General features: G+C 58.1%; 101 protein-coding genes, 1 pseudogene and 1 riboswitch (2 of these 103 running past the window's edge). Of the genes and pseudogenes, 39 read left to right on the plus strand and 63 right to left on the minus strand.

What is annotated here, in order from left to right:
* The 6 genes from pip to ACTJJ7_RS03140 form a co-directional block, all read right to left on the minus strand.
* A protein-coding gene (gene pip, locus ACTJJ7_RS03115; RefSeq protein ID WP_440965300.1) for a prolyl aminopeptidase crosses the window boundary here: on the minus strand, positions 1-133 show its start. 857 nt of this gene lie to the left of the window's left edge; 133 of the gene's 990 nt are visible here — the first part of the coding sequence; the start codon lies at positions 131-133; its stop codon lies beyond the left edge, outside the window.
* An 87-nt stretch (positions 134-220) separates the two neighbouring features.
* Positions 221-847, minus strand: a complete 627-nt coding sequence (locus ACTJJ7_RS03120) for a nucleoside/nucleotide kinase family protein (protein ID WP_105733690.1) — start codon at positions 845-847, stop codon at positions 221-223.
* 20 nt (positions 848-867) lie between these two features.
* Positions 868-1,557, minus strand: a complete 690-nt coding sequence (locus ACTJJ7_RS03125) for a D-lyxose/D-mannose family sugar isomerase (RefSeq protein WP_105733691.1) — start codon at positions 1,555-1,557, stop codon at positions 868-870.
* 16 nt (positions 1,558-1,573) lie between these two features.
* The gene (locus ACTJJ7_RS03130) at positions 1,574-2,353 is read right to left on the minus strand and encodes an ATP-binding cassette domain-containing protein (protein WP_105733692.1); all 780 of its coding nucleotides are present in this window, start codon (positions 2,351-2,353) and stop codon (positions 1,574-1,576) included.
* Positions 2,353-3,435: an ABC transporter permease gene (locus ACTJJ7_RS03135; protein ID WP_105733693.1), complete on the minus strand. Its 1,083-nt coding sequence runs from the start codon at positions 3,433-3,435 to the stop codon at positions 2,353-2,355. Before ACTJJ7_RS03135 ends, ACTJJ7_RS03130 begins: the two co-directional genes overlap by 1 nt.
* A 93-nt stretch (positions 3,436-3,528) precedes the next feature.
* On the minus strand, positions 3,529-4,545 hold the full coding sequence (locus tag ACTJJ7_RS03140; RefSeq protein ID WP_440965499.1) for a sugar ABC transporter substrate-binding protein: 1,017 nt from the start codon (positions 4,543-4,545) through the stop codon (positions 3,529-3,531).
* Positions 4,546-4,859: 314 nt separating this feature from the next.
* On the opposite strand from ACTJJ7_RS03140, the gene ACTJJ7_RS03145 reads away from it, so the two are divergent.
* From ACTJJ7_RS03145 to ACTJJ7_RS03155, 3 genes are read left to right on the plus strand one after another with little or no spacing between them, the layout of a single operon-like run.
* On the plus strand, positions 4,860-6,008 hold the full coding sequence (locus tag ACTJJ7_RS03145) for an ROK family transcriptional regulator (protein WP_440965303.1): 1,149 nt from the start codon (positions 4,860-4,862) through the stop codon (positions 6,006-6,008).
* 2 nt (positions 6,009-6,010) lie between these two features.
* Positions 6,011-6,457: an RbsD/FucU family protein gene (locus ACTJJ7_RS03150; protein ID WP_105733893.1), complete on the plus strand. Its 447-nt coding sequence runs from the start codon at positions 6,011-6,013 to the stop codon at positions 6,455-6,457.
* Positions 6,454-7,386: a carbohydrate kinase family protein gene (locus ACTJJ7_RS03155; RefSeq protein ID WP_440965305.1), complete on the plus strand. Its 933-nt coding sequence runs from the start codon at positions 6,454-6,456 to the stop codon at positions 7,384-7,386. Before ACTJJ7_RS03150 ends, ACTJJ7_RS03155 begins: the two co-directional genes overlap by 4 nt.
* Positions 7,387-7,401: 15 nt before the next feature.
* On the opposite strand, the gene ACTJJ7_RS03160 is transcribed toward ACTJJ7_RS03155, so the two are convergent.
* From ACTJJ7_RS03160 to ACTJJ7_RS03195, 8 genes are all read right to left on the minus strand, one after another.
* A complete protein-coding gene (locus ACTJJ7_RS03160; protein WP_440965307.1) occupies positions 7,402-7,644 on the minus strand; it encodes a type II toxin-antitoxin system VapB family antitoxin in 243 nt (80 codons plus the stop codon).
* A gap of 71 nt (positions 7,645-7,715) precedes the next feature.
* Positions 7,716-9,320 (minus strand): ABC transporter ATP-binding protein, encoded by a 1,605-nt coding sequence (locus tag ACTJJ7_RS03165; protein ID WP_440965309.1) that lies wholly within the window; start codon positions 9,318-9,320, stop codon positions 7,716-7,718.
* A gap of 1 nt (position 9,321) precedes the next feature.
* Positions 9,322-10,452 carry an ABC transporter permease gene (locus ACTJJ7_RS03170; protein ID WP_105733697.1) on the minus strand — a complete coding sequence of 377 codons (1,131 nt, stop codon included), beginning with the start codon at positions 10,450-10,452 and terminating at the stop codon, positions 9,322-9,324.
* A complete protein-coding gene (gene oppB / locus ACTJJ7_RS03175) occupies positions 10,445-11,368 on the minus strand; it encodes an oligopeptide ABC transporter permease OppB (protein ID WP_105733698.1) in 924 nt (307 codons plus the stop codon). The genes ACTJJ7_RS03170 and oppB overlap by 8 nt, the downstream gene beginning before the upstream one ends.
* Before the next feature lie 82 nt (positions 11,369-11,450).
* Entirely contained in the window at positions 11,451-13,049 is a 1,599-nt protein-coding gene (locus ACTJJ7_RS03180; RefSeq protein WP_440965312.1) for a peptide ABC transporter substrate-binding protein, read from the minus strand.
* 58 nt (positions 13,050-13,107) lie between these two features.
* Positions 13,108-14,706, minus strand: a complete 1,599-nt coding sequence (locus tag ACTJJ7_RS03185; RefSeq protein ID WP_440965313.1) for a peptide ABC transporter substrate-binding protein — start codon at positions 14,704-14,706, stop codon at positions 13,108-13,110.
* Positions 14,707-14,898: 192 nt separating this feature from the next.
* Complete coding sequence (locus tag ACTJJ7_RS03190; protein WP_105733701.1) at positions 14,899-16,494, minus strand: peptide ABC transporter substrate-binding protein; 1,596 nt, start codon at positions 16,492-16,494, stop codon at positions 14,899-14,901.
* Positions 16,495-16,609: 115 nt separating this feature from the next.
* Entirely contained in the window at positions 16,610-17,059 is a 450-nt protein-coding gene (locus ACTJJ7_RS03195) for a hypothetical protein (protein ID WP_440965315.1), read from the minus strand.
* Here ACTJJ7_RS03195 and ACTJJ7_RS03200 point away from each other — a divergent pair.
* Positions 17,058-17,855 carry a DUF1295 domain-containing protein gene (locus ACTJJ7_RS03200; protein ID WP_130272672.1) on the plus strand — a complete coding sequence of 266 codons (798 nt, stop codon included), beginning with the start codon at positions 17,058-17,060 and terminating at the stop codon, positions 17,853-17,855. The two genes, ACTJJ7_RS03195 and ACTJJ7_RS03200, sit on opposite strands and share 2 nt — an antisense overlap.
* A gap of 50 nt (positions 17,856-17,905) precedes the next feature.
* On the opposite strand, the gene ACTJJ7_RS03205 is transcribed toward ACTJJ7_RS03200, so the two are convergent.
* On the minus strand, positions 17,906-19,531 hold the full coding sequence (locus tag ACTJJ7_RS03205) for a cisplatin damage response ATP-dependent DNA ligase (RefSeq protein ID WP_440965316.1): 1,626 nt from the start codon (positions 19,529-19,531) through the stop codon (positions 17,906-17,908).
* On the minus strand, positions 19,531-20,547 hold the full coding sequence (locus tag ACTJJ7_RS03210; RefSeq protein ID WP_440965317.1) for a ligase-associated DNA damage response exonuclease: 1,017 nt from the start codon (positions 20,545-20,547) through the stop codon (positions 19,531-19,533). The genes ACTJJ7_RS03205 and ACTJJ7_RS03210 overlap by 1 nt, the downstream gene beginning before the upstream one ends.
* A 54-nt stretch (positions 20,548-20,601) precedes the next feature.
* On the opposite strand from ACTJJ7_RS03210, the gene ACTJJ7_RS03215 reads away from it, so the two are divergent.
* The 4 genes from ACTJJ7_RS03215 (at position 20,602) to ACTJJ7_RS03230 (ending at position 24,506) form a co-directional block, all read left to right on the plus strand.
* The gene (locus ACTJJ7_RS03215; protein ID WP_440965319.1) at positions 20,602-23,181 is read left to right on the plus strand and encodes a ligase-associated DNA damage response DEXH box helicase; all 2,580 of its coding nucleotides are present in this window, start codon (positions 20,602-20,604) and stop codon (positions 23,179-23,181) included.
* Positions 23,182-23,195: 14 nt separating this feature from the next.
* Positions 23,196-23,894 (plus strand): ligase-associated DNA damage response endonuclease PdeM, encoded by a 699-nt coding sequence (gene pdeM / locus ACTJJ7_RS03220; protein WP_245421062.1) that lies wholly within the window; start codon positions 23,196-23,198, stop codon positions 23,892-23,894.
* Between the two features lie 68 nt (positions 23,895-23,962).
* Positions 23,963-24,181, plus strand: coding sequence for a type II toxin-antitoxin system PrlF family antitoxin (locus ACTJJ7_RS03225; RefSeq protein ID WP_105733706.1), 219 nt, complete (start codon positions 23,963-23,965; stop codon positions 24,179-24,181).
* On the plus strand, positions 24,168-24,506 hold the full coding sequence (locus ACTJJ7_RS03230) for a type II toxin-antitoxin system PemK/MazF family toxin (protein WP_440965321.1): 339 nt from the start codon (positions 24,168-24,170) through the stop codon (positions 24,504-24,506). The genes ACTJJ7_RS03225 and ACTJJ7_RS03230 overlap by 14 nt, the downstream gene beginning before the upstream one ends.
* A 20-nt stretch (positions 24,507-24,526) precedes the next feature.
* Here the strand turns inward: ACTJJ7_RS03230 and ACTJJ7_RS03235 are convergent, their stop codons facing one another.
* The gene (locus ACTJJ7_RS03235) at positions 24,527-24,988 is read right to left on the minus strand and encodes an Lrp/AsnC family transcriptional regulator (protein ID WP_440965322.1); all 462 of its coding nucleotides are present in this window, start codon (positions 24,986-24,988) and stop codon (positions 24,527-24,529) included.
* Between the two features lie 120 nt (positions 24,989-25,108).
* On the opposite strand from ACTJJ7_RS03235, the gene hppD reads away from it, so the two are divergent.
* Genes hppD through ACTJJ7_RS03250 form a run of 3 tightly spaced genes read left to right on the plus strand, consistent with a single transcriptional unit; the run spans position 25,109 to position 27,281 of the window.
* Positions 25,109-26,221 (plus strand): 4-hydroxyphenylpyruvate dioxygenase, encoded by a 1,113-nt coding sequence (gene hppD, locus ACTJJ7_RS03240; protein ID WP_130272665.1) that lies wholly within the window; start codon positions 25,109-25,111, stop codon positions 26,219-26,221.
* A gap of 53 nt (positions 26,222-26,274) precedes the next feature.
* Positions 26,275-26,502 carry a hypothetical protein gene (locus ACTJJ7_RS03245; protein WP_440965325.1) on the plus strand — a complete coding sequence of 76 codons (228 nt, stop codon included), beginning with the start codon at positions 26,275-26,277 and terminating at the stop codon, positions 26,500-26,502.
* Between the two features lie 59 nt (positions 26,503-26,561).
* Positions 26,562-27,281 carry a nucleotidyl transferase AbiEii/AbiGii toxin family protein gene (locus ACTJJ7_RS03250; RefSeq protein WP_440965327.1) on the plus strand — a complete coding sequence of 240 codons (720 nt, stop codon included), beginning with the start codon at positions 26,562-26,564 and terminating at the stop codon, positions 27,279-27,281.
* Positions 27,282-27,289: 8 nt separating this feature from the next.
* On the opposite strand, the gene mazF is transcribed toward ACTJJ7_RS03250, so the two are convergent.
* The 5 genes from mazF to hmgA all read right to left on the minus strand — a co-directional run bounded on the left by mazF (position 27,290) and on the right by hmgA (position 30,911).
* Complete coding sequence (gene mazF / locus ACTJJ7_RS03255; protein WP_440965329.1) at positions 27,290-27,625, minus strand: endoribonuclease MazF; 336 nt, start codon at positions 27,623-27,625, stop codon at positions 27,290-27,292.
* Positions 27,625-27,867, minus strand: coding sequence for an AbrB/MazE/SpoVT family DNA-binding domain-containing protein (locus tag ACTJJ7_RS03260; protein WP_199538007.1), 243 nt, complete (start codon positions 27,865-27,867; stop codon positions 27,625-27,627). The genes mazF and ACTJJ7_RS03260 overlap by 1 nt, the downstream gene beginning before the upstream one ends.
* Positions 27,868-27,931: 64 nt before the next feature.
* Positions 27,932-28,576, minus strand: coding sequence for a maleylacetoacetate isomerase (gene maiA / locus ACTJJ7_RS03265; protein WP_105733712.1), 645 nt, complete (start codon positions 28,574-28,576; stop codon positions 27,932-27,934).
* On the minus strand, positions 28,576-29,598 hold the full coding sequence (locus ACTJJ7_RS03270; RefSeq protein ID WP_440965331.1) for a fumarylacetoacetate hydrolase family protein: 1,023 nt from the start codon (positions 29,596-29,598) through the stop codon (positions 28,576-28,578). Before ACTJJ7_RS03270 ends, maiA begins: the two co-directional genes overlap by 1 nt.
* A complete protein-coding gene (gene hmgA / locus ACTJJ7_RS03275) occupies positions 29,595-30,911 on the minus strand; it encodes a homogentisate 1,2-dioxygenase (RefSeq protein WP_440965333.1) in 1,317 nt (438 codons plus the stop codon). The genes ACTJJ7_RS03270 and hmgA overlap by 4 nt, the downstream gene beginning before the upstream one ends.
* A 107-nt stretch (positions 30,912-31,018) precedes the next feature.
* Between hmgA and ACTJJ7_RS03280 the strand changes: the two genes are divergently transcribed.
* Positions 31,019-31,486 (plus strand): MarR family winged helix-turn-helix transcriptional regulator, encoded by a 468-nt coding sequence (locus ACTJJ7_RS03280; protein ID WP_245421063.1) that lies wholly within the window; start codon positions 31,019-31,021, stop codon positions 31,484-31,486.
* Between the two features lie 18 nt (positions 31,487-31,504).
* Here the strand turns inward: ACTJJ7_RS03280 and ACTJJ7_RS03285 are convergent, their stop codons facing one another.
* From ACTJJ7_RS03285 to ACTJJ7_RS03305, 5 genes are all read right to left on the minus strand, one after another.
* The gene (locus tag ACTJJ7_RS03285; protein ID WP_440965335.1) at positions 31,505-32,974 is read right to left on the minus strand and encodes a M81 family metallopeptidase; all 1,470 of its coding nucleotides are present in this window, start codon (positions 32,972-32,974) and stop codon (positions 31,505-31,507) included.
* A gap of 22 nt (positions 32,975-32,996) precedes the next feature.
* The gene (locus tag ACTJJ7_RS03290; RefSeq protein ID WP_440965501.1) at positions 32,997-33,365 is read right to left on the minus strand and encodes a RidA family protein; all 369 of its coding nucleotides are present in this window, start codon (positions 33,363-33,365) and stop codon (positions 32,997-32,999) included.
* Positions 33,366-33,384: 19 nt separating this feature from the next.
* A complete protein-coding gene (locus ACTJJ7_RS03295; RefSeq protein WP_162800171.1) occupies positions 33,385-34,212 on the minus strand; it encodes a carbohydrate ABC transporter permease in 828 nt (275 codons plus the stop codon).
* Positions 34,209-35,078, minus strand: coding sequence for a carbohydrate ABC transporter permease (locus ACTJJ7_RS03300; RefSeq protein WP_105733718.1), 870 nt, complete (start codon positions 35,076-35,078; stop codon positions 34,209-34,211). Before ACTJJ7_RS03300 ends, ACTJJ7_RS03295 begins: the two co-directional genes overlap by 4 nt.
* 112 nt (positions 35,079-35,190) lie before the next feature.
* On the minus strand, positions 35,191-36,420 hold the full coding sequence (locus tag ACTJJ7_RS03305; protein ID WP_425350439.1) for an ABC transporter substrate-binding protein: 1,230 nt from the start codon (positions 36,418-36,420) through the stop codon (positions 35,191-35,193).
* A 282-nt stretch (positions 36,421-36,702) separates the two neighbouring features.
* Between ACTJJ7_RS03305 and ACTJJ7_RS03310 the strand changes: the two genes are divergently transcribed.
* From ACTJJ7_RS03310 to ACTJJ7_RS03325, 4 genes are read left to right on the plus strand one after another with little or no spacing between them, the layout of a single operon-like run.
* On the plus strand, positions 36,703-37,494 hold the full coding sequence (locus ACTJJ7_RS03310) for an SDR family oxidoreductase (protein ID WP_440965338.1): 792 nt from the start codon (positions 36,703-36,705) through the stop codon (positions 37,492-37,494).
* A 1-nt stretch (position 37,495) separates the two neighbouring features.
* Positions 37,496-38,563, plus strand: a complete 1,068-nt coding sequence (locus ACTJJ7_RS03315; protein ID WP_440965340.1) for an ABC transporter ATP-binding protein — start codon at positions 37,496-37,498, stop codon at positions 38,561-38,563.
* A gap of 1 nt (position 38,564) precedes the next feature.
* Entirely contained in the window at positions 38,565-39,446 is an 882-nt protein-coding gene (locus ACTJJ7_RS03320) for a MurR/RpiR family transcriptional regulator (protein WP_105733722.1), read from the plus strand.
* A 3-nt stretch (positions 39,447-39,449) separates the two neighbouring features.
* Positions 39,450-40,508: a D-TA family PLP-dependent enzyme gene (locus ACTJJ7_RS03325; protein ID WP_440965341.1), complete on the plus strand. Its 1,059-nt coding sequence runs from the start codon at positions 39,450-39,452 to the stop codon at positions 40,506-40,508.
* Here ACTJJ7_RS03325 and ACTJJ7_RS03330 read toward each other — a convergent pair.
* Together ACTJJ7_RS03330 and ACTJJ7_RS03335 are read right to left on the minus strand one after the other, a co-directional pair.
* Positions 40,505-41,212: a DUF3053 family protein gene (locus ACTJJ7_RS03330; protein WP_440965343.1), complete on the minus strand. Its 708-nt coding sequence runs from the start codon at positions 41,210-41,212 to the stop codon at positions 40,505-40,507. The two genes, ACTJJ7_RS03325 and ACTJJ7_RS03330, sit on opposite strands and share 4 nt — an antisense overlap.
* Positions 41,213-41,452: 240 nt before the next feature.
* Positions 41,453-42,379 (minus strand): LysR family transcriptional regulator, encoded by a 927-nt coding sequence (locus tag ACTJJ7_RS03335; RefSeq protein ID WP_105733725.1) that lies wholly within the window; start codon positions 42,377-42,379, stop codon positions 41,453-41,455.
* 98 nt (positions 42,380-42,477) lie between these two features.
* On the opposite strand from ACTJJ7_RS03335, the gene ACTJJ7_RS03340 reads away from it, so the two are divergent.
* The 3 genes from ACTJJ7_RS03340 (at position 42,478) to ACTJJ7_RS03350 (ending at position 44,450) form a co-directional block, all read left to right on the plus strand.
* Entirely contained in the window at positions 42,478-43,680 is a 1,203-nt protein-coding gene (locus tag ACTJJ7_RS03340; protein WP_440965344.1) for an MFS transporter, read from the plus strand.
* Between the two features lie 76 nt (positions 43,681-43,756).
* Positions 43,757-44,179: a hypothetical protein gene (locus tag ACTJJ7_RS03345; protein WP_105733727.1), complete on the plus strand. Its 423-nt coding sequence runs from the start codon at positions 43,757-43,759 to the stop codon at positions 44,177-44,179.
* Between the two features lie 76 nt (positions 44,180-44,255).
* Positions 44,256-44,450, plus strand: a complete 195-nt coding sequence (locus ACTJJ7_RS03350; protein ID WP_440965346.1) for a hypothetical protein — start codon at positions 44,256-44,258, stop codon at positions 44,448-44,450.
* 2 nt (positions 44,451-44,452) lie between these two features.
* Here the strand turns inward: ACTJJ7_RS03350 and ACTJJ7_RS03355 are convergent, their stop codons facing one another.
* The 5 genes from ACTJJ7_RS03355 to ACTJJ7_RS03375 form a co-directional block, all read right to left on the minus strand.
* Complete coding sequence (locus tag ACTJJ7_RS03355) at positions 44,453-45,214, minus strand: ABC transporter permease (protein WP_105733729.1); 762 nt, start codon at positions 45,212-45,214, stop codon at positions 44,453-44,455.
* On the minus strand, positions 45,211-46,137 hold the full coding sequence (locus ACTJJ7_RS03360; protein WP_105733730.1) for an ABC transporter ATP-binding protein: 927 nt from the start codon (positions 46,135-46,137) through the stop codon (positions 45,211-45,213). The genes ACTJJ7_RS03355 and ACTJJ7_RS03360 overlap by 4 nt, the downstream gene beginning before the upstream one ends.
* A 221-nt stretch (positions 46,138-46,358) precedes the next feature.
* Positions 46,359-48,548: a TonB-dependent siderophore receptor gene (locus tag ACTJJ7_RS03365; protein ID WP_440965349.1), complete on the minus strand. Its 2,190-nt coding sequence runs from the start codon at positions 48,546-48,548 to the stop codon at positions 46,359-46,361.
* A gap of 175 nt (positions 48,549-48,723) precedes the next feature.
* A complete protein-coding gene (locus ACTJJ7_RS03370; RefSeq protein ID WP_105733732.1) occupies positions 48,724-49,605 on the minus strand; it encodes a helix-turn-helix domain-containing protein in 882 nt (293 codons plus the stop codon).
* Positions 49,606-49,831: 226 nt separating this feature from the next.
* Positions 49,832-51,058 (minus strand): MFS transporter, encoded by a 1,227-nt coding sequence (locus ACTJJ7_RS03375; RefSeq protein WP_105733733.1) that lies wholly within the window; start codon positions 51,056-51,058, stop codon positions 49,832-49,834.
* 130 nt (positions 51,059-51,188) lie between these two features.
* Between ACTJJ7_RS03375 and ACTJJ7_RS03380 the strand changes: the two genes are divergently transcribed.
* Positions 51,189-52,016 carry an AraC family transcriptional regulator gene (locus ACTJJ7_RS03380; protein WP_245421064.1) on the plus strand — a complete coding sequence of 276 codons (828 nt, stop codon included), beginning with the start codon at positions 51,189-51,191 and terminating at the stop codon, positions 52,014-52,016.
* Here ACTJJ7_RS03380 and metH read toward each other — a convergent pair.
* The 17 genes from metH to ACTJJ7_RS03465 all read right to left on the minus strand — a co-directional run bounded on the left by metH (position 52,001) and on the right by ACTJJ7_RS03465 (position 74,309).
* Entirely contained in the window at positions 52,001-55,777 is a 3,777-nt protein-coding gene (gene metH / locus ACTJJ7_RS03385) for a methionine synthase (protein WP_440965352.1), read from the minus strand. The two genes, ACTJJ7_RS03380 and metH, sit on opposite strands and share 16 nt — an antisense overlap.
* Before the next feature lie 146 nt (positions 55,778-55,923).
* Positions 55,924-56,688 carry a precorrin-6A synthase (deacetylating) gene (gene cobF / locus ACTJJ7_RS03390; protein WP_440965354.1) on the minus strand — a complete coding sequence of 255 codons (765 nt, stop codon included), beginning with the start codon at positions 56,686-56,688 and terminating at the stop codon, positions 55,924-55,926.
* Positions 56,685-56,909, minus strand: coding sequence for a hypothetical protein (locus ACTJJ7_RS03395; RefSeq protein ID WP_440965355.1), 225 nt, complete (start codon positions 56,907-56,909; stop codon positions 56,685-56,687). Before ACTJJ7_RS03395 ends, cobF begins: the two co-directional genes overlap by 4 nt.
* Positions 56,900-58,039, minus strand: coding sequence for a ribonucleotide-diphosphate reductase subunit beta (locus ACTJJ7_RS03400; protein WP_440965357.1), 1,140 nt, complete (start codon positions 58,037-58,039; stop codon positions 56,900-56,902). Before ACTJJ7_RS03400 ends, ACTJJ7_RS03395 begins: the two co-directional genes overlap by 10 nt.
* 53 nt (positions 58,040-58,092) lie before the next feature.
* Entirely contained in the window at positions 58,093-60,972 is a 2,880-nt protein-coding gene (locus tag ACTJJ7_RS03405) for a ribonucleoside-diphosphate reductase subunit alpha (protein WP_440965358.1), read from the minus strand.
* A gap of 108 nt (positions 60,973-61,080) precedes the next feature.
* A riboswitch (cobalamin riboswitch) is annotated at positions 61,081-61,291 on the minus strand.
* Positions 61,292-61,341: 50 nt separating this feature from the next.
* Positions 61,342-62,133, minus strand: a complete 792-nt coding sequence (locus ACTJJ7_RS03410; protein ID WP_440965360.1) for a heme ABC transporter ATP-binding protein — start codon at positions 62,131-62,133, stop codon at positions 61,342-61,344.
* Between the two features lie 2 nt (positions 62,134-62,135).
* Positions 62,136-63,257 carry a FecCD family ABC transporter permease gene (locus ACTJJ7_RS03415; protein WP_105733742.1) on the minus strand — a complete coding sequence of 374 codons (1,122 nt, stop codon included), beginning with the start codon at positions 63,255-63,257 and terminating at the stop codon, positions 62,136-62,138.
* Positions 63,254-64,171 (minus strand): heme/hemin ABC transporter substrate-binding protein, encoded by a 918-nt coding sequence (locus tag ACTJJ7_RS03420; protein ID WP_440965362.1) that lies wholly within the window; start codon positions 64,169-64,171, stop codon positions 63,254-63,256. The genes ACTJJ7_RS03415 and ACTJJ7_RS03420 overlap by 4 nt, the downstream gene beginning before the upstream one ends.
* 4 nt (positions 64,172-64,175) lie before the next feature.
* Positions 64,176-65,234, minus strand: a complete 1,059-nt coding sequence (locus ACTJJ7_RS03425) for a hemin-degrading factor (protein WP_440965364.1) — start codon at positions 65,232-65,234, stop codon at positions 64,176-64,178.
* A 24-nt stretch (positions 65,235-65,258) separates the two neighbouring features.
* Complete coding sequence (hemP, locus tag ACTJJ7_RS03430; RefSeq protein WP_223614931.1) at positions 65,259-65,399, minus strand: hemin uptake protein HemP; 141 nt, start codon at positions 65,397-65,399, stop codon at positions 65,259-65,261.
* Positions 65,400-65,873: 474 nt separating this feature from the next.
* Positions 65,874-66,818, minus strand: coding sequence for an ABC transporter substrate-binding protein (locus ACTJJ7_RS03435; RefSeq protein ID WP_105733745.1), 945 nt, complete (start codon positions 66,816-66,818; stop codon positions 65,874-65,876).
* An 83-nt stretch (positions 66,819-66,901) separates the two neighbouring features.
* Positions 66,902-67,912, minus strand: coding sequence for an ABC transporter permease (locus tag ACTJJ7_RS03440; RefSeq protein ID WP_105733746.1), 1,011 nt, complete (start codon positions 67,910-67,912; stop codon positions 66,902-66,904).
* On the minus strand, positions 67,909-69,459 hold the full coding sequence (locus ACTJJ7_RS03445; RefSeq protein WP_440965366.1) for a sugar ABC transporter ATP-binding protein: 1,551 nt from the start codon (positions 69,457-69,459) through the stop codon (positions 67,909-67,911). The genes ACTJJ7_RS03440 and ACTJJ7_RS03445 overlap by 4 nt, the downstream gene beginning before the upstream one ends.
* A gap of 184 nt (positions 69,460-69,643) precedes the next feature.
* On the minus strand, positions 69,644-70,816 hold the full coding sequence (locus ACTJJ7_RS03450) for a Gfo/Idh/MocA family protein (protein WP_440965368.1): 1,173 nt from the start codon (positions 70,814-70,816) through the stop codon (positions 69,644-69,646).
* Positions 70,817-70,834: 18 nt separating this feature from the next.
* The gene (locus ACTJJ7_RS03455; RefSeq protein WP_440965370.1) at positions 70,835-71,890 is read right to left on the minus strand and encodes a sugar phosphate isomerase/epimerase family protein; all 1,056 of its coding nucleotides are present in this window, start codon (positions 71,888-71,890) and stop codon (positions 70,835-70,837) included.
* A gap of 59 nt (positions 71,891-71,949) precedes the next feature.
* Positions 71,950-72,966, minus strand: coding sequence for a LacI family DNA-binding transcriptional regulator (locus tag ACTJJ7_RS03460; RefSeq protein WP_440965503.1), 1,017 nt, complete (start codon positions 72,964-72,966; stop codon positions 71,950-71,952).
* Positions 72,967-73,121: 155 nt separating this feature from the next.
* Entirely contained in the window at positions 73,122-74,309 is a 1,188-nt protein-coding gene (locus tag ACTJJ7_RS03465) for an MFS transporter (protein ID WP_440965371.1), read from the minus strand.
* Between the two features lie 255 nt (positions 74,310-74,564).
* Between ACTJJ7_RS03465 and ACTJJ7_RS03470 the strand changes: the two genes are divergently transcribed.
* Positions 74,565-75,602, plus strand: coding sequence for an ABC transporter ATP-binding protein (locus ACTJJ7_RS03470; protein WP_440965372.1), 1,038 nt, complete (start codon positions 74,565-74,567; stop codon positions 75,600-75,602).
* Between the two features lies 1 nt (position 75,603).
* On the opposite strand, the gene ACTJJ7_RS03475 is transcribed toward ACTJJ7_RS03470, so the two are convergent.
* The gene (locus ACTJJ7_RS03475; protein WP_342588459.1) at positions 75,604-77,247 is read right to left on the minus strand and encodes an ABC transporter permease; all 1,644 of its coding nucleotides are present in this window, start codon (positions 77,245-77,247) and stop codon (positions 75,604-75,606) included.
* 114 nt (positions 77,248-77,361) lie between these two features.
* Positions 77,362-78,336, minus strand: coding sequence for an ABC transporter substrate-binding protein (locus tag ACTJJ7_RS03480; protein ID WP_440965374.1), 975 nt, complete (start codon positions 78,334-78,336; stop codon positions 77,362-77,364).
* Between the two features lie 236 nt (positions 78,337-78,572).
* On the opposite strand from ACTJJ7_RS03480, the gene ACTJJ7_RS03485 reads away from it, so the two are divergent.
* From ACTJJ7_RS03485 to ACTJJ7_RS03510, 6 genes are all read left to right on the plus strand, one after another.
* The gene (locus ACTJJ7_RS03485) at positions 78,573-79,682 is read left to right on the plus strand and encodes an ABC transporter ATP-binding protein (RefSeq protein WP_105733754.1); all 1,110 of its coding nucleotides are present in this window, start codon (positions 78,573-78,575) and stop codon (positions 79,680-79,682) included.
* Between the two features lie 76 nt (positions 79,683-79,758).
* Positions 79,759-80,895, plus strand: a complete 1,137-nt coding sequence (locus ACTJJ7_RS03490; protein ID WP_105733755.1) for an ABC transporter substrate-binding protein — start codon at positions 79,759-79,761, stop codon at positions 80,893-80,895.
* Between the two features lie 64 nt (positions 80,896-80,959).
* On the plus strand, positions 80,960-81,781 hold the full coding sequence (locus ACTJJ7_RS03495; RefSeq protein WP_130272636.1) for an ABC transporter permease: 822 nt from the start codon (positions 80,960-80,962) through the stop codon (positions 81,779-81,781).
* Positions 81,781-82,590, plus strand: a complete 810-nt coding sequence (locus ACTJJ7_RS03500; RefSeq protein ID WP_105733757.1) for an ABC transporter permease — start codon at positions 81,781-81,783, stop codon at positions 82,588-82,590. Before ACTJJ7_RS03495 ends, ACTJJ7_RS03500 begins: the two co-directional genes overlap by 1 nt.
* A 10-nt stretch (positions 82,591-82,600) precedes the next feature.
* Complete coding sequence (locus tag ACTJJ7_RS03505; protein WP_105733758.1) at positions 82,601-83,647, plus strand: LacI family DNA-binding transcriptional regulator; 1,047 nt, start codon at positions 82,601-82,603, stop codon at positions 83,645-83,647.
* 17 nt (positions 83,648-83,664) lie between these two features.
* The gene (locus tag ACTJJ7_RS03510) at positions 83,665-84,438 is read left to right on the plus strand and encodes a phosphodiesterase (RefSeq protein WP_130272634.1); all 774 of its coding nucleotides are present in this window, start codon (positions 83,665-83,667) and stop codon (positions 84,436-84,438) included.
* 66 nt (positions 84,439-84,504) lie between these two features.
* Here ACTJJ7_RS03510 and ACTJJ7_RS03515 read toward each other — a convergent pair whose 3' ends face one another.
* Positions 84,505-85,791, minus strand: coding sequence for a Hint domain-containing protein (locus tag ACTJJ7_RS03515; protein ID WP_440965377.1), 1,287 nt, complete (start codon positions 85,789-85,791; stop codon positions 84,505-84,507).
* Positions 85,792-85,829: 38 nt separating this feature from the next.
* Positions 85,830-86,807 carry a helix-turn-helix domain-containing protein gene (locus tag ACTJJ7_RS03520; RefSeq protein ID WP_440965378.1) on the minus strand — a complete coding sequence of 326 codons (978 nt, stop codon included), beginning with the start codon at positions 86,805-86,807 and terminating at the stop codon, positions 85,830-85,832.
* Between the two features lie 311 nt (positions 86,808-87,118).
* On the opposite strand from ACTJJ7_RS03520, the gene ACTJJ7_RS03525 reads away from it, so the two are divergent.
* Positions 87,119-88,486 carry a dicarboxylate/amino acid:cation symporter gene (locus ACTJJ7_RS03525; RefSeq protein WP_440965380.1) on the plus strand — a complete coding sequence of 456 codons (1,368 nt, stop codon included), beginning with the start codon at positions 87,119-87,121 and terminating at the stop codon, positions 88,484-88,486.
* 325 nt (positions 88,487-88,811) lie between these two features.
* Entirely contained in the window at positions 88,812-89,516 is a 705-nt protein-coding gene (locus ACTJJ7_RS03530) for a L,D-transpeptidase (protein ID WP_199538014.1), read from the plus strand.
* 135 nt (positions 89,517-89,651) lie between these two features.
* Here the strand turns inward: ACTJJ7_RS03530 and ACTJJ7_RS03535 are convergent, their stop codons facing one another.
* The gene (locus ACTJJ7_RS03535; protein WP_440965382.1) at positions 89,652-90,551 is read right to left on the minus strand and encodes a recombinase family protein; all 900 of its coding nucleotides are present in this window, start codon (positions 90,549-90,551) and stop codon (positions 89,652-89,654) included.
* 669 nt (positions 90,552-91,220) lie between these two features.
* Complete coding sequence (locus ACTJJ7_RS03540; RefSeq protein WP_440965384.1) at positions 91,221-92,126, minus strand: NmrA/HSCARG family protein; 906 nt, start codon at positions 92,124-92,126, stop codon at positions 91,221-91,223.
* Positions 92,127-92,216: 90 nt separating this feature from the next.
* Here ACTJJ7_RS03540 and ACTJJ7_RS03545 point away from each other — a divergent pair, with 90 nt between their 5' ends.
* Complete coding sequence (locus ACTJJ7_RS03545; protein WP_440965386.1) at positions 92,217-92,630, plus strand: winged helix-turn-helix transcriptional regulator; 414 nt, start codon at positions 92,217-92,219, stop codon at positions 92,628-92,630.
* 491 nt (positions 92,631-93,121) lie between these two features.
* Positions 93,122-93,727 carry a hypothetical protein gene (locus tag ACTJJ7_RS03550; RefSeq protein WP_440965388.1) on the plus strand — a complete coding sequence of 202 codons (606 nt, stop codon included), beginning with the start codon at positions 93,122-93,124 and terminating at the stop codon, positions 93,725-93,727.
* 703 nt (positions 93,728-94,430) lie between these two features.
* On the opposite strand, the gene ACTJJ7_RS03555 is transcribed toward ACTJJ7_RS03550, so the two are convergent.
* A complete protein-coding gene (locus ACTJJ7_RS03555) occupies positions 94,431-97,961 on the minus strand; it encodes an SIR2 family NAD-dependent protein deacylase (protein WP_440965389.1) in 3,531 nt (1,176 codons plus the stop codon).
* A gap of 214 nt (positions 97,962-98,175) precedes the next feature.
* On the opposite strand from ACTJJ7_RS03555, the gene ACTJJ7_RS03560 reads away from it, so the two are divergent.
* Entirely contained in the window at positions 98,176-102,717 is a 4,542-nt protein-coding gene (locus ACTJJ7_RS03560) for an NACHT domain-containing protein (protein ID WP_440965390.1), read from the plus strand.
* A gap of 268 nt (positions 102,718-102,985) precedes the next feature.
* Here the strand turns inward: ACTJJ7_RS03560 and ACTJJ7_RS03565 are convergent, their stop codons facing one another.
* Positions 102,986-103,615 carry a YkgJ family cysteine cluster protein gene (locus tag ACTJJ7_RS03565; protein ID WP_440965391.1) on the minus strand — a complete coding sequence of 210 codons (630 nt, stop codon included), beginning with the start codon at positions 103,613-103,615 and terminating at the stop codon, positions 102,986-102,988.
* Complete coding sequence (locus tag ACTJJ7_RS03570) at positions 103,612-104,328, minus strand: DUF6610 family protein (RefSeq protein ID WP_440965393.1); 717 nt, start codon at positions 104,326-104,328, stop codon at positions 103,612-103,614. The genes ACTJJ7_RS03565 and ACTJJ7_RS03570 overlap by 4 nt, the downstream gene beginning before the upstream one ends.
* 89 nt (positions 104,329-104,417) lie before the next feature.
* Here ACTJJ7_RS03570 and ACTJJ7_RS03575 point away from each other — a divergent pair, with 89 nt between their 5' ends.
* A complete protein-coding gene (locus ACTJJ7_RS03575; protein ID WP_440965394.1) occupies positions 104,418-105,236 on the plus strand; it encodes a hypothetical protein in 819 nt (272 codons plus the stop codon).
* Between the two features lie 334 nt (positions 105,237-105,570).
* On the opposite strand, the pseudogene ACTJJ7_RS03580 reads toward ACTJJ7_RS03575, so the two are convergent.
* Together ACTJJ7_RS03580 and ACTJJ7_RS03585 are read right to left on the minus strand one after the other, a co-directional pair.
* Positions 105,571-106,050, minus strand: a pseudogene (locus ACTJJ7_RS03580) (SDR family NAD(P)-dependent oxidoreductase); the annotation flags it as partial.
* A gap of 67 nt (positions 106,051-106,117) precedes the next feature.
* Entirely contained in the window at positions 106,118-106,696 is a 579-nt protein-coding gene (locus ACTJJ7_RS03585; RefSeq protein WP_105737719.1) for a TetR/AcrR family transcriptional regulator, read from the minus strand.
* Positions 106,697-106,904: 208 nt separating this feature from the next.
* Between ACTJJ7_RS03585 and ACTJJ7_RS03590 the strand changes: the two genes are divergently transcribed.
* A complete protein-coding gene (locus ACTJJ7_RS03590) occupies positions 106,905-108,023 on the plus strand; it encodes an efflux RND transporter periplasmic adaptor subunit (RefSeq protein WP_440965396.1) in 1,119 nt (372 codons plus the stop codon).
* Positions 108,023-111,139, plus strand: a complete 3,117-nt coding sequence (locus ACTJJ7_RS03595; RefSeq protein ID WP_440965398.1) for an efflux RND transporter permease subunit — start codon at positions 108,023-108,025, stop codon at positions 111,137-111,139. Before ACTJJ7_RS03590 ends, ACTJJ7_RS03595 begins: the two co-directional genes overlap by 1 nt.
* A 249-nt stretch (positions 111,140-111,388) precedes the next feature.
* On the opposite strand, the gene ACTJJ7_RS03600 is transcribed toward ACTJJ7_RS03595, so the two are convergent.
* Complete coding sequence (locus ACTJJ7_RS03600; protein WP_440965400.1) at positions 111,389-111,820, minus strand: winged helix-turn-helix transcriptional regulator; 432 nt, start codon at positions 111,818-111,820, stop codon at positions 111,389-111,391.
* A gap of 87 nt (positions 111,821-111,907) precedes the next feature.
* Here ACTJJ7_RS03600 and ACTJJ7_RS03605 point away from each other — a divergent pair, with 87 nt between their 5' ends.
* The 4 genes from ACTJJ7_RS03605 to ACTJJ7_RS03620 form a co-directional block, all read left to right on the plus strand.
* Positions 111,908-112,720 carry an oxidoreductase gene (locus tag ACTJJ7_RS03605; RefSeq protein ID WP_440965402.1) on the plus strand — a complete coding sequence of 271 codons (813 nt, stop codon included), beginning with the start codon at positions 111,908-111,910 and terminating at the stop codon, positions 112,718-112,720.
* Positions 112,721-112,780: 60 nt separating this feature from the next.
* On the plus strand, positions 112,781-113,782 hold the full coding sequence (locus ACTJJ7_RS03610) for an NADP-dependent oxidoreductase (protein ID WP_440965403.1): 1,002 nt from the start codon (positions 112,781-112,783) through the stop codon (positions 113,780-113,782).
* Positions 113,783-114,080: 298 nt separating this feature from the next.
* Positions 114,081-114,731: a LysE family translocator gene (locus ACTJJ7_RS03615; protein WP_440965405.1), complete on the plus strand. Its 651-nt coding sequence runs from the start codon at positions 114,081-114,083 to the stop codon at positions 114,729-114,731.
* Positions 114,732-115,079: 348 nt separating this feature from the next.
* Positions 115,080-115,343, plus strand: the 5' portion of a protein-coding gene (locus ACTJJ7_RS03620; protein WP_199538069.1) for a GNAT family N-acetyltransferase. It continues 201 nt past the right edge of the window; 264 of the gene's 465 nt are visible here — the first part of the coding sequence; it begins with the start codon at positions 115,080-115,082; its stop codon lies beyond the right edge, outside the window.

The following is a 115,343-nucleotide window of genomic DNA, read 5'->3' on the forward strand; positions in this document are numbered from 1 at the left end:
CCGGCCCGCCATGCAGCACGAGGGCCGGAATTCCCAGTGGATTGCCGCAGGCTTCCCAATGGATTTCGTTGCCGTCGCCAACGGCGAGCATGCCGTGGTCGTAAGGTTCAATCTCCGGATGGGGGCTGTTCATTGTCGTGCCTGCATGTGGCGAATCTGCGCTCGCCGGGGAAGGACAGCTCATTGTCCTTTCCCTGTTACATCAAGATGACAGCTTTCTCTAGTTGATGACGGTGAAATCAGCCGGGCGCGAGGCTGAGAGCACGAGGTCGGCATTGGGAATGTCATTCGACAGGGCGCGCTGTTGCGCCGAGCCGACATTGTAGCCAAAGCCAAGCCACCGCTGCACCAGACGGTTTTCCATTTCGACACGGTCCACCTGCAGGAACACCGTGAGATCGAAAAGCGGCGCCAGCCGGTCCCAGGGCGATTGATCCAGAAGGAGATAATTCCCCTCGACCAGGAGAATGCGCTGATCGCCGCTGACGACGGCAGCGCCCGCCCGCGCAAGATCAAGCTTGCGGTCAAAGAGGGGAATGACGACGTTGTCTTCCCCTGCCCTGAGGCGTTTCAACAGCACTTCCAGGCCGGCACAATCGAATGTCGGCGGTGATCCCTTGCGCTTGCGCTGGTCGCGCGCATCGAGAATGGCATTGTCGAGATGGAATCCATCCATGGGAACCACGACGGCTGCATTGGCTTCGCGCGCGTTGATTGCCGTGGAAAGAGCGGCGGAAACCGTGGATTTGCCGGCCCCGGGAGGGCCGGCAATGGCAACGATCAAACGTTTGGTTTCGGCGGCGCGGGCCAGAATGGCCGTCACCAGGTCATCGATCGCTATAATCATTGTGCTGTCCGCGGGATGGCTCAGGCAAGCCATTTGTCATAATCGGAAACCAGAAGATGCACCGGCGCCTCGTCTTCTTCAATGGAAGAGAAGCGGCCGATCGGCTCGCGGAAGATATTGTCGGTCAGGTCGTCATTGACCGTGGAAACCTCGCCGATCAGGACGTCGCCGCCCTCGCCCCAGAATGCATGCCAGTTCCCGGGCAGCAGCGTGACGCTTTCGCCCGGCTGCAGCTTCAGCAGGCCCCCGGCTTTCAGCCTGACGATACGACCATCGGTTGCCACGTCCACATCGGTCTTCTCGTCGACGCTGCCATCGGCATTCGAATTGAACAGCTCGAGCACGAGCGTGCCGCCGCCGCGGTTGATGATGTCCTCGGCCTTGACGATATGACGGTGCATCGGCGACAGCTGCTTTTCGCGCGAGATCATGATCTTTTCCGCATAGAGCATGCCGCCGCCCTTTTTCAGGTCCGCCTGATTGCCGTTGCGGGTGGTGAAGAGGAACAGGCCGAGTTCATCGAATTTGCCCTGCCCATAGTCGGTGATATCCCAGCCGAGCCTGGCATCGAGAATGGCCCTGGAATCGCTTGACGTGCGGGCCTTCAGCTCTTCCGGCGACCAGTAGGCGAAAGGCGGCATGACATAGCCGAAGGAGCGGATGAACTTGTCGCTTTCACGGATGATCGCGTTGACTTCTGAACGTTTCATTTTTCAATTCTGCCCTTCATGCAGCAAGACTGGCGGGTGGTTCCTTGGCGCCGGTCATGAATGCCACGGCATCCGACATGCTGTATTCCTTCGGGTCGATGACACAAAGGCGTTTGCCAAGCCGGTGAATGTGGATGCGGTCCGCCACTTCGAAAACATGTGGCATATTGTGCGAGATCAGCACAATCGGCAATCCGCGCTTTTTCACATCCTGGATGAGTTCGAGAACGCGGCGTGACTCCTTGACGCCAAGCGCCGCCGTCGGCTCGTCCATGATCACGACCTTGGAGCCGAAGGCCGCCGCACGCGCCACGGCAACACCCTGCCGCTGGCCGCCCGACAGGGTCTCGACGGCCTGACTGATGTTCTGAATGGTCATCAGGCCAAGCTCGGTCAGCTTGTCGCGGGCCTGCTTTTCCATGGTCTTGCGGTCGAGCATGCGCAGCCAGCTGCCCAGAATGCCCGGCTTGCGGATTTCGCGGCCGAGAAACATGTTGTCGGCGATGGAGAGTGCCGGCGACAGGGCAAGGTTCTGATAGACCGTTTCGATCCCGGCATCGCGCGCTTCCATGGGAGAGCGGAAATGGATCGGCTTGCCGTCGAGCGTGATTTCGCCCTCATCGGGATGAACCGCGCCGGATATCGCCTTGATCAGCGAGGATTTTCCCGCGCCGTTGTCGCCGATGACGGCGAGGACTTCGCCGGCATAAAGATCGAAATCCGCATGATCGAGCGCGGTGACGCGGCCATACCGCTTGACCAGACCGCGGGCGGTGAGAATGGGTTGCTGTGTCATCAGCCTGCTACCTTTCTGATCCACTGATCGATTGCCACGGCCGTGATGATCAGGACGCCAATCATCAGATAGGTCCATTGGACATCGGTGCCGTACATGCGCATGCCGAAGGAGAACACGCCGACGATCAGCGCGCCGAAGAGCATGCCGAGGATGGAGCCGCGTCCGCCAAAGAGCGACATGCCGCCGATCACCACTGCGGTGATGGATTCAATATTGGCGAACTGCCCCACCTGCGGCGATACCGAGCCGTTGCGGCCGATCTGGGCCCAGCCGGCGAGCGCACAGATGAAACCGGCCAGCACGTAGACGGAAATCAGCACGCGTTTGGTCCGGACACCCGCCAGTTCCGCCGCTTCCGGATCATCACCGATCGCGTAGAGATGGCGGCCCCAGGCGGTGTGGTTCAGCACGTACCAGAGAATGGCGATCAGAAGGATCATGGCAAACACGCCATAGGTGAAGGTGGCACTGCCGATCTGGATTTTTTCACCGAAGAACTGCAGCATGCGCGCATTGGCTTCGATATCCTGCGCGCGGATCGTTTCATTGGCCGAATAGATATAGGTCGTTGCCAGAAAGATCTGCCATGTGCCGAGCGTGACGATGAACGGAGGCAGTTTCACATAGGCGATGAGAATGCCGTTGATGAGACCGCACAATCCGCCGAGGGCGACGCCGCACAGGATGGAAAGTTCGACCGGCAGTCCGTAACGGAAGGTGAACTGGCCCATGACAACGGATGTGAGGACCATGATCGCGCCGACGGAAAGGTCGATACCGGCGGTCAGGATCACCAATGTCTGGGCGGCACCGACAATGCCGACGATCGCGACCTGTTGCAGGATCAGCGACAGGGCAAAGGGCGTGAAAAACCGCGAGCCGACGATGATGGCGAAAACCGCCAGTGACAGAACGAGGACGATCAGCGGTACCGCTGCCGGGCTCGAATGAAGAAAATGACGCGTGCGTTCGACCAGGCTTTTCTGCTCGCCGTCGAAACTGGCGATGGTTGTGGCGCTCTGTGTCAGAACGCGCTCGAATTCCTGCTTGGGTTGTGATCCCGGATTGGCTTCGTTCATGGGTTGGCTCCCCCAAATGTGCGCAGCTCGGAGAGGACGGTTTTACACCGTCCTCTCACAGTTTGCTGGTTTTTCTGTCAAATCAGGGCGTGATCAGCCCCAGCACTTGGCAAGGCCGCTTTTCACGTCGATGGACTCGAGACCCTTGACCGGCTTGTCCGTCACCAGGGAAACGCCCGTATCAAAGAAGCTCTTGCCTGCCGTGGGCTTCGGCTTTTCGCCGGTATCGGCGAATTTCTTGATTGCCTCGATGCCGAGCGACGCCATCATCAGCGGATATTGCTGCGAGGTCGCGCCGATGATGCCGGCTTCGACGTTCTTCACACCGGGGCAGCCGCCATCGATGGAAACGAGAAGGACGCCCTTTTCCTTGCCGAATGCCTTCAATGCTTCGTAAGCGCCCGCTGCGGCCGGTTCATTGATCGTATGAACGACATTGATGCCGGGATCCTTCTGCAACAGGTTTTCCATGGCCTTGCGGCCGCCTTCCTCGTTGCCGTTGGTGATGTCATGGCCGACAATGCGCGGGTCTTTTTCGTCGCCGATCTTGTTGATGTCGCCCACGTCAATGCCAAAGCCCTTCATAAAACCCTGGTCGCGCTGGACATCGACGGATGGCTGCGAAGGCGTCAGATCAAGGAAGGCAATTTTTGCATCCTTGGCCTTGTCACCCAAGGTTCCGGCAGCCCACTTGCCGACGAGTTCGCCTGCCAGAAAGTTGTCCGTGGCAAATGTCGCATCTGCAGCGTCGATCGGATCAAGCGTTGTGTCGAGTGCAATGACGAGAACGCCGGCATCGCGGGCCTGCTTGACGGATGAAACAATGCCGGCCGTGTCGGACGCGGTGATGAGAATGCCCTTGGCACCATCGGCGATACAGGTTTCAATCGCGGCCACCTGGCTTTCGCTGTCGCCGTCGATCTTGCCGGCATAGGTCTTGAGGTTGACGCCGAGTTCCTTTGCCTTGGCAACGGCGCCCTCCTTCATCTTGACGAAGAACGGATTGGTGTCCGTCTTGGTGATGAGGCAGGCGCCAACGCCTGCAGCCTGTGCCGGAGCGGCAAAGGCGGCGATAGCCACAACGGCGGCACCAAGAATGGTTGATTTCAGATAAATGCTTTTGCGCATGTCATTACCTCCCAGAGTTTGATCGTAACGCGACGTGCCGCCGGTGGGCAGCCCTACTTTCGCATGAACACCTCGGACAGTTATCCTCCCGGCCAAGTGCTGCCCCTAGGAAATACCAGCCTCGCCAAGCTGTCAACATTAATAAATCACTCTTATTTATTATTGACAGGTTTGCTCGTTGGTTCCATTGTCGCGCCGGTATCAGGGAGGACGTCCTTTTGGGCATCAGACTATCGGAGCGCCACGGTCCGGGAGGAACACGGCCGCCGCTCCATCAGGGAACAAACCAGAGCGGTATGCGCGACCACAATGAGCGGGTCGTGCTTTCGCTGCTGCGCCAGCATGGCAGCCTTGCCAAAACAGCCATTGCGCGGATGACCGGGCTTTCGGCGCAGACGATCTCGATCATCATGCGCATGCTGGAAGCCGACGAGCTGCTTTCGCGCGAAGAGCCGCTGCGCGGCCGCATCGGCCAGCCGCTCATTCCCATGTCGCTCAATCCCGAGGGCGCCTTCTTCCTCGGCCTCAAGATCGGGCGGCGCAGCGCCGACCTCGTTCTGATCGATTTTCTCGGGCGCACCCGCTCCATGCTGCATATGCCCTATGCTTACCCGACGCCGGATTCGGTCCTCGCTTTCACCAGGGACGGCATCGCGACAATGCTGGATGGCCTTGACGCGAAGCAGCGTTCGAAGGTCGCCGGTCTTGGCATTGCGGCGCCGTTCGAATTGTGGAAATGGGCCGATACCGTCGGCGCGCCGCAGGCAATTCTCGATCAGTGGCGCCAGTCCGATATCAAGGCGTCGATTGCCGCCATCTGCGATTTTCCGGTCTATCTGCAGAATGACATCACGGCGGCCTGCGGCGCGGAGCTGGTCTTCGGCGAGACAAAAGACCTCAATGATTTCGTCTATTTCTACATCGGCTCGTTCATCGGCGGCGGCATCGTCATCAATGGCAGCCTCTATGCCGGACGCAGCGGCAATGCCGGTGCGCTCGGTTCCATGCCGGTGCCCGGTCCCGATGGAACCACGCAACAGCTGATCGATATTGCATCGATCACCGCGCTGGAGCGCATCGTCACCGGCCTTGGCCGCGACCCCTCCCCGCTATGGACCTCCCCCGATGATTGGGGGGCGATGGGCGGGGAACTGGATGGCTGGATCGACCGATCGGGCAAGGCTATTGCGCAGGCGGTGATTGCCGCTGCGTCGGTCGTCGATTTCGAGGCGGCTGTCATCGATGGCTGGATGCCGGCGCATGTGCGCGCGGGGATCGTCGATGCCGTGCGCGACCATGTCGGTACATTCGATCTGGAAGGGATCGAGCTGCCCGTCATCATGGAAGGCTCGGTCGGCATTCATGCCAGGGCCCTCGGGGCCGCCAGCCTTGCCCTGTCCGACCGGTTCCTCATCGGACAGAAAATATTCAGAAAGGTTGATTGAACGTGCTGATTGGTATTCCGCCCATTCTGGGCCCGGAGCTGCTGGCGACGCTGCGCGCCATGGGACATGGCGACGAAATCGCGCTGGTCGACGGCAATTATCCGGCGCTGGAACATGCCCGGCGGCTGATCCGGGCCGATGGCCTGCCGCTCATTCCCATTCTCGACGCGATCCTGCAGGTAATGCCGGTTGATGATTTTGTCCCGCACGCGCTGTTCCGCGCCACGGTGAAAGGAAATCCTGATCTCCTTGATCCGGTGCATGCGGAGATGGCCGATGTCTGTGCCCGCCGTGCCCCCGGATTTTCCCTCTTGCCGCTGGTTGGCGAGGCGTTTTACACACGGGTGAAAACTGCCCATACGATCATCGCGACAAGCGAACCCAGACTGTACGGCAATATCATCGTCCGCAAGGGCGTCATCCATCCATCGAAAGAAACTGACAAATGATCCTATGTTGTGGTGAAGCTCTGATCGATATGCTGCCGCGCACGAGCGAGGCGGGTGAACCGGCTTTTGCCCCCTATGTCGGCGGCGCGGTTTTCAATACGGCCATTGCCCTGGGCCGTCTCGGCGTGCCGACCGAATTCTATTCCGGCGTCTCCTCGGATTTCTTCGGTCAGATGCTGCGCGACAGTCTGGCGGCCAACCATGTCGGCACGCGCTATGCCCACATTTCGCCCCAGCCCACGACGCTGGCGTTTGTGCGCCTGACTGACGGCCAGGCCAGCTACACCTTCTACGACGAGAACAGCGCCGGGCGTTCGCTCGCCCTCGGCGACCTGCCCGCGCTGGATGACAATGTCACGACGCTGCAGTTCGGTGCGATCAGCCTCATTCCGGAACCCTGCGGCTCGACCTATGAAGCGCTGATGGCGCGCGAGCACGAAACGCGCGTCATCGTTCTCGACCCCAATATCCGGCCAGGCTTTATCCCCGACAAGGAAAAGCATCTGGCCCGCATGCGCCGCATGATCGCCATGAGCGATATCGTCAAGATTTCCGATGAGGATATGCGCTGGTTCGGTGAAAGCGGTACGATGGAAGAGATTGCGCGGCGCTGGATTGTTCCGGCATCGCAGCATGGTCCCAAGCTCATTCTCGTCACCCATGGTGCGGATGGCGTGACCGGCTATACATCCGAACTGGCCGTGCACGTGCCCGCACAGAAGGTTGCGGTTGTCGATACGGTGGGCGCCGGCGATACGTTCACGGCGGGTGTCCTGACCTCGCTGCAGGAGGCCGGCCTTCTGGCCAAGGCTGCGCTGGCGTCACTTGACGAAGAGCAAATTCGCAATGCGTTGCTGCTCGGTGTCAAGGCTTCCGCCGTCACCGTATCGCGCGCTGGCGCCAACCCGCCATGGCGGTCTGAACTGTAACGAGAGCGCGTCGTTTCAAATTGAATCTCCTGAAAGGTCATCAAAGAATACTTTGTCAGCCCTCATCTTCGTTTCTGGATAGGCGCGATACAGTTTTGAAAGGATAGCCAGCCTTTCAATCAATGGAAATTCATTCCTTACACGATTGCAGTCGTTCTCGATCGCCATACGAACCACGTCTGTAGCACTCATATTCTGCAATCTTGCCAACCATTTTACAGTGGTTTCGGTGCACCTGTCTTCTATGAACAACGCCATTCCATAACTCCGCGAATGTATCGACATACGCAATCATTTATAGAATGGCGTTTCATTAAAAAAGCGAGACCTTAGTCCAAATCGAACGCAGCGCCGATCAGCGTCTTGGTATAATCGTGCTGGGGCGCATCGAAAATATCATCGGTCTGGCCTTCCTCGACGATCTTGCCGCTCTTCATCACGATCACATAGTCGGACATCGCCTTGATGACTGCGAGATCGTGACTGATGAAGATATAGGACAGGTCATGTTTGGCCTGCAGGTCGCGCAGCAGTTCGATGACCTGCCCCTGCACCGACCGGTCGAGCGCCGAGGTCGGTTCATCGAGAATGACGACCTTCGGCTTGAGGATCATGGCCCGCGCGATGGCGATGCGTTGCCGCTGTCCCCCGGAAAACTCGTGCGGATAGCGGTTGCGTGCGCCGGGATCGAGCCCCACTTCCTTGAGCGCCGCAATCGCCCGCTTGTCGCGGTCAGTGCGCGACAGCTGCGGCTCGTGGATAAGCAGGCCCTCGGTGATGATTTCGCCCACTGTCTGGCGCGGCGAAAGCGAGCCGTAGGGGTCCTGGAACACCAGCTGCAATTCCCGGCGCAGCGGCCGCATGGCAGCGCGATCAAAGCTGGAAATGTTTTTGTTTTCAAAATGATACTGCCCACTGCTCGGCAAAAGGCGCAAGAGCGCCCGCCCGAGCGTTGACTTGCCGGAGCCGGATTCACCGACAATGCCGATGGTTTGCTGCTGCTTGAGCCGGACCGTGACGCCGTCGACGGCGCGGAAACGGGTGTGCGCACTGGAGAAGAAGCCGCCGCCAATGGCGAAATCGACCGTGACATTGCGTCCTTCCAGCATGATCGGCGCCTTGTCGTCCGGCGCCGATTTGCTGCCGCTGGGCTCTGCCGCCAGAAGCATCTTGGTGTAGTCTTCCTTGGGGCGTTCAAAAATGTCCTCGATCGTGCCTTTTTCCACGACCTCGCCGCGCCGCATGACGACCACGCGCTCGGCAAAATGTTTGACCACGCCAAGATCATGGGTGATCAGCACGATGGCCATGCCGAACCGCTTCTGCAGATCGCGCAGGAGATCGAGAATCTGGGCCTGGATCGTCACGTCGAGCGCCGTGGTCGGCTCGTCGGCAATCAGCAGATCCGGTTCGTTGGCCAATGCCATGGCGATCATGACGCGCTGGCGCTGACCGCCCGACATCTCATGCGGATAGCTGTTGATGCGCCGTTCCGGCTCGGGAATGCCGACAAGCTTCAACAGTTCGAGCACGCGTACCTTCGCCTGTTTGAAGCTGATGCCCTTGTGGTGGACGATGGGTTCGGCAATCTGCCGGCCGATCGTGTAAAGCGGATCGAGCGAAGTCATCGGTTCCTGGAAAATCATGGTGATCTTCGAACCGCGCACCTCGTTGAGGGCCTTGGTCGGCAGGCCGACCAGCTCCTTGCCGCGATATTTGGCTGAGCCGGTGACGCGCCCGTTCTGGGCAAGCAGTCCCATGATGCCCATCATGGTCTGGCTCTTGCCGGAGCCGGATTCGCCGACGACAGCCAGTGTCTCGCCCGCAAGCACATCGAGATCGATGCCCTTGACGGCCTTGACGTCGCCGTCCGGCGTGGTGAAGTCGACTTTCAGTCCGCGTACGGACAATACGGTATCTTTGTTGTCCGTCATTTCAGCGGTCCTTCGGGTCGAGTGCGTCGCGCAGGCCGTCACCGATGAAGTTCAGGGAGAACAGGGTAACGACGAAGAAAATGGCAGGGAAAATCAGCAGCCAGGGTGCAGATTGCATCTTGTTGGCGCCTTCGGAAATCAGCGCCCCCCAACTGGTCAGCGGCGCCTGAACACCGAGGCCGAGGAAGGACAGGAAGCTTTCCAGAAGAATGACTTTCGGAACGACGACCGTAACGAAGACGATGACGGGGCCGATGGTATTGGGGATGATGTGACGGCGGATGATCTGCCAGTCGGTCAAGCCCAGGGCCTGCGCTGCGCCGATGAATTCGCGGCGTTTCAGGGCAAGGGTCTGGCCGCGCACAATGCGTGCCATATCAAGCCATTCCACGGCACCGATGACCAGGAAGATCAAGATGAAACTCCGGCCGAAGAAAACGACGAGAACCACCACCAGAAACACGAAGGGCAGCGAATAGAGGATTTCCACCAGTCGCATCATCACATTGTCGACGCGCCCGCCAATATAACCGGAGATTGCGCCGTAGGTCACACCGACCGCCAGCGAGACGAGGCTGGCGAGGAAACCGACCGCCAGCGAAATCTGCCCGCCCAGCATGATGCGGGCTAGCATGTCGCGGCCATTGGCATCCGTGCCGAAGAAGAAGTATTCGCGGTTGACATTGCCCGCCAGTTTGAGGGTTTTGCCGTCGTCTTCCGTTGCCGCGACCTTGGTGTCCTGAAACTCGTTCGCCCGGTCGAAATAGCGGGTCGTACGCGGATCGATCGGCTGATCGGAGTGAATGGTTGCAGTGAAAGTATTGCCGTCGACGGCAAATTCCTTCAACTGTACGCGGGCCCGGCTGGCTACGCCTGCCATCACGTCGCCAAGGGTATTGGCCTTCGGCAAGGCTTCAAGGCTTGGCGGGATGGTAACATAGGACGGGAACACCTGATCGTAGGTGTGGCTGAGGAAATAGGGCCCGAAGAAGGAAAACAGGGTGATGAAGAACAGCACAACGCAGCCTGCCATCGCGGCACGGTTGCGGCGGAAGCGCAGCGCCGCCAGCTGAAAGAGGCTTCGCCCCTGCGTTTCCTTCTCTGGAATGTTTGTCGCGGATATATCAGTCATGGCGAACCCTCGGATCAAGAAGGCCGTACAGAATATCGACCACAAGATTGAAAACGATAACGAAAATCGCCACGAGAACGACCGTTCCCATCACGAGCGTGTAATCGCGATTGATGGCACCCAGCACGAAGTAGCGGCCGACGCCGGGGATGGTGAAGATGGTTTCGACCACGGCGGAACCGGTCAGAAGAGCGGCGGCGCAGGGGGCGAGGTAGGAGACAACCGGCAGAAGCGCCCCGCGCATGGCGTGGGTGATGACGACGGTCCTTGGCGGCAAACCGTAGGCCCGCGCCGTGCGGATATGGTCCGTATGCAGGCCTTCGATCATCGAGCCGCGCGTAAGACGGGCAAATACGGCCAGCTGCGGCAGCGCCAGGGCAATCATCGGCAATATCAGGAAGCGCCAGGATCCGTCGCCCCAGCCGCCCGCGGGAAGCAGTGACAGCAATACCGCGAAAATCAGGGTGAGCACCGGGCCCACGACGAAATTGGGCACAGTCACACCGATTGTCGCGACCGACATGATCAGGAAATCAAGAAAACTGTTCTGCCGTAAAGCTGCGATCGTTCCGACAATCACCCCGCCGAAAAGCGCAAGCAGCAAGGCATAGAACCCGAGTTCCACCGAGTAAGGCAGGCCCTTGCCGATCAGCTCGGCAATCGTGTTGTCCTTGTAGATATAACTCGGGCCGAAATCGCCGGTCACTGCATTCTTGAGATATTGCAGATACTGGTTCCAGAGCGGCTGATCGAGATGGTAGGCCTTCATCAGGTTTTCCATCGTCGCCGGCGGCAGCGGTCTTTCAAGGTTGAAGGGGCCGCCCGGTGCAAACCGCATCAGGAAGAACGAAATGGTGACGACAATGAACAATGTCGGCACTGCACTCGCCAGCCGGCGAAGAACGAAATGAAACATGGAGATATACTCTCTCTTCTGTGCAGCTTCCGCAGCAGCTGCACCTACTCACTCAATTAGACCGTTGCGTTCAGGACAGATATCATTCCGCAAGGCTCAGATATTTGCTCAGGTGTTCGTTGGTTGGATTGTCGCCCCAGCCTTTGATCCGCTTGGAGATGAGCCAGATGTTGGCGCTGTTCATCAGCGATGCGATGGGCTCGTCCCGCGTCAGAAGGGCTTCCGCCGCATGCAGGATCTTCGACCGGGCTGCGGGATCGCGCTCGTCATAGGATTGCTTCATCAGCGCGTCATATTCCGGGTTGTTGTAGTGCCCGTAGTTGAATGTCTTGTTGCTGCTGACATTCAGGGCCAGGAAATTTTCCGCATCGGCATAATCGGCAAACCAGCTAGCCCGGGCAACGTTGAACTTGCCGCCCTCCTGCAGGTAGGCATAGTGCGATGACACATCGAGGTTCATCAGGGTCACGTTGGCGCCGAACGCCTTCTTCCACATGTCGGCGACAGCTGTTGCCACCCGTTCATGGTTGGCGTTGGTGTTGTAGCGGATCTCGATGTTGAGCGGTTTGCCGCCCGGACCGTAGCCCGCCTCTTTCATCAGCGCGACAGCCTTGTCGTCGCGATCCAGCTGCGACATGTCGGCAAAGGCCGCCTTGGACGGTTCGCCATAGGTGGCAAGACCGGGCGGCACGAGCGAATAGGTCGGCAGTTGCGCGCCGCTGTAGATTTCCTTGGCGAGGAAGTCGCGATCAACCGACATGGACAGTGCGTTGCGCACGCGCACATCGTTGAAGGGCTCGGTGCGCGTGTCGAAGGCATAATAATAGGTGGCCAGCGCCGGGGTCACATGCACCTGATCGCCCCAGGATTTGCGCAGGCGCTCGATCTGGTCCGCCGAGAAATTGTAGACCGTGTCGAGTTCCCCGGCTTCAAAGCGCCGGACCGCCGCTGCATCATCTTCCAACGGATAGAAGATGACCTTGTCCAATTTGACATTGGCCGCATCCCAGTAATTGGGGTTCTTGCCGACGGTCAGGTGATCGTTGAGCACATGGTCGACAAGCTGAAAGGCGCCGTTCGACACCATCTTGCCGGGTTTGACGAAATCCGGGCCATTCTTCTCAAAACTGGCCTTGTTGATGGGCAACGCCGTCTGGTGCGCCATCAGCTGGATGAAGAAGGGCGTCGCCCGCTCGAGCGTAATCTCGACGGTCTTGGCATCAACGGCCTTCACGCCAAGCTGATCGAGCGGCAATTCACCCTTGTTGATCTTTTCCGCATTCTTGATGGGATAAAGAATGTTGGCGTATTTGGCCGCCGTCTTCGGATCCTCGATGCGGCGATAGGAGAAGACAAAGTCTTCCGCTGTGACCGACGTGCCGTCCGACCAGTTGGCATTGGCGCGAAGCTTGAATGTATAGACCGTGCCGTCATCCGATACCGTCCAGCTTTCCGCCGCACCCGGTATGATGGCGCCCTTGGCATCGTAGACGGTCAACCCTTCGTAGAGGTCCTTGACGACAAAGGCCTCGATATCGATGGATGTCTGGGATTGGTCGAGCGTATTGGGTTCGCCCGCATTGCCCCGGTGCAGGACCGCTTCGGCGAGGGCGGGACTTGCGGCAAGCGTCAGCGTGCCAAGCAGGATTGCGGTGCGCAGATTGAACTTAACAGACATCATTTACCGTCCTTTCCCTCATTGATTCAGGCGCATCGCGCTGGCGGCGGCGCGCACGCGATTACTGTTCAAGGCTCAGATATTTGCTTAAGTGGTCGTTGGTGCCGTTGTCCTTCCAGCCCTTGACGCGGTTGGAGACGAGCCAGAGCTGGCCGAAATTCATCATGGGCGCGACGGGCTGCTCCTGCAGCACCAGGGCTTCGGCTTCATGCAGGATCTTGGAGCGGGCGGCCGGATCTTTCTCGTCATAGGACTTCTTGACCAGGGCATCGAAGTCCGGATTGTTCCAGCGGCCGTAGTTGAAGGTGGTGTTGGTGCTCAGGTTGATGACCATGAAGTTCTCGGCATCGGCATAGTCCGCCGTCCAGCCCGCCCGCGCCACGTTGAATTTGCCGCCCTCTTTCAGGTAGGCGTAGTGCGCGCTGATATCGTTCTGCAGCAGGGTGACATTGGCGCCGAAGGCCTTTTTCCACATATCGGCAACGGCGATGGCGACCCGTTCGTGATTGGGATTGGTGTTGTAGCGGATCTCGATGTTGAGCGGTTTGCCGCCGGTGCCATAGCCCGCCTCCTTCATCAAGGCGAGCGCCTTGTCGTCACGGTCGAGCTGCGACATGTCGGCAAAATCGGGTTTGGCCGGCGTGCCGTAATTGGCAATGCCTTCGGGGACCAGCGAATAGGCGGGCAGCTGTGCGCCTTTGTAGATTTCATTCGACAGGAAGTCGCGGTCGATCGCCATGGACAGCGCCCGGCGCACGCGCACGTCGCTGAACGGTTCGACGCGAGTGTCGAAGGAATAGAAATAGGTCGACAGCGCCGGGGTGATGCGCACCTGATCGCCCATGGAGGCGCGCAGGCGCTCGATCTGGTCGGCGGAGAAATTGTAGACGAGGTCCATTTCCCTGGCTTCGAAGCGGCGCACGGCCGCCGCCTGATCCTCGGTCGGGTAGAAGATGACCTTGTCCAGTTTCACGTCGGCGGCGCCCCAGTAGTCCGGGTTCCTGGCGGCGGTCAGATGATCGTTCTGCACGTGTTCGACAAGCTCGAAGGCGCCGTTGGAGACGAGTTTGCCCGGCTTGATGAAGTCGGGGCCATTCTTTTCAAGGCTTGCTCTGTTGACCGGCAGGGCGGTCTGGTGCGCCAGCAATTCCACGAAGAAGGGTGTTGCGCGCTCCAGGGTGATTTCGAGCGTCTTGGCATCAATCGCCTTCATGCCGATCTGGTCGACGGGCAGTTCGCCCTTGTTGATCTTTTCCGCATTCTTGATGGGATAAAGCATGTTGGCGTAGCCGGCCGCCGTCTTCGGCTCTTCAACGCGCTTGAAGGAGAAGATGAAATCATCCGCGGTGACGGGCGAGCCGTCAGACCAGTTGGCATTGGCGCGGATCTTGAAAGTATAGACCGTGCCGTCATCGGAGACAGTCCAGCTTTCGGCGGCGCCCGGCACGATCTTGCCGGCAGGATCATAGCTGGTCAGCCCCTCATAGAGGTCTTTCAGGATGAAGGCCTCGATCTCAAGCGAGGTCTGGGAGGGATCGAGTGTTTGCGGTTCGCCGCTATTGCCGCGATGCAGAACCGCTTCAGCAAGCGCCGGGCTTGCCGCCAGCAACAGCGAACCGGCAAGAAGGGCGGCGGTCATGTTCAGTTTTGCAAACGTCATCTGGCTGTTCCCTCGCCGTTTACGGGTCAATGTTCGTCATGAAATGGCAATGCCGGCCCGTTCACGGTCCTGTCGAAAGGACGGTGCCGGGTCATGTCTGTTTGTCGATTTGCGGTCGGTAAGTGGCACATAACGAGCCGGGCAAAAGAGTGACGCGCAACCCGCGGGTGCGGATTGCGCGTCAGACTTGAGCTATTCAACGCTGAGATATTTGCTCAGATGCTCGTTGTTGGCGTTGTCGCCCCAGCCCTTGACCTTGTCGGCCACGAGCCAGAGGTTCGCGTCATTCATCAGCGGCGCGATCGGCTGGTCGCGCATGATCAATGCTTCTGCCTGATGCAGGATCTTGGCGCGTTCCGCAGGATTGCGCTCTTCATAGGACTTCTTCATCAGGGCATCAAATTCTGGATTTGAGTAATGCCCGTAGTTGAAGGTCTTGTTGCTGCTGACATTGAGGTTGAGGAAGTTTTCCGGATCGGCATAGTCCGCCGTCCAGCCAGCGCGGGCAACGTTGAATTTGCCGCCTTCCTGCAGATAGGCATAGTGCGATGAAATATCGAGGTTCATCAGCGTGACCTTGGCGCCGAAGGTCTTTTTCCACATATCGGCAACAGCCGTCGCCACGCGCTCGTGGTTCGGGTTGGTGTTGTAGCGGATTTCAATGCTCAGCGGTTTGCCGCCTTCGCCATAGCCCGCTTCCTTCATCAGCTTGAGCGCTTCATCTTCGCGATCCAGCTGGGATTTGTCGGCAAAATCGGCCTTGGACGGTTCGCCGTAGTTTTCCATGCCCGCAGGCACCAGGGAGTAAACCGGCAGTTTGGTGCCGTTATAGATGTCCTTGGCAAGGAAATCACGGTCGACGGCCATCGAGAGGGCGCGGCGCACGCGTACATCGTTGAAGGGTTCGGTGCGCGTGTCGAAGGGGTAGTAGTAGGTTGCCATGGCCGGGGTCACGTGGACCTGCTTGGCATTGGCGGCGCGCATGCGCTCGATCTGGTCGGACGAGAAGTTGTAGACGAGGTCCAGTTCACCCGCTTCGTAACGCCGGACGGCTGCCGCCTGGTCTTCGAGCGGATAGAAGATGACCTTGTCGAGCTTGACGTTTGCGGCGTCCCAGTAATGCTCGTTCTTGGCAACGGTCAGATGATCGTTCGGCACGTGCTCAAGCAGCTTGAATGCGCCATTGCCCACCAGCTTGCCCGGCTTGACGAAATCAGCGCCGTTCTTTTCGAAGCTGGCCTTGTTGATCGGCAGTGCAGTCTGGTGCGACAGCAGCTCGATGAAGAACGGGGTCGGGCGTTCGAGCGTGATTTCCAGCGTCTTGGCATCAATGGCCTTTACGCCGAGTTCTTCAATCTTGGCCTTGCTCTTGTTGACCGCTTCGGCATTTTTGATCGGATAAAGGATATTGGCGTAGCCGGCCGCTGTCTTCGGGTCTTCGACGCGGCGCATCGAGAAAACAAAATCTTCCGCCGTTACCGGCGTGCCATCGGACCAGTTGGCATTGTCGCGCAGCTTGAACGTGTAGACGGTGCCGTCATCGGAAACTTTCCAGCTTTCCGCGGTACCCGGAACAATCTTGCCGTTCGCGTCATAGATCGTCAGGCCTTCATAGAGGTCCTTGACGATGAATGCCTCGATATCGATGGAGGTTTGCGACTGGTCAAGGGTCTGCGGTTCACCGCTGTTGCCGCGATGCAGCACGGCTTCTGCCAGTGCCGGGCTTGCGCCTATCATCAGCGATCCAAGCAGCAGCGCCGCACGGAAATTGAGTTTCATAAATGACATTTTTTAGTCCTTCCCCTTTGAAGAATTATGAAGGCATGAACAAAAGCCAAAATTTTGCCAAACGCAAGCCGTCGATTTTCCGATTTATGCGAAATATGCGAGTCGTCGAAACGGCTTAAATCGGGTTAAACTCAGGATAGAGCAGCATTTTCAGGCTATTTGCCCTGCAAGCGAATTTTACGAAAACGTCAAAAAAATTGTGCACGATGTGGACCATCGGGCCGATTCTCGCCATTTTTTGATCCAAAATCGCCGCTCCGGCGCGTTTCACGGCGTCAGTTTCGATAATTTTCCCCGAAATGGAAATTTGGTTAGCAAAGCGTTTGCGGCACTTTGCGGTGAGATCGGCACGCATTGCCCGGTGACCGGCCAAGGGATGCGGATGATTGTCGCCCTTGCCTTTCCGCACGGCGCGATACCGCCAATTTTGTCCTTGGACAGCTGGACAAAAATAAGTCTTAAGCGGGAGTGATTTGCTGATCGGAAAAATCCTGTATGCTGCAGTGCCCCGCCCTTTGAACATCAGTCCGACATCCCCCCCGGTGAACAACAGGTAAATGTGCATGACAGCTCTCGTCATACTTATTATCGCAGCTGTCGCGCTCAGCGGCGTGATGGCCTGTGCTTTCCTTGTGCAGCGCCGGACCGGGAACAGCGGCTGGGCTGATGCCTTCTGGTCCTTCGGTGTCGGAGCCATCGGCATTCTCTCCATCCTGTTCTCCAGTGATATGGTATCGCCAGCAAGGAAATGGCTGGTGATTGCCCTGCTTGCCCTATGGTCGCTGCGGCTGGGCGGACATATCCTGCTGCGCACGCTCAACGGCGAGGATGATCCGCGCTACGCCCGGTTGCGCCGGCAATGGGGCGCGTCGGCCCATTCGCAGATGTTCTTCTTTCTGCAAACCCAGGCATTTGCGGGCATTCTCCTGGTCATCAGCGTCTATATCGCTGCGGCCCGGCCGGATATCGAGCTGGAATTTCCCGATTATCTCGGGCTCGCCGTGATGCTTGTCGCCCTTGCCGGTGAAGCGATTGCGGACTGGCAGCTCAAGCGGTTTTCCCGCAACCCGGCCAATCGCGGCAAGATCTGCGATACGGGGTTCTGGCGCTGGTCGCGTCACCCCAATTACTTCTTCGAGTGGCTGGGCTGGGTGTCCTATGTGCTGATCGCTGCCGATTTCGACGGCGACTATGTGCATGGCTGGCTTACGCTCGCAGCCCCGGTTCTGATGTATGTGCTGCTGCGCCATGTCTCCGGTGTCCCGCCGCTGGAGGAACATATGCTTGCCTCGCGTGGACAGGCTTTCCAAGATTATCAACGGCGTACGAGCATCTTCTTTCCCAAGCCTCCTAAAGAATAAGGTAAGAAAATAGGTATTAACCTATTGAAGTGTCGTTAATATCCATCGCGTCAATCGGTGGCATCGGAATCGCGCAGAAGCGCTTCCAGTGTTTCCAGCCTGTCCGCCTCGATCGGCGGCTTGTCCCAGCGCAGGCGGGCGATGCGGGGAAAGCGCATGGCAACGCCTGACTTGTGCCGCTTTGACCGGTTCAATCCTTCAAACGCCACCTCCAGCACGAGGCCATGGGCTGGTTCCGCCCGTACCGAGCGTACCGGCCCGAAGCGTTCGGTGGTGTTGTTGCGCACATAGGCATCGAGCTGTTTCAGCTCTTCATCGGTAAAGCCGAAATAGGCCTTTCCCACCGGTACCAGATGCGGATCGTCTTCCGGGCCGGTCCAGACGGCAAATGTATAATCCGAATAGAAGCTCGACCGCTTGCCGTGCCCGCGCTGCGCATAGACCAGAACCGCGTCGATGGTAAAGGGATCGCGCTTCCATTTGAACCAAGGCCCTTTCGGGCGTCCCGGCACATAGGTTGAATCCCACCGCTTCAGCATCAATCCTTCAATGACGGGATGGGGCGGGTCCCTGCGCAACGCGGCAAGGTCTTCGAACGTGGTGTAGGCAACAAGCGGTGACAGATCGAAACGGGATGGATCGAGCGCCGCCGCAAAGCGCTCCAGCCTTTGCCTCCGTTCCGCAAAAGACAACGTCCGGATGTCGTCATCTCCGTCAATCAGGAGATCATACAGCCGCACGAATGCCGGATGGCTTTCCATCTGCCTGGCCGAGACGGCTTTCCGGTTAAGCCGCTGCTGCAGGTCGCCGAAGGCGCCGATTTCGACGCTTTCGTCCATGCTGCGGGCAACGAGCAGTTCACCGTCCAGCGTTCCTGCGAAATTCATGGCATCGGCAATATCGGGAAAGGCGTGGGAGATATCATCACCCGTCCGCGAATAGATGCGCCGCTGACCGGTTTCAGCCGTCAATTGCACGCGGATGCCGTCCCACTTCCACTCCGCCGCATATTCTTCCGCGACAATCTTCGTGTAATCCGGCTCCTCCAGTGGTGTCGAAAGCATGACCGGCCGAAACGGCGCCGCGGCGAGGCTCGCGGGCTTTTCCGCCTTGCCTTCCAGCCAGGCGAACAGGGATTGATAGGGCGGCTTCAACCCGTGCCAGAGCTCTTCGATCTCACTCACGTTGACGCCGCCGAAATCCGCAAGTGCCTGTTTGGCCAGTCGTGCCGAAACGCCGATGCGCAGGCCGCCGGTCACCAGTTTCAGCAGGGCATAGCGCGCCGATGCATCCAGCTGGTCGAGCCATTTCTCCACGAGTTTGATGGCATCGCTGCGCGAGGCGCGCGCGAGCGAGGCAACCACGTCGCCAAGGGTGGGAATGGCGTTGGCGCGCGATGGCTCCCTGGCTGACCAGACCAGGGAAATCGTTTCAGCGAGATCGCCGACATAGTCATAGGAATAGGCAAAAAGCTGCTCGTCCATGCGCTCGGCGACGAGCGCGCGCAGCATGGCCGGTTTGACATTGGCGATGTCGAGATCCCGCGTGATGGCGGCAAGAGCCAGGCCGCGGTCCGGGTCCGGCGTTTGCCTGAAATAGTCGACGAGCAGCCTGATCTTACCGTTGCGCTGCGGTGTGAGCACCAGCCTGTCGAGAAGGGCGGCGAATTCGCGCATCAGTCCCCCTCGTCTTCATAGCCGACAAGATGCAGCGGCCGTGCGGCAAAGCCATTGAGATCGCACCATCGGACGAGCGCCTCCTCGCGGCCGTGGGTCACCCAGATCTGCGATGGCGCCAGCTCCCTGATCGTACCGGTCAGTTCGTCCCAGTCGCAATGATCGGACAGAATGATCGGCAGTTCCACCCCCTGCTGGCGCGCGCGCTGGCGGATACGCATCCAGCCCGAGGCAAAGCACGAGACAGGATCGGGAAAGCGACGGGCCCAGCGGTCCTGAAACGAGGAAGGCGGCCCGACGACGACACTGCCGGCAAAATCCTGCGGTGTACCGGTTTCCAGTGTCGCCGGGGACAAGGGTCCAAGATCGATGCCCTGCGACTGGTAATATTCGCACAGCTTTGTCAGGGCACCATGGATATAGATCGTCCTGTCATAGCCTGCATCGCGCAGCATGCGGATGACCCGCTGCGCCTTGCCGAGCGCATAGGCGCCGACAAGGTGCGAGCGCTCGGGAAATTGCGCGATGGATTTCACCAGCTTGGCGATTTCGTCCCTGGCATCGGGATGCCGGAACACCGGCAGGGCAAAGGTCGCTTCGGTTATGAACACGTCGCACGGCACCGGTTCGAACCCGATGCAGGTGGGATCCGCCGCCCGCTTGTAGTCACCCGAGCAGACGATGCGCATGCCATCCTTTTCGACCGCGATCTGTGCTGACCCCAGAACGTGACCGGCCGGATGAAAGCTGACCTTTACGCCATTGATCTCGCTGACAGTTCCAAGCTCTGCCGCCTGGGTCGTTCCGGCAAAATTGTCGCCATAGCGTATCCCCATGATGTCGAGTGTCTGGCGTGTCGCCATGACATGCCGGTGGCCGGGCCGTGCATGGTCGGCATGGCCGTGGGTGATCAGCGCCCGCTCCACGGGACTGACCGGATCGATATGGAAATCCCCCGCCGGGGAATAGAGACCCGCTGGCGTTGATCGCAAAAGCTCTTCCGGACGGGTCAGCATTCCTTTTCCACCTTTCTGCACAAACGAAGATAGGCAGCATTTGGCTCCACGCAAATGCTGAAAACCGCGAAAGAAAACTTGGCGCTTTCCTTGCGCGCCATTACATTCGCTCCTGTGAGCACCAAGACAAAGCCCCTTTTTATCGAAGGCAGTTCTCTCCTGCCAAAACCTTTCCTGGACTGGTTTCAGGCCAAGGGATGGTCGCCGCGCGCGCATCAGCTGGAATTGCTGGAGGAGGCGCAGGCCGGCCGTTCGACCCTGCTCATCGCACCGACGGGCGCAGGCAAGACGTTGGCGGGTTTCCTGCCGGCGCTGGTTGATCTGGCGACACGCGGCAAGAGCAACAATGCCAGCCGTGGCATTCACACGCTCTACATCTCGCCGCTCAAGGCGCTGGCCGTCGATATCGAACGCAATCTGGCCCGGCCCATCGAGGAGATCGGCCTTGATATCACCATCGAAACCCGCACCGGCGATACCCCCGCCTATAAGCGGCAGCGACAGAAGCTTGTTCCGCCGGATATCCTCCTGACCACGCCGGAGCAGCTTGCCCTTTTGATTGCCAACAAAGATGCCGGGCGGTTCTTCGCGGATTTGCGTTACGTCATCTTTGACGAACTGCATTCGCTGGTAACCTCCAAACGCGGGCACCTCCTGTCACTGGGACTGGCACGGCTGCGCAAATTGCAGCCCGGTGTGCAGACCATCGGGCTTTCCGCAACCGTAGCTGACCCCGATGCCCTGCGTCGCTGGCTGTTGCCGCAATTGGAAGGCGGGCCCATGGCCAGCCTTGTGAAGGTCGAAGGCGGTGCGAAACCCCATATCACCATTCTTGAAACATCCGACCGCATTCCGTGGGCCGGCCATTCAGCCGTTTATGCGCTGCCGGGCATTTACGAGGCGATCAAACGCCACCAGACCACACTCATTTTCGTCAATACCCGCAGCCAGGCGGAGCGCCTGTTCCACGATCTGTGGATGGCCAATGACGACAATCTGCCAATCGCGCTGCATCACGGCTCGCTGGATGTCAGCAAGCGGCGCAAGGTCGAGCAGGCAATGGCCAGCAATGCGCTGCGTGCAGTCGTTGCCACCTCGACGCTTGATCTGGGCATCGACTGGGGTGATGTCGATCTCGTCATCCATGTGGGTGCGCCGAAGGGGGCGAGCCGTCTGGCGCAGCGCATCGGCCGTTCCAACCACCGGATGGACGAACCCTCGCGCGCCATCCTGGTTCCGGCCAACCGGTTCGAGGTGATGGAATGCCAGGCGGCGCTCGATGCCAATTATCTCGGTGCTCAGGATACGCCGCCGCTTGGCGAGGGTTCGCTGGATGTGCTGGCCCAGCATATTCTCGGCATGGCCTGCGCTGAACCGTTTCATGCGGATGCGCTTTTCGAGGAGATAACCACTGCCCTGCCCTATGCGGGCTTGCCGCGTGAAACGTTTCACCGGATTGTCGATTTCGTCGCCACCGGCGGTTATGCCCTGAAAAGCTATGAACGCTTCGCCAAAATCCGCCAGACCGCCGATGGGACATGGCGTGTAACGCACCCGCGCATTGCCCAGCAATACCGGCTGAATGTCGGCACCATTATCGAGGCGCCCAGTCTGAATGTGCGGCTCACCCGCCAGCGCGGCAAGGGTGGCAATGCGCGCGGCGGCCCGGTGCTCGGCAAGGTGGAAGAGTCGTTTCTCGAAGCCCTGTCGCCGGGCGATACGTTCTTCTTCTCCGGGCGGGTGCTGCGTTTTGAAGGCATTCGCGAGAACGAATGCCTTGTTTCCAACGCCGAAGGTTTTGACGCCAAAATCCCCGCCTATGCCGGCGGAAAATTCCCGCTGACCACCTATCTCGCCGATCAGGTGCGCGCCATGCTGGCCGATCCGGATCGCTGGGGCGCCCTGCCCGATCAGGTCAGCGACTGGCTGAGAATCCAGAAGGAAAAATCGGTGCTGCCCGATCCCGGCAGCCTGCTGGTCGAGACCTTCCCGCGGGGTGAGCGCTATTACATGGTGATCTATCCCTTTGAGGGGCGGCTGGCACATCAGACCCTCGGCATGCTGCTGACCCGGCGGATGGAGCGGGCCAAGGCCCGGCCTCTCGGCTTCGTCGCCACGGACTATGCACTGTCGATCTGGGGCCTGCGCGACATGGGCCGCATGTTTGGGAACGGCGAGCTGCCGCTTTCCGAATTTTTCGACGAGGACATGCTGGGCGATGATCTTGAGGCGTGGCTGTCGGAAAGCTGGATGTTGAAGCGCACGTTCCGCAATTGTGCCCTGATCTCCGGCCTTGTCGAGAAACGCCATCCGGGCCAGGAAAAAACCGGGCGGCAGGTGACCGTCTCCACCGATCTCATCTATGACGTCCTGCGCACGCACGAGCCCGATCACATTCTCATTCAGGCCACACGCGCCGATGCGGCCACCGGGCTCCTCGACATTCGCCGCCTTGCCGATATGCTGGCACGAATCAAGGGTCATATCATTCACAGGGATCTTGACCGGATATCGCCGCTCGCCGTTCCTGTGATGATGGAAATCGGCAAGGAGCGTGTTCCGGGAGAGGCTCATGAAACGCTGCTCGAAGAGATCGCCGACGAACTGACCCGCGAGATGATGGAACGGACATGAATCTGGCGGTTCATATGACACGGACAATGCTGCACGGCGCGGTCGAGACCGATATCGCCGGTCACACCGTCCTATGCGATCCATCCGGTGCGCTTTATCTGGAGGCCGATCGCATCCTGATCGTCTCGGACCTGCATTTCGAAAAAGGCTCGTCTTTCGCCCGGCGCGGCATGATGCTGCCGCCCTATGATACCGCGTCGACGTTGAAGGCGCTGGCGGCAAGCATCGCCCGCTATCACCCTGCCTGTGTCATCAGTCTCGGCGACAGTTTTCACGATGGCGACGCCGCTGCTCGCCTGCCCGCCATCTATGCAGAACAGCTGGCCAGCTTGATGCATGGCCGCGACTGGATCTGGATCACGGGCAATCACGATCCGGAGCATCCGGCCGATCTCCCCGGCCAAACCTATACCGAACTGGCTTTCGGCGCGCTGGTGTTCCGCCACGAACCGTCAAAAACCGCATCGCGGGGCGAAATCGCCGGGCATCTGCATCCGGCGGCCAAGGTGGTGCGGCGCGGCCAGTCTGTGCAGCGGCGCTGCTTCGTCACCGACCACACCCGCATGATCATGCCGGCCTTCGGCGCCTATACCGGCGGGCTCAATATCCTCGGCCGGGCCTTTCATGGCCTGTTCGACAGCAATAGCCTCAAGGCCTATATGCTGGGCCACGCCAGAGTTTACCCCATGCTGCGCAAGACGCTGTATCCTTGAGACATTCGCTGGCTGCTCTTGCAGCTGGTAAGGAAATTCCTTACATATGGGCTGCAAAGGAGTGACCCATGATCACCAGCAAAATGACGAGCAAAGCTCAGACGACCATACCGCAGGCGGTACGTGTGGCGCTGAAATTGAATCCAGGCGATGAAATTGCCTATCGGATTGAAGAGGGGCGGGTCATTCTCATGCGAGTGGAAGCCAGTGCTCAAGGCGATGATCCCTTTGCAACATTCGTGGAGTGGGACAGCCCTGCGGACAGAAAAGCCTATGCAGACCTTTAAATCCGGCGATATCGTCCGCGTACCGTTTCCATACACGGACCGCAACACGCGCCAGCATCGGCCTGCGCTTGTCATCTCGGATGGCGCCATCGGTGAAGATGCCAACCTTCTTTGGGTGCTGATGATTACCAGTGCTGAAAACAAATCCTGGGTGGGAGATGTTTTCATCCCCCATCATGCGGAAACTGGCCTTCCCGTTGCCTCCGTCATCCGGCCGCTTAAGATTGCGACCATAGAAGCGGCTCATGCGGACATGCTAGGACAGGTTGCAATGGAAACACTGGATGATGTCAGGCGTGTGGTTGCCTCCATCCTGAGCAAATAGCAATTCTGTCAGTTCTGCATTCAAATCGGCAGCCTGCCATCTTCCTTCAATGTGTCCAGCACAATGGCGGTCTTGACGTTTTGCACGGACTCATGCGGCAGCAGCACGTCGTTGACGAAAGCCGAGAGCGCCCGCAAACCGGGTGTGACCACCTTGATGAAATAATCCATCTCCCCGGTCAGCGCATGGGCTTCCATCACTTCCGGCAGCTTGGAAATGAGATCGGAAAAGCGGCGGGCATTGTCCCTGTTATGGGTCGCAAGCGTGACCGAGATGATGTTGACGATGCCAAGCCCCAGCTTTTCGCGATCGATTTCCGCCCTGTAGCCGCGAATGAATCCCTCCTCCTCCAGCCGCGACCGGCGGCGCGAGCATTGCGAGGCGGACAGATTGATCCGCTCGGAAAGTTCATTGTTCGTGAGTCGCCCGTCCTCCTGCAGGGAAGACAGTATTTTGCGGTCAAACGCGTCAAGTTGCTCCATTCATGCTTTCCTTGGTAATAATATGCACGAAACATGCATATTATGCCTCTGGCGAGCGTTGAAATGCAAGCACTTTGCATGGTGTTTGCGCGATAATGCGCAAAGCCAGAGGAGGATGCCATGGGCCCATTTCCGCACGACGCACCGGTCGCCACGATCAGCAAGGACAATCCTGCCGGGACGGATGGTTTTGAGTTTGTCGAGTTCTCGCATCCGGAGCCGGAAAAGCTGGAAGAACTCTTCACCCGGATGGGCTACAAGCCCGTTGCGCGGCACCGCTCCAAGAATGTGACGCTCTGGCGTCAGGGCGATATCAACTACATCCTCAACGCCGAACCCAATTCCCATGCGACGAAGTTTGTCGGCGAGCATGGTCCGTGCGCGCCGTCCATGGCCTGGCGCGTGGTCGATGCCAAGCATGCCTTCGAGCATGCGGTTGCCAAGGGCGCGACACCCTACACCGGCGATGACAAGACAATCGATGTTCCCGCCATCGTCGGTATCGGTGGGTCGATGCTGTATTTCATCGAAAAGTATGGTGAGAAGGGCTCGGTCTACGACGACGAATTCGAGTGGCTGGGCGAACGCGACCCGAAGCCGGAAGGTGTCGGGTTCTATTATCTCGACCACCTCACCCATAATGTCTATCGCGGCAATATGGACAAGTGGTGGGCATTCTACCGGGAACTCTTCGGCTTCAAGCAGATTCACTTCTTCGACATTGCCGGCAAGCTGACGGGCCTGGTGTCGCGCGCCATCACCTCCCCTTGCGGAAAGATCCGCATTCCGCTGAATGAATCAACGGATGACAAGAGCCAGATCGAGGAATATCTGCGCAAGTACAAGGGCGAAGGCATCCAGCACATCGCCGTTGGGACGGAAGCCATTTACGACGCAACGGACAAACTCGCGGACAATGGCCTCAAATTCATGCCCGGCCCGCCCGAGACCTATTATGACATGTCGCATGAGCGCGTGCATGGTCATGACGAGCCGATCGAGCGGATGAAGAAGCACGGCATTCTCATCGATGGCGAAGGCGTGATCGACGGCGGCATGACAAAAATCCTGCTGCAGATTTTCTCCAAGACCGTTATCGGCCCGATCTTCTTCGAGTTCATCCAGCGCAAGGGCGATGAAGGCTTTGGTGAAGGCAATTTCCGCGCCCTGTTCGAGTCGATCGAAGAAGATCAGATCCGCCGCGGCGTGATCAAGGTCGCTGCCGCGGAATAGCGCATCAACGGGACGGGCTATAAATTTGGCTCATTGTGCATTACATTGAGTGCATGATGACTGCAGCTTCTGTAGCCCCTATCGTTCCCGCCGATTTCCCCGAGCTGAAACTGCTTGTGTGGAACAGGGATGCTGCGCGGCCAATTCCGGCCGAAGAAGCGTTTGAACTCTACGAGCGCAATTGGCGTTTTGTCGATGCCGAGCACCTCACCACCCGCGAAGCAGAACTCATCCGCGAACTGACGCAGGTTTTCGGTAATGGCGTGTTGCTGATTTCCTGACTTTTCCATCCCTGTCGCTTCCTGCATAGTGCAGGCTAGGCAAATATGATCGGAACGTCATGCGGGAATTCAAGAGACAGGAACATCGCGTCATCATTGAAGCGCTTGGGCTGATGGATCATGCATTCCTGTCCGCCAATCACTGCTGGTTTGGCGGTGGCACGGCAATCGTTCTCAAGCTTGGCGAATACCGGCAATCTCTGGATGTCGACTTTCTGTGTTCCGATGCAGATGGGTATCGTGAGTTGCGAACAGCCGCCGTGGACGGTGGAATCCGGGCGTTTTTCCGCGAACCGGTGGAGGCTTTGCGGAGTTTCAGAATTGATCAATATGGCTTGCGGGCCGCCTTGGTGTTGCACGGCCAGACCATAAAATTTGAGATTATCCGCGAAGTGCGCATCGCTTTGGAGGGCCATCTCGATGCGCAGCTTGGCGTTCCCGCTTTGGTTGTCGCGGATATGTTCGCTGAAAAGCTTCTGGCCAACGCGGACCGCTGCCACGACCGGTCGATTGCTTATCGCGATGCGATTGATCTTGGCATGCTGGTTAAAGCTTATGGGCCTATTCCCGATGCGGCTGTCCAGAAGACCACGAAGGCCTATGGCCGCGATGTTGAACGCAAGCTTACATGGGTTGTGCACAGACTCCACGATGACAAGGAACTGCACCATGCTGCTGACGTCCTGCAGATGGATGCGAGCGATGCTTTCGAAGGCATTGCTGCGCTGAAAAGCGAAGTGGCCCGCATCTGGCCCGATAGCCGCGTCGAGGCCGGGTAAGATCACATTCAGCGCTTGCCGATGAGCGCGGCGGCCTTGCTGCGGATTTCGGCAAGCTCTGCTGCCGAAACCTTGCCCTTTTGCGATGCGCGGCGAACGCGCCAATCGAGGCTCTTGACCTGATCGGCAAGAACGGCGCCCGGCCGGTCACCTGCGATCAGCACCTCGAACGGATACCCCTTGATCTGTGTGGTCATGGGGCAGCAGAGCATCAGACCGGTCTTGCCATTATAACTGGCGGGGCTGAGTACAACGGCGGGACGATGGCCGGCCTGTTCATGACCGGCCTGAGGATTGAAGTGCAGCCACACGATGTCACCGGCATCAGGTACATAGGCCGGCATCAGAAGGATTCCTTGCCGACAGCAGCGCCAAAGTCGGCCTCGGAGTGCATGTTTTCGGATGTGACGCCCTCGATCAGCTGATCCAGGTCATATTCGGTTTGGCGGACTGGCTCGATGATGATCAGGCCGTCTTCCTCACGCACATCAACCACCGTATCGAGTTGCAGCCGGGCCGCGGTCATGACAGCGGCCGGGATGCGCACCGAGGCGCTGTTTCCCCATTTCTTCACGGTTACACGCATGATCAACTCCATGTATCATCATTGTTGATACAGTAGTGGGTGCAGTTTGATGTGTCAACAATGTCTATACGTCAGGCCTTGCCTTATCCGGATGGGCCGCTGCAAAAGCCTTGAGTTTTTCGCAGCGCCTGGAGATGGCATTCACCCGTTTCAGCCCTGCGATATCGGCCCCCCAGCGGTGTGCATTGTAAACCTGCGGAACCAGGCAGAAATCGGCCATGCCCGGCTTGTCGCCATGGCAGAACTTGCCGGTATCGGGAGAGTCGAGGAGCCGTTCGAAGGCCCCCAGTCCTTCTGCGATGAACTTCTGCATCCAGGTGTTGCGCGCTGCATCGCCATCTCCGGTGATATCCATGACATGCGCAACAACATTCATGTTGCAGACCGGGTGAATATCCATCGCGATGGCATAGGACAGCGCCCGCACACGCTGCCTGCCTGCAGGATCAGGAGGCAGAAATCCCGCATCCGGGTAAATCTCGTCGAGATATTCGATAATGGCCAGGGATTGAGTCATCATCCGGCCGTCCATGGCCAATGTCGGAACGAGGCCTTGCGGGTTGCGGCTCAGATTATCCGGCTGTTTGTGCTCGCCCTTCAGCAGATTGACGGGAACGGTGGCGTATTCCAGCTTGAGGCTTTGCAGCGCTATCCGCACCCGGTAGCTTGCCGACGAGCGCCAATAATCGAAGAGGATGAGCCCGCTCATCACGCAGTGTCCGTTTGATAACGCGTCACCTGCTGCTCGATCGCACCGAAGACGGAATGACCGTCCTTGTCTTTCATTTCAATGCGCACGGTATCGCCAAACTGCATGAACGCCGTCTTTGGGGCGCCGTGATTGATTGTTTCGATCATGCGGATTTCCGCAATGCAGGAATAACCCGCTCCTCCCTCCGCGACGGGTTTGCCCGGTCCGCCATCCAGTTTGTTGGAGACGGTGCCGGAGCCAATGATCGTTCCCGACGACAGCGGGCGGGTTTTGGCGGCATGGGCGATGAGAACGGGGAAATCGAAGGTCATGTCGACGCCGGCATTGGCGCGGCCGAACGGCTTGCCGTTGTAGTCGACATTCAGCGGCAGATGCACCTTGCCGCCGTCCCAGGCCTCGCCCAGTTCATCCGGCGTGACTGCAACCGGCGAGAAAGCCGAAGACGGTTTCGACTGGAAGAAACCGAAACCCTTGGCGAGTTCCGCCGGGATCAGACCGCGCAGGCTGACATCGTTGACCAGCATGACGAGACGGATGGCGCTGCGTGCCTGATCGGCTGTGGCGCCCATAGGTACGTCGCCGACGACGACGGCCACTTCGCCTTCCATGTCGATGCCATAGGCTTCGTCCGCCATGACGATCGGCGCGCGGGGGCTGAGAAAACTGTCGGAACCGCCCTGATACATTAGCGGATCGGTCCAGAAACTCTCCGGCATCTCCGCGCCGCGGGCCTTGCGCACCAGTTCGACATGGTTGACATAGGCCGATCCATCCGCCCACTGAAAGGCGCGCGGCAATGGCGACAACGCCTCATGTTCGTGAAAGCGCTCGGAGGGGACGGCCCCATGGTCGAGGCTTTCGGCCAGCGCTTCCAGATGCGGGGCAATGCGCGCCCAGTTGTCGAGCGCGGATTGCAGGGTGGGCGTGAGAAACGACGCATCGGTGAAACGGGTCAAATCCCTGGACACGATGACGAGCTTGCCGTCCCGCGTTCCGTTGTTCAAAGATGCAAGCTTCATTCGGACCAGTCTCCTTCGGGTGTGCCGTTGAACCGCTTCTTCAGGTCCGTCCAGCAATCGGCATAATTGTCCTGCAGCGAGTCGAGTTCCGCTGCAAACCGGGTGAGATGCTGCGGGAAACGGGTTTCGAACATGAAGGCCAGGGTATTCTCCAGCTTGTGCGGCTTGAGCTCGACTGTCGATGCCTTGTTGAAGCCCATTGTATCCGGTCCGTGCGGCAGCATCATGTTGTGCAGGCTCATGCCGCCTGGAACAAAGCCCTCCTCCTTGGCGTCGTACTGACCATAAACCAATCCCATGAATTCCGACATGATGTTGCGATGATACCAGGGCGGGCGGAAACTGTGCTCGGCCACGAGCCAGCGCGGCGGGAAGATGACGAAATCGACGTTGGCGGTGCCCTCCTCGCCCGATGGCGCGGTCAGTACTGTGAAGATCGACGGATCGGGATGGTCGAAGAGGATGGCGCCAACAGGCGAAAAGGTGCGCAGGTCGTACTTGTACGGCGCGTAATTGCCATGCCACGCCACCACATCAAGCGGGGAATGGCCAAGGTCCGTCCGGTAGAACTTGCCGCACCATTTCACATGCAGGCGGCACGGCGTTTCCTTGTCCTCATAGGCGGCCACCGGCGTCTTGAAATCGCGCGGGTTGGCGAGGCAATTGGCGCCGATTGGTCCGCGATCCGGCAGCGCGAATTTCGCGCCATAATTTTCGCAGATATAGCCGCGGGCCTCACCGTCAAGCGTTGCAACCTTGAACACCATGCCGCGCGGGATGATGCAGATTTCCGAGGGTTCGATCTCGATGATGCCCATCTCGGTGAACACCCGCAGACGGCCCTTTTCCGGTACCAGCAGCATTTCGCCATCGGCATTGAAGAAGTAGTCGTCCTCCATGTCGCGATTGAACGCATAGACATGGGCGGCCATACCGGCCTGGCCGTGCACATCGCCGGCCGTGGTCATGGTGCGGATGCCGTCGATGAAATTCACCGGTTCCTTCGGCATGGGTGTCGGGTTCCAGCGCAGCTGACCGATGGGGAGCTGATGATCGTCGAGATTGGGCGCGCTCTTCCAATCCTTGCGCGCTGCAGGCGTGAAGCGTCCGGAATGTTTGACCGACGGCCGGATGCGGTAAAGCCAGGACCGTTCGTTGATCCCGCGCGGTGCGGTGAAGGGAGAGCCGGACAGTTGCTCCGCATAAAGCCCATAGGCGCAGCGCTGCGGCGAATTCTGGCCCTGCGGCAGCGCGCCGGGAAGCGATTCTGTTTCGAAATCATTGCCGAAGCCCGGCATGTAGTGAAGGGTCATGATCAATCCTCCCGATCATTCGAAAACGCCGGCGGAGAACACCGCCGATCTATTTAGTTGCATTTGTGACGATCTTTTTTGTAACTATCAACGGCAAAGGAGATCAAATGACCGGGAAACAGAGCGAGGCGGCAATGCCGCCGCTGGTGCTGGAGGATTTCATTCCCTACCGGCTGAACAAGGCGGCGGAGGCGATCAGTCAGCGCTTTGCCAGCCAATATCGCGATGAATATGGCCTGACGCGGCCGGAATGGCGCACGCTGGCAACGCTTGGCCAGTTCGGTGCGCTGTCGGCGACGGCCATCGGCGCGCATTCATCCATGCACAAGACGAAGGTCAGCCGGGCGGTGTTTTCACTGGAGCAGCGCCATTGGCTCAAGCGCAAGCGCGACGAAGCCGACCGGCGGACCGAACATCTGGAACTGACACCGGCCGGGCGCAAGGCGTATCAGCATCTGGCGACGATGGCGCATGGCTATGAGACGGAACTGTTTGCCCGGCTCGGCGAACGCGGCGCTGCAGAGCTGAAGGCGGGGTTGTCGGCGCTGGAAGCCTACTACCGGCAGGGCCGGTAGCGGCAGGTTGCGTGCTGGTCAGAACGGCATTTCGACCCGTGGCCAGATTTCGCGCGACAATTTCCGGTAGTCGGTTTTCTTCGGGTTGGACGGATAGGGCGCGCCTGCATCGATATAGATGATCTCTGCCGCGACCGGCTCGAAGCCTGCATGAAAATGGTTGGTCGACTTGACCAACAGGATGTTCTTGGACGCGGGTTCGATGCCGAGATTGGAAAAAATGTCGGGCTCGAACGTCTGGGTCCGGTTTGTATTGAGGATGACCTCGATATCCGTGCCCTCAAGGCGGACGACCGCAGCCGGTCCGAGTGTGACCCGGCTCTTGCCGAAACTCTGCCAACCTTCCTGCACGGCCCTCACGACGTCCACCCGGGCATCGATCGGTGCGCCGCCATCCGAGCCAGCCTTGCCGCCGAAGCGCAACTGGATTCGTGCGCCTTCTCCGGCTGCCAGACAGAAGGTGACGGCAACCGGATCCCAGATCGTTGCCACGGCTACATTATCGATGCCGCGCTCGATGATGCGGCGCAGGATCAGCGTGCCGTCACCGGCAACGCCGCCGCCCGGATTATCCCAGACATCGGCAACAACCACCGGCTTTCCCGTCTTCTTTGCGGCGAGGGCGACGGCCTTGTCGAGACCTGTCTCTGTCCCCAGCATCGGCATGGCGGTGCGCCCGCGCATGCCAAAGATTTCCATGCCGAGGGATTCGGCCAGCGCCGCGCCGCGCGCTGCATCATTATCGGTGACGACCATGACCTGCGTGCCGAGTTCCGGCACGTCGCCTGCCATGAAGCCGTGGATCAGCGAGATGGAGAGAATGTTGTTCTTGCCCTGCATGGACTGAATCCGGTCGACGAAGGAACGCATCGGTTCGCGGCTGGTCGGGAAAACCCCGATCATGCGGCAATCGAAGGTGGAGATGACCGGCTTGATCTCACGGCGCAGCGTGCGCAGTGCGAGATCGACGACGTGTTCGCCGCGCTCGTAGAAATCCGTGTGCGGGAATTCAAGGAAGGCAGCGAGAATATTCGAATTTTCGACGCGTTTGCGTGTCAGATGGCTGTGCGGATCAAGCTCCGACGCAATGAGCACGTCAGGGCCGACAATCGCGCGGATGCGCTCGAGCAGATCGCCTTCGCAATCATCATAGCCCTGGGCGACCATCGCCCCGTGCAGGCCAAGAATGACGGCGTCGACAGGCATGGCCGCCTGCAGCTGGCCGAGAATTTCGTCGCGCAGTTCCTCGTAAGCCCGCTGCTGCAAAAGCCCGCCGGGTTCGGCCCAGGTCGCGGTGCCCTCGATGAGTTCAAAACCCTCTTCGCGCGCGCGGCGGCGCAGAACCACCATGGGGGCCGAGCACAGCGTCGGTGTTTCCGGATGTTCGCCGGGGGCCGCATAGAAGGCCATTTCAAAACTGGCACGGTCGGTTGGTACAGGCGAAAACGTATTGGTTTCCGTCGCAAGGGATGCGGTGAAGATGCGCATGAAAATGCCTGTTCTTTATATATCAGAGGGGCTTGTAGGCAATGGCTTCGATTTCGATCTTGATATCGATCATCAGACGCGATTCAATCGTTGTGCGTGCTGGCGGGTTCTGCGGAAAATAGGCCGCGTAGGTCTTGTTGAAGGCGGCGAACTCGCGCGCATCTTCGAGAATGACAAAGGTCTTCACCACATTGGACAGATCCGCGCCGGCCAGTGCCAGCGCTGCCTTGATGTTCTCCATCACCTGCCTTGTCTGCGCCTCGATGCCGCCTGTGATGACCGTGCCATCGCCGCCGACCGGGACCTGGCCGGAAATGTAGATGAAATCTCCGGCGCGGACGGCCGGTGACAGCGGCACATGTGATGATCCGAAATGCTGTTTTGTCATGATGTTCAATTCCTGTGCTTGATTATTTGACGGCGCCGATGGAAAGCCCGCGCACGAGATAGCGCTGCAGCCACGCAAAGAGAATGGCGACCGGGACGGATGCCACAAATGCCGCAGCCATGACGTAGTGCCAGTCGACCGTGTAACGGCCGGCGACAAGCGACAGCACGCGGATCGGCAGGGTATAATTCTCCTCCTTGCGCAGCATGGTGAGCGCGATGACGAACTCGTTCCAGGCATTGATGAAGGTGAAGATGGCGGTGACGACCATTGCAGGGACGGCAAGCGGCAGGAAGACGCTGCGCAGCGTGCGCCAGCGATTTGCCCCTTCCATCCACGCGGCCTCTTCAAGATCGCGCGGGATGGTGGAGAAATAGCTTTGCAGCATCCACACGCAGAAGGCGATGTTGAAACCGGTGTAGATGATGACAAGCACGTTCAGGTTGTCGATCATCCCGGCATTGGCGACGAGCCGGAACAGGCCGATGACCAGCACAATGGGCGACAGCATCTGCGAGACAAGGAGAAACTGCCGGTAGGCATTGCGGCCGGCAAACTGGTAGCGGCTGAGGGCATAGGCGGCAGGAATGGAGACGATGATTGTCAGTAGGGTCGACAGCGTCGACACATAGAGCGAATTGGCAAGCGCCGAGGCAATGCCCGAGGTCTGCCACATCTCCGAAAAGTTCTGCCAGTGCAGCTCTTCCGGCCACCAGGTGGGGTTGAGCACTTCGGTTGCCGATTTGAGCGACGTGATCGTCATGACGACATAGGGAAAGAGGATCACCACGACGATGGGCGACAGGAACAGCCAGAACAGGATCGAGCGCTTGAGCTTGGCGTTCATCATGGCTTCTCCTCGCGCATGGCCAGCCGCACATAGATGAGCGTGAAGACCAGAAGGATGGCGAACATGATCAGCGAAATGGCCGCCGCCTCGCCGAGGCGTCCCAGGCGGAAGCCGAGCTCGTAGAGATAGGTCACGAGAATATGGGTCGAATTGGCAGGCCCGCCCTGCGTGGTTACCCAGATGATCGGGAAGGAGTTGAAGACGTAGATCGTGTTGAGCACGAACGCGATGTTGATGAAGGGCCGTAACAGGGGAAGCGTGATCAGGCGGAACTGATCCCAGCGCCCTGCCCCTTCCGTTGCGGCCGCCTCGTAGAGATCATCGGGAACCGATGACAGGCCGCCGAGGAAAATGGTGACGGTAAACGGCACCGAGACGAGAATGCCAATCAGGATCTGCATCGGAAAGGCCGTGGATGCCTCGGCCAGCCACTGGATATTGCTGCCGATCAGGCCAAGGTCACGCAGGGCCGAGTTCAGCATGCCGCTTTCACCATTGAGAGCCCAGCGCCAGACCACGGCGGTCATGGTCAGTGAGATCGCCCAGGGCAGCATGATGAGGATGCGGGCAATGCCGCGGCCATAGAAATCCTCGTTGAGGATCAGCGCAATGGGGACCGACACAATCAATGTGCCAAGCACAACGCAGGCGGTCCAGATCAGGGTGCGCCAGGTGGCGGCGATGAAATCCGGATCGGCGAACAGCACGCGGAAATGCTCAAGCCCGACGAATTCGCGCAGCATGCCGAAGCGGTTCACGTCATGCAGCGACAGCGAAACGATCTCCTTCAGCGGCCAGAGAATGATGGCGGCTGCCAGGATGAAGCTTGGCAGAATGAGGAAATAGGGGGCCGTTGCCCGTTGCATAAGCGTGCGTTCCTTGACCGGAGCATGTGGGACCGGAGAATTTGGGACCGGAGAATATGGCGTCTGAAGGACGGGTGGGGAGAGCGGCGGATGCTGCTCTCCCGTGCCCGGCTTATTTCAGCGTCGCGTTGATCTTGGCGGCCGCTTCCTTCAGTGTCGCCTCGGCCTCGCCCTGGCCGAGATAGATCTTCTGCACGGCATTGGAGGTTGTCTTGGCGATGTCCTCCCAGCCCGGAATGACCGGCGCAAATCGGGCGTTTGGCAGCAGCGAGGTGAAGACCTTCAGATCGGCATCATCCGCAAAATAGGGATCCTTTGCTTCTTCCGCATTGACCGGCAGGAAGTGTTCGACTTTGTCGAACTTGGTGCGCTGTTCCGTGGTGAAGATGAAGTCGAGGAACTTCCAGGCCGCTTCCTTGTTCTTGGAATTCTCGAACAGAACAATGGAATCGGTCACGCCATAGGTGCCCTTGTCGCCGCCCGGACCGGCGGGAATGGGCGCCACGCCATAATTAAGCTTCGGCGCTTCGGTCTTGATCTGGCCGGACAGGAACGGTGCGGTGATGACCGTTGCCACCTTGCCCTGCTTGAACAGGTTCTGCACGTCTTCACGCGAATAGGAGGTCACGCCCGGCTGGGTCAGGCCCTCGTCGATGAAGCTCTTGTAAAGCTTGGCGGTATCGATGGCCGCTTTTGAATCCAGGCCGGATTTGCCGTCCTTGACGATTTCGCCGCCGTTCGACCACATGCCGTAGTAGAAATAGACGTCTGTCTCGATTTCCTTGCCCTGCAGGCCGAAACCATAGGTTTCGCCGCCGAGCTTCTTGATCTTCTCCGCATCGGTCTTGAAGTCAGCCCATGTCGCTGGCGGCGCGCTGATGCCGGCCTTGGCGAAAATGTCCTTGTTGTAGTACATCGCGCGAGCCGAAGCGGCGACCGGCAGACCGTAGACCTTGCCGTTCATGACCGACGGCGTCAGGAAGGTATCGATGAAGCGGGCCTTGAATTCCGGTTTGATGTGCTCATCGAGTGGCGCAACGATGCCTTCCGACACATAGTCGAGCAGCCAGCGGGTGCCGATGATGGAAAGATCGGCATTGGCACCGGCCGAAATATCGGTGGTCAGCTTCTGCTGCAGGCTGTCCCATGGCACGACTTCGATCTGGATTTTGACATCGGGATTGGCGGCTTCAAACGCCTTGGCCGCTTCCTGGAAATACGGGCCCGTGCCCTTGCTATATTCGGCGATGGTGACGCGCACCGTGCTTGCGGCAAAGGCGCTGCTGCTGAAGGCAACAATGCTTGCTCCGGCAAGAAGGCATAGTTTCTGTTTGAACGTCATTGTCATTCCCCTTGTTATCGCCGCAGTCACACGGCGTTTGTTTGTGTCCGCGAACCGTCTTCGGCGGGTAGGCTCCTTCGCCTCCCGCAAGCCGCTTCTTCCAACCAGCCTCTCTATCTTCAAATGTAATTTAATTTCATGCAAGCGAATTTTGCATCGGTTTCGCGTATTTTTATGTTGCTTTTTTTCACGCATCGCCATTAGCTGGACGAAAGGCGGGCAGAATCCGCTGGAGATTGTCCGCAGAAGCGGGCCAATGATACGGGAACAGATGAACGCGCAATGACCTCACCCAATTTGCATGATTTCTATGGACTTAAAGGCAGGCAGGTGCTGATCACTGGCGCCGGAGGCGGCATCGGCCAGGCATTGATTGCAGCCTTCACCGCTGCCGGGGCCGTCGTCTCGGGTGCCGACAGGACGGACGCGGCATTGGAAAACCTGCCCCTCGCCCATCGTCTTGTTTTCGAGCTGACGGACCGCGCCGCCATTGCCGGCGTTATCGATGATTTCATCGGCCGGAACGGCGCGCCGGATGTGCTGGTCAACAATGCCGGCTTCACCCGCGGCGAAACACTCAATCAGGTGGACGGCGATGTCTGGGATCGCGAGATTGCGATCAACCTGAATGGAGCCTTTCATGTGACGGCGCCGGTCGTCGATGCCATGGCAAAACGCGGCAGCGGCAATATCGTGTTCATATCCTCGGTCAACGGCCTCTCGCATTTCGGCAACCCGGCCTATTCGGCTGCCAAGGCCGGGTTGATCTCCTATGTGAAGGCGCTGGCTGTCGAGCGCGGACGGCATGGCATCCGCGCCAATGCCGTCTGCCCCGGCTCGGTGCGCACGCCCGCATGGGATCACCGCCTGGCCAGTCAGCCGGAACTCCTGGCGAAAGTCTTGCCGCATTATCCGCTCGGGCGCATGGTGACGCCGGAAGAAGTGGCACATGCTGCCCTGTTTCTGGCGTCCTCGGCAGCATCTGGAATAACAGGCACGGCACTGGCCGTGGATGCCGGGTTGACGTCAGGCAATCTGCGCTTCATCAACGACGTTCTTGCGGGAGAAGACTGACATGGCCGGACTTCAGATCAAACAGCTCGTCAAATCCTATGGAGCCATGAGCGTTCTGCATGGCATCGATCTTGAGGTGCGGGACGGTGAGTTCCTCGTTCTCATCGGTCCTTCCGGCTGCGGCAAGTCCACGCTTTTGCGCATGATTGCCGGTCTCGACGATATTTCCTCGGGAGAATTGTGGATCGGCGATCGCCTGACCAATGGCCTCGCGCCGCAGCAGCGCAATATTTCAATGGTCTTCCAGAGCTATGCGCTGTTCCCGCATATGACGACGCGCAAGAATATCGGCTTTGGCCCGAAAATCCGGCGCGAGGCGGGAAGCATTATCGATGCCAAGGTGAACAAGGCAGCGGAAACGCTCAACCTGCATAACTATCTCGACCGCCTGCCGCGCCAGCTTTCTGGCGGTCAGCGCCAGCGGGTTGCCATGGGCCGGACCATCGTGCGGGAACCCGACCTTTTCCTGTTCGACGAGCCGCTGTCCAATCTGGATGCCAAGCTGCGCGTGCAGATGCGCACGGAAATCAAGGCGCTGCACCAGCAGCTCAAGACAACCATCGTCTATGTGACCCACGACCAGATCGAGGCCATGACCATGGCGGACCGGATCGTCGTTATGAATGGCGGGCGCATCGAACAGATCGGCTCGCCGCTGGAACTGTATGACCGGCCTGCCAACAAATTCGTTGCCGGTTTCCTTGGCTCGCCCGCCATGAGCTTTATTCCAGGGACGCTGGAGCGCGGTGACGGGGTGGTGCGCATGCGGACATCGGATGGCTTTACGATCCCGGTCGGCGATACGACGGCCGCCTCCGGTCAGCCGGTTGAAGTGGGCATTCGTCCGGAACATTACCGCCTGGCTGCAAGCGGTCAGGGTTTCCCCTACAAGGTGGCCGTGGTGGAGCCGACGGGCTCGGAAACGCATCTTTTCGGCACGATTGCCGGCGTGGATGTGCGTGCCGTTTTCCGTGATCGCATTGCGCCGGAACCGGGCAGCCAGATGATGCTGACGGTCGATTCCGGCAAGGTTCACGTCTTTGACGGGAAAACCGGAAACCGGATCTGACATGGCTTCGCCGCTTTTTGACATCGTTGCCCGCTTGCGTGACATCGCCGAGAACGGCCAGCGTTCCGATCAAAAGGTGGCGGCTGCCGTTCTGGCGGATGCGGATTTTGCCACCCATGCTTCCATCGAAAAACTGGCGGAAAAGGCCGGGGTCAGCGAACCGACGATCACCCGTTTCTGCCGCACGCTCGGTTTCGAAGGCACCCGTGATTTCAAGGTGGGGCTTGCCCAATCCCTGGCGATTGCCGGACGGTTCATTTCGGTCAGCACCGCCGACGGTTCGGCGAGCAATGGTGTTCCCTCCATCATAGCCAGCAGCGCTGTCAGCGCGATTGAGACGGTGACCAATCTCATCGACCGGGCCAGTCTTGACCGGGCCGCCGCTATCGTTGCGGCAGCCGGCATGGTTCGTGCCTACGGATCAGGCGGCGCCTCGTCAATGGCCGCGACCGAGCTTGAAAACCGGCTGTTCCGGCTGGGTCTTCCGGCCTCCTCGCATATTGATGGCGAAATGCAGCAGATGACTGCGGCAACCAGCAGCAAGGATACGGTCATCGTCGCCTATTCCCTGTCCGGCGAGGTCAGGCCGGTCATCGATGCCGTGACCATTGCCGGGCGCTACGGCGCGAAAACAATTGCCTTCACGGCGGCCAATTCCTCCCTGGCGGCGGCCGCGCAACTGGTCTTACCTTTTCACATCGAGGAGGGCACGAATGTCTACCGGCCCTCGCCCGCCCGTTATGCCCTGCTTGCCCTCACCGACATGCTGGCCATGAGCGTGGCGGAGAAAATCGGTGCGCCGGCGGTGGAGCGCATGCGCCGCATCAAGAACCTTCAGGGCATGCAAAAAAGCGATGCACCCAACCTTCCGCTTGGAGACTGAAAATTGAAACTGTCCAATCTTGATACGCCTGCCGTCCTTATCGATGTGGACCGGGCCGATGCCAACCTGCAGCGCTTTCAGGCCTATGCCGACGCGCATGGGCTGCGCGTGCGCCCGCATATCAAGACGCACAAGCTGCCGCGCTTTGCCAAACGGCAGGTGGAACTTGGCGCCGTCGGTATCACTTGCCAGAAACTGGGCGAGGCCGAAGTCATGGCCGATGCCGGTTTGACCGACATTTTCATTCCCTACAATATTATCGGCAAAGCCAAGCTTGACCGGCTCGTTGCCCTGCACAACCGTATCAAGATCGCGGTGACGGCGGACAGCGCTGCAACCGTCAGCGGTCTTGCCGCAGCTTTTGCCGGCTCGGCAAAGCCGCTTGACGTTCTGGTGGAATGCGATACGGGGATGGGCCGCTGCGGCGTGCAGACACCCGACGAGGCGGTTGCGCTGGCAAAGGTGATCGATGCCGCCGGAGATCTCCGCTTTGCGGGCTTCATGACCTATCCGAAGGCGGGTGGCGTGCCGCAGAATCAGGCGTGGCTGGCAGCGGCAAAGCAGAAAGCCGCCGACGCGGGACTTGATCCGCGCATCATCTCCAATGGCGGTTCGCCCGATATGTGGCGCGCTCACGAGGTGACGGCGGCCACCGAACACCGGCCGGGCACCTACATCTACATGGACCGGTTTCAGGTGGCAAAGAATGCGGGCACGTGGGATGATTGCGCCCTCACCGTTCTGGCAACGGTGGTCAGCCGCCCCACCGACAATCGTGCGGTCATTGATGCCGGGTCAAAATCGCTGTCGAGCGATACGTTCGGCATGGAGGGGTTCGGGCGGATTGTCGAATTCCCCGATGCGGTGATCACTTCGCTCAGCGAGGAGCACGGGACGATCGACGTGTCGGCCTGCACATTGAAGCCGCAGATTGGCGACCGGGTCCGCATCATTCCCAATCATGCCTGCGTGGTCTCCAACCTGTTCGACAACGTGGTGCTGATATCAGGCGACGAGGTTGTCGATATTGCCCCCGTCGCCGCGCGTGGCCGGGTCGGTTAATTGCCGTAGATGGCGGTGCGCATTTTCCGCTGCGCGTCGGACATCGCCTGTCCCTTGGCATTGACCTGCTCAAGCAGGGTGTTCAATTGCGCCTGGACCGTAGGGTCCGACACCTCGAACATCGAGCCGGAGATGGTGATCTTGTCCTTGTGCTGATCGACGAAATCGACGACCTTCAGGAGGATGTCGAAGGTTTCGCTCGTGGCGGGAAAGATTTCCTTGTAGGTGTTGGCAAGATTGCTCACTGTCTTTTCATAGGCCTTGTCAAAGACGGGCTTGAGATCTTCCGGCTGCTTCAGCGCCGCATGAGCCTTGTCGGCGACACCCTGTTCTTCATCCATGGTCGTGCGCAGCGTGCTGAGACCGGCATAGGCGGCCTTGATATCATCCTTGCGGTTCATGGCATCATCGATGGAGGTGATTGCGCCTTTGGCAGCAAGGGCTTCCATGGGTTTGCTGATCTTTTCGTTCATCGCCGCGTGAAAATCGGTGATGATCTTGTATTGCGCTGCATAGCTGCCAAGAGACTTGGTTTCTTCCGTGGTCAATTGCGGGACGCTCACGCCCTTCTTGTCGACAATGCGCGTCTGCAGAAAGTCGATGAATGCCTTGCGCTGGGTGGCCTCGTTGTCCGAACAGGCCGAGATCGAGAGGGCCATGAACATGGTCATCGCAGCTGCAATGGCAAAACGGAATCCTGGCATTTTGTAATTTTCCTTTTCTTTTTCTTAAAGTCTGCTCAGGCAAGCGGCCTGAGCGATAAGGCCTGTCGGCCTTGTTGGGTCCCGTGGTGCTGTAAAAATTGGGCACCAGCATGGGAAGAATGTCATTTCCCTTAAAATTGATCGTATCGCTGGGTAGGACCTAGTGGAGAAAGACGGCGCGTACAACCGCAGTGGTTGTCACAGCCGATGTTTTCCAGAAGCTATGGAATGCACGAAAGGCTAGGGCCGCGCCATCTTGCCGTGCTGGACCTGATCGATCAGCGCGCGGCGGAACAGTCTTGACGCTGGCCCGAGCGGTTCGTCGGAACGATGCGCTATGTAGGCGCGCAGCACCGTTTCACCGTGCTCGCCATATTCAGCCGTAGGCACACGCACCAGCCGCTCCTCCTGCAGATCCCGCTCAACCAGCCAGATCGGCAGGTTGCCCCAGCCGATTCCGCTCAAGATCAGCACACGCTTGGTGTCATTGTCGCTGACCCGCCAGGTTCGGGGGGAAAGCACATGGAAGTCACGCCCTTCGGTCAGGCGCGAGGGGTCTTCGCCGACGATCTGGACGTGATCGGCAAGCTCCACCGCTGTCACGGCCGGGCCCTCTACAGCCCGGCTCGCCAGGGGATGATGCCGTGCAACGACAGCGACCCGCCAGAGAAAGGCGAGTTCTTCCAGTTCGATCATCGGGTCGGGCATGTCGAGGGCCATGATCGCCATGGTGCAACGGCGTTCGCGCAAGGCCGCGATGGGTGCTCCCATGGGCGCGATTGTCAGCCGCACACCGACCGAGGGATAGGCATCCTGCATTGTTTTCAGCGCCTGCGCGGCGATTTCAATGGGAAATTGCGGGTCAAGCGCGATGGAAATGCCGAGTTCGAGCCCTTCACCCAATCCGCGTGCTCTGGCCCGCATCGTGTCGACCTTCAACAGGATGGCCCTGATATCGGCAAGAAGGGCCTGGCCTTCCGAGGTCAGAACCGGGCGATGGCCGGAGCGGTCAAACAGCGTGACGCCGAGTTGCGCTTCCATGCTGCCGATGGAGTGGCTGACCGCCGATTGCACCCGCGCCAGCTGTACGGATGCGGCGCGAAAGCTGCCGGCTTCGGTAACGGCAACAAACATCCGCATCTGGTCAAGGGTCAGCGCATCCAGCATGATCTATTCAATCGATCATGTTGAGGCATATTTTGTCAATATCATCGATGACACTGCCGTGTCATCCTGGGGTCCTGCCAACCCGCCGGATATCCGAGATGACTGAAATCAATACCTTGCCCGTGACCAGAACCGATTATATCTCCGCCAGTCTCGTCATTGCCAGCGGCGTGGTGGCGGCACTGCAGGTGGGCAAGGCGGCCATTGCCATTCCTGCCCTGCGCAGTGATTTTCACCTCAATCTGGAGCAGGCGGGATGGGTGATGTCGATCTTCGCCTTGCTGGCGGTGATCGGCGGCATTCCTGTCGGGGCGGCCATCACACGTTTTGGCGACAGAAATCTCATTGTTGCCGGTCTCGTCGCCATCGCGGCGGGAAGCGCGACCGGAGCGTCGACGGACACTTTCCATGTCCTGCTGGCGGCCCGGGTCCTCGAGGGAACGGGCCTGCTCTTCGTGGTGATTGCCGGATCGGCGATTCTCAATCGCGTTGCCGCACGAGAGGACCGCGATCTGATCTTTGCTTTCTGGAGCTGCTACATGCCTGCAGGGATCGCCTTGGCAATTCTGCTCGGTCTTGCCGTTGACGGCTGGCGCCTGTTCTGGTTTGCCAATGCGGCGGTGGCATGCCTCTTTGCCATCCTGCTGCAGTTTTTGGTTCCGGGCGAGGCACCGGACAGGGCGCGACTGTCCCCCGGAACCCTCATGAACAATGCGGGCCGGACAATCACGTCGGCGGGCCCGCTGCTGCTCGCGCTGATGTTCGCCATGTACGGCCTGCAGTTCTTTGCCCTGTTCAGCTTTCTGCCGGTCCTGCTGGTTGAACGCATCGGGGTGCCGCATACGGCAGCTGGCGTGATGACGGCGCTTGCCGTTGCCGCCAATATTGCCGGCAATATCGGCGCAGGCATCGCCTTGCGGCGCGGAATGCCGCGATGGCTGCTTCTTGCCGCGGCAAGTGCGGTCATGACCGTCACCGGGATCGCCGTGTTCCTCCTGCCCCTGCCCGCGGGACTGCTCTTTGGTCTTTGCGTTGTCTTTTCCGGCGTTGGTGGCTGTCTGCCTTCGGCGATGATGGGGGCGGCACCGCGGGCCGTGCCGGAGCCGCAGCTTGGCGCCATGTCCGTCGGCCTCGTGATGCAGGGCAGCAATCTTGGCCAGATGATCGGGCCGGTGGTTGTGGGCAGCCTGGTCGATGCGGGCGGCTGGCAGGCCGCCGCCATGCCGGTGGCGATTGCAGGGGTGGTTGCAATCGGTAATGCGCTTTTCCTGCGGAACGTCTTCCGCCGCTTTCAACTGTGAGATCAAGGCGCCGATTGTGGCCGGTCGGGAATAGCCATAGAATGCGATGCATTCGGGGCTGACGGAAGGGACCGCCATGGAGGAAGACGCTGCTGAATTTGCCCATCGTCTGAGGCATCGCGCGGTGACCTATGGCGTTCTGACCTGCGTCCTGATGGTGGCAACATCACTCGTCGCCGACAAGGGCGGCGCGGTGCTTGCCGGATTGTGGCCCCTGATGATGATGGGCGGCCTGATTACCCTCGCGCTGACCGGCTACCTCCTGTTTGATGCCGCACTGTTTCGTTTCATCGCCTCGCATGAGGATGAGCTTGACGGGTGCAAGGCCCTCGACGATATGCTGGCGCGGATGCGGTTGCGGTCCCGTCCCGAAAAGACCCGGCCGCTGCGCGCCAGAATATCGGGGACCAAGAGCGTCCTGGTGAAACTGCATATCGCCTTTGCCGCCTTTGTCACCCTGTTCGTGGCACTCATTGTCTACGGATTCTGGGGCCACTGAAGGGACTCGACTCCCGGCCGGTCTTTCCTGCATCATGCAGGCCTTCGCCAGAACTTGTGCGTGCAGGATACGGGGAATGCGTATGGGGCCGACTGTCAAAGTGTTGTTCGAGCGGCCAGCGCCGGCAAGTGGCCCGGCCCCTCTCGTCGAGCCGGATCCGGCCCGCCTTGCCGTGCTGACGACGGAGGAAATCCCGGCTGGCTTCCTCTGTGCCTTGGAGCGCAATCATACCACTGACGATCGCGATCCCTTCCAGCGCTGGGAAGAATAGGCCTAGCTTTTCAGCCTGTACCCCGTCTTGAACATCCAGCGCACAATCAGGATGCAGACGATGAGGAACACCGATGTCATGGCGAGACTGGTTCCGATGTGCACGTCGGACAAGCCGTAAAAACTCCAGCGAAAGCCACTGATGAGATAAACGACCGGATTGAACAAGGTGACTGTGCGCCAGAACGGCGGCAGCATGTCGATGGAATAGAAGCTGCCGCCCAGGAACGTCAGCGGCGTGACGATCATCAGCGGCACCAGCTGCAGCTTTTCAAAACCGTCGGCCCAAATGCCGATGATGAAGCCGAACAGGCTGAAGGTTACCGCGGTGAGCACGAGAAACAGCACCATGACAAAGGGGTGCTCGATCCGCATCGGCACGAACAGGGCAGCCGTCGCCAGAATGATCACGCCGAGAATGATCGATTTCGACGCTGCAGCGCCGACATAGGCGATGACGATTTCGAAATAGGACACCGGCGCCGACAGCAATTCGTAGATCGTCCCGGTGAATTTCGGAAAATAAATGCCGAAGGAGGCGTTGGAAATGCTCTGGGTCAGCAGCGACAGCATGACCAGCCCCGGTACGATGAACGCCCCGTAGCTGACGCCGTTGATTTCGGGAATGCGCCCGCCAATGGCCGAACCGAAGACGACAAAGTACAGGCTGGTGGAAATGACCGGCGAGATGATGCTCTGCATGATCGTGCGCCAAGTGCGATGCATTTCAAAGAGATAGATCGCGCGGATCGCGTAAAGGTTCATTTGCGTTCCCTCACCAGATTGACGAAGATTTCCTCGAGAGAACTTTGCTTCGTCTGAATGTCGTTGAACCCGATGCCTGCCTTGTCCAGATCCTTGAGCAGTGAGGCAATGCCGGTCTTGTCTTCATGCGCATCGTAGCTGTAGATCAGCTCGCTGCCGCTGGCGGCCAGTTCGAGCCCGTACTTGGCCAGAGTGTCGGGTACGGCTGAATGCTCCTCCTGCAAATGCAGGCGAAGCTGTTTCTTGCCCAGCGAGCGCATCAGTTCGTGCTTTTCTTCGACCAGAATGATCTCGCCTTTGCTGATGACGCCGATGCGGTCCGCCATCTGTTCGGCTTCCTCGATGTAATGGGTTGTCAGGATGATGGTCACGCCGGACTCGCGCAGCGCGCGGACCACATTCCACATGTCCCGGCGCAGCTCGACGTCGACACCGGCTGTAGGCTCGTCGAGGAACAGGATTTCCGGTTCGTGCGACAGTGCCTTGGCAATCATGACGCGGCGTTTCATGCCGCCGGACAAGGTGATGATCCTGTTGTCTTTTTTATCCCAGAGCGAGAGATCTTTCAGAATCTTCTCGATGTGGCTGGGTTTGGACGGTTTGCCGAACAGGCCGCGGCTGAAACTCACCGTGTTCCACACCGTTTCGAAGGCATCCGTCGTCAATTCCTGCGGCACGAGGCCGATCTTGGTGCGCGCTGCACGATAATCCTTCTGGATGTCGTGCCCATCGGCAAGGATCGTCCCGGATGTCGGATTGACGATGCCGCAGATGGTGCTGATCAGCGTTGTCTTGCCGGCACCGTTGGGGCCGAGCAGGGCAAAGATCTCGCCATGATGAATGTCGAGATTGATGTTCTTGAGTGCTTCAAACCCAGAATCATAGGTTTTATGCAGATTGGAAACCGATATGGCTGAGGACATGAGGTCTATCCGGACGGAATTTTCGGTTGCGACGCCTCCGAAAGAATAAATGAGGAGGCATGAACCGTCGTTGGAAGAATGGTTTTCCTTATATGGTGATCCAAACGGGTTTTCAAACCACCTCCTGACAAAACAAGTCAGGAGGCCTCTTAAAGCGAACACCCGCCATGCGGGGGCATGGCGGGTGTCCGGTTTGGCGGTATTTTATGCGCGTCGCGCCGTCACCACTTGGTATGGGCCGAGAGCGTGATTGTCCGGCCATCGCCATAGCCGCAGACCGCCTCGCCGTCGCAGCCCTTGACGTAGGCCTTGTCGAAAAGGTTGGTGACATTGAGGGCAACGCCCCAGCTATCCTTCTCGTAGCGGATGGCCGCGTCGAACAGGGTGGCGCCGGGAACCTTCAGCGTGTTGGACTTGTTGGCATAGGACTCGCCCTGATAGCGGACCCCCGCCCCGAGATTGACCCCCTGCAGCGGCCCCTGGCCGACCGTGTAGTCCAACCAGAACGATGCCGACACTTTTGGAACGATTGTCGGCCAGTTGCCGATCAATGCCGGGTCCTCATCCCTAGTGATCTCCATATCGAGCACGGTCAGCGATGCCAGGGCCTTCCAGTTCTGGTCGATGTTGACTTTGCCTTCCAGTTCCAGCCCTGTCGATTTGACCTCGCCCAGCTGCGTGTCGATGAAGGTACCTGGAATGCGCGATAGCGCGTTCTGCTTGGTGATCTGGAACACGGACGCAGTCAGCAGTCCGTCGATGAAATCGGGCGCATATTTGACACCCGCCTCGACCTGATAGCCCTCTTCCGGCTTCAGCGGTTCGCCAAGGGTGACGCCAATCACCGGATTGAAGAAGGTTGCCGCGCTGATGTAGGGCGTCACGCCGTTGGAGAATTCATAGCCGAGCCCGACGCGGCCGCTGACAGCGCTCTTGTTGTCGTCATAGGTGGGACCAAGCGGGAAGAACGGGCCGTTGGCAGACTCCGATTTGATGTTGACGTAGTCATAGCGGCCGTTGAGGGTTACCAGCCAGCCATCGCCGAACCGCACCTGATCCTGCGTGTAGACACCGATCTGGTTCATCTTCAAAACCTGATCGAGGTAGACGCTGGTTGCACCCTGCGGGACGCCGTAGACCGGATTGCTGGCGCTGATCGGCGTTGCGCCGCCGGATGCCTGCACCTGATCGATCTTGTAATATTTGTAGTCGACGCCAAACAGGAAATTGTGCTCAAGCGCGCCGGTGGTGAACTGTTTTTCGGCTCGGTTGTCCATCAGGAACGTATCGACCTTCGTATCGTGGTTGAAGCCGACGCGGTACAGGAGATTATCCGGCGTTGTCGGGTTCGGGCCGCCGCCATAGGGATAGGCCGGATCGACATAGCCATAGGGGTAGGGGTTGGTTTCCTGCTTGGTCAAGTGGCCGTAGCGGACATTCTGACTGAGCTTCCAGCCGCTGTCGAAGCTGTGCTCGACGCTGTAGCCGATCATTGCCTGCTTGTATTTTCCATTGTCGGTGCCGGGCTCGGTGAAATTCGCATCCCGGCTGATCTTGCCGAATGGCGCGTCGACCACCGTGCCCACATAGGGAAGGAACGCCCCGCCCGCATGGGTCTGGTCAAGGGCGGAGAAATAGCCATGCAGGGTGATCTTGGTGTCCGCCGACGGTTCATAGGTCAGCTGCGGCGCAATGATGCCGCGCAGGTCTTCGGCAAAGTCCGTCTGCTGATCGCCGCCGGCAATCCGTCCGGTAAAGCGGTAGGTCCAGACGCCGTTTTCGTCGATCCTGTCGCCGACATCGACGCCGAGATAGGCATTGCCGTACTGGTTGATTCCGGTCTCGATACGGCCGAAACGATCCTTTTTCGGCCGTTTGCTCACCATGTTGACGATGCCGCCAGGATTGGCGCCGCCATAGAGAACCGAAGCGGGGCCCTTGAGGACCTCTACCCGCTCGAGCATGAAGGGATCGATCTGGAACCCGCCAAAGCCATAGCCGAAGAGCGGCAGGCCATCGAGAAAAATACCGGTCTGGGTGGCCTGGAAACCGCGAATGAAAATCCAGTCCGTGTCGGGATCTTCGCCGAAGGGCGCTGCGGTAATGCCTGGGGTATACCGCAATGCCTCATCGACTTTCCTGACGCCGCGATCCTGCAGTTCCTGCCGGCCGATCACGGAAACGGACTGCGGAATGGCTGTGATTGGCAGGGCGGATTTCGACCCGGCGGTCGTCTTCTTGGCAACGTAGCCGTTGACGGGTCCGGTTGCCGTGCTGTTGCCGCCATCGATGACGATTTCCTTCAGGACGATGGATTCTTCCGCCGTGGCTGTGATTGGCAGAAGCGCAATGCTGAGGGTTGTCCCGGCAAGCAGAAGCCTTGCCCAGCGCGTCCGGTTATGTCTTGTCATGTGTCGCCCCAAAAGACCCAAGGATAATGACACCGTACGCCGCTGCACCCGCGCCGGTATCATCATGTGCTTAAAATATTATGACTATTTAACTCAACTATAAGCACGGGTCTTGTCCGATAACACGGCCTTTGAATGTTTTTGGGCCAAAATTGCCGCCGGCGGGGCTGCCGGCCTATTTGCGGCTGCGTTGCCAAGCGGCCGGCGTGAGGCCGGTGTGCTGGCGGAACACGCGGGTGAAATGCGCCTGGTCGGCAAATCCCGCAAGTTCCGCGATGTGGTTGAGACTGTGACCGGTCCGCAGCAGCATCTCTTCGATGCGCCGGATGCGCAGGCTCATCTGCCACTGGTGCGGCGGCATGCCGGTCGAAGCCTTGAAGGCATGGCTGAAATGCGATTGCGACAATCCGGTCAGATCAGCCAGTTCCTGCAGGCGGACCGCGTGCATCCAATTGTCATTGAGATAGCCGGTGACACGGCGCAACTGCCAGGGGGCGAGCTTGCTGCGCTTGCGCTCTGTTTTCGCCTTGATATCAAACAGCAGCGCGAAAACCGAGATTGCCAGGCTCTCACCGTAAAGCGGATGCAATGGATCGGGATTGGTGCACTCCCCGGCCATGAGATTGGCCAGCGCCAGAATACGCGGATCGGAAAACATCAGCCGCGGCCGTGTGATCGCGCCAAGATCAACCTCGCCGCCAAAGCGTTTGACCAATGTTTTGACATTGAAGTGCAGATCGATGTGGCGGATATGTTTGACCTCGCGCAGGCGGGACCAAAGCGGCATTCCCGCCGGGACATAGCACATCGGATTGGCAACGCCGTCGCTGCCGAGATCCTTGCTCTGCGGATCCAGCCGCACGTTGAATGTGCCCGTGTTCAGACCGTCGAGAACGATGAAAAGCCGGGGATCCCTCGCCTCATATTGTCCGCTGGCATCGGAAGCGCAATTCACGCTGAAAAGATCGGCAACCACCCCGTCCCAGGCGCGCTGCTGCAAGCCCCCGACGACGGAAAAGCCGTTGATCTTGGTATTCATCTGCGGTTGAAACGTCATTCAATTCGCATAGAACCATTGGGAATATCAGGCAACACCAATGATTTGGAACGCTTCCAGAAGATTTTGGATCAGCGCATATAATATGAGTAAAGAAATCATCTTTAACTATTGGAATTGTTGGGCCAATTGAAACCGGGTCCGGAACGCGCGCGTTCCGGACCCGTTGCGACGGAGGTCTGTTATTTCAGCCACTGTCGCCGGATGGCAACATTGGCGCTGCCTGTTATGCGGGGGCTGCCACTGGCTCGCCCTTCACCTCACGCATGCTTGGCAGGAAGATGGTCAACAGGCCAAGGAACGGCAGGTAGGAACAGACCATATAGACAAAGTCAATCCCCTTGTTATCAGCAACGACCCCCAGAACCGCCGCTGCAATTCCGGCCATGCCGAAGGCGAAGCCGAAGAAGATGCCGGCGATCATTCCGACCCGTCCGGGCACCAGCTCCTGCGCGAACACCACGATGGCCGGGAATGCCGAGGACAGGATGAGGCCGATGAACACGGTCAGCACGCCGGTCCAGAACAGGTTCGCATAGGGCATCAGCAGGGTGAACGGCAGGACGCCAAGGATCGAGAACCAGATGACGGTCTTGACGCCGATCTTGTCGCCGACCAGTCCGCCGCCGATGATGCCGACAGCGGCAGCGCCGAGGAACAGGAAGAGCATCAGCTGCGACTGCTGCACCGTGATGCCGAATTTGTGGATCACGTAGAAGGTGTAGTAGCTGGAGATGCTGGCGAGATAGATGTTCTTGCTGAACACCAGCAGTGTGAGAATGATCAGCGACATCGTCACCTTGCGGCGGGGCAGCTTCAGCGTGCGGCTGACCGGCGGCTTTTTCGCATTGGCGGCGCGGTAGCGCTGGTACCAGTTGCCGACCTGATAGAGCACGATCATGCCGATCAGTGCGGCTGCCGAGAACCAGGCGATGCTCTGCTGGCCATGCGGCAGGATGATGAATGCTGCAAGCAGGGGCCCGAGCGCCGTCCCGAAATTGCCGCCGACCTGGAACAGGGATTGGGCAAGGCCATGGCGTCCGCCGGATGCCAGACGCGCGACGCGCGACGACTCCGGATGGAAGATGGACGAGCCGATGCCGATGAAGGCAGCACCGATCAGCAGCATCGAATAGTGCGTGGCGATCGACAAGAGGCCGAGGCCGACGAGCGAAAAGCCCATGCCGACCGGCAGGGAATAGGGCATCGGGCGTTTGTCAGTATAGGTGCCGACCACGGGCTGCAGCAGGGACGCTGTGACCTGAAAGGTGAGCGTCAGCAGGCCGATCTGCTTGAAGTCGAGGCCGTAATTGGTCTTGAGCATGGGATAGATAGCCGAGAGCATGGACTGCATCATGTCATTGAGCAGATGGCAGAAGCTCACGGCAAAGATGATGCCGAAGGCGGTCATTTCAGCGGAAGAGCGCTGTGCAGGCAAGGAAGTATCGGTCATATCGGGCGTTCCATCGGAGAATGAGGGCGTTGATTGCGCGTGTCGCGTCACCCTTCTTCCCTCTGATATACCTGTTGCACAAAACCTGCCTTCGTGGTTTGGTCTATTTCTTTCGCAAGTGGGCCAAACCATGCTGTATTTGAAATTTCCCGAGATGAGTTTTCACGGCACTGATCTGGGGCGTGTGCACCTGCAGCGGCTGGAGTGGCTTGAACAGTCGAAAGGCGATGTGGTTGCCGGATTGGCGCATTATCCCACGGGATGCCATGTTCCCGAGCATCGTCACAGCCTGTCGCAACTGCTGCATGCGATGACGGGTGTTGTCATGGTCACGACCAAATTCGGCCGTTGGATGGTGCCGCCGCATCATGCCTTGTGGCTTCCCGCCGGAATCGGGCATGCGGTTGACATGCTGGGTGATGTCGCGATGCACTCCATCTATGTGCGCCCCGCTGCGGTTGCCGGATTGAAAAGCCATTTGCATGTGGTGGCGCTGACGCCGCTGATGGACACACTGATCCGGGAGGTTGTGGCTTCGCCTGCCGCCGAGCAGGCAAGCCCGCGCACGACTTTCATGATGGGGCTGCTGCTGCACGAGATTCCCAATCTGGAAGAGCGTCCACTCGGCCTGCCCTTTCCCGACGATACCAGGCTGGCAACGCTTTGCCGGGGCTTTCTGAAAGATCCCTCCCCGCGCACCAATATCGATAACTGGGCCGATCGCCTCGGCATGAGCCGCCGCACGTTTACGCGGTTCTTCCGGCGCGAGACGGGTTTGAGCCTGTCGACCTGGCGCCAGCAGGCATGCCTGCTATCCGCGCTGCCGCGGCTGACGGAAGGCGAAGCGGTGACGAGCGTTGCGCTTGATCTTGGCTACAACAGCGTTCCCGCTTTTACCACCATGTTCAAACGCATGCTGGGCGCCCCGCCCCGCAATTATCTTCATTCCGCCGCCTGAGCCCGCGGTGCCGGAACGTAATTGAGGATCGGACCGAGCCAGCGTTCCACCTCTTCGACCGGCATGGCCTTGCGTTCGGAATAATCCTCGACCTGGTCGCGCTCCACCTTGGCGACGCCGAAATAGTAGGATTCGGGATGCGCGAGATAAACGCCCGAAACCGATGAGCCCGGCCACATGGCATAGCTCTCGGTCAGCCGCACGCCGATCTGCCTTTCCGCATCGAGCAGTCTGAACAGCGTGTCCTTTTCCGTGTGATCGGGCTGTGCGGGATAGCCGGGCGCCGGGCGGATGCCGCGATAGGGCTCGCCGATCAGTTCGTCCGGTCGCAGCGCCTCGTCAGGAGCATAGCCCCAATATTCCTTGCGCACCTTCTCGTGCATCAACTCGGCAAAGGCTTCGGCAAACCGGTCGGCAAGGGCCTTCACGAGAATGGATGAATAGTCGTCATTCGCCCGCTCGAACCGTTCGGCAATGGCGATTTCCTCGAACCCGGCCGTGACGACGAAACCGCCGATGTAATCCTGCTTGCCGCTGGCAACTGGGGCCACGAAATCCGACAGGGCGACATTCGGCCTGCCATCGCGCTTCGACAGTTGCTGGCGCAGCGTATAGAGTGTGGCCAGCTCGTTCTGGCGCCCCTCGTCGGTGAACAGGCGGATATCATCGCCGGCAGTTCCCGCCGGCCAGAAGCCGATGACGGCTTTCGGATTGAACCACTTTTCATCGATGATCTTGGCCAGCATGGCCTGCGCGTCGGCAAACAATTGCCGGGCTGCTGCGCCCTGATGTTCGTCGTCGAGAATGGCGGGATAGCGGCCCTTCAGCTCCCATGTCTGGAAGAATGGCGTCCAGTCGATGTACCGCGACAGTTCGGCGAGATCATAGTTTTCAAACACCCGCGTTCCCAGGAACGACGGCTTTGGCGGTGTATAGCCTGACCAGTCGACCTTGTGCGCATTGGCGCGCGCCTTTTCAAGGGACAGCCGCTGCTTGTCCGCTTCGTTGCGGGCATGGGTCTCGGCAACTTTCGTATATTCGCTGCGGATATTATCGGCAAAGCTTGCCTTCGTGTCCGGCGACAGAAGTTGGGAGACGACGCCGACCGCACGGCTCGCGTCGGTCACATAGACGGTCTGGCCCTTGTGGTAACGCGGATTGATTTTGACAGCCGTGTGCACGCGGCTGGTGGTGGCGCCGCCGATCAGCAGCGGAATATTGAACCCTTCCCGCTCCATTTCAGACGCCACATGCACCATTTCATCGAGCGACGGCGTGATCAGGCCGGAAAGGCCGATGATATCGACGTTCAACTCCTTCGCCGTCTGCAGAATCTTGGTCGCAGGCACCATGACCCCGAGATCGATGATCTCGTAATTGTTGCAGGCGAGAACAACGCCGACAATATTCTTGCCGATGTCGTGCACGTCGCCCTTGACTGTCGCCATCAGCACCTTGCCGGCGCTTTCGCGTTCGCCCGTGCCGCCATTGGCAAGTTTTTCCGCTTCCATGTGCGGCAGCAGCAAGGCCACGGCCTGCTTCATCACGCGGGCCGACTTGACCACCTGCGGCAGGAACATTTTTCCTGCACCGAAGAGATCGCCGACAACGTTCATGCCCGCCATCAGCGGACCCTCGATCACGTGCAGCGGCCGCTCGGCCGCAAGCCGTGCCTCTTCCGTGTCGACATCGATGAATTCGGTAATGCCATTGACGAGCGCATGGGAAATGCGCTCCGCCACGCTCCATTCGCGCCAGGCAAGGTCACGCTCGCGCGCTTCCTTGCCGGCCGATCCCTTGTAACGCTCGGCCAGATCCAGCAGCCGTTCCGTCGCATCGTCGCGGCGGTTGAGCACGACATCCTCGCAGGCCTCGCGCAGTTCCGGATCGATGGATTCATAGACGGCCAGCTGTCCGGCATTGACGATGCCCATGTCCATGCCGACCTGGATCGCATGGTAGAGGAACACGGCGTGCATGGCCTCGCGCACGGGCTCATTGCCGCGGAAGGAGAAGGACAGGTTTGAGATGCCGCCCGAGATGTGGACGTGCGGCAGCGTTTCGACGATCTGGCGCGTCGCTTCGATGAAGGCAACGCCATAGCCATTGTGCTCTTCGATGCCGGTGGCAACCGCAAACACGTTCGGGTCGAAGATAATGTCTTCGGGCGGGAACCCGGCGTCCCTGGTCAGGAGTTCGTAGGCGCGGGTGCAAATTTCCACCTTGCGCTCCAGCGTATCGGCCTGGCCCTCCGTATCGAAGGCCATGACGACGACAGCCGCACCATAGGCACGCACGCGCTTGGCATGGTGAAGGAAAGCCTCCTCCCCCTCCTTCATGGAGATGGAGTTGACGAGCGGCTTGCCCTGCACGCATTTCAAACCGGCCTCGATGACATCCCACTTGGAACTGTCGATCATGACGGGCACGCGGGCAATATCCGGCTCGGCGGCAATCAGGTTCAGGAACTCGACCATCGCCTTCTCGCTGTCGATCAGGCCTTCATCCATATTGATGTCGATGATCTGCGCGCCATTGGCGACCTGATCGCGCGCGACGTCGAGCGCCGTTGCAAAGTCACCGGCGGTGATCAGTTTGCGGAACTTGGCCGAGCCGGTGATGTTGGTGCGCTCGCCGACATTGACGAAAGGAATGTCCTTGGTCAGCGTGAACGGCTCAAGGCCGGACAGGCGCATGTGGGTGGAAATCTCTGGAATCTGCCGCGGCGGATATTTGCCAACCGCCTCGGCGATGGCCCGGATGTGATCGGGCGTCGAACCGCAGCAGCCGCCGACGATGTTCAGCAGGCCTTCTTTGGCGAAGCCTTCCAGCTGCTCGGCCATCGCCTCGGGGCTTTCGTCATACTGGCCGAATTCGTTGGGCAGACCGGCATTGGGATAGGCACAGACAAACGTGTCGGCAACGCTGGAGATTTCAGCGAGATGGGCGCGCATCGCATTGGCGCCAAGCGCGCAGTTCAGCCCGATGGTGAAGGGCTCCGCATGACGCACGGAATGCCAGAATGCAGTCGGCGTCTGCCCGGACAATGTGCGGCCTGACAGATCGGTGATCGTGCCTGAAATCATGATGGGCAGGGTAATGCCCTTTTCCTCAAAGACTTCCTGCGTGGCGAACACCGCTGCCTTGGCGTTCAGCGTGTCGAAGATCGTCTCGATGAGAATAATATCGGCGCCGCCATCCATCAGGCCGCGCACCTGATCCGCATAGGCGGTGCGCAGATCGTCAAAGGTAACAGCACGATAGCCGGGATTGTTCACATCAGGGGAAATGGACGCAGTCCGGTTCGTCGGTCCGAGTGCCCCAGCCACGAAACGGCGCTTGCCGTCCTTCTGTTCGGCCTTGATCGCGGCCCGGCGGGCAAGGCGCGCGCCATCGCGGTTCAGCTCATACACAACCTCCTCCATGCTGTAGTCGGCCTGGGCAATGGTCGTGGATGAAAAGGTGTTGGTTTCAAGAATATCCGCGCCGGCCATGGCATAGGCGTAGTGGATATCCTCGATGGCCTGGGGCTGCGTCAGAATCAGGAGATCGTTGTTGCCCTGCAGGTGACAGGAGCAGTCGGCAAAGCGTTCGCCGCGGAAATCGTCCTCGTTCAGGCTGAGACCCTGAATCTGCGTGCCCATGGCCCCGTCGAGAATCAGGATGCGTTCGCGCGCCGCCTTGGTCAGCGCTTCAAACACCTCCGAGCCATCCCGTGGAGCACCCAGGGGACCGAACAGATTATCGACTGCAATATTCATGACTCAAACGCCTCTTGGCCATCTTGGGATGGGAGACGTAAACTCACATAAAGATATCTTTATGTCAACAAATCAATTCCATTGACGGCAAATTCTGTCGCAGCTGCGGCGTCCTGTCCGGCCGCTGCCGTGACAGCCGTGAAACGCTATTTTTCTCCCGTTCGTTTCAGAAGATAGGTATCCATGATCCAGCCTTTTTGCTGCCGCGCGACCATGCGCAGGCGTTCGATCTCATCGACAACATCGCGCAGCCGCCCGGACAGAAGAATTTCGTCCTGCGTGCCGACATAGGCGCCCCAATAGATATCGACATCCTCCTTGACGGTCTTGAACGCGCCCTCGCCGTCAAGCATCACGACAATGCTTTCCGAATTGTTGGGAAACCCCTCCTCCAGCTTGCGGCCGGTGGTGATGGTGATCGATTCGCCGATGCGATTGAGGACCACCTTGTGTTTCGCGGTGAGCGCCTGAATGGCGGTGATGCCCGGTATCACGTCATATTCCAGCTCGAAGCCACCCTTGGCATTAAGGCGATCGAGAATCCGCAGCGTGCTGTCATAAAGCGAGGGGTCGCCCCAGACGAGAAACGCCCCGCACTCGTCATCACCAAGCTCCTCGAGCAGCAGATGCTCATAGGCCGCTTCGACCCTGTCGTGCCATTCCTCGACACTGGCGCGGTAGGTTGAAGAGGGCTTATGACGGACGGGCGTTTCAAAATCGACCATGCGGTAGTCGTGGCCGGTGATGAAGCGCTCGCAGATTTCGCGGCGGATGCGCGCAAGCTGTTCCTTCTCGGCACCCTTGTCGGCGATGAAGAAGACATCGACCTGATTGAGCGCGTTCACCGCCTGAATGGTGACGTAATCGGGGTTTCCCGCCCCGATGCCGATGATGAGAACCTTGCGTTTCATTGTGCTGTCCGCACACTCTGCGGCCGCATCGCTGCTCTCTTCTCGCTGATCAGGGCGCAGAAGAGATCATGCAGCCGTTTGGCGCCCGGATGGCTTGCATAGCGGCGCAGCCGTGCCACTTCGGCACTGGCCGCAGCGACGAGATCGCCATTCCTGGGTTGCCGCATCAGCCAGGCAACGAATACATCCTCGGGAGCAGGCATCCTGTTGATCAATCCCATGCCAGCGCTCCGCCGTTCTGATATTCGATGACGCGGGTTTCGAAAAAATTCTTTTCCTTCTTCAAATCCATCGCCTCCGACATCCACGGGAACGGATTGTCCGTGTCGGGGAAGACCTGGGCAAGGCCGAGCTGGGCGCAGCGGCGGTTGGCGATGAAGTGCATATAGCTTTCGCACAGGGCAGCGTTCAATCCGAGGAAACCGCGCGGCATCGTATCGCGGCCATAGGACGCCTCGAGTTCCGCCGCATTCCTGATCATCCCGCGCAGTTCTTCGGTAAAGGCTTTCGTCCACAGATGCGGGTTCTCGTGACGGATCTGGTTGATCACGTCGATACCGAAATTCATGTGAATGCTCTCGTCGCGCAGGATGTACTGATATTGCTCGGCAATGCCGACCATCTTGTTGCGGCGGCCGAGCGACAGGATCTGGGCAAAGCCGGTATAGAACCACATGCCCTCGAAAATGACATAGAAGGCGACGAGATCGCGCAGGAAAGCCTGGTCCATCTCCGGTGTGCCGGTCTTGAAATCGGGGTTGTCGAGATTTTGCGTGTGCTTGAGCGCCCATGCCGCCTTGTCGGTGATCGATGGCACTTCGCGATACATGTTGAAGAGTTCGCCCTCGTCCAGCCCAAGGCTTTCGACAATATACTGGAACGTGTGGGTATGGACGGCTTCCTCGAAGGCCTGACGCAAGAGATACTGGCGGCATTCCGGATTGGTCAGGTGCCGGTAGATGGCGAGCACGATGTTGTTGGCGACCAGTGACTCGGATGCCGCGAAGAAACCGAGATTGCGCTTGATCATGCGCCGTTCGTCGTCGGTCAGCCCGTCCCTGGATTTCCACAGGGCGATATCCGCCTGCATCGACACCTCTGTCGGCATCCAGTGATTGTTGCAGCCATTGAGATATTTTTCCCAGGCCCAGTGATATTTGAGCGGCAGCAACTGATTGACGTCGGCACGTGAATTGATCATCGCCTTGTCATCGACGCGCACACGGCCGCCGCCGCGCACGATATCGCCAAGGCCTGTCGCATCGGCGGCGGGTGCCTGATCCGGTGCGAGGGCGGGATGGATGGCGCGCGCCGCATTGGCGGCAGCTTCGGTGTTGGTCCAGTCAAGCATGGTCTTTTCCTTCAATTCATTGCAAAGCATCTATGGCAGGCGTGGTTGCGCGCTTACTGGCAGGCTTCGCAGTCCGGATCGTTGATCGAGCAGGCATTGCCGGCCGGCTCCGACAGGATGATCGGTTCGGCAACCGGCTTGGCGGCGACGGCATTGAGCTTGCCGTCCGTGCCTTTCAGCGTGGACTTTTCCACGTGCGAGGCCGAGCGCGAGCGCAGGTAATAGGTCGTCTTCAGGCCGCTGTTCCACGCGAGGCGATAGAGCTCGTCGAGCTTCTTGCCGCTCGGGTTGGCAATATAGAGATTGAGCGACTGGGCTTGATCGATCCATTTCTGCCGGCGCGAGGCTGCTTCGATCAGCCATGCACTGTCGATTTCGAACGCCGTGGCATAGAGCGCCTTGAGGTCGGCGGGGATGCGGTCGATTTCACCCACCGAGCCGTCGAAATATTTCAGGTCGGAAATCATCACTTCGTCCCACAGCCCGCGCTGCTTCAGGTCATGCACCAGCGCGGCATTCACGACGGTGAAGTCGCCCGACATGTTGGATTTGACGAAGAGGTTCTGGTAGGCGGGCTCGATGGACTGGGCGACGCCGCAAATATTGGAAATCGTCGCGGTGGGGGCAATCGCCATGGTGTTGGAATTGCGCATTCCGGTTGTCGTCACCCGCTTGCGCAGGACTTCCCAGTCAAGGGTCGTGCTGCGGTCCATCGAAAGCCTGGCGCCGGCTGCCGTGCGGGCCTGATCGAGCAGTTCGACGGAATCGATGGGGAGTATGCCCTTCGACCAGAGTGAGCCGTTGAAGCTTGGATAGCTGCCGCGTTCGCTGGCGAGGTCAACCGATGCCGAAATGGCATGGTAGGAAATGGCTTCCATGCTGAGATCGGCAAAAGCCACGGCCTCATCGGACGCGTAGGGAATGCGCAGAGCCTGCAATGCATCCTGGAACCCCATCAGCCCGAGGCCGACCGGACGGTGACGCAGGTTGGAAGAGCGCGCTTCGGGGATGGTGTAGAAGTTGATGTCGATGACATTGTCGAGCATGCGCATGGCCGTCGCCACAGTGCGGCCGAGACGCTCAAGGTCGAGGCCCTCGGCTGCAATGTGATTGGCAAGATTGATCGAGCCAAGATTGCACACCGCAACTTCATCCTTCGATGTGTTGAGGGTAATCTCGGTGCACAGGTTCGAGGAATGCACGACGCCGGCGTGACCCTGCGGCGAGCGGATATTGCAGGGGTCCTTGAACGTGACCCAGGGATGGCCGGTCTCGAACAGCATGGTCAAAATCCGGCGCCAGAGGTCCAGAGCGCGAACGGTGCGGAAGACGCGGATTTCGCCGCGTGCCGCCTTGGCTTCATACGCCTCGTAGGCGGATTTGAATGCCGCACCATAGAGGTCGTGCAGATCCGGCGTCTCGTCGGGTGAGAACAGGGTCCACGGCTCGTCCTTTTCCACGCGGCTCATGAACAGATCGGGCACCCAGTTGGCCGTGTTCATGTCATGGGTGCGGCGGCGGTCGTCACCGGTGTTCTTGCGCAGATCGAGGAATTCCTCGATGTCGACATGCCAGGTCTCGAGATAGGCGCAGACCGCGCCTTTGCGCTTGCCGCCCTGGTTGACCGCGATGGCCGTATCATTGGCCACTTTCAGGAACGGTACGACACCCTGGCTTTCGCCGTTGGTTCCCTTGATATGGGCGCCAAGACCGCGCACCGGCGTCCAGTCATTGCCAAGGCCGCCGGAATATTTCGCCAGGAGCGCATTGTCCTTCACCGCCTTGAAGATGCCGTCGAGATCGTCGGCAACGGTGGTCAGGAAGCAGGACGACAACTGCGGCCGCAATGTGCCGGAATTGAACAGCGTCGGGGTGGATGCCATGAAATCAAAGGATGACAGGAGGTTGTAGAATTCGATGGCGCGCGCTTCCCGGTCGATCTCGCGGGTGGCAAGGCCCATGGCGACGCGCATCAGGAAAGCCTGCGGCAGCTCGAAGCGGATGCCGCGCGTCTGCTGGAGATAGCGGTCATACAGCGTCTGCAGGCCGAGATACTGGAACTGCAAGTCGCGTTCCGGCTTCAGGGCCGCTGCAATTTTATGCAGGTCGAAGCGGGCGAGTTCCGGATCGAGCAGTTCGGCTTCAATACCAGCCTTCACATAGGCCGGGAAGTAATCGGCATAACGTTCCGCCATTTCATGCTGGGTTGCCTGTTCGGGCCTGCCGAAGACAAAGCTCAAGGCTTCGCGGCGCAGCTTGTCGAGAAGCAGCCGCGCGGTGACAAAGGCATAGTTCGGTTCGGTTTCAACCAGCGTGCGCGCCGCCAGAATGGGTGCAAGCGATAACTCGTCAAGGGTAATGCCATCGTAGAGATTGCGCTGGGTTTCGCTGAGGATTGGCGCGGCGCTGACCCCCTCAAGTCCTTCGCAGGCTTCATCGATGATGCGGGCAAGACGCACCGTATCGAGCGGTGCCCTGGTGCCACCCGGCAGGGTCACGCTCAGCGACGGGCCGGTTTCGGCCACCGGTTCAACCAGCTTCGCCCGTTCTCGCGCGCGTTCTTCCCGGTAAAGAACATAGGCGCGCGCAACCTTGTGGTTTTCGCTGCGCATGAGGGCAAGTTCAACCTGGTCCTGCACGTCTTCAATGTGAAACAGACGCCCTTCGCTGCTGCGGCGCTTCAACGTTGTCACGATGTCGGTGGTCAGGCCTTCGACGACATCATGCACGCGGCGGGAACCGGCGGCGACATTGCCTTCAACGGCGAGGAAGGCTTTGGTCAGGGCAACGGTGATTTTCAGCGGGTCGAAGGGGGTAACCGAGCCATTGCGGCGAATGACACGATAGCCGGGCTCGGCGGACGTAGATTGTGTTTCGCCGTGACGAATGGGTGCAAGTCCATCGGTGCGAGTGGTTTCAAGAGAAAGAGACATGTGCTTATACCCCAAATGTTGGGGGCAAAGGTCGAGCGCACGCGTGCAAGAATCCGGTCAGCTTGCGGCCGACCATTGCAAGCGACACACCGGGACACCCCGCCCGTGGACGTTCATCATGTCATGGCAGGTCTCCTGGCTCACAGGTCGGCGCTGGTGTCGGCCTTCCCGAAGCGGGGCTCCAGTGGCATTGTCGACAACAACTCGCTGTTTACAGTTGCGGGGGCAGCGCCGGCATCAATGTCCAGGACATCTCACCGGCTTCCCTCTTAGCTCCCGGTCTTGCGACTCGGGGAGAACCATAACATCTATATTTAGTATCAAATTGCCATCTACAGTCAATAGGTAGATAGCGACATCTTCGCTTGCTCAGAGCGTTGCGGATTGCGGCAACACGAACGGCACGGATTTGCCGGGCAGACCGCCGACCTTGAGCGCACATTCATAAACACGCAGAATGCGGTCATCCGTCAAGACCTCCATGGGCGTACCCACAGAATCGGCCCGCCCTCTGTGCATAACCACGACGCGGTCGGCAAACATGGAGGTCAGGTTGAGATCATGCAGGATCGCGATAACCCCGCCACCGCGATCGGCGAAGTCGCGGGCAATCTGCATGATGATCAACTGATGCTTGATATCGAGGCTCGACACCGGCTCATCGAGAAAAAGAAAGCGGGGCTGGCCGTCCAGCACCGGCTGCCAGACCTGGCAGAGGACGCGCGCCAGTTGCACCCGCTGCTGCTCGCCGCCGGAGAGTTCCTGATAGAACCGCCCGCCGAAGCCCGCGAGGTCGACCCGTTCGAGCGCTTCGTCCGGCAACGTTTCCACGTTGTGCCGCGCGGCGCCGGAGCGGCCGCTGGTCATGCCCAGCTTGACAATCTCGCGCACGGTAAACGGAAAGGACAGCGAGGTGGATTGCGGCAGGATCGCCCGCATGCTTGCCATCTGCCAGAGCTTCAGCCGGTTGATCGGCACACCGTTGATGTTGATGACACCCTCATGCGGCAGGTCGCCGGAGAGTGCGCGCATCAGCGTGGTCTTGCCTGATCCGTTGGGGCCGACGATGACGCAGAATGCGCCCGCCTCCGCATCGAAGGATACATGCTCGACAATCCTGCTTCGGCCGAGAGAGACAGAGACATTGGAAACACGGATCATGATCAGAGGTCCAGAATGCCGCGGCGGCGCAGCAATATCCACAGGAAGAACGGTGCGCCGACGGCCGCCGTGACGATGCCGATGGGCAGTTCGGACGGCGCAACGATGGTCCGGCTGACCGCATCGGCAATCAGCAGCAGGCTGGCGCCAAGGAGAGCGGCGGCCGGCAGGAGATAGCGGTGATCGGGACCGATCACGAGGCGCAGAAGATGCGGAACAACCACGCCGACAAAGCCGATGCCGCCGCTGACCGCAACCGATGCGCCGGTCGCTGCTGCAACCGTGACAATGGCGATGCGTTTGAAGCGCTGCACCGGGATGCCGAGATGACTGGCCGATGCTTCCCCGAGGGCGAGCCCGTTGAGGCCGCGCGCGAGGAATGGCGAAATGACAAGGGCCAGCGCAATGAGCGGACCGGACGCTGCGATCTTGACCCAGTTGGCTCCCGCCAGCGATCCCAGTCCCCAGAATGTCAGGTCGCGCAACTGTTTGTCGTCGGCGATATAGACCAGGACCCCGATATAGGCGGCGGCCATGGCGCCAAGCGCTATGCCGGCAAGCAGCATGGTGGCGATGGATGTCTGTCCGCGCCGGGTTGCGACCCGGTAGAGGACGAGCGTGAAGATGAGGGCGCCGAAAAAAGCGGCAAGCGGCAAGGCGTAGAGACTGAACAGGGCGATCATCGGGGCGAGGAAGGTTCCGCCGAGAACGATGATGCTGACAGCGCCAAGCCCGGCGCCCGCCGAGACGCCGACGATGCCGGGGTCGGCCAGCGGATTGCGGAACAATCCCTGCATGACCGCACCCGATACGGCGAGCGACGCGCCGATCAGCGCGCCGAGAATGACGCGCGGCAGGCGGATATCGTAGATGATGATGCGGTCGCGGACGGAAAGCCCATTGTCCGCCGCATCGGTTCCGGCAATCAATGTCTTGACGACGGAGAGGACCGACGCATCGGATGCACCAAAGGCAAGGCTGAAGACGATGGTGGCGGCAAGCACCAAGCACAGGCAGGCAATGACCATGCGCGCCAATGCCGACCGGTCGCCCTCCGGGCGCAGCCTTCTGCCGCCCCGTGCGGAAGCAAGGACGGCAGGCTTTCTCAAGACGGTCTCACTCATTTGCCGAGTTCGTTGCCGTACATGGCCTGTGCCAGTTCGTGAATTGCCTTCGGCGCGCGCGGCCCGAAGCCCAGCAGATACTGGCCGCCCATGCGGATGATCTTCTTGTCCTTGCCTGCGGGCGTTGCGGCGATCGCCGCATTGGCAAGAAGATCGGCATTGTCGGACGAATGGTCACCGCCGCGGTCCATGACCAGAATGACGTCGGGTTTGGCCGTGATGATCGCCTCGTCCGTCAATGGCTTGTATCCGGGATATTCCGTAATCGCATTGTCGGCACCGGCCAGCGCAATGATGCCGTTGGCGGCTGTCCTGGTGCCGGAGGCCATGATCTTGCCGCCCTGAGCGCTGAGGACGAATAGGACGCGCTTGCGGTTCTTGATGTTTTTCGTCGCGTCCTCGGCCGCCTGCAAATCCTTCTCGATTTGCGATGCCAGCTTTTCGGCTTTTTCATCAACACCAAGGGCTGTGCCCACGGCGCGTATTTTTGCCGGGATGCTTTTCCCCGTATAGTCCTCCGGTACGAAGACAAAGGGGATGCTGGCCTTCTTCAGGACATCAATCGTCTCCTTCGGACCGCTGCCTTCCACGGCAATGATGGCTGTCGGGTTGATCGAAAGAACACCTTCCGGCGACAGCGCACGCATGTAGCCGACATCGGGCAGCTTTTGCGCCGCTTGCGGATAGGTGCTTGTCTGGTCGCGGCCGACAAGGTGCCCCTCCTCTCCCAGCGCATAGATGATCTCCGTGATGGAGTCGCCGATGGACACCACCCGGCTGGCATCGGGAAGACGGCCGGTGACTTCTTCGGCGGATGCCATGCCGTTCGGGGTCAGCAATGCCATCAGCCCGGCGAGTGACGCGGCGAGATGCAGCCTTGCCGGCTTGCTCTGGCGTTTAGCGAACATGGTCATTTCCTTACGCGGCCGAACGCAGGATGCGGGGCAGGTTTTCAACAAGCTGGCGCCAGTCTTCCCGTTCGCCCGAACCTTCGTGGCGCTTGCCGAAGAACTGGATGATCATCTCGCCGTCGGCGCCGTAGGCTTCGAGCGATGTCACATGCCCATCCTTGGTCGGCTTGCGCACGGCCCACAACTCGGCAATGTGGTCGAGGCGTAGATGCATATGAAACGTTTCATCAAGGATATTGAGCCATGGCCCCATCGTCTTGATATTCGCAATCGGACCCGAATGGATCTGGATGCAGCCGCGATTGCCGACAAAGCACATGATCGGTATCTGTTCCTGCACCGCATGCTGCATCATGGCGCTCAAGGCGTCACGATCCAATGCCCAGGCATAATCCTGCCCGATCACCTGCACCGCCTGATGGCGCGTCATCTTCAGCGAGCGCAGAATGCCGAAGAATTCATGCACATCCTTCATCTGCGTCCAGCGATTGCGCAAGCCGTCCGCATCAAGTTCATGAATTTCCGCGGTCTTCTCCTCGGGCTTCGGCAGCGGGGTCAATTCTATGCTTTGCGACTGGTCATCGAGACGCAGCTTGGTGACAAGGGCATGGTAGGCGTCGAGATCCGAAGCGGGCCGCAGATGGATTTTGTGGATTGCCTCACCGGCGGCATCGAAGAACTGGAGACTGCGGCGGGTGAATTCGCCGTCCTGCTTTTCCACCGCAAAGCCGTGCGCCCAGCTGTCGGGAAACAGCCGCAGATCAATCTGTTCGCCCAGGAGCATGGAGGCGTGCTTGCCGACGATGGGCTTGTCGTAGACGCCGATCTTTTCGTGCACGGCGCTTTCGTTGCGCGTCAGCGCCATCACCTCGCCAAGGGTCTGTATCTCGGTCAGGAAGGTTTCGATGCGCGGTGTAATGCGAACAACATTGAGGCCGCAAAAGGCTGCAACCAGATCGGCCTCGGTAATGCCAAGCTGCTGGGCAAGGTCGCGCTCGCGCATTTTGGGATTGTCTTCCCGAGCTTGCCGGATGTCCTGGGGGGCTGGCTTGTGCGTATCAGTCATTGTCTTCGGGTGCCTATCGATGCGTTACTTGTTGAGAATGAGTTTGCCCTGTCGGGTGATTTTGAGACGGTAGAGCGAGCCGGCATGTTCGATCCCTACTTCGTTGGAACCGTCGAACAGGATCTCGCTGCCGTAGACGCGCATATCCGTTTGCCGGACCGGCATGATTTCGCGTGCGAGCGGTGCCAGCCTCGGAAGCCGGACTTGAAGATCGATGATTTGGCGTCGTGACATTGCGGCCAGCCTTTTCGTGCTGTCGCTGCCGGAATGCTTCGGCAACGGATAGTTCAAACTTGACTCGTATGATCATATTTATTACTCAACATAAAGAGGAGTCAACGAGTCAAGTTAGTTGGCGCTTGAAAAACATCACAAAATTGCAAGCAAGCTGACCGCCAGCCCGCAAAATATCCCGGAATTCCGGCTATCCCTCCGCAAGCACCGGCCGGAAATTTCAGAGCGCGATGCGCAATTTGCTGCAGGAGCTGGTTTGAGCATGACCGCTGCTCCAGCCACGATGAAGCCTGCGGCAACAGGGGGGCGTCGGGGCATGAGTCCTCCCCGGCGCCAACCCTGACAAAGAAAAAGGCCCTTGCGGGCCTTTTCCATGGACGGATTGATTGTGTTCGGGTCCGCAAATCAGAACGGCGAATCCGGGAAGTAGAATTCCTTGGCATTGTCCTTGGTGACCAAAGTCGCATCCAGGATGTATTTGCCGCGCACCGGAACCTGATCGTAGAAATTGGCAACCGTCAGTTCAAGCGCCGTTGCGATCATGGATGGCGGATAAAGGACGTTGATCGGTGTCATGGCATCGCCATCGCTGACGCGCTTGATCATGTCCTTCATGCCGGCACCGCCGATAACCATCTTGATATCGGTGCGCTTGGCCTGGCTGATCGCCTCGAGCACGCCGACTGCCATGTCGTCATCCTGGCACCAGACGGCATCGATCTTCGGGAACTTGGTCAGATAGTCCTGCATGACCTTGAAGGCATCATCGCGTGACCAGTTGCCGAACTGCTTGTCGAGCACCTTGATGCCGCTTCCGGCGATGGCTTCGTCAAAACCCTTCTGGCGTTCTTCGTCAATGACGATCGGCAGGCCGCGAATGACCACGACGTCACCGGTGCCAAGCTTGTCCTTCAGATATTTACCGGCGACACGGCCGAGCTCCGGGTTGTTGCCCGCGACATAGAGATCCTGGATCGTCGGATCGGACAGGGCGCGGTCGACAACCGTGACGAACACGCCCTTTGCCTTGACCTGACGGATCGGGTCGGTCAGCTCGTCGGAGTTGTGCGGCAGAGTGACGAGGGCATCGATCCCCTGCGTCGTCAGGTCTTCGAGTGCATTGGCCTGGGACGCACCATCGGGTGATGTCTTGATGGTGATCTTGAGGCCGGGATGGTTGGCCTCGAGAATCTTGGCTGCCCGTTCGGCGTGATAGACGACGCCGCCGGTCCAGCCATGATCGGCAGCCGGAATGGAAACGGCGATATTGACTTTCTTGTCCGCGGCGTGAGCCAGGACCATGCTTGACGCGAGCAGCGCGCCGGCAAGTCCCACGATGAGTTTACGCATATCTCTCTCCCAAATATTCTACGGGCCTTTGTGTCGAGGTCGGCGGGTGGCCCATTCTCCCCCTCCCAAACTTCAATCGCCGTTTATCCCTTCCGCTGCAGTGTCCGCTGCACCAGCATGGCGATGATGATGATGACGCCCTGAACCGCACCGATCAGATATTCACTGACGAAGTTGGACAGGACCATGATGTTGCCGACGATCTCCAGCATGAAGGCGCCGCAGATCGTGCCCCAGATGCGCCCGACGCCGCCTTTGAGCGCCGTGCCGCCGATGACAACCGCCGTAATGGCCTGCAACTCCCACAGCATGCCGGTCGTGGTGGTGGCCGCACCCAGCCTCGGGACGTAAACCACAACAGCAATGGCGACACAGATACCCTGAATGACATAGGTCATGGCGCGGACACGGTTGACGTGGATGCCGGAATAGCGCGCGACGTCTTCATTGGAGCCGACCGCGATGACGTGACGGCCAAAGGAGGTCTTGTAGAGGATGAAGGCACCGAGCAGACCGACCGCAAGAATAATCCAGACCGGTATCGGCAAGCCGAGAAACGTGCCCGTATAGACCGGCCGGAACAGATTGCGCATCTCGCTGGATTTCATCGCAATCGATCCGCCATTGGCCAGCCAGACCGTGACGGAGCGGTAGATGGCCATTGTTCCAAGCGTCACGATAAACGGTTCGATCCGTCCGAGCGTCGTAACGGCGCCGTTCACCAGCCCTGCGCCTGCCCCGACGCCGATGGCGATGACGACACCGGCGGCCAGCATGGCGAAATTGCCGTCGATGGCCGCCGAGTTCAGGAACAGGATCATGATGCCCGCGACAAGCGCGGCCATCGATCCCACCGACAGATCAAGCCCGCCTGCCGAAATCACGAAGGTCGCACCAACGGCGATGATGGCAATGAAGGAGGAACGGGTCAGCACGTTCAATATATTGTCGATGCCGATGAAGCTCGGATTGACCAGGGCGCCCAGAACGAAAAGCGCGGCAAGCGCCAGAAACGGCGCAACCGCGGTCTTGTCGATATCCGCCAGCTTGCGGCCCAGGCCGCGCGTATCGGTATTTGCTTGCGTATCGCTCATGCGGACCCCGTTGCGTAAAGTTCTGCTTCGTTTGTTTTGACGCCGGTGGCGTAGACGACGATCTCATCTTCCGTCATCGCGTCTCCCGAAACCTCGCCGACAATGCGCGAAGAGCGCATGACAAGGATGCGGTGGCAGATGCCGATCAGTTCCTGCATCTCGGAGGAAATGACGATGACCGATTTTCCTGACTTGGCGAGATCGGCGATGAATTTGTAGATTTGTTCCTTGGTGCCGATATCGATGCCGCGGGTCGGCTCGTCAATGATGACGATGCTTGGATCGAGCAGCATCATCTTGGCGAGCAGGAGTTTTTGCTGATTGCCGCCGGACAGCTGGCCCGCGAGCAGATCGCGCCGCCGGGCCCGGATATCGAATTCGGCAATCGCCTTGTCCAGCCCCTGCTCCTCGCGCTTGCGCTCGATGAGCAGTCCTCTGGTGAATTTTTCCAGCGAGGCCAGCGTGAGGTTCATCCGCAGGTTTTGCGCCAGAAGCAGTCCCTTGCCCTTGCGGTCTTCGCTGAGGTAGACGATCCCGGCGGCCATGCTGTCGCGCACGCTGTGAAACCGCACCGGCTTGCCGTTCAGCTTGACCTGCCCATGTCCGGCACGCAGCCCGACAATGCCTTCCAACAGCTCGGTGCGTCCCGCGCCGATCAGCCCGGCAAAGCCGAGAATTTCACCCTTGCGCAGGGCGAACGACGCGCCGCGGGCATAGTCCGGAACATCGAAATTGCTCACGTCAAGAATTGTTTCGCGCGTCGCGGTCTCTTCCCTTTCGGGATAGAGTTTCGACATGTCCCGCCCGACCATCAGCTTGGCCATGTCGACAGGCTGCAAGTCCGAGGCATTGCGGGTTGCGATGAGCTTGCCGTCGCGCAGCACGGTGATGCGGTCGGCGATGGCGGCAACCTCCGGCAGGCGATGGGAAATATAGAGAACCGCCACGTTCTGATCGCGCAGGTTGCGGATCACCTTGAGCAGCGCTTCCGTCTCATAGGGCGTGAGGGATGCCGTGGGTTCATCAAAGATCACCACTCGGTGCGGCACCTGTAGCGCGCGGGCAATCTGGACGAGCTGGCGCCGGGCAATGGAAAGGCGCGAGACGGGCGTTGCCGGATCGATGTCGGCACCAAGCTTGCGCACGGCTTCGGCAGCAAGCCGGTTCATCTCCCGGTCGTTGACCATGAGACCGCGTTTCAGTTCGCGCCCCATGAAAATGTTCTGAGCGACCGTCAAATGCGGGGCGAGCAGGATTTCCTGGTGCACAAGCACAAGACCGCGATGCTCCGCATCGACGGGACCGGCGAGGGTCACGTCTTTCCCGTCCATCGCAACCGAGCCGCGGGTCGGCTGCAGATGGCCGCTCAGCAGTTTCATCAGCGTCGACTTGCCCGCGCCGTTCTCGCCGATGATCGCGTGCACCTCGCCGGGCTGGATGGTGAGGCTGATATCGGTCAGCACTTCCACCGGCCCGAACGCCTTGGCGATGCCCCGGGCTTCAAGCACGGGCAGCAGAGTTGATTGTGTGGCGGGGTCTGAACTCATCTTTCCTGGCACCCCCCTCTGCCCTGCCGGGCATCTCCCCCACAAGGGGGGAGATCAGCCTCCATTATCGCGCAACCATTTTGCAGCGTTGCCCCATGGATAGAGGTATCAATGCCAATGTGATCTCCCCCCCTTGTGGGGGAGATGGCTGGCAAGCCGGAGGGGGTTGATATCCGCTTTTCCATCACACCTTCGTCCAGACACCGCCGGCCTTGGACGATTTGACCGCAGCCTCAATAAACTCCATGCCGGCAAGACCATCCTCGACCGTGGGATAAATCACATCCTTTGGTGTCTTCTTGCCTGTCCGCGCAGCGATGATCGCCTGTGCGGCTTCGGTATAGATATTGGCAAAGCCTTCGAGATAGCCTTCCGGATGACCGCCAGGGATACGGGTGACACGGGCGGCTTCCGGCGACGCGCCAGCCCCGCCGCGGGTCAGCAATTGCTTGGGCTTGCCGAACGGCGTGTACCAAAGATAATTCGGATCTGCCTGGGTCCATTCCAGTCCGCCCTTGGTGCCGTAGACGCGCAGTTTCAGGCCGTTCTCGTGTCCGGGCGCCACCTGGCTTGCCCAGAGCATGCCCTTGGCGCCGCCATCGAAGCGCATCAGGATCTGCACGTCGTCATCGAGCTTGCGGCCTTCGACGAAGCTGGTGAGTTCGGCGCAGAGCTGCTTCAGGGTCAGACCGGAAACAAAACAGGCAAGGTTATAGGCATGGGTGCCGATATCGCCGATGGCACCGCCCGCGCCGGAACGCGCCGGATCGGTGCGCCATTCCGCCTGCTTCGACCCGCTGTCCTCGGCTTTTTCGGTCAGCCAGTCCTGCGGGTATTCGGCCTGTACCAGCCGGATCGTGCCGAGCGCGCCCTTTTCGACCATGGCGCGGGCCTGCCGGATCATGGGGTATCCGGTGTAATTGTGAGTCACGGCAAAAATCTTGCCGGTCTTCTTCACCAGCGCCACAAGTTCCTTGGCGTCCTTGACCGTCGTCGTCAGCGGCTTGTCGCAGATCACATGGATACCGGCTTTCAGAAAAGCCTTCGCGGCAGGTGCATGCATATGGTTTGGCGTGACAATAGCCACCGCCTCAATCCCATCCGGACGCTTGGCTTCTGCTTTCGCCATGTCTTCGAAAGAGCCGTAGGCACGGTCTTCCGCGATCCCGAGCTCCTTCGCCGAAGCCTTGGCACGTGCCGGATCGGAGGAGAGCGCTCCGGCGACGAGTTCGTACTGGTCGTCGATGCGCATGGCGATACGATGAACGGCACCGATGAAGGCCCCCTGCCCGCCGCCGACCATGCCGATGCGGATGCGCCTAGTTGCCGCCTTTTGTTTGCTTGCTTCAATAGCCATTGCCGCTTCCTTCCGTTCCTATACCAGACCAAGGATACGGCGATTGGCCGCGTCGTCGGTTCCTGCGCCAGCGAAGTCATCGAATGCCCTTTCGGTCACGCGGATCAGATGTGCGTTGATGAATTCCGCGCCTTCACGTGCACCATCTTCCGGATGCTTGAGGGCGCATTCCCATTCCAGCACGGCCCAGCCATCGAAATCATAGGCCGTCAGCTTTGAAAAGACGGCGCCAAAATCCACCTGCCCGTCGCCGAGCGAGCGGAAGCGGCCGGCACGGTTCACCCAGGACTGGAAACCGCCATAAACGCCCTGACGGCCGGTCGGATTGAATTCGGCGTCCTTGACGTGAAAAGCCTTGATGCGCTCGTGATAGATGTCGATGTAGTCTAGATAGTCGAGCTGCTGCAGCACGAAGTGCGAGGGATCGTAGAGCAGGTTGGCGCGCGGGTGATTGTTCACACGCTCCAGGAACATCTCGTAGGTGATGCCGTCATGCAGGTCTTCGCCCGGATGGATTTCATAGGCCGCATCGACACCCTGTTCGTCGAGATAGTTAAGGATCGGTGTCCAGCGCTTGGCCAGTTCGTCGAATGCCGCTTCGACGAGACCGGCAGGCCGCTGCGGAAAGGGATAGAGGAATGGCCAGACCAAGGCGCCGGAGAATGTCGGCATGACTGTCAGGCCAAGATGGTTGGAGGCGCGCGCGGCGCGCTTGACCTGATCCACGGCCCATTCCTGCCGCGCCTTGGGATTGCCGTGCACCTCGGGCGCGGCAAAACCGTCCATCAATTCGTCATAGACCGGGTGAACCGCGACGAGCTGGCCCTGCAGATGGGTTGAAAGCTCGGTGATGGTGAGGCCGTGCGAACGGGCAATGCCGGCCACTTCATCGCAATAGGTCTTTGAGTCCGAGGCCTTCTTGAGATCGAACAGGCGTGCATCCCAGGTGGGAATCTGGATGCCCTTGTAGCCGAGGGATGCTGCCCACTGGCAGATCGCGTCGAAAGAGTTGAACGGTGCTGCATCGCCCGCAAACTGCGCGAGGAAAATGGCTGGTCCCTTGATCGTCTTCATGTCTCGTCTCCTCCAATTCATGCGGGGCGCCTCGGGCAGGCACCCCGTCCAGTCTCTGTTCAGGGCATGTTGTCCCTGAGAAAAATATCGATGCGGATATGTTCCTGCCCCGGCACAATGGGACGGCCTTCGCGCAGGGCGGTGAGAATGCGCGCGGTGCTGCGCGCCATATGCCCGACATCCTGGTTGATGAGCGCGTCCACGGTGCCGCGCACCAAATGGCGGCGGGTCGAGGCGGTGAGTTCATGCGCCACGAAAATCACGTCGGATACACGGCCGGTTGCTTCGAGCGCGGCGACAACGCCCGCCTGGCCACCGCCGGCGTTGTAGATGGCGACCAGATCGGGGTGATCGCGCAGCAGCGAGCGGGCGACCGTCTCAACCCGCGCATTCTCGTCCCGTGCTTCCCGCACGGGCAGTACGTCAAGATTGGCGTATTCGCGGGATATGACCTGTTCGAAACCGAATTGCCGTTCCACGTGGTCACGCAGGGCCAGCGAGCCGGCAATCATGCCGACCTTGCCCTCGCGCGGTCCGACGAACCGGCCAATCAGCGATGCGGCGGTGCGCCCGGCGGCATAATTGTCGATGCCGACAAAATGGGCACGGCGCGAATTCGGCACATCGGAAACCAGCGTCAGGACAACCACCCCCCGGTCGGCCAGCGCGTTGATGGCTTCCGTCACGGCGGGATGGTCGAGCGCGACGACAGCGACGCCATCGATGCTGGAGGGCAGCCGTTCAAGCGCGGCCGCAAGGGCCTCGCCGTCGAAAGTATCAACATACTGAATGGAGAGGCGCACGCGTTCCTGCAGCTGACGTTCGCGGGTTACGCGAAACTCCGCATCCAGCGCCTGCATGAATTCGTTTTCGCCGGTCGGCAGGATAATCCGGAAATCATAGTCGCGTCCGCGTGCAAGCCGCGATGCATGCTGATCCGGGTGAAATCCAAGCAGCTTGATAGCCGCATTGACGCGTTCGATGGTGCGCGCATGCACACCATTCCGCCCGTTCACAACTCGATCAACCGTTGCAAGACTGACACCGGCTTCTCGGGCGACGTCTTCAAGCGTCATCTTTACCACGAGAAATCTCCTCCACCTGATATACTAGATTGGAGAAATGAGGTGTGCAACTCTTTTTGACGGGTTTTGATGGGAATTTTGAGGCATGGAATGATGCTGCCTATGGGATGGCTCGGTTCTCCGCCCGGGCGGAGAACCGTTTGCTGTCATTGGAATGCGGTTCTTTCTGCGCGCCGCAGCAAGAGCGCAATGAGGAAACCGGCCCCGGCCGCGATGCCGCCGATCAGGAAGACGCTGCCATACCCGGCCCTGTCCGCGAGGAGGCCTGCCAAGGGTCCCGTCAGGCCGTAAGCCAGATCCTGAAATGCCGAGAAGCCGCCCAAAGCCGTACCGCGCAGATGCGGATCGACAAGATGCACGACCTCGCGGCCCATGGCTGGAAAAATCAGCGAGCATCCGAGGCCTGTCAGAAAGGCCCCGGCAAGCGCAAGGAGCGGATCCCCGGCGCCCCAGATCAGGAACTGGCCGATTGTTTCAACAGCAAGCGAGCCAGCGGCGACCGTCAGCCCGCCGACACGGTCCGGAAGGTGCGAGAACAGCACGCGCACAAGAACGAATCCGCTGCCGAAAGCCGTCAGGCCAAGCGCCGAATAGCTCCAGCTCAGGTCACGGAAGTAGAGCGTGAAGAATGCGCCTATCCCGGCAAAACCGATCCCCTGCAGGCAGACAATCAGTCCGTGCCACCAGATGCGGCCCATCACGCTCAGGAATGGCGGACGCTCGGCATCGGGGTGCGGCGCCACCCCGGGAATGAGCCAGATTGCCAGCAGCCCGAGGCAAGGCAGAATCCCGCCGATTGCCATCACGGCTGTAAAGCCGACATTGTCCAGCAATGCCAGGCCGATCGGGCCACCGATGGCCAGCGCCCCGTAAATCGCCGCGCCGACGAGGGCCAGCACCTTGCCCGAACGGGCGGGGCCGACGAGACCGATTCCCCAGCCAATCACGCCGACGGCGACAAGGCTCTCGCCGAGCCCGAGGAGAAGACGGCCTGCAAGCAGGACGAGAAATGCGATGAAGGGCGTATGGAATGTCAAGCCAGCAAGGAGAGAGGTGACCGCTCCCGCGACGTAGAACATAAGCCCTCGTGCCACAGCGAACTTTGCCCCCAGGCGATCGGACAAGCTGCCGGCATGGCCGCGCGTGACGATCGTGGCCAGAAATGCACTGCCGACGCCCAGCCCGGCCCATACGTTGCTCAGCCCCAGGTCCTTGGAGATGTAGATCGGTATGACTGGCAGAGACATGCCAATGCAGAGATAGGAAATGAAAAGAATTGCGGTCAGCAGCAATAAGCGGCCCTGCTGCGGATCGCGTGTCGATTGGGAAACCATACTATTCTCCGGCATTTCCCGATCGGCGGAGCGCAACAAAAAACGCACTCCGACCGACAGGGATCGTTGAGTGCGTTGGTTAACGTTGAACGCTTACGGCCAATAATTGGCAGGCATTTTGCTTTAATCCGCCCCGATACATGTGTCAATGGCAGGAGCCTGCGGCAACCTTGGGCATCTCTGGCCGTCACATGATTGTAACGCGATTGGCGCATAGGCGGTGCCAAAGATCGAAAAGCATTGTAAAAGCGGCGCATGACCGACATTCACATCCAGAATCTGACGAAGCGCTTCGGCGAGGCGGTTGCTCTCAGAGATATCTCCATCGATTTCCCCGCAGGGTCGTTTACCTCGCTGCTGGGACCCTCCGGTTGCGGCAAGACCACTCTCTTGCGTCTGATTGCCGGGTTCGAGGCACCCGACGATGGCGTCATCGATTTTGGCGAAGAGCGGATCGCCGATGCGCGCCGCCAGAAAACGCCGGAAGAACGCGGCGTCGGTGTTGTCTTCCAGTCCTATGCCCTGTGGCCGCATATGAATGTGGCCGAGAACGTCGCCTACCCGCTGAAGACCCGGAAGGTGGCCAAGGCCGAGATCGTGCAGCGTGTCAAAGCGGTGCTGGAAAGCGTCAGCCTCGGCGCTTTCGCCGATCGGCGGATCGAGGAGCTTTCGGGCGGCCAGCGGCAGCGCGTCGCCCTCGCCCGCTGTCTGGTTGCCGATGCGAAAATCATCCTTTTCGATGAACCACTTGCCAATCTCGACATGCATTTGCGTGCGTCGATGATCGAGGCTTTTCGGGATATTCACCGGCGCACCCGCGCGACGATCGTTTATGTCACGCATGATCAGTCGGAAGCGCTGGCGCTCTCCGACCGTATCGCGGTGATGAATGCCGGGAACATCCTGCAGATCGCTGCCCCGGCGGAGGTGTATCATTCCCCGGCAGATCAGCGCGTGGCCGGGTTTATCGGCCGCGGCACACCGGTTTCCGGCACGGTTGTCGAAAGGCAGGCATCATCGGCGCTGGTTGAGGTGGCAGGCTATCGCATGGCTGCGCGGGGTATTGCCAATGGCTCCGATACCATCAAACTGCTGCTGCGCCCCGAAGCTCTCCGTCTCGCCGATGACGGGCTTGCTGCCACAGTACAGGAAAGTACCTATCGCGGCGCCGTCTATGAGACCCGGCTTGAACTGGCCAACGGCGAGCGCCTGACGCTCGACAGTCCTTTGGCGCTGCGCATTGGGGAAACCGTGCATCTCGCCGTTGCCGACGCCTGGATTATTCCCGGCTGATCTATCGCCAGGGCAGAACGCCCGGCGGGAGCTTTCTGCCGAGACGGTCGAGAATGGCCAGAAGCACGACGACGATGACAATCGTCGTTACGGCAATGGCTGCCGCATGCGTGCCAAGTCCGGCCTCTTCCAGACTGAACAGCACGACGCCGAGTGTTTCATGCCCGCTCGACCAGAGCAGCGCCGAGACCGTCAATTCATTGAACGCACTCATGAATACGAGCAGGGCCCCGGCAACCGCTGCGGGTGCCGTCAATGGACCGGTGATGGTCATGAGGCGGCGCAGGGGACCGGCGCCGGACACGGCGGCCGCTTCATTGAGATCGCGCGATAGCTGCCCGATTGCCGTTGTGACCGGTTTCATGGCCAGGGCGAAAAACCGCATGAGATAGGCAACAAGGATGATCCAAGCCGTGCCGTAAAGGCTGCCGATCAATGGCAGCGGCCGCAGGAACAACAGGATGCAGGCGATGGCGAGCACGATGCCCGGCAAGGCATAGGGCAGTTCGATTGCGCCATGCAGGATGCGTTGCGACAGGCGCGAGAAGCGCTCCAGACCCACGGCGACTGGAATGGAGCCGATGGCGAGAATGAGTGCGGCGCCGCCAGCAAGGGTCGCCGAGTTCCAGAAAGCGCGGCTGGTCGAAGCCTGCCGCAACAGGACCTCCTCGAAATTGGCGAATGTCAGGGTGGTCCAGCTGAGCGGAACGCCGAAAGACGGGATCAAAGCCGTGGTGATCAGGGCAAGCACCGGCAGGATCAGCATGAACAGGATGGCGACCCAGCCAAGGGCGGCGAACAGCCAGCGATAGCGGCCAAGAGCAAAGCGTGCAGGTGTTCCCGCCGTGAAGCGGTGGCTGACCTTCTTGAGCGCCAAGGCCTGCAATAGGACGCCGAGCAGGGCAAGCACGGCAATGAGGACGGAGAGCGCTGCAACCTGCGGCAGCACGCTCGGGCCAAAGCTGGCGATGCGCTGGTAGATCATCGTTGTCAGGGTGAGGTAGTTGACCGGCATGCCAAGCAGGGCGGGAATGCCGAAATTGCCGACGCCGGAGACGAAGGCAAGCGCCGTGGCCGCTACGAGATAAGGCCGTACCATCGGCAGGATGATCGTCGCGAGCACGCGCAGCGGCGATGACCCCGAAGAACGCGCCGCCTCGACCAGATCGCGGGGAACGCGGGTGAGCCCTGCCCGCAACGTGATGAAAACAATGGGCGCATGCTGGATGGCGTAGAGCAGGATGATGCCGTTGCGGCCGAGCAGCGGATTGGATGTGCCTGGCGGAGGCGCCATGCCGAAAGCACCAAGCAGGGTGCTGGATGGTCCGAACAGATGCAGCCACGACAGAGCCATCACCTGCGGTGCAATCATCAAGGGCAGCAGCAGCAGGAAGCCGAGTGTCTTGCGCCCCGGCAGGTCGGTCATGGCGATAGCGATGGCGAAGGGTGCGCCAATGACGAGGGCGAGCAGCGCGCCGAAGAAGGCCGTATCCAGCGTGTTGAGCGTGGCCCGCATGACCGAGGCGCTGGAAAGCCGCCCCGCCATGGCGGTGAGATCGATCTCGCCACCCGGTGCGACGGCTGTCACCAGCAGCCGCAGCATCGGCAAAAAGCTTAAGGCAAAGATGATGGCGAGAACCAGCACAGCGGACAATCCGCCGTCCCGCCGGAAATAACGCCACACTCTATATGCCGGGGAACCCGCATGCATGGATGCGGGTCCGGTGTTGTCTATGGAATGCACAACGGCCAAAGGCGTTTACTGCCCCATTACTTCGCTGAATTTTTCCTTGTTCTTGGTCTCGTTTGCGAGCGCTCCGGCAGCGTCGAACGTCATGACCTTGATCGAAGCGCGGTCGGGGTAACCTGCGGGAAGAGCGACATCGGCGCTCGCCGGAATATAGCCCATCTTGGCTGCGAGTTCCTGACCGTCCTTCGACAGGAGGAAGTTGATGAAGGCTTTTGCCGCTTCCGGATTTTTCGCCGTCGACAGGATGCCGGCCGGTTCGGTGACAGCCGAGACGCCTTCCTTCGGGAAGACGAATTCGACCGGGGCGCCCTTGGCCTTCTCGCGAATCGGCATGTAGTCGACGATCATGCCATAGAGCTTGTCACCGCCGCTGACGGCTTTGAGGATATCGCCATTGCCGCCCGCAGCTTGCGCGCCATTCTTGGCGAGCTGCGCGTAGTAGTCCCAACCCTGCTTGAGATTTTCGGTGAGTGTAACGGTGTGGATGAGCGCTGCGCCCGATGTTAGCGGGCTTGGCATGGTGACAAGACCTTTTGCTTCCGGCTTGGTGAGATCGGCCCAGCTTGCCGGCACAAAGGGTGCCTTGGTGTTGTAGACAATGCCTGTCGTGATCAGCTTGGTGGAGAAATAGGTGCCGTCCTTGTCAACGAGCGCGGCGTCGATACCCGAAGTCTTTGCGTCCTTGAAGGGCAGCAGGCGGCCTTCCTTCTTCAAGCCTTCCATCGTCACCACATCGGCAATCAGCAACACGTCGGGCTGCGGCTGGCCGGCTTCGATTTCGGCGCGCAGCTTGGCCATGATCTTGGGCGTTCCGTCGCGCACCCATTCAATCTTGATACCAGGGTTCTTCGCCATGAATGCGTCGGCAGTTTGCTGTGCATCGGTGTTGGGCTGGCTGGTATAAAGGACAAGTTTGCCGTCTGCGGCAAACACCGGCTGAAGACCGGCGGCAAGCAAAGCGGAAGCGATGAGAATGCGGCGCATGATAACCCCTTTTTGTCAGGACGAGACGAACCCGCTTTGATTTTTGCAGGCTCATAATGATCGGTCACCCCTATACAAGCCGGATAACGGTTCTATGACATCTATACAAAAGTTGTAAGGTTTTCATCGGGCGAATTGGCCCGGAAAAACCCGTCAAAATTTTTTACTTGTCATCCCGCTGTTATAAACAGACAGTACAAAGAAAAAAATTGCACAGCTGCGCAATGGGATGGAAAATGACTGAACCTGCTTTCCTCAAAGTCGAGAGAATGAGCGTGGGCTATGGCCCGACGACAGTACTCGACAATCTAGACCTCGACATTCACAAGGGTGAATTCGTGGCGCTTCTCGGCTCGTCCGGTTGCGGCAAGACCACACTTCTGCGGACGATTGCCGGTTTTTCCAAGCCATTCAGCGGCTCCATCCAGGTTGCAAGCCGTGATGTGACGCAGATGCCTCCGGATAAGCGCGGCATGGCGTTGGTGTTCCAGTCCTATGCGCTGTGGCCGCACATGACCGTTGCGCAGAATATCGGCTATGGGCTGAAGCTGCAGAAGCGCTCCAAGGATGTCATCGAGGCGCGCGTCAACGAGATGCAGAGCCTGCTGGGCCTTGGCGGTCTCGGTGCGCGCAAGCCGGCTCAGCTTTCCGGCGGGCAACGCCAGCGCGTGGCGCTCGGCCGGGCGCTGGCCATCGATCCGGAAATCCTGCTGCTGGACGAGCCGCTTTCCAACCTCGACGCCCGTATCCGCCTGACAGTACGCCATGAAATCCGCTCGCTGCAAAAGCGGCTTGGCATCACGGCCATTCATGTCACCCATGATCGCGAGGAAGCCATGGTGATGGCCGACCGTATCGTCATCATGAATGCCGGACGCATCGAGCAGCAGGGAACGCCGGAGGACGTCTACAACAAGCCCGCATCGCTGTTCGTTGCCGCGTTCATGGGCGCGGAAAATGTTCTGTCCATGCAGGCGCGTGTCAGTGGCGAGCAAATCGAGCTGGCGGAAGGCGCCTTCAATCCCTCGACGGTCACGGCATTGTCGGGCCGCGCGCTTGCCAGCGGGCCGGTGCAGCTGCGTTTTCGGGCGGAAGCCGCGCGCCTTGCCGGCAGCCGCGATGCGGTTGCCGCCGAGCCGGGTGCACTCGAATTGCGCGGCCGGATTGCCAGCGTCAGCTATCCCGGCGGTCATTGGCGCCATGCCGTGCGGCTGGGCAATGATGAAATCCTTGTGGATGCGGATTCGGCCTTTGCCGAGGGAGAAACCGTCAAGGTGCATATCCCCGCGCATTCGCTTTTCATTTTCAACGCGCCGCAGCTTGCTGCGGCAGCGCCTGCCCATTGAGGACAGATGGCCGGTCCGCCGGTCTCTGCCCCATAGACTGCCAAAACAAAACATCCATGCTCAACGGGAGTTCACGATGAAAACGTTACTACAGGCTTCTCTTATCCTTGGACTGGCGGCAACACCTGCTGCTGCCGGTGACCTTACCGTATTGACGGCGGGCGACCAGAACATGGTCGATTACGTCAATGATTACCTCGCCCCGATCTTCGAAAAGGAAAATCCCGGCACCAAGGTGCGTGTTGTCGGCACGGGCCCCGGCGATGCCGGTTCGCAGAAGATTCTTGAACGGTTCGATGCCCAGTCTAAGGCCAATTCAGATAAGTGGGACGTTGATGTGGCTGTTGTCCATGAAAAGTTCGCAGGTCCGATGGTTAAGGAGGGTTATCTTGAGTCCTATCGCTCCAAGATTCCATCTGACAAAATGGTCACAACGGAGAAGGCTAAAATTGCCCTCGGTGCAAATGTCGATGGCTATGTCATGCCGATGTATTCCAGCCAGACGGCTATCGCCTACAACCCTGCGCTGATTCCCAATCCGCCGAAGAGCTATGAAGAGCTGGTTGCCTGGGCCAAGAAGAACCCGAAGCAGTTCGGTTACAACGGTATCAAGGGCGGTGCCTCGGGCGTCAGCTTCGTCATGGGCTGGATTTATGCCTTCGGCGATGGCGATGCCAAGAAGCTGATGAATGGTCCGTTCGAAGAAGCGGAAACCAAGAAGTGGGACAAGGCATTTGCCGGGCTGAAAGATTTCACCACCAATGCCACCCTGACGCCGGGCAATGCCGGAACGCTCGACATGCTGAGCCGCGGCGAAATCGCCATGGGCCCGGTCTGGGTTGATATGTTCTATTCTTGGAAGGCAGACGGCAAGCTGCCGCCGGAAATGAAGCTGTTCCTGCCTGCTCCTGGCATGCCCGGTCAGCCGATGCACTATGTCATCCCTGCCAAGAGCCCGAACACAGCGCTGGCCGAGAAGTTCGTTGCCCTTGCCACCAGCCCGAAGGTTCAGGCTGAAGGCATCGTCAAGCGCTTCAACTGGTACCCTGGCATCGATGCGAAATATGTGCAGCCGGAACTCGACAAGGCCAGCTGGGACAAGCTCTTTGTTGACATTTCCCCGGACGATCTTGCCACCAAGGCAAAGCCCTTCCCGATTGCCAAGTATAATTCGGCAATTCTCGAAGCATATGAGCGCAATGTAGCCAACTAATAGCGCGTGCCCTTCGGACCACCGGCCATGCCGGTGGTCCCCTCCCCTTTTCTGGAATATGCCGATGCAGAAACGCCTTCTCGCCATTCTTCTCGTGATCCCGGCACTGGTCATGATCGTGCTGTTTTTCATCGTGCCGCTTGGCGCGTCGATTGTCGGTGCCTTTGTCGTCGGGGATAGCTACGGCATCGGGAATTTTTCCAAATCCTTCGAGCTTTATTCCAGCGACATGATTTTCACGCTGCTGATCGTCGGCGTTTCCACTTTGCTGATCGGCTTTTTCTCGATTGCCATCGGCGGCTATCTCACGCTGGGCGAGAATCCGCGCGCTGTTGCCGTGCTGCGCTGGCTCTACCGCTGGCCCATGTTCATTCCGTTTATCGTCGTGGGTCAGATCCTGCGCACATTCCTGGCCAAGAACGGCCTGATGAACAATATCCTTGTCAGTCTGGGCGTGCTGACGCCGCTTCAAACGGTTGGCTTTCTTGACTGGCGCGGCATCGTCATTGCCTTCGTCTGGAAGCAGACGCCATTTGTGACGCTGCTGGTCGCGGGCGCCATGGCCTCGCTCGACCGCAGCACCATCGAAGCGGCGCGCAACCTGGGCGCCTCACGGCTGCGTATCCTCATCGAAATCATTGTGCCGCAAATCGCGGGAACCCTGCTGGTCGGCCTTATCCTTTCCTTCGTCACGATGATGTCGGTGCTTTCGGTCCCGCTGATGATCAATGCACAGTCCCCCACCATGCTGACTGCCGATATTGCATTCCGCATCAATGCCCATGGTGACTATGGCGTTGCCAATGCGCTTGGCATGATATCGCTGCTGCTGACGGCCGGCGTCGCCCTGGTCTATCTGCGCCAGTCGGTTAAGGAGCGTTCGTGATGACCCGTATCGATCTTTGGTGGGTTCCCCGCGCGCTCGTCCTCGGCCTGCTTGCCTTCGTGATTTTTGGCCCGCTGACCAACCTCCTGCTGTGGACCGTTGCGGAGAAATGGTACTTTCCGCATATGCTGCCGCTCGAATATGGTTTCAGCTTCTGGCAGCGGGTGTTCTCGCCGCGCGGCAATGCCATGGAATCGCTGGTGACAAGCATTGTCGTGGCCAGCCTGACCGTGGTGGTGGCCCTCGCCCTGGCGGTTCCCGCCGGTTATGCCCTGTCGCGGCTGAAACTGCCGTTCCGCAGCCTGATCCTGCTCGCCTTCCTCATTCCGCAGGCTTTCCCCAATCTGCCTGTCTATGTGAACATCGCGCGGTTCTTCTACCAGATTGGCCTGAACGGCACGATCATGGGCGTGGTGCTGGTGCATGTCACCCACGGTCTCGTCTATGCGGTGTGGATTGCCACAGCGGCATTCTCGGCGGTGCAGATCGATCTGGAGGAAGCCGCCCGGTCCATCGGTGCCGGTCCCCTGCGCGCCTTTCGCGATGTGACCCTGCCTCTTGCGGCGCCCGGGCTTCTCGCCAGTGCCATTTTCGTTTTCCTGGAGTCGTTGGACGAGTTTACCGGCAGCTATTTCGTCGGTGCGCCCGATGTGAACACGCTGCCGCTATTGCTTTATACGGCAGGGTCCGGCGGCAACTATCAGATTGCATCGATCACCGCGCTGCTGCTACTCATCCCATCTATCGGCTTTATGCTGGTGGTGGAGCGATTCTTGCGCGCCGACGTGCTGTCCAAGGTCGGACACTAGAGGAAAAAGCATGGATTCGAACGGCGACGATCTACCGAAGAAGACCCAGCACTATGTCAGTGCCGTCGAGGTGGCAAGAAAGGCTGGCGTGTCCCGCTCTGCCGTCTCGCGGGCGTTCACACCCGGTGCCAGTGTTTCCGCCAAGAAACGTGAAAAGATCATGGCTGCCGCCGAGGAACTCGGCTATCAGGTCAACGACCTGGCGCGCGGTCTCCTTGCAAGAACAAGCCGGTTGGTCGGCCTTGTCGTTACCAATCCGGAACTGGGCTATCGCTCGCATCTCGTCGCGGCTTTGACCAAGGCGCTGATTCATCGTGGCAGCGTACCCATCGTCATCAATACGGGGCGCACGGAAGAGGAGCTTGTCGCGGCGCAAAAAACGCTGTTCGGCTACCGCGCCGAGGCGACGATCATTCTGTCCGGTTCTCCCCCCTCCTCTTTCGTCGAACTGGCGCGGCGCAATGGCCAGCCGCTCATCGTGCTCGGGCGATCCGAAACCGGGGCCGATGATGTCAATATCGACAATGAAGGCGCTGGCCGCGAGGCCGCCCGGGTTTTCCTTGCCAATGGGTTCACGGCATTGGGCTTCGCCGGAACCATTTCGCGCACGCCGACGACCATCGAACGCGAGAACGGGTTCTGCCAGGAAGCTGCTGCGCGTGGCGCGAACGTCATCATGGGGCACGGCGGCAATTCCGACTATGCGGGCGGACAGGAGGCGGCGCGCCAGCTTTTTGCCGGCAGCGATCACCCGCAGGCCGTATTCTGCGTCAATGATCTGGTTGCCTTTGGACTTATCGATCACGTGCGGCGGCACACAAGTCTGAGGATTCCGGAGGACCTGTCCGTCATCGGGTTTGACGACATACCGGAAGCGGCGTGGGAAACCTACAATCTCACGACCTTCCGCCAGGATCCGGCTGTCATGGCTGCCCATGCCGTGGCCCTGCTGGACCAGCGGCAGGCCGAGCCGGATCGCCCGCCCATGCATGACCGGCTGAACACGCACATTGTTGTGCGCGGCAGTGCCCGCATTCCGGCTTCGTTCAAACTCTGATACATCCGAGACATTCCATGAAAATCATCCAGGTTACCGATCTGCATCTTGTCACGCCGGGCGATATTCTGTGCGAGCGTGATCCGCTGCAGAACCTTCGCGCTTGCATTGCCGATATCAACGCGAACCATGCGGACGCGGAACTGGTGATTTTCACTGGCGATCTCAGCGATACGGGCCACGAAGACAGCTATCGAGCTTTGGCAGGCGAGCTGGAAAAGCTCGTTCCGCCCTATAGGCTGCTTCTCGGCAATCACGACAATCGCGGCGCGTTTCTGCGGGTTTTCAATCGGGTGATGCCGGAGGACGGTTTCGTCCAAAGCGTAGTGGATACGGCGGAGGGGCGGCTGATACTGCTCGACACCCTATCGGAAGGCTTTGTCGAAGGGCGTCTGGATGAAGCCCGGCAGGCCTGGCTGAAGCAGCGCCTGGACGAGGCAGCCGGCCGGCCGGTGTTCCTCTTCCTGCATCATCCCCCCTTCCCTATTTTCCTACCGCTCCTCGACGGCCTTGGACTTGTGGAAGCGGAAGCGCTTCATGGTTTGCTGCGCGAGCATGGCAATGTCAGGCATATTTTTGTCGGCCATGCGCACAGGCCGGTGGCCGGCAGCTGGCGCGGCATTCCCGTGAGCGTCATACGCGGCACCAACCATCAGACGGCGCTGGATTTTTCGCCTGACAGGATCATGACGACGCTTGAGCCGCCGGTCTATGCCGTCGTGTTCATCGACCGGGATACGGTGATTGCCCATTTTCATGATTTTCTCGATCGGACTGCTGCCTACCGCTAGCAGGCAGGCGGCAGGTAAGCGGCGCTAGGGCGGCCAGCGTCCCCTGGCAGGGAATTATGCATTATCTTATTGTTTTTGTTGGCTAAATGGAAAGGCATTGCCGGTGTTCTTTCCAGGCACAGTGCGTTCGCCGCCTCTATAGCCAAGTTCAATAGCGCGGTGCTCGAGCGTTTTTCTGACCGCGTCGAGGATGGGACCGGAATATATGGGCGGGTAACAGGCGGCAACCTGTTTCGGACCGGCTGGGGAACAGAACATAAGTGTTCCCGGCTCCAGGAACATCGCCCGGTTGCCAAGGTCGAGATAGCTTTCGACATAGGCGCCCTCCGCGATCAGCACGTCGTGGCTTTCGAGTTCAATGTGATAGTAGGTGAAAGGCTCTAGCGTTGGTTCCTGCGTTATCGATCTGCCGTTGATAAGAAGTTTTGCCGGGATCAACGATCCGCTGTGAAACAGGCAGTGATCGGGTGACACATAGAGATCGCGGTTCGGGCTGCCTGGATCGAGGGCGCCGGGACGAATGCGGACCGGTACATGCTCGCGCAACGGACTGACTGTCCTTGGATCGATCCGGCGGCGGCCAATCCAGCGAATGGGCGCGGCGCCCCCCTTCATGGTATAGACTGGATCGCCCCTTTTGAGGTTTTCAACGGGAATTTCCCCTGCCGGTGTGGAGATAAGTGTTCCCGCGACAAAGCAGGGCGTGGTGATGGTGATCTGACCACCGTTACCCACGCTGGCAAATTGGAAAGTGGCCGCAGGATCGATCGTGAACTTTGCACCCGTACCGAGCACATCTTTGACCGTATCGGTGACGCTTTTGGTCAGGTTTTTGGCGAACTTCTCCACACTAGGCAGTAAGCCTGTTTTTTTTGGCTCTGGCGGTTCAATGGCCTTTCCCGTTTTGAAATGAAGTGTGCCGTGGGTTAAGTCCGCGGAGGTTGCACCATCGACCTTGATCTTGTCGCCTTCGTGCAGGTTGATGATCTTGATGGGGCTGGCAAGCTTGATGTCGAGATTGCCGGGCCGATATTCGAACATACCTTTGCCTTCTGAAGACTCAAAATCGATGATCGTTGGATTTGCAAGTTTAACGTCGAGCGCCGGCGCGCTGAGTGAGAGCGTACAGTCTTTTCCTATTCCATAGGTGATGTGTCCAAGCGCTTCTATGTCAAGTCCAGCCGGGTTCACCGTCAGATGGGCGCCGTTGAAAAGCTCAATTCTTGCAATCTTGAGTGCGCCGAGGTCGACTGATTTGCTATCCAGAACAACCTCACCGCCATTGATCATATAGAGGCCATAGCCTTGATCCTCTAGTCCGGGGGGCGGGCCTTTGTCGGGTGCTGTGGCCATATTGCTGTTTCCTTCTGAAAATGAATTGGTGATAAAAATCAAAGGGTTGTAGCTATTTGCGCTCCTGTGCGCAGATGAGCGCGTATATCGATGGATGGTTTTTGCCCATAAATGTCGCGATAGGTGGCGGCAAAGCGCGCTGGATTTGAAAACTGCAGGCTGCTTGCAAGATCAGTGACGGTTCTGGCTCTGCCCGCGATGATGAGGTCATGCGCTTCTGCGATCCGGTAATGCGACAGAATTTGGGTTGGGGTTGCATCGCGGAAATGCCGGAATATCCGCTGCAGTGTTCGCGTGCTGCACCCCGCAGCACCGGCGATGTGATCGACGGTGATGGATGCGTAGAGATTGCTGCGGATGAATTCCTCGGCACGGCGTAGCTGTTTCGGGCATGGTTGGCGCGCGGAACGGTCGCCAAGGCAGAGATTGTGGGGCGCTGATGCGTAGAGCTGAGCGATCAGCAACTGCTCGTAGCTGTTGGCCAACGGTGATCCCTCCCCTTCCCTTTTTCTGAGAAGCAGGAAATTGATCGTGCGGTACAGGCTGGATACGGCGTGCCTGCGGAAATCGGCGACCGTCGCAAACCGGGGCTCATGAAAGCAAAATTGTCCGGACCACAGACCGAAGTGATTGCGCAGCACGGAGAGTGGAATCTGGAATGCGAGCCAGCGGCACCCCTTGCTTAGTTTGAGCAAGGTGGCAGGGCCGTTGATGACAGCTCCGGCCCCGCCGTCCGGGATGACCGATGCGAGGTGCAATCTGGTGTTGTGGCGTTCAATGACACCATCGAGCACAAAGATGTAAACGACGTGGTCTGCCTTGCCGTTCGAAACAATGTCCATCGGATGGGACGTCGAACCCTTCAGGACCTGGGTCTCATTGAGATGGTAGATGTCGTTGAGGGGCAGATGTGGAAAAATGACGGCCCGTTCGCCAGTTCGTATTGGCGCTGCGGGCGGTGGTAGCGGAGGACTAGACACGCGGACAGGATTGCTATTGCGAATGGTATCGAACATTGCTTCAATCCTTGCAAAAAGAGTGGTGATTGAAATCAGTGCGCCAGAGAATGCAATTTTAAATAGAATATATTTTACTAGTAATTTTAGGTTGTATTGTTAGCCAGAGATCGCTGCCGCGTAAATGCAACTTTAGTACAAGGGAATTGTTTGCCTGGAATCGCGCTATTTCTGGAAAGAAACAGTTGAAGAACAGGTGAATTCAGGAATTGATCGTTCTGCGGGCTCTTCGATTGATGGTAGGTTGGCCGCATTTAAAGGAGTCGCCGAGGCGGCTCAATTCCGTGTGTTTCCTGAGCGAGACTGTTGACATGAGCAAGCCATCTTCTGGCCCCGTACCGGCCAGCCCAAAACCCCTTTACCGTTCATTTGGTTTTCAGGTTATTGTCGCGATGATCATCGGGCTTTTGCTCGGCCTCATCGCCCGCAACCTTGGCCCGGATGCGGCGGGCAATCCGAACTGGCTGAGCGTGACGCTGCAGACCGTCGGTTCGATCTTTGTACAGCTGTTGCGGGCACTGGTGCCAGCACTGATTTTTACCGCAATCGTGGCGAGCATCAGCAATCTGCGCGCCCTGAACAATGCCGCTGCTCTTGTCTGGCAAACGCTGCTGTGGTTCGCCATAACGGCGCTTGTCTCTGTGGTGATCGGCATTGGGCTCGGACTTGTCATTCAGCCTGGAATCAATTCCAGTGTGCTCGCCTCCGCCGCTTCCGTTCCATCGTCGACGGGCTCATGGCTCGATTTCCTGAAGGGGCTCGTTCCCTCGAACATGCTGGGCTTGCAGGCGTCGACCAAAATCACCGGTGGTTCAGCCAGCACCGCTTTGTCTTTCAACGTGCTGCAGATCGTCATCATTTCCATCGTGGTTGGCATTGCGGCGCTGCGCGTCGGATCTGTGGCCGAGCCGTTCCTGGATTTCAATCGCGCGCTCCTGGCCGTTGTGCGGAAGATTCTCTGGTGGGTGATCCGCTTGACGCCAATCGGAACGATCGGGCTCCTCGGCACTGCGGTGGCACAGTATGGCTGGGAAACGCTGGCACAATTGGGCTGGTTTTCCGCCGCCGTCTATACCGGTCTTGGATTGGTGCTCTTTGTGGTCTATCCGATCGTACTTCTGGCCAACGGCCTCAATCCGGCCCGGTTTTTCGCGGGAGCCTGGCCAGCGATCCAGCTTGGCTTTGTTTCCCGTTCGTCCATTGGAACCCTGCCAGTCACCGAAGCCGTGACGGAAGGCAATCTCGGAGTGCCGCGGGAATATGCGGCCTTTGCCGTCCCGCTGGGTGCGACCACGAAGATGGACGGCTGCGCCGCGATCTATCCGGCCATCGCCGCAATCTTCGTCGCGCAGTTCTACAATGTGCCTCTGGGTGTTCAGGAATATCTTCTGATTGCCTTTGTGTCGGTCATCGGTTCCGCGGCGACGGCTGGGCTGACCGGCGCGATTGTCATGCTGACATTGACGCTTTCCACGCTGGGCCTGCCATTGCAGGGTGTCGGGCTTTTGCTGGCGGTCGATCCAATTTTGGATATGGGCCGCACGGCGGTGAATGTTGCGGGGCAGGCGCTGATTCCAACCATCGTTGCCAAGCGGCAGGGAATTCTGGATCAGGACCGCTATGACAGCACGACAACGATTGACGTGATCGACCCGGCTGCTGTGGCTTCGGCTGCCTGAGAAGATCTGTTGTTGATAAAGCGCGGCAGCGATGCCGCGCTTTCTTTTTTGCGTTGACAGCTGTCAACTGCCTGCCGATTCGGAGGCCCGTGCTTGGGCGGCGCATGGCTGTAGATGCGCCCTCGGCAATGCAGGCTGTAAGGTGATTCTGGAAACAGTTGACAGCTGTCAACCCATCGAATCCGCGTGTTGGCCCCCTTATGGTTAAATTACCTCACGGCGGGTTCACTCTTTGTAAACCACACTTCCATAGAGTTTTACGCAATTGCCACAGTTGTAAGCGAGTACCGAGTTGTTCAAGCGTAATCAGGCAGTCGACCATAGTCTGCACACCCCCGCCATCTCCCGGCGTCATCTCCTGCTGGGCGCAGGCTCCCTCGCTGTTCTCGGCGTGTCCGGATGCTCGCAGACATTCGAGCTTCCCGATATGAGCGTTGACACCATGTCGACCGGCAGCATCCGCCCGCAGATCAGCGTGGATAAATCCGTCACGGTTCCCGACGTCATGTACGCGGCGGTGCAGGAAGGCCCCTATTCGCTGCCGGCGATCCCCTATCAGAAAGTTCCTGCCCAGTTCCGCCGGCAGATCGTCGTTGATCCCACCGGCGAGCAGCCGGGAACAATCGTCGTTCGGTTGCAGGAGCGTTTCCTCTATCTGGTGCAGCCGGGCGGTGATGCTATCCGCTACGGTGTCGGTATCGGCAAGGCGGGCTTCCTGTGGAGCGGCCGTGCCAACATCCAGTACAAGAAGGAATGGCCGCGCTGGACGCCGCCGCGCGAAATGATCCAGCGCAAGCCCGAATTGGTGAAATTCGAAAACGGCATGGAGCCTGGACCGCAGAACCCGCTGGGAGCACGCGCGCTTTACATCTACAAGGATGGTGTCGATACCGGCTATCGCATCCATGGCTCACCGGAGTGGTGGTCGATCGGGCAGTCCATGTCATCCGGCTGCGTGCGTCTCATCAATCAGGATATTATCGATCTCTACAGTCGCGTCCCTGGCAAAGCCACGGTTGTGGTGGGGTAGGGGAAACCCTGTACGGATCATTGCAGAACAGAATAAAGGGCCGGGACCCATCGTCTCCGGCCCGTCTTTTGTCAGGCACGGCTGTGCGCATTCGATCCACGCCATCGCGATGGCTTTATCCCGCCTGTCTGGAGTTCAAGCCCGGATAAGCCCGAGCCTGCGGGCTCTGTCCATGAGGTTTTTGACCGATGAGGCAGCCCAACGGGCGGCACCGCGCGGCGTCCGTTCGTGCATGGCCTCGAGCTGGCCGGCGATCTCGCGCAAGGTCAAATCCGGATTGGCATTGGCAATGCCGGTTACCAGCATCATGAGCCGGTCTTCCGGCGTCCGGCGAGGTGAGGGGGCTACCAGCTGCGCATCCGCAAGCCCCTCATTGACCAGCAATCGCACCGAACGGCGCAGGCGGTCGGCATTCCAGATTTGCCCGGTCTGGTGGCGCAGGCTGCGGGCCACCTCATCCCAGGGGTGCTCGGGACGCATGCGCTGCACGATGGGCAGCCAGGAGGACATCGCGGCTGTCAGATCCGCCAGGTGGCCGCGCCTGCGGGCCTCGGAGAGCTTTGCCAACGCCTCGGGGTTCTTTTCGCGCAGGCCAGGATTGCCCGGAAGCTTGCCCCGCGCGCGGGCGGCATTGATCCCCGCCTTGGTGCGTTCGGAAATCAGGGCGCGCTCCAGCTGAGCCACGGCACCGAGAACCTGCAGGGAGAACATGCCTTGGGGTGTGGAGGTGTCGATGGGATCATGCAGCGAGCGGAAATGCGCACCCTTTTCCTCCAGCTGTTCGATGACAGTCAGGAGATGGCTGACGGACCGCGCGAGCCGGTCGAGGCGGACAACCACCAGCACATCACCATTCCTGATCTCACGCAGGAGGCGGGCCAGGACGGGGCGGGCGCGCGACGCACCCGAACCGTGTTCCTCGAAAATGGTGCCGCAGCCCGCAGCCTTCAGTTCCAGAAGCTGGGCATCGTTGGCCTGATCTTCAGTCGAGACGCGGGCGTAGCCAATCAAGGCGGGTTTGGATGATACAGTCATGTTTGTGAATGTAGCCCAAATTTGTAAAAAATACAGAGAAGCAAGTTATAGGAAAACGAACAGTTATAAATGCCGATAATTGGAAAACACCGGTGAGCGGGCGGGTGACAGGACAGAGTGGAGAGGGCAGGGGAGCCCCGGAAAACCCAGTAAAACCAGTGCTGTGGCATCAAGCAAATGCGGGAACACCAGGCAAATCGGCCCTCCGCACGGCCATAGAGCGAAATTAGCCTTATAACGCAGCCCATCAGGCGCATATCGCATTCGGGATCATGGTTGAGTAAAGATCATTAGTCCATCATGCGGAAATTATCCTCGTAATAGATACGTGTTAATGGAATAAAACGAATAAAAACAACGTCCGTTGGACCATAGATCACGCTTGGGTGGTGCTTTTCAGGGAGTCACGGAGCAAATTTCGTCGCTGTGACATTAGCGTTCACTGAACTAATGAAATCGAACGACCGGAAAAGGGGCCATTTGCAGGCGTTGAAAGCTGCCCTTCGTTCATGGGGCGGGGGCAAGGACGTCGACCCTCTCACGATCGCCGCCGGGGCGATGAAGCATCTGGTCCTGCAACTGCCGAAAGGCAGGCGGCAATTCCACAAAAGGCGCGCCATTCAGCCCTCCAAAGCGTAGGTTGCGACCACCGTTCAGATCAACAAGTGCCTATACCCGGCGATCGGCTCGCTCACTGCCGTACCCAAGGGCGTCACTGAGAGCCTCTCGCCCGGCTCCTGAAAGCCAGGACCGGAACGAGAGAATCTCTGGATAGATCTTACGCACGAAGTTTAGATCCACATGATCTGCCAGTGGCCCATCTTCCAGGCTCGCGGCGATCGGTGCAAAACCGGGATTGGCGGCAAGATCGTCCTCGGAAAAGCGCGCATAGGCGATCGGACGGCCGGCGACTTCGGAAAAAACGGCTTCGAGCTCGCAGCCCGTAACAGTATCGCCTGCGATCTTGAACGTCTTGCCGCCGAAGCGCATCTTGTCGGCGAAGATCGCTGCAACTACATTACCAATGTCTTCTACGGCGATAAGCTGGACCGACTGGTCCGGTCTGACGAAGAAGTTGAACCGACCCTTTTCCAACCCGAAGCCGGGTCTCGCCAGCATTTCCATAAAGATCACGGGCCTCACGATGGTAGCCGTGACAGGCAGTGTTCGAATATGCGCTTCGACGCGCCCCTTGGCATCGAAGCGCGCCACGCCAGTCGGTTCGTTCCCGACGCTGGCGCCGGAAGAATAGACCAGGTGCGCGACGCCGCTTTCGGACGCCATATCCGCGATTTCACTCCCGACGCGCACTTCATCTTCAATGGCCAAATTCCCCGGCAGCACACTGAAGACGCCGTTAGCATCTTTCATTGCCGCACGCATCACGTCGATGTCTGTGAATAGTCCCTGCACGAGTTCGGCGCCTTCGTCGCGAAGCGCGATCGATTTTGCCGAGCTAAGATCGCGTACCATCGCGCGCACTGGCCAACCGGCCTTCAACAGTGCGGAAGCGACCGCTCCGCCTTGTTGGCCTGTTGCACCGAAGACCAGGATTGGACGTTTGTCATTTGTCATTTGAGAACCCTCGTGTTGAGTGAGGGCATCCATATATAATGATGGGAATGCTGTTGGAAGACAGCACATTGTTCAGCCTCAGGCACAAGGATGATACGCTTGGAAAAACTTATCCATCGCAGGTCCGGTGAGGAAGCGAAGAGCGATCCAGATTTCAGGCCGATCCCGTCGAACGGTATCTGCACGCGGCTCGGAGACAAATGGACTGTTCAAGTCATCTGGCGTCTGTCACTGGCGAGCGGGCATCGGCTTCGCTTTTCGGCACTCAAGAACGAGATCGACGGGATTACCCAGCGCATGCTGACGCTGACGCTCCGAAACCTCGAAAGGGACGGTCTGGTGGTGCGGCATTACTTTCCCGAGGTGCCGCCACGGGTCGAATATGAACTGACAGAGATGGGCGCTGGCGTTTTGCGTGCCCTTGAAGGAATCAATTCTTGGATTAGGAACAACTTGTCTCACGTCGAGGAATGTCGTCGCGAATACGATGGGGCTGAACCTTGAGCCGATCGGTGATTTGAGAACTGTCCCGCTGCCAGAGCGCCACCACTGGCCTTTGCAACATCTACACTGTTGATTTTTGCTTCGAATTGACCCACCCGGGGTGCGGACGGAAACCTGGACGACCAAGGCGGGCACTTTGAGCGAGATTTCCAACGAGTCATGAAGATCATCATCCACCCGTCATTGTGACAACTCAACTAATGCCATCAATGACCGCTTTGGGGCCGATACCGGACGGGCTGTTTTGGAGCATCAATAGTTGGATAGCTGCCATTCGTCGTGCGGCGATTGGCACGACCGCTTCCGACCTCATTGTCGTTCGTCGCTGCCCGAGGGAAGGTAGGCTTCGAACCGCTAGTCGAGATTTGGGGCCGTACAGCAGCTTCGCAATTGGGCCTCAGACGATGGGCACTTTTCACCACACGATCTTGCTTATCTCACCGTACAACCCGTATACCCATCAGTAAGTTGATTAAAACTTGGAGCGCTGTGTGCCGTCGTTTTGTAGCTTCCTTGTATTTGAACCAAGTCAAGCTGAGTTGGTGTTGTCCCTCTGCCGGCGCATAGGTTGGAACGTACGATTCATTCCTGATCCATCAAAACGCTATAAGTTTCACAAAAGCGGGCATTCCGAAATTACGCGACCCGGGGCGTTGGCGGATTTTGGCTCTCTTAGGGAGGGCGAAACCCACGGGCAGTTGTTGGTGGTGGAAGCTGAAAGGACTGAGGCTAACAATATCATCCAACTCATTCGCGCTGCCAATGTTGTCGTTGAAGGGTTTCCGGATCAGAAATACGGGAACCCTTCGGGCTTCGAAATATCGAATGATGCATCCGAGCAGGCTATTCTTTTCAAAAACATCTTCCAGACTGGCGGCTTTTTTGAGTTCTTCTCGTTCAAGCTGGAGAGGCCGGTGGCGGTTGCAATGGCTGTCGACGCTTGGTCAGACAGGCGGATTGTCTATGCGATCCACAAACTCTCAATGAGCTACGAAACAGAAGCCATTACACCTTGGTCAGCGCACCCACGCTATGGGCAGATTTTTGAAAACATTCCGGCGAGTTCTCGGACCACGTCCGCAGTTCCATTGCTATAAACCTTGCCTTCTCCGCCATTGAGGAGATGAAACTGCAGGTGAATTCCAGCCGAGAAAAGCCACGATGGTTGGACAAGGAATACACATGGAACCCTCCAGTGTTAAAGGACATCACGTATCGGTTGGAAAAGGCTGGCATCAATCCGGATAGAATAGTCGATTGGGTAGTAAGAGGAGATGAGACCGAACTTGCAATCCAGCCGGCACGCGATCAATTTTCAGCACATAGTGACGGGCAAATGGTCCGTGACATCGAACTCTCGCTTCCCGACGCAATTCACGCCTGTAGTTACTTACGGAATTTCGTGACGGCACATATCTTTGGAAAAGAAACGCCACTCTTGGGGCTACAATGTCCAACAGGTGGCGCGCCTTCTAGTCCTCTCGATATGTGGACTCGTTAACGTGCGGACGGATGACCTGTTAGAAGCGATGGCTCCTCCACTTAGACCACATAAATGTTGATTCCACCCAGGTAACATTCGAAGCATCCCGTTCCACTGCAGACTTTTGGCGAACGTCCGCCTCCCCCCTGATAAGCAGGGTAAGATTGGGTTGACCCTGATTGCCAATAAGAACGATTTTCCGAGGCGGATGGGGCTGGTAAGTTTGCGAGTATTGATTAACCAAAGCCGACGTTCGCCAAAATGAGCTTGGTTCGCTTTTGTATAGACGCAAGAAGTTGCTTATGTGCCATGTAGCCTCAATTGAGAATGCGAACTTCCGGCAATGGGTCGACATCAAGATCCAATTTCAATTGTTCTAGCTCCGAGCTATGGTGAAGTAGCAGTTTCGAGAGACGATGGACCTCTCTACGCACTGTAGGTAGTTCGGCCATCGCGGGAACCTCCAAATTCTTTTGGTCGTAGCGATACTCATTGAGCACATGTGGTAATGCACTTGAAAGGCGCTCAATATCATCATCATTCAGTTGATGATTTTCAAACATGTTGCCCAGAAGACTAAGAGCAGAGCTCAACCCTGGTTGAGTCCGTTGTTCACATGCGTGGAGCAGTAGCTCTTTGATTTCCCTGGGGAAGTTTGCGTATACCGAGGTGTTTTTGATAATTTGCTTCACGGCAATAAAGGCGGGATATACACGTGATGGTTCCCGACTGGCCACCGCGTAGCGAATTTGCCTTAAGGCTACGGATTGATGTTCGGGCCACAGGCGGGCCACCTGAAATGCTGTTGCGGCCAAGGATGGTATGTGCGGTAATTTCTCTGGGGCTTTCAACTGCCTAGCGATATCTTGCGGCAAATCTTCGGCCTCTAGGCGAGGTAGCAAACTACGTGCCAAGACTTCGCCAATTTCGCGTCCTGTTGCTTGGTCGAACCCATCATTTCCCAACAGAAGCCTGTCGATTGGATTCTTCTCTTCAGTTGAGGCCGGCTTCCACATCAGACAGCTCTTCACACACGAAACGAGAGTCTCTTTTGGAACAACAGTTTCTGTTCTGTCCAAGCCCGCGCGGAGGTTCATCAATATTTGATGGCCGATTTGTCCACTCGCCACTCCACCGACAATTTTTTCAATAAACAAGGCTTCCGCGCGTGCCTTGCCGGGCAACTCCAAAAATAACCATGGATGGACTTCTGTATCGGAGGGCCATCCACTTTCATCGCACCGTACCCAAATCGAGGTATCCAGCAACTTGGTCTGTTCCTCGGTCAGTTTTCCTGCTCGAAAGAGTATATGAAGCCTCCTAAGGGCCCTCCCACGATCGAGCTTCACGTCGTCTCTTACTAACGTGATCAGCGAGTTGATCCGAGTTGTGTGATGCAGAGAGATATTGATCATTTCCGCATCTGTTTCCGAAAAGCCATCAAAAATTTCCGGCCAGTCTCGTTCAAGACCTTTTGCCCGAGCCTCTCCTGGTGTCTTCATATGCAGAGCTATATCCATCGCTTTTTGGCGTTCGTCTGGCTCCATGGCCTCGATGGCACCTTCCAAAACTGCCCTACAGGCCGAGTAGCTCGTCCACGAAAGTGTTGAACGATTAAGCAGGTTGACTACCCAATGAAAGATTTCGAAGGCCTGTGTGGATGATGCTCGTACAATAACCCGTGCTAAAAGCTCTATGAGAAATGTCAAATGGCTCTCCGCACCAAACCGATCCTGCAATATGGCGAGGCTGTCTATGCGCCGTGGGATCACTAAAAGAAAATGCTGCACGGCAGAGTCGCTTAACCGAGCGACGTGCATACGGGGTATCATCCAATCAAGTACCTTTTTCTCTGATCCTCGATACCGAGCGAAAAAGGTAAGAAGATCGTTTTCATCGTGAGTTGTTATCGCTCGATAAGCAGTCTCCAGACGTGACGAGAACATGTTGACGTTCGCTATGTGTTCTGGCGCGCCTGTCCGCTCAATAAGTTCGAGGAGGCCATAAAATGGACACTCATCGTCGCCTCCGAGACGCCTAGTGCCACCCCGGCTATATCGTCCAGATTTGAAAGAAAGCTTCCATTGTTCAGCATCGTTGCGGTTTCTATCAATTCGCTCCGACGCGAGCCTTTCCAAGCTTGAGATTGTTTCCCAAGGGTCAGATTTTGCGGCAACGTAGCGCATGCGCGTTTCGTCGCTCTCATCTCGAGGAAGTGAGAAGCAATCGTCGCTCAATGCGGAGAAGGATACCCGATGGAACATTGATGCCCATCCTTCTAAGGAAATCAACCAAGCAGATTTCGGCGACGACAGAAGCTTCTGACGAATGCTCAGCAACGCCGTCTGATACAACTCCGCTGCTTCACGATGACGAAACTGTGTTGCCAAGAGCCCTGCACGTCGCATCATCCAGATTGGCTCGTCACTTTTGATTGCACCAGCAGCTTTTTGAACGGAATGGTCATCCCAGTCTAAAAGGGCGCGCAGTGCTACTTCATAAGTGTGATGGAGAGATGCCTCGCTACTTCCGATTGATTCCAATCTTGCCATCCATCGCGTCCACTCATCCCATTTTTGATAAAACCGCCATTCTGCTGCAATCGAGGCACAAAGCTCTACTTTCTCTGGTATTGTTAAACACTTCCCTGCACTCTCATAATGTGCGTCCGCATCTTCCATGTCTTCAAGATTGAGCCAAATTCTGGCAGTCCGATGGCGCCAAATCCGTTCCAAAGAAAAACGCAAATGAGCCTCAGCTTGTTCATCGATAATGCGCAAGCTTAGATGACTATAGCGGAGCCGGTGTGTTTCCAGATTGGGGCCAACTATCCAGCCAGGGTAAACGTTTCTGTCCTTGGCCCATGCCTTTGCAACGTCCACTCGACTCGGACGATCTTCTTCCTTTGCAGCAGACGATTGAGAAAACTTGTCCGGACCTATACCCCAAGTATAAGGCGAAGGTGGTTTTGAAGCCAACAAAGCCGCGAAGAACAATTCGAGTGCTCTCTCGTGCCGTTCGTCAGGATGCAGATCTTCAACCAGTGGCGCGAGATCTATAGGTGTGACGTTTCGTCGTTCGAGGAGGGCCCTTGAAACATGTGATAGTTCCAGTACACCAACAAGCCGAATTCGACGGGCAGACACGTTGAGGGTATCTCGAACCCACCCACTCCAGGCCAAGAAGTTTGGGTCAACCCCGGAAAAGCCGATAAGGCAAAGGTCGTGTTCAAGCATGACTTGTTGAGCGAGGTTGACAAATGGAGCAAATCGAACGGGATAAGTTCGATAGTCATCTTCGGTGAATATAAAGGGTTTGTGGGATGGCATTGAGCCGTGCAGTTTAACAATCCGTGGCTGCGCCCGATGGGCGATGTCTTGCACAGTGCGGACATAGCTGTAGATTCGATCGGGCGTTTGTGGCTTCGTACGCTCAAGCAAAGTATCCCAGTTTGTCGTGAGAACGTCGCGCCACGGAAACTCCAAGAGCTGCTTGTGCAGCGGTCCTGGCTCCCACTGACTGTCCGCAATCAGATGATGGATTAATTGGTCCATTCCGTTTTCGCCGTGAAGCGTCTGATATTCCTGAGCTAGTCTCAGTGCATCGGGTCCCGCTCCTTGGGGGTATCCCAACGCAGTTTCCATCGACGTTTTAAAGGTGCTCCACAGCGGAGGAACTCGGCTATCTTTTTCGCGGATGCAAACCCGGCTAAAGCCTGCACCAACCATGACAGCGGCTTCATTCTGCCAAAGAGAACGAGCAAAATCCTCAAAAGCTGAAAAATCTGGAAGATCACGAAAGTTATTCAGAATCGCCGAAGTGCCACCATCTATCATATTGAAGTCCATGTATTCGTATCACGGGTGCAACCGTACATAGCAAACGTGGGGATAACGACCTAGAAGAGATTAAGATGGTAAGGCATGAACCTCTTGCCAATTGAAAGGACCTCTCCGATGCGTTGAACGGTTACTTTTCGTACGGGATTGAGAAATGATGAACTCCTGACATACGGGCGTGCTTTCGCTTCTCGACCAAACGTCGTTTTGGTGAGATTATTTTATGTCGGCCATTTCGCAAAAGCTGCTTTTGTCATATCCTCCCGTTATGCCAGACACGATTCTTCCGTCGGAAGTCGCTCCGCTAAAAGACGGTACGACTACTGCCGTTACGATACGCCGGCGAGACGACTTCAAACCTATTGTCAAGATCCAGCTCGCCCAACGCGTTGGCTACCTGTGCTCTCACCCACAGTGCCAGCGGCTGACCGTCGGGCCACGGAAGGGCGAAGCGGGTGCGAACAATATTGGCGTGGCTGCGCACATCAAAGCCGCGTCGCCGGGCGGTCCCCGGTATGATTCTAATCAGGCACCGGCTGAGCGCGCGAGTGAGGGCAATGGAATTTGGCTCTGCGCCGACCATGCCCACCTCATCGACCACAACCCGAGGGAATTCACGGTTGAGAAGCTGAAGAAGTGGAAACAAGAGGCCGAAGAGCGCGCGTTCCAGCAACTTGCCAGCGGCAAGGGATCAGCGATCATTGCCCAATTGTCGGACGAACTTATCCAGGAGTTAGCGCCCTACATTTCACGGCTCGGACTGCCGCAGGGTGCCGATCTTGCCAGTGTGCAGGCGCAGGTGCGCGCGGCAGCGTTAACGGATATTGAAGCCTATGAGAGGCGGCGGAGCTGGCCCAGAATTTCCGTAGATCTCGAACTTACGGCAGAGGGTGTTGAGGACGTCCGCAATCTGGACCAAGCTCACTTCCCTCAGGTACTCGCTGCTGCGCAGCATATCGTCTTGCTGTCTGCGCCCGGAACCGGCAAGACCACGACCCTCATCCAGATTGCCCGCAAAATGATCCGAGTAGGTCCCGTGCCGGTGTTCGTGCCTCTTGGCGCATGGGCCGAGTCCGGCAGAGACCTGTTTGATTGGATTTCTCGACGTAGAGGCTACGAGGCCCTTTCCAGCGCGCACCTCAAGTTTTTGGCCGACCACGGCGAATTGGCTCTGTTCCTTGACGGCTGGAACGAAGTTCCCGAGTCGGCGCGCCGCCGTCTCATCAACGAGATGGAGGAGCTTGAAACAGAGTTCCCGCTGCTGAACTTGGTGATGAGCAGTCGCAGGATCGCGCTGGATGTCCCACTCTCGGGACGCCGTATCTCTGTCCTGCCGCTCTCCGACGAGCAGCAACACGAAATCGCGGCGGGCCTGAGGGGAGCGGGCGGCGTCAGCGTCCTCGATGCGGCTTGGCGCACCGTGGGCCTGCGCGACCTTATCAGCATACCCCTCTACCTTCGGGCGTTGATGGAGGCGACTACCTCTGGAAAGCTGCCAGAGACTAAGGAAGAAGTGCTTTGCCGCATGGTTGAAGCCCACGAGGCCATTCCCGCCAACAAGGAGTTGTTTCATAGGGAGCTGTATGATGCCCAGCACATCTACCTTACGGCCATCGCGGCTGCTGCCCAACTGTCGGGTACACCGACCATTACTGATCAGGATGCGCGTTCGGCTGTATCGGGAGCGGGCGACAAACTCGTGTCTGAGGGGCAAATCTCCGCGGCACCAAACCCGCCTCATGTCCTCGACATCCTCGTGGCAAGCCACTTGCTGGTCAGGCAGGATGGCCAACTTTACGCCTTTCAGCACCAGCAGTTGCAGGAATGGTTCGCCTCCTTCGACCTCGAGGCAGGGCTTGTCGTGGCAGGGGGCGACCTCAACCTCGAGCATTCGCTGACCGTTGTCGCGCTCAACGATCGCAGTTGGGCCGAGGTAGTCCTGTTCGCATGCGAGCGCATGTCACGGAAAGACGAGGCAAGCGCCAAGGTTGTCGCCAGAGTAGCGGACCTTTTGCTCGGCATCGATCCCATGTTCGCCGCACAGGTGATGGCCCGATCGGGGCCGTTGGTTTGGAAGCTCATCGGCGACAGGGCGTTAGCCTTCGGACGAGCCTGGCATGCGCATGACAGGCTAGACCGCGCCATGGCTTTCATGATCGAGACCAAAAGGCCCGAGTTTGCCGACATCGTCTGGCCCTTGGTTTCCGGCGACAACCCCCAAGACCAGATGAGGGTGATAAGGCTCGTCCCTCGATTCAATCCGTCCGTCCTCGGCGATCGTCTCGCACGGGATTACGCGGGATTGCCAGATAAGGCCCGTGAGACAATAGCCGCCGAGTTGGCGTTGCATGGCGATCGGGACGCCATCGAGGTTGCCCTCGCGTTGGCTTTGAACGAACCCAACTTGGACATCCGTCTGCACGTCTTTGAAGGCCTTTCTTTCCGTCTTGCCACTCGACAGATGGAGGAGCTGCTACGGGTGTCCGGGGAAGAGTTCATGCAAGGTGTGGCACGCAAGGGCCACTTTGATGGGATCCGAGATCCAACTCTACTAGCCGATCTGATCGAAAGGCGAAAAGCCTTGGTTACAGTCGATGCGCCGCCAGAAACTCGTCTAGCGAGGGCGCTTGATTCGTTGCCAGATGAAGAGGCGGCACTGGCGGTTGAGCGCGAACTGAAAGAACCATCGTTCTCATTCAAGAACCACGGACTTCATCTTACCCACGACGCTTGGACCCGCTTTCCACAGCAGGTGGCGGTCGCACTAAAGTGGCGAGTTGAAAACACTCTCGATGTGCCTTACCAACCACGGCGGTATTTGGAGCGCGTCGAGCCTACTGACGACGATCCGATAGCAACGCTGGCGCTTGAAGACGATAATAGCGATCAAACGAGCGCGGCGTGTTTTCTAGCTGGGCATCGTACCGTCCGGGAACTCATCGTGCGCTACCTTGATTCTAGGCGCAAGTTCAGGGCGAACGGTGAGCGGACGGAGGCCGCTTATCGACCCTCTCGCATCCTTGCGGATAAGCTGGAAAGTACACGCGCGAGCGTGCTAATCGACGTCTTGCAGGAGTTTGCAGAAGGGCTAACCTCGGAGGAGATTCACGACCTTGCCGAACGTCTCAGCCGACATGGTCGCGGAAGCGATACCGATCATTTGCAAATACCTTCCGCAAGTAGGCTGACTGCTGTAAAGCTCCTAGAAGGTTGGGGATGGCAGCTTGTTGAAAAGTCGGCATCACGGCATGCCATGGCGCAACTAACTTGGGCTATGCGCCGCGTGCCCGACGCGGGTCAAGTAGCCGTCTTGGACAAGATGATCGAAGCGGATCTTGCGGGAGTCAGCGCGGCTAGAGCGGCATTCGCGGCCAATGGATCGAATAATATGGCCTTGACCGAGATGCAACGGTCTCATAGCCACGAGTACCGTATCATGCTGACAGCCATCGGCAATGACGAGGCCGAAGCCGTTCTGAAGCGAAATCTTCTCGATTCGGACTTTGGGCCGGAAGCAGCTGCCGGTCTCCAGGTCATTTGGCAACAGCGAAACGAGCCTGTGCTTGACGATGACAGTCGCAAATTCAGCCAATGGCCCGACTTCGCCAGGGCCATTGCAAATCGGTCAAGAGATCATACGCAGAGTTGTAACACCGCTGACCTACTTTTCGAGGCTGCGGAGAACCTGTGCAACGGCCGATCCCCCAAGGAGCTTGGGCGCGCGGCTCGATATGCCGGTTGCGCTGTCTTGCTGCCTCACGGCAACCGCACCGATTTCCTGATCGAAATTTTAAAATCCGACTTGCCACATCGAACACGACTCGAACTTGCTCAGCGGATGACCGTGGGCGGTCTTGTCCTACCTGCCGGTATCGTCTTGACGGGGCTGTCTGACGCTATGGCCGAACACGATGTCAGCAAATGGATACAGGACAATGACCTATACACGTTGTTCGAATGGCTCAAGCTTCTGCCGATGTCAGATGATCCATTTGCACTGTTCGACGGACTCGACGCGATGGTCGCCAAGTTCGAGTTCAGCAAATGGCGCGTCCGTGACCTATTAAGCAGCGTGCGCCATCTCGAGGAGAATGTTCGCGTTGATCTTTTACGTGAGCTGCTAACACATTACCCCGACTTGACTGAACAATACGAGCTGTTTCTTGCGCTCAAGAACCCAGACCAGAAAGCGCTGGAACTCCTGTTGGAGATTGCCGCCGGGAAATACGGCAATAGGCCGATCGAGAGCGTCACACGTTTCGACTATCCCGACGAGCTCTTTCTAACGTTATCACCAGAAGCAAGGGAAAGCTTGCCAGCGCGGTACGACACGGCAACGGACAATGGGCAGAAGTCCTTTCTCGGGAGGATACTTCTCGCTGGAGCCGACCACAACATCTTCCTCCGGCTCGTGCAGGACAAAATTGGCCGCCACATCATTAGTCAATTCGGTTGGAATGCCCGTTCCAAAATTCTGTACGTCCACCAGCCGAGCGACATCGGCTCGTCATCTTCTACTCTCATCCCACGCGATCTTTCCGAACTCCGGAAAGGGCTATTTAGTTTAATCCGATCGTCGGACCCTGAAAGCGCAAAGTTCGCAGCTGATTACCTGATACAGATTGACGCCGAGAATGATCAGGAAGGTGGGTTTGATGTTGGTCCTCGTCACCCTGACATCTCATCGGGTCGGCCTTGGCCCCTCGTGAATGAAATGGGAGCTGTAGTGGTGCCGGATACCTCTATCGGGTCGTGTTGTACTTAACCGTAAGAGTGCGGCATTGGATCAATGTTATTGTAGTTAAACGTGAAACTAGTCGGTCAAAGATCTCAGATTTGTTGCGAGAATGAGACTGGTTCAATTGCGTTAAATGGAAGAACCTAAACGCTAAATTGGCAGTCGGGTTTTATTGATAGGTCGTCGGGTAAATGCAAATACGATGAAGCAGAGATGCCGAGTCCGATTAGACGCATATGCCCAGTTTCTATAATCAAAGAGCTAAATGGGCAGTGCGGTTCAACCGTTGATTGCCTCATGCGTCTAAATAGAGCCTGTTGTTAGCACCTTGAGCAATCCATTCGATGATGGGTTCTATGCGAGTTGATATGTGAAAATGGTCAGCCCATTGCTGTAAACGTCGAAGTTTTCGGACCACTTCTGCGACAGTAGAAGGATTGGGCGCTAACATTTCACACAGGGCTCCCCTATCGTGGTCAAGCCTCTCCATTGCCCAAGCCCGACCATACTGTTTTTGAATAAGAAGAACCTTATCCTCGTAGACCAAGAACCTAATGAGCTCAAAGTCACAAGCCATTGGGCGTTCGTTGTAAACTGTACAACGTCCGGTGTTCCGCTCAAGATTCCGACACCACCTATCATCTACGTCGCTTTGGCGATCGGAAAATATCGGAACGCTGCGTCCGTCGAATTCAAGTATGCGCGCGATGGTGTTATTGACCTTCGTCTCGGACGGAAGAAAATCCAAGGAGAAACTGCCACAGCAGGCGCCGCAGCCACTTGGACACGTATAACCACGGACGAGAAGTGGCGAAACCACTAATTTCTTTGGTCTATATTGGCGATTCTTATATGTGAAGGGTTGACTGCAAATACCTGCGAGGTAGACCTGCACAATTTTGTCTATCGTATCTAGATGCTTCATTGGACATATCCTTTCGGATGGTCATAGATATAATCTGCCCAAAGTCCATTTATCTTTAAGAGCGATGCTCTTAAGCAGGTTTCATATCCCCCTAGAGGATGGGGACGGAATCGCTCCCCGTCGAAGTAATCCCCGAATCCAGCATCCAATGTGAAACGGTTGCAATCCAGACTTGCGATTGGCATCTCTCGTGCCAGTCTCCGTTGAATGTCGGGGCGACCACCAAGGAGGTGCACCGGACGGAGAAAGGATGACGTGGGAATGGCTGTCCCCCCATAACGAGTTGGAACGCTGAAACCAAGTGCAAACTCACGTGGAATGAGATCTTCTATACGGTCGGTCAGCCTTACATCCTTTGGAACAACGACAACCGTGTCGGCATATTTGAGAAGCTGGTATGCCTCATCAAGGGTTTGGCTCAAATGATCTATGTTCTCAATGTCTCTGGCGACTGTGAGCAGAGGGCGCGTTTCTTTCGCAGCTTCTAAATGTTTGGAAAAGTTATAGTTCCTCCAATTGATATCGAGGAATCCAAGTCGATCAAACCTGCGGATGTCGCGCAAGTTTGTATATCGTGCACCTGGTAACCAACCAAATTCCGTCGCTATACTCGCAACATGATAACTGTGTGCAACAAATTTTCGCAATGTAGATGATGGCGTGCTGTGTCCGATTATGCTGTCGGGGTTAGATATTTCGGTCTCTCTAAACAATTGAACAGTTTCCCCACGTGTATTGCTGTATTAACGTTAGTCCTTGCTGTCGACCACAGTGGCACGAGCAGAGTTAACGGAGGCTTCTAGTGAGTGACGAGCAGAAGGAAATCAGGGCGCAGCGGCACGATTTCGTCAAAGAATACTATAAAATGTCTACACTAGACCTTGATCGGCATCTCAAAGCGGGTTGGCAGACGATCGCTGTCATAGCGGGTGGTGCGGCTATTTTGACATCTGGTCATGATGGGAAAATAGGCCTGCCCATAGCTACGATGATTGCCCTATTCTCTGCGTTTTGGGGGGCGGTGACGGTCATCGATGCGAACTATTGGTCTTTAAGGGCGATTGCGTTTATGTCGAATGTCGAAACGGTCTATTTTTCAGCAGAAGATCGTAAGAATTTTAACCCTTATATCGGCTTTCATCCAAAATATAAATTGATTAATAGTTTGCAGTATATGTTTATATTGTGCGTGTTATTTGCGGTTGCTTCTTCTTTTAATATTATCTGGGAAGTTACGACTGCATATCCATCGTTCTATCTAATTTGGAACAAAATCGCCGAAATGGGTTGGATGCGCTACTTATTGTGGATGTTGCCATTATATACAATTGTTATTGGATTGATGTTCACCCTTTATGTTTGGCGAAAGCGACTCGATAGCTACATCGAATTCAGTACAGGATCACCAGGTCCTGACGTTGTAGCGAAGACCAGAGAGATGAGGCACGTGACACTCGAGCCTACTACAATAGTACCTCACCCTACATTCGCCCTCGACGGACATCCAGAATTTCTTGACGAGCTTAATAAGAAAAAAACGACTCTTGATCGATGTTCACAATTCTCAACGGTTTTTTTCGGATTGTTCTTGTTGGCACCATTTGCGAAAGTTTTCTTTTAGAATTAAGAAAATAGATGGTCGGCTTGAGCGTCGGGCTTTCGCGGGGGCTATGAGGCCGCTGGTTTTGCAAGAGGCAGCAGCCGAAATCGGATTACTTTGAAATTGAGCTCTCGAAAAGTGTGGCTTCCAGCTGCGTCGCCACGATCAGCCGCAATCTGTAATGAAATTTGCTTCCGAGAGGATGGATGATTGTAGACATTTTCGCCACAATCAAAAATTCCCGAAATTGCCTATTATCGGCATTTTCAAAGGAAGACTTGCTAGTCTTTTGCAGTACGTACAACCGATCGTTTTTTAACGACTTTATACATGAGCCAATGAGAGTCACCGAACATTAGGATTCCAACACTTTTCGCATTGACGATCGTTGCATCGAGCGTGGTATCAGTCGGTTTAAAAGCACAACGAGGTTGTTCAGAACACCGGCAACGACGCTGTCCTGTCCTTTTGAAAGCGCCTTAATGCCACTCGCTGCGACGGGACGAGGCTTCATCGTGAGGATGCGCAGCAAGGTCGAGACGGTTGCGCCGGCCGCAATATCAAAACCTGTTTCGGTATGCCCCGGGCAAAGGCTGGTTACCACCACACCTTGGGAGCGCATTTCATCGTGCAATGCCTCACCCAGTGCCAACACATAAGCTTTCGTCGCCGCAAAGGTGGGGACGGGCTGGAAAGCCAATAGACTGGCGACAAGAAGAATGTGTCCGGAATTTCGCGCGGCCATCTCGCGGCCAAATAGAAAACTTAGTTCTGTGAGCGCCGTGATGTTGAGTTGGATCATATCGACAGTACGCTCGATCGGCGTTTCCAAAAAACCAGACCCCTGCGCGGGGATATCGGCGATCATCAATGCTCACTTAAGAAGCATCTGTTGTTCTTCCTCATGACGCCGCGATCTTCTGGACCTGTTCGATTGCGGAATCGAAGAATGACTGAGCGAGGGTTTGGTCGTTAACAGCGCGTGCGAGTGTCATTGCGCCAACCATTATGGACAGAATGGCCATGGCTTTACCCTCTGACTTTTCGTGGCCGCCATCGGAAATCATACGTTCAAGTATATCGAGATATGTCTTTATTCCCGCTTCGAATGACGCCTTTACAGTGGTGCCTTGCCTGGCGGCATCTGACCCAAGTGCAACAACGGGACACCCGTCCATCTTTTCGTATTGATGATCCGTGCTTAGATAAAACGCAATAACTCCACCCAAAGAATCCATAGGTTTTGCTGCTGCAGCAGCAGCCCATTGTTGTGTTGCACTTTCCAAAGCTCTTTCTGATGCTTGTGCAATGAGATCCTCTTTGGAGGTGAACTGTTTGTAGAACGCACCTTGCGTCAAGCCGGCGGCCTCCATCAAACCCTTCAGCCCAATTCCATCGAAGCCGTGCTCTCTGAAAAGGCGACTTGCCGTTTCAATTACGGCCTGGCGGTTTTCCGAAGCTTGAACGCGACTAACACGCATTGTGATCTTCTTTCGTTATAGATTGCATTCGAACTCTATAATGCCTGGGCAGTGACTATGCAAGGTTTTCTCAGCTGATCATTGCAGCCACTGTCACCTTGCCGGGGATTGCTCCTAATTTAGATTGCGTTCGAACTTTAAGTTGATTATAGAGTTCGATCACAATCTAATTCGCGTCGTGGCGCGCATTCTCGCGAGGATTACAGGTATGGGGCACAAACGGCTTCTTCTCATTGGCACAATTGTGCTGTCGGTCTCCGCCGTCACAGCGGTCGTTCCTTTTTCACAGTGGCCGCAGCCGGACGCGTCAGCCGCAACCGATCCCCGCGTCGCCCCGCAACTTGTCAAGATTGTTGAAACTGCGAGCGTGGCCGGCGTTGTGAGATCCTTCACGGGCACGGTAGGCGCGCGGGTGCAAAGCAATCTTGGATTTCGTGTTCCCGGCAAGATTGTCGAACGTCTTGTGGATGTCGGCCAGCAAGTCAAGGTGGGTCAACCCTTGATGCGCATTGATGACACGGATTTACGTCTCGCCTTGACCGCGAAACATAACGCGGTTGTCGCCGCACGCGCGGTCTTCGTTCAGGCGAGCGCGGACGAGAAGCGCTATGCGTCCCTTGTCAGGGACAGGGTTGCCGCTACCCCTCAGCGTTACGAGCAGGCCAAGGCCGTGCTGGATACGGCGGAAGCCCAACTTGCTGCGGCTGAGGCGGAAGCAAATGTTGCCGAGAACGAAGCGACTTACTCCACCTTGGTGGCTGGCGCAGCAGGGACGGTGGTCGCGGCTCCCGGTGAAGCCGGACAGATCGTCGCTGCAGGACAGACTGTGGTTCAACTGGCGCATGCCGGGCCACGTGAGGCGGTGGTCGCTCTCCCCGAAACGATACGTCCCGCGATCGGATCAGAAGCAGAAGCCCGCATATATGGTGGCACCGAGCGGGGAGGGACTGCACGCCTGCGACAAATTTCCGATGCCGCTGATGCTCAGACCCGCACCTACGAGGCGCGTTACGTGCTCGAGGGAGATGCCGCTTCGGCACCCCTGGGCTCGACGGTAACGATCACAATCTCCAACGCCGAAAGGCAGTCGGAAGTCTCGGTACCGATCGGTGCCTTGCTTGATGACGGCAATCGTACTGGCGTCTGGGTTTTTGATCGGGGCTCTTCAACCGTGCGTTTTGCTCACGTGCAGATCAAACAGCTCGGCGGGGAAACCGCCATTGTTACAGGTATCGAACTTGGACAGGAGGTCGTGGCGCTCGGGGCACATCTTCTCAAGGAAGGCGCTGCCGTCAGGACCGCCCTTCAGGCCGAGGCAGCAAACTGATGAGCTTCAATCTTTCAGCGCTCGCAGTTCGCGAGAGAGCCGTCACCCTGTTCTTCATCGTTCTTCTGGCTGCGGCAGGTGTCTACGCTTTTGCCAAACTCGGGCGGGCAGAGGACCCATCGTTTACCATCAAGACCCTGACGGTCACAGTTGCATGGCCAGGCGCGACGGCGCGCGAGATGCAGGATCTGGTTGCCGAACCACTCGAAAAGCGGATTCAGGAATTGACCTGGTATGACCGGGTCGAGACAACAACGCGTCCGGGCTTTGCCTTCTTGACAGTCACGCTGAAGGACAGCACGCCACCTGATGCTGTCGAGGAAGAGTTTTATCAGGCTCGGAAAAAACTTGGAGACGAAGCTCGAAACCTGCCCCAAGGTGTTTTCGGGCCTTTTGTCAACGACGAGTACTCAGATGTGAGTTTCGCTCTTTATGCCTTGAAGGCAAAGGGGATGCCTATGCGAGAGCTCGTGCGGCAGGCGGAATTGGTCCGTCAGGACCTGCTGCACGTGCCGGGCGTCAAGAAGATCAACATTCTCGGAGAGCGGCCTGAACAAATCTTTGTCGAGTTCTCCTATGATAAACTCGCTACTCTTGGAATCTCCGTCCAGGACATAGCTGCGGCTTTGCAGCGGCAAAACACCGTCACGCCGGCAGGATCGATCGATACGCGCGGCCCGCAGGTCTTCATCAGGTTTGACGGTGCTTATAACAGTGGTCAGGCAATCGCCGACACGCCGATCGTCGCTGCCGGACGCACGTTGAAGCTCTCCGACATTGCAGATGTGCGGCGCGGCTACGAAGATCCGGCGACTTATATCATCCGCCATGACGGCGAGCCCACCGTCATGCTTGGAGCCGTGATGCAGCAGGGGTGGAACGGGCTCGAACTTGGCAAGGCTCTGGAAGAAAGATCGACAACGATCGCACAGACACTGCCCCTCGGAATGACGCTCGCCAAGGTAAGCGATCAGGCGGTGAACATTGATGAGGCCGTAGGCGAGTTCATGCTCAAATTCGCAATGGCGCTTGGCGTGGTGTTGTTTGTGAGCCTGGTCAGCCTCGGCTGGCGTGTTGGCATCGTCGTGGCGCTCGCCGTTCCGCTGACGCTTGCCGTTGTGTTCCTTATCATGCTGGAGACCGGCAGGTTTTTCGACCGTATCACGCTTGGTGCACTCATCCTGGCGCTCGGACTACTGGTTGATGATGCCATTATTGCCATCGAGGTGATGGTGGTGAAAATGGAAGAGGGCATGGATCGCATCAAGGCAGCCGCCTATGCCTGGAGCCATACCGCAGCCCCCATGTTGTCGGGAACACTCGTTACAATCATCGGATTGATGCCCGTTGGCTTTGCCAGGTCAACGGCCGGCGAATATGCCGGCAATATCTTCTGGGTGGTAGGCTTCGCACTGATTGTCTCCTGGATCGTCGCGGTGATCTTCACACCTTACCTCGGCGTCAAGATGCTGCCGGCGATCAAACCGGTAGAGGGCGGGCACCACGCGATCTACAATACTCCAAATTACCGGCGACTACGGGGACTTGTCACATATGCTGTGCGCCATAAGTACCTGACATGCACGGTCGTTGGCTTCATCATGGGTCTCTCCGTCGTTGGAATGGGGGTAGTCAAACAGCAATTCTTCCCGACGTCGGATCGACCCGAAGTACTCATCGAGGTCCGCCTGCCGGAGGGCACAAGCATCGAAACGACAACCGCCTCTGTCGAAAAGCTCGAACAATGGCTGAAGGATCAGCCAGAGGCGAAGATCGTTACAAGCTATATCGGCCAGGGAGCGCCGCGCTTTTTCTTCGCAATGGCTCCCGAGCTGCCTGACCCGGCATTTGCCAAGATTGTCGTGCTTACTCCTGATGCGGAGGCGCGCGAAACGTTGAAGCATCGGCTCAGGGAAGCTGTATCGGCAGGGTTAGCCCCGGAAGCCTTTGTGCGCGTCACGCAGCTGGTTTTCGGTCCATATACACCGTTTCCCGTCGAGTTCCGTATTATGGGCCCCGATCCGAAGCAACTCTACCGGATTTCGGAAAAAGCACTTGATATCATGAAGAGCGTTCCGGATGTCAGGCAGGCAAACCGCGACTGGGGTAATCGGACGCCTGTTCTTCGCTATGTCCCCGATCAGGAGCGGCTTAATCTGATTGGTCTTTCGCCCGCCGAGGCAGCCCAGCAGATGCAGCTTTTGCTGACGGGTATTCCCGTTACGCAGGTCCGCGAGAACATCCGCAACGTGCCTGTCATAGCCCGTAGTGCCGGCGAAAACCGATTGGATCCGGCGCGGCTGGCAGATTTTTCGCTGATGAGCCGGAACGGACGCCAGGTTCCCCTTGACCAGATCGGACATTCCGAAATTCGATTTGAAGAACCCATCCTCAAACGTCGGGATCGAACGTCAATTATCACCATCCGATCGGATATCAATGAGGCGACGCAGCCCCCCGAGGTCTCGCAGCAGGTCATGACGGCGCTGCAGCAGCTGATCTCCTCGCTTCCGGCCGGATATCGCATCGAAATGGGCGGAAACATCGAGGAATCTCTCAAGGCCAACGTTGCGCTCGTAAAAATTTTCCCGCTCATGATCGCCGCCATGCTGATCGTCATCATCCTGCAGGTTCGAAGTCTTTCGACAATGACCATGGTCATGTTGACGGCACCGCTCGGCCTTGCTGGCGTGGTTCCGATGCTGATCGCTTTCAACCAGCCCTTTGGTTTCAATGCCATTATCGGATTGATTGGACTGGCTGGTATCTTGATGCGGAACACTTTGATCCTGACTGAGCAGATCAAGGAAAACCAGTCCGCGGGTCTTGATGATTATCATGCTGTCATCGAGGCTACGGTTCAACGCACGCGCCCGGTGATCCTGACCGCACTCGCCGCTGTTTTGGCCTTCATTCCGCTCACGCATTCGGTGTTCTGGGGCTCGATGGCATACACGTTGATTGGTGGCACAGCAGCCGGTACGGTGCTGATCCTCCTTTTCCTGCCAGCCCTCTACGCCGCATGGTTTCGGATCAAGCCGACCGCAGATCAGTTGCCCAAGCCTGCTATGCTGCCAGGTGCACTGGAAGTGAACAGCCCAACGGCCGCAGAATAGATAGAATACTTCTCTATGAAGGATTGATTTGCAGGCGGAGCAAAGCTGGCCTTTGAAAGGTCATACGGCTCAGCCTATGTCAAAATCGGAGAGTAGTGGCGGAACAGGCAGACCACGCAAAAGGACAATGAGGGTCAATTTGATGCAGAAATCAACAGGGTGTGTATGCTCCATAGTGAGAGCTGATAAATCGCCCGGCAGTCACTGCCAATAAGTCGATCAGGGATGCAAACATTTGCGCTTTAAGTCTTATTCGGGTTCAGCGATGCGAATGGGACGCGTTCCGATCTCAGCACCCGTCGCCCGGTCGATGGTGACCGGGTCGATTTCGGTCCCGGTTTCAGCGTCGAAGAACTGGGTTACCTTTCCTCCGCTGCGATGCTTGCGGCCCCACGCGCCAATCGCAAAGAGAACGGGCAGAAGATCCCGGCCAGCTTCTGTCAGCAGATATTCGTCCCGTGGCGGCCGCTCCGAATAGCGGCGTTTCTCCAGCAAGCCGTCTTCTGTCAGGGCTGCCAGACGCCGGGTCAGGATCGTTGGCGCAATGCCCAGACTCTTGCGAAAATCGTCGAAGCGGGTCAGCCCCGCATGGGCATCGCGCATGATGAGCATGCTCCACGCATCGCCCACAAGGGCAAGGCTGCGGGCGATGAGGCATGGCTGGTCTGAAAGATTCTTCATGTCGATATCTTTTTGATAGTGACTTAGTATCGAAATGATAGTATATGCCTTTCAGGCAGAAATCCATACCAAAAGAAAGACAATCAAATGAGTGAGAAAAGCAAAGGTGTTGCCCTGATTACAGGCGCATCCTCTGGCATTGGGCTGGCAACCGCACAAGCGCTTCAACGTGATGGATACCGGGTATTCGGAACCAGCCGCAAGCAGGTTGCTGACGTTGAAGGCATTACCATGCTGGTCTGCGATGTCACGAATGATGAATCTGTACAGCACGCGGTCGACGAGGTTCTGCGCCTTACCGGACGGATCGACCTTCTCGTCAATAATGCCGGGATTGGGCTGCTTGGCGGCGCTGAAGAGTCCTCAGCTATGCAAGCCAAGGCTCTGTTTGATGTAAACGTGTTCGGCGTCCTGCGGATAACGAATAAGGTCCTCCCGGTCATGAGACGTCAGCGAAAAGGCAGAATTATCAACATGAGCTCCATTCTCGGGTTGATCCCTGCACCCTACAACGCGCTCTATGCATCCACAAAGCATGCAATCGAGGGCTATTCCGAATCCTTGGATCACGAAATCCGCACGCAAGGCATTCGTGTCGTTCTCGTGGAGCCCGGCGCCACCCGTACCTCTTTTGAGGAAAACCTCACCAGAGCAGATCAGCCGATGCCTGTATATGATACCGTTCGTGCCGACGCAGAGAGGCTGATGCGTGAAATAGTGGAAGCAGGGGACACGCCAGAGATGGTCGCCGATGTGGTCGTGAAGGCGGCAAACGCGTTTTCTCCCAAAAGACGCTACACTGTAGGAAAGGTTGCAGGACAAGTTCACTTCCTGCGTCGCTTCCTGCCAGAGTCATTCGTCGATAAAAACCTTCGCAAATACAATAAGCTTCCTGCCTGAACAATTACCGCTGGATTGTATTTTCCGGCGGATCGCTAACTCATACATAAGGGCAAACCCATGAAAGCCTTTTTGGTCGATCGATATGCAAAAGGCGCAGTTTTGCGGTTCGGCGAAAGTCCTGAGCCGGAGCTGCGGGAGACTGACGTCATGGTCCAGATCCACGCTGCCAGCGTCAACGTTCTGGATGCCAAGATCAAGGACGGTGAATTCAAGCTTATCCTGCCGTACCGGCTACCCCTGATCCTTGGTAACGATGTGTCGGGTATTGTGGTTCGGGTCGGGTCAAAGGTCAGTCGTTTCAAGCCGGGTGATGAGGTCTATGCCCGTCCGAGGCAAGACCGCATCGGCACGTTCGCGGAGTTCATTGCGATGAATGAGGCCGACGTGGCCATAAAGCCCAACAATCTGACCATGGAAGAGGCCGCGTCCATTCCGCTTGTCGCTTTGACCGCATGGCAGGTGCTTGTCGAGCGGGCCAATCTGCAAAAGGGACAGAAAGTCCTGATCCATGCCGGTTCCGGCGGTGTAGGCACAATCGCCATCCAGCTTGCCAAACATCTCGGGGCACTGGTGGCAACGACCACAAGCACTTCAAATGTCGATCTCGTCAAAAGTCTCGGAGCAGACGTCGTAATCGACTACAAAACCCAGAATTTTGAGGAAGTCTTGAAGGACTATGATGTCGTGCTGAACAGTCTTGGCACGGACACATTGGAGAAATCACTCCGTGTGCTGAAGCCCGGCGGAAAGCTTATTTCAATCTCCGGCCCGCCTGATCCGGCTTTTGCCAAACAGAACGGTTCTGGCTGGTTGCTCCAGCAGGTCGTGCGCTTGCTAAGCTTTGGTATCAGAAGGAAATCGAAACGCCATCAAGTCAGCTATTCTTTTTTGTTCATGACGGCAGATGGCGAACAACTTGCCAAAATCACAGCGCTGATCGAAGCAGGTGTCATACGGCCGGTAGTGGATCGGATCTTCTCGTTCGCGAAGACCAACGAGGCGCTGACCTATGTCGAGACAGGCCGGGCGAAGGGCAAGGTTGTCATTGCTATGAGATGACAAGTGTCGCCACTGCATGCTTTTTTGCAATGGCGCCCGAGCTGCATGAACCGGCATTTACCAAGATTGTCGTGCTGATGCGGACGCGCGTGAAACGTTGAGCATCGGCTGAGGGAAGCCGTATCGACGGGGCCCTATCCGAAGCATCTGTACCGGATTTCGGAAATGCCACTTTCCTCAGCCTCAGCCAGAAATCGGTGAGATGTGAAAGCACAGCAGCAGCCAAGCTGCAGACGACCTAGCCTTTGACGCAGCCCAATGTTATTGCTGGTGCAATAGAAGTCGGGGTAAAACAATCATGGATTTGGTAATTCCCAGCGCAACGAATCTTGGTCTGTTCGTCAGCGCCACACTGGTGTTGCTTCTCGTGCCGGGACCGGCAGTTCTTTACATCTTCGCGCGCTCGGTCGAGCAGGGTCGCTCTGCCGGCCTCGTTTCGATCCTTGGCATCCATACGGCCACGCTTGTTCATGTCGCCGCCGCCGCTGTGGGGTTGTCGGCACTCCTGGCGTCATCCGCGCTTGCCTTCAGCGTAGTGAAATATGCTGGCGCGGCCTATCTAATCTGGCTTGGTCTCAAAAAGCTTTTCGGCCCGTCGGACATTCCCAACCTCGAGGGCGGTTTAGCCACACGAAGCCGCGTGCGCCTCTTTCGCGAGGGCTTTATCGTTAATCTCCTCAATCCGAAGACAGCACTGTTTTTTCTGGCTTTCTTGCCGCAGTTCGTTGAGGTCAACCGTGGCCATGTGGCTATGCAGATCGCTTTTCTCGGGCTTGTTTACACAGCGATTGGTGTTCTGACGGATAGCTCCTACGCACTTGCCGCCGGGGCCGCGGGCAAATGGCTGAAGCGCAGTCCCGTGTACCTGAAGGCTGAACGCTGGGTCAGCGGTTTCGTTTACATCGGTCTTGGATTGACAGCCGCTTTTGCGAGCAATCACAAGAAATAGACATCCGCCTTCCCCTGAAATCTGCTCCTACGGATAGCCCGTCGGCGACGATATGAATCGGCAGCACGTCATCACATAAATCACCTAGCCGTTCGCTTTTATGGGTTCACGAACTAATTCGAGTATACCTCTGCGGCGGTTCAACCGTTTAAGACCGGGATACGAACGTGGGTGGAAGCTCGATAGGAGACATGATCGGCGAGACTTTCAATTTCAACTCCAATGCTGAGCAAATGTTTGACAGCAGTCTCGGCAATAATTGTCGCCAAGTCCACGACTTGAGAGCGAAGAGCTTGGGTCGGTGATGGGGGGGTGGTATGACACTCAGTTGTGGATAGGGGGTGCACGTTGCTCAAGATCAGACCTGCCGAGCGCGGTGACGCAAAAGCGCTTACCCAGTTGATGCATCGATCAAGTGCCTATCATGGCAACTACGCCAGCATTCTGGATGGCTATGCCATCACAGCCGACCAGATAGACGCTGATGTGTTCTACATCGCTGACCTTCAGGACGATATCGCTGGCTTCTACAGCCTGGCGCTAGACGACGAACCGGAATTGGACCTCATGTTTGTTGCGGATCACGCTCAAGGATCAGGAATAGGTGCGAAG

It is taken from the genome of Phyllobacterium sp. 22229, assembly GCF_052056495.1.
GTDB classification, from domain to species: domain Bacteria; phylum Pseudomonadota; class Alphaproteobacteria; order Rhizobiales; family Rhizobiaceae; genus Phyllobacterium; species Phyllobacterium myrsinacearum.

Coding starts and splice junctions, on each gene's coding strand:
- ACTJJ7_RS03270 (WP_440965331.1), bottom strand. CDS start 29,598: ATGAAGCTTGCATCTTTGAACAACGGAACGCGGGACGGCAAGCTCGTC.
- ACTJJ7_RS03160 (WP_440965307.1), bottom strand. CDS start 7,644: ATGGCGTTGTTCATAGAAGACAGGTGCACCGAAACCACTGTAAAATGG.
- ACTJJ7_RS03345 (WP_105733727.1), top strand. CDS start 43,757: ATGGAGGAAGACGCTGCTGAATTTGCCCATCGTCTGAGGCATCGCGCG.
- ACTJJ7_RS03130 (WP_105733692.1), bottom strand. CDS start 2,353: ATGACACAGCAACCCATTCTCACCGCCCGCGGTCTGGTCAAGCGGTAT.
- pdeM (WP_245421062.1), top strand. CDS start 23,196: ATGACACGGACAATGCTGCACGGCGCGGTCGAGACCGATATCGCCGGT.
- ACTJJ7_RS03205 (WP_440965316.1), bottom strand. CDS start 19,531: ATGCGCGAATTCGCCGCCCTTCTCGACAGGCTGGTGCTCACACCGCAG.
- hmgA (WP_440965333.1), bottom strand. CDS start 30,911: ATGACCCTTCACTACATGCCGGGCTTCGGCAATGATTTCGAAACAGAA.
- ACTJJ7_RS03495 (WP_130272636.1), top strand. CDS start 80,960: ATGCAGAAACGCCTTCTCGCCATTCTTCTCGTGATCCCGGCACTGGTC.
- ACTJJ7_RS03555 (WP_440965389.1), bottom strand. CDS start 97,961: ATGGACTTCAATATGATAGATGGTGGCACTTCGGCGATTCTGAATAAC.
- ACTJJ7_RS03400 (WP_440965357.1), bottom strand. CDS start 58,039: ATGCTTGACTGGACCAACACCGAAGCTGCCGCCAATGCGGCGCGCGCC.
- ACTJJ7_RS03135 (WP_105733693.1), bottom strand. CDS start 3,435: ATGAACGAAGCCAATCCGGGATCACAACCCAAGCAGGAATTCGAGCGC.
- ACTJJ7_RS03310 (WP_440965338.1), top strand. CDS start 36,703: ATGACCTCACCCAATTTGCATGATTTCTATGGACTTAAAGGCAGGCAG.
- ACTJJ7_RS03330 (WP_440965343.1), bottom strand. CDS start 41,212: ATGCCAGGATTCCGTTTTGCCATTGCAGCTGCGATGACCATGTTCATG.
- cobF (WP_440965354.1), bottom strand. CDS start 56,688: ATGAAACGCAAGGTTCTCATCATCGGCATCGGGGCGGGAAACCCCGAT.
- ACTJJ7_RS03515 (WP_440965377.1), bottom strand. CDS start 85,791: ATGGCCACAGCACCCGACAAAGGCCCGCCCCCCGGACTAGAGGATCAA.
- ACTJJ7_RS03230 (WP_440965321.1), top strand. CDS start 24,168: ATGCAGACCTTTAAATCCGGCGATATCGTCCGCGTACCGTTTCCATAC.
- ACTJJ7_RS03540 (WP_440965384.1), bottom strand. CDS start 92,126: ATGACAAATGACAAACGTCCAATCCTGGTCTTCGGTGCAACAGGCCAA.
- ACTJJ7_RS03250 (WP_440965327.1), top strand. CDS start 26,562: ATGCGGGAATTCAAGAGACAGGAACATCGCGTCATCATTGAAGCGCTT.
- ACTJJ7_RS03545 (WP_440965386.1), top strand. CDS start 92,217: ATGATACGCTTGGAAAAACTTATCCATCGCAGGTCCGGTGAGGAAGCG.
- ACTJJ7_RS03360 (WP_105733730.1), bottom strand. CDS start 46,137: ATGTCCTCAGCCATATCGGTTTCCAATCTGCATAAAACCTATGATTCT.
- ACTJJ7_RS03215 (WP_440965319.1), top strand. CDS start 20,602: ATGCTGAAAACCGCGAAAGAAAACTTGGCGCTTTCCTTGCGCGCCATT.
- ACTJJ7_RS03335 (WP_105733725.1), bottom strand. CDS start 42,379: ATGCTGGATGCGCTGACCCTTGACCAGATGCGGATGTTTGTTGCCGTT.
- ACTJJ7_RS03350 (WP_440965346.1), top strand. CDS start 44,256: ATGCGTATGGGGCCGACTGTCAAAGTGTTGTTCGAGCGGCCAGCGCCG.
- ACTJJ7_RS03235 (WP_440965322.1), bottom strand. CDS start 24,988: ATGGAGCAACTTGACGCGTTTGACCGCAAAATACTGTCTTCCCTGCAG.
- ACTJJ7_RS03615 (WP_440965405.1), top strand. CDS start 114,081: ATGGATTTGGTAATTCCCAGCGCAACGAATCTTGGTCTGTTCGTCAGC.
- ACTJJ7_RS03300 (WP_105733718.1), bottom strand. CDS start 35,078: ATGCAACGGGCAACGGCCCCCTATTTCCTCATTCTGCCAAGCTTCATC.
- ACTJJ7_RS03445 (WP_440965366.1), bottom strand. CDS start 69,459: ATGAGTTCAGACCCCGCCACACAATCAACTCTGCTGCCCGTGCTTGAA.
- ACTJJ7_RS03375 (WP_105733733.1), bottom strand. CDS start 51,058: ATGACCGATACTTCCTTGCCTGCACAGCGCTCTTCCGCTGAAATGACC.
- ACTJJ7_RS03510 (WP_130272634.1), top strand. CDS start 83,665: ATGAAAATCATCCAGGTTACCGATCTGCATCTTGTCACGCCGGGCGAT.
- ACTJJ7_RS03225 (WP_105733706.1), top strand. CDS start 23,963: ATGATCACCAGCAAAATGACGAGCAAAGCTCAGACGACCATACCGCAG.
- ACTJJ7_RS03145 (WP_440965303.1), top strand. CDS start 4,860: ATGCGCGACCACAATGAGCGGGTCGTGCTTTCGCTGCTGCGCCAGCAT.
- ACTJJ7_RS03535 (WP_440965382.1), bottom strand. CDS start 90,551: ATGACTGTATCATCCAAACCCGCCTTGATTGGCTACGCCCGCGTCTCG.
- ACTJJ7_RS03605 (WP_440965402.1), top strand. CDS start 111,908: ATGAGTGAGAAAAGCAAAGGTGTTGCCCTGATTACAGGCGCATCCTCT.
- ACTJJ7_RS03505 (WP_105733758.1), top strand. CDS start 82,601: ATGGATTCGAACGGCGACGATCTACCGAAGAAGACCCAGCACTATGTC.
- ACTJJ7_RS03500 (WP_105733757.1), top strand. CDS start 81,781: ATGACCCGTATCGATCTTTGGTGGGTTCCCCGCGCGCTCGTCCTCGGC.
- ACTJJ7_RS03470 (WP_440965372.1), top strand. CDS start 74,565: ATGACCGACATTCACATCCAGAATCTGACGAAGCGCTTCGGCGAGGCG.
- ACTJJ7_RS03155 (WP_440965305.1), top strand. CDS start 6,454: ATGATCCTATGTTGTGGTGAAGCTCTGATCGATATGCTGCCGCGCACG.
- ACTJJ7_RS03380 (WP_245421064.1), top strand. CDS start 51,189: ATGCTGTATTTGAAATTTCCCGAGATGAGTTTTCACGGCACTGATCTG.
- mazF (WP_440965329.1), bottom strand. CDS start 27,625: ATGCCGGCCTATGTACCTGATGCCGGTGACATCGTGTGGCTGCACTTC.
- ACTJJ7_RS03415 (WP_105733742.1), bottom strand. CDS start 63,257: ATGAGTGAGACCGTCTTGAGAAAGCCTGCCGTCCTTGCTTCCGCACGG.
- hemP (WP_223614931.1), bottom strand. CDS start 65,399: ATGCCGGTCCGGCAAACGGATATGCGCGTCTACGGCAGCGAGATCCTG.
- ACTJJ7_RS03200 (WP_130272672.1), top strand. CDS start 17,058: ATGACAGCTCTCGTCATACTTATTATCGCAGCTGTCGCGCTCAGCGGC.
- ACTJJ7_RS03525 (WP_440965380.1), top strand. CDS start 87,119: ATGAGCAAGCCATCTTCTGGCCCCGTACCGGCCAGCCCAAAACCCCTT.
- ACTJJ7_RS03610 (WP_440965403.1), top strand. CDS start 112,781: ATGAAAGCCTTTTTGGTCGATCGATATGCAAAAGGCGCAGTTTTGCGG.
- ACTJJ7_RS03165 (WP_440965309.1), bottom strand. CDS start 9,320: ATGACGGACAACAAAGATACCGTATTGTCCGTACGCGGACTGAAAGTC.
- ACTJJ7_RS03285 (WP_440965335.1), bottom strand. CDS start 32,974: ATGCGCATCTTCACCGCATCCCTTGCGACGGAAACCAATACGTTTTCG.
- ACTJJ7_RS03170 (WP_105733697.1), bottom strand. CDS start 10,452: ATGACTGATATATCCGCGACAAACATTCCAGAGAAGGAAACGCAGGGG.
- ACTJJ7_RS03465 (WP_440965371.1), bottom strand. CDS start 74,309: ATGGTTTCCCAATCGACACGCGATCCGCAGCAGGGCCGCTTATTGCTG.
- ACTJJ7_RS03485 (WP_105733754.1), top strand. CDS start 78,573: ATGACTGAACCTGCTTTCCTCAAAGTCGAGAGAATGAGCGTGGGCTAT.
- ACTJJ7_RS03460 (WP_440965503.1), bottom strand. CDS start 72,966: ATGACGCTTGAAGACGTCGCCCGAGAAGCCGGTGTCAGTCTTGCAACG.
- maiA (WP_105733712.1), bottom strand. CDS start 28,576: ATGAGCGGGCTCATCCTCTTCGATTATTGGCGCTCGTCGGCAAGCTAC.
- ACTJJ7_RS03565 (WP_440965391.1), bottom strand. CDS start 103,615: ATGAAGCATCTAGATACGATAGACAAAATTGTGCAGGTCTACCTCGCA.
- ACTJJ7_RS03480 (WP_440965374.1), bottom strand. CDS start 78,336: ATGCGCCGCATTCTCATCGCTTCCGCTTTGCTTGCCGCCGGTCTTCAG.
- ACTJJ7_RS03450 (WP_440965368.1), bottom strand. CDS start 70,816: ATGGCTATTGAAGCAAGCAAACAAAAGGCGGCAACTAGGCGCATCCGC.
- ACTJJ7_RS03590 (WP_440965396.1), top strand. CDS start 106,905: ATGGGGCACAAACGGCTTCTTCTCATTGGCACAATTGTGCTGTCGGTC.
- ACTJJ7_RS03490 (WP_105733755.1), top strand. CDS start 79,759: ATGAAAACGTTACTACAGGCTTCTCTTATCCTTGGACTGGCGGCAACA.
- ACTJJ7_RS03305 (WP_425350439.1), bottom strand. CDS start 36,420: ATGACGTTCAAACAGAAACTATGCCTTCTTGCCGGAGCAAGCATTGTT.
- oppB (WP_105733698.1), bottom strand. CDS start 11,368: ATGTTTCATTTCGTTCTTCGCCGGCTGGCGAGTGCAGTGCCGACATTG.
- ACTJJ7_RS03355 (WP_105733729.1), bottom strand. CDS start 45,214: ATGAACCTTTACGCGATCCGCGCGATCTATCTCTTTGAAATGCATCGC.
- ACTJJ7_RS03190 (WP_105733701.1), bottom strand. CDS start 16,494: ATGTCATTTATGAAACTCAATTTCCGTGCGGCGCTGCTGCTTGGATCG.
- ACTJJ7_RS03280 (WP_245421063.1), top strand. CDS start 31,019: ATGACCGGGAAACAGAGCGAGGCGGCAATGCCGCCGCTGGTGCTGGAG.
- ACTJJ7_RS03245 (WP_440965325.1), top strand. CDS start 26,275: ATGATGACTGCAGCTTCTGTAGCCCCTATCGTTCCCGCCGATTTCCCC.
- ACTJJ7_RS03435 (WP_105733745.1), bottom strand. CDS start 66,818: ATGCGTAAACTCATCGTGGGACTTGCCGGCGCGCTGCTCGCGTCAAGC.
- ACTJJ7_RS03260 (WP_199538007.1), bottom strand. CDS start 27,867: ATGCGTGTAACCGTGAAGAAATGGGGAAACAGCGCCTCGGTGCGCATC.
- ACTJJ7_RS03425 (WP_440965364.1), bottom strand. CDS start 65,234: ATGACTGATACGCACAAGCCAGCCCCCCAGGACATCCGGCAAGCTCGG.
- ACTJJ7_RS03185 (WP_440965313.1), bottom strand. CDS start 14,706: ATGACGTTTGCAAAACTGAACATGACCGCCGCCCTTCTTGCCGGTTCG.
- ACTJJ7_RS03520 (WP_440965378.1), bottom strand. CDS start 86,807: ATGTTCGATACCATTCGCAATAGCAATCCTGTCCGCGTGTCTAGTCCT.
- ACTJJ7_RS03180 (WP_440965312.1), bottom strand. CDS start 13,049: ATGATGTCTGTTAAGTTCAATCTGCGCACCGCAATCCTGCTTGGCACG.
- ACTJJ7_RS03395 (WP_440965355.1), bottom strand. CDS start 56,909: ATGGGATTGATCAACAGGATGCCTGCTCCCGAGGATGTATTCGTTGCC.
- ACTJJ7_RS03210 (WP_440965317.1), bottom strand. CDS start 20,547: ATGCTGACCCGTCCGGAAGAGCTTTTGCGATCAACGCCAGCGGGTCTC.
- ACTJJ7_RS03595 (WP_440965398.1), top strand. CDS start 108,023: ATGAGCTTCAATCTTTCAGCGCTCGCAGTTCGCGAGAGAGCCGTCACC.
- metH (WP_440965352.1), bottom strand. CDS start 55,777: ATGAATATTGCAGTCGATAATCTGTTCGGTCCCCTGGGTGCTCCACGG.
- ACTJJ7_RS03125 (WP_105733691.1), bottom strand. CDS start 1,557: ATGAAACGTTCAGAAGTCAACGCGATCATCCGTGAAAGCGACAAGTTC.
- ACTJJ7_RS03420 (WP_440965362.1), bottom strand. CDS start 64,171: ATGACCATGTTCGCTAAACGCCAGAGCAAGCCGGCAAGGCTGCATCTC.
- ACTJJ7_RS03440 (WP_105733746.1), bottom strand. CDS start 67,912: ATGAGCGATACGCAAGCAAATACCGATACGCGCGGCCTGGGCCGCAAG.
- ACTJJ7_RS03120 (WP_105733690.1), bottom strand. CDS start 847: ATGATTATAGCGATCGATGACCTGGTGACGGCCATTCTGGCCCGCGCC.
- ACTJJ7_RS03455 (WP_440965370.1), bottom strand. CDS start 71,890: ATGAAGACGATCAAGGGACCAGCCATTTTCCTCGCGCAGTTTGCGGGC.
- ACTJJ7_RS03585 (WP_105737719.1), bottom strand. CDS start 106,696: ATGCGTGTTAGTCGCGTTCAAGCTTCGGAAAACCGCCAGGCCGTAATT.
- ACTJJ7_RS03295 (WP_162800171.1), bottom strand. CDS start 34,212: ATGATGAACGCCAAGCTCAAGCGCTCGATCCTGTTCTGGCTGTTCCTG.
- hppD (WP_130272665.1), top strand. CDS start 25,109: ATGGGCCCATTTCCGCACGACGCACCGGTCGCCACGATCAGCAAGGAC.
- ACTJJ7_RS03315 (WP_440965340.1), top strand. CDS start 37,496: ATGGCCGGACTTCAGATCAAACAGCTCGTCAAATCCTATGGAGCCATG.
- ACTJJ7_RS03600 (WP_440965400.1), bottom strand. CDS start 111,820: ATGAAGAATCTTTCAGACCAGCCATGCCTCATCGCCCGCAGCCTTGCC.
- ACTJJ7_RS03195 (WP_440965315.1), bottom strand. CDS start 17,059: ATGCACATTTACCTGTTGTTCACCGGGGGGGATGTCGGACTGATGTTC.
- ACTJJ7_RS03370 (WP_105733732.1), bottom strand. CDS start 49,605: ATGACGTTTCAACCGCAGATGAATACCAAGATCAACGGCTTTTCCGTC.
- ACTJJ7_RS03340 (WP_440965344.1), top strand. CDS start 42,478: ATGACTGAAATCAATACCTTGCCCGTGACCAGAACCGATTATATCTCC.
- ACTJJ7_RS03365 (WP_440965349.1), bottom strand. CDS start 48,548: ATGACAAGACATAACCGGACGCGCTGGGCAAGGCTTCTGCTTGCCGGG.
- ACTJJ7_RS03410 (WP_440965360.1), bottom strand. CDS start 62,133: ATGATCCGTGTTTCCAATGTCTCTGTCTCTCTCGGCCGAAGCAGGATT.
- ACTJJ7_RS03320 (WP_105733722.1), top strand. CDS start 38,565: ATGGCTTCGCCGCTTTTTGACATCGTTGCCCGCTTGCGTGACATCGCC.
- ACTJJ7_RS03560 (WP_440965390.1), top strand. CDS start 98,176: ATGTCGGCCATTTCGCAAAAGCTGCTTTTGTCATATCCTCCCGTTATG.
- ACTJJ7_RS03405 (WP_440965358.1), bottom strand. CDS start 60,972: ATGTCTCTTTCTCTTGAAACCACTCGCACCGATGGACTTGCACCCATT.